Below are 115,343 nucleotides of genomic sequence, written 5' to 3' on the forward strand. Positions count from 1 at the left end.
AAGGTGAACGGCGCGGCGCTGTCCGTCGTATAGAGGGTCCGGTGCGGCGCCTTGGCGTCGCGCAGTAAGGTGAGCGAGGTCTGTCATGGAAGCGATGCAGCCGGGCATTCAGGGCGAGAGGGGGCAGAACGGCCTTCCCTCCCGCGCGGATATCGTGATTGCCGGAGCGGGACTTGCCGGACTGAGCCTTGCCCTCGCCTTGCGGGACGGGCTTGGCCGCGAGGCGGACATTGCCGTCCTCGACCCGGGCCTCAACCGTTCCTTTGATGGCGACATGCGCGCCTCGGCCATTGCCGCGGGCGCCCGGCGGCTGCTGACGGTTCTCGGCGCCTGGCAGCGCGTGGCGGACGCGGCGGAGCCCATGCGGTCCATGGTTGTCACCGACAGCCGGACGCGCGACGTGGCCCGGCCGGTCTTCCTGACCTTCGACGGCGACGTGGAGCCGGGCGAGCCTTTCGCGCACATGATCTCTAACGCCGTGCTCCAGCAGGGGCTCGCGGACCTTGCCCGCGAAGCCGGCATTCGGCTGGTGGCGGAGCCGGTGGCAAACTTCGTCGCCGACCGCTCCGGCGTGGAGGTGACCACAGCGTCGGGGGCGTCCGTGCGTGCGCAACTGCTGGTCGCCTGCGATGGCGCCAGGTCCCGCCTGCGTTCCATGGCCGGGATCCAGAACGTGGCCTGGACCTATGACCAGTCGGCCATCACCTTCACCATCGAGCACGAGCGCCCCCACGAAGGCCGCGCGGAAGAGCACTTCCTGCCGCCCGGCCCCTTTGCCGTGCTGCCCATGCGTGGCAACCGGGCGTCCATCGTCTGGACCGAGCGCACGGAAGACGCCAAGCGCATCGCCGCCTTGCCCGACTTCCTGTTCCAGGAAGAACTGGAGCAGCGCATCGGCCATGGCCTCGGCGCGGTGCGGCCGATTTCGAAGCCCGGCGTCTATCCGCTGGGCTTTGCCATGGCCCGCAGCTTCATCGGTGAGCGTCTCGCTTTGGTCGGAGACGCCGCCCATCTCATCCATCCCATTGCCGGCCAGGGCCTGAACATGGGCCTGCGGGACGTGGCGGCGCTCGCTGAGGCCGTCACCGATGCCGCGCGGACCGGCCTGGACTTCGCATCCCCGGCCGTGCTGGAGCGCTACCAGCGCTGGCGGCGGTTCGACACGCTGGCCATGGGGGTGGCGACGGACGGCCTGAACCGGCTCTTCTCCAACCGCTCCGACGCGCTGCGCCTGGTGCGGGACATGGGCCTCGGTCTGGTCGACCGGATGCCGCGCCTCAAAGGCCTGTTCATCCGCGATGCGGCAGGGCTCACCGGCTCGGTGCCGAAGCTGCTGCGGGGCGAGGCGCTCTGAGGGGCAGCCCTCAGCGAATGCCCATTTCGGCAAGCTTCTTGTAGAGGTAGGAGCGGGAGATGCCGAGCTCCTCGGCCACCCGCTTCTTGTTGCCCTTGTGCTTCTGGAGCGCCTCCCGGATCAGTGCCAGTTCCACATTGCCCACCGTCTCGCGGATGGTGGTGGCACCGGATGCGGGAACGGAGAGGGGGGCAGGCTCCATCTCCTCGCCCTCCAGATGCCGGAAGCTGGAGAGCGTCAGTTCCGGCCCGTCCGCAAAGATCATGGCGCGCTGCACCTCGTGGTGGAGTTGGCGCACATTGCCCGGCCAGGCCAGGCCCTGGAGCATCTCCAGGGCCTTGGGGTGCACGCGCCGGACGTTGGAGCCGATGCGCTGCCCGACCCGCTGCACAAAGTGCCGCACCAGGAGGGGGATGTCGCCGGCCCGCTCCCGCAAAGGCGGCACCTGGAGCGTCACGCCATTGATGCGGAAATAGAGGTCGGCGCGGAACGCCTCCTCGGCGATCATGCGCCGCAGGTCGCGGTTGGTGGCACTGATGAGCCGGAAATTGGTGTTGCGGGAGCGGTTGCTCCCCACCCGCTCGAAAATGCCGTTCTCGATGACCCGCAACAGCTTGACCTGAGTCTCCATGGGCATGTCGCCGATCTCGTCCAGGAACAGGCTGGAGCGGTCCGCCATCTCGAACTTGCCGATGCGCCCTTCCCGGCGCGCGCCGGTGAAGGCGCCGGCCTCATAGCCGAACAGCTCGCTTTCCACGAGATTGGCAGGCAGCGCGCCGCAATTGACAAGCACCATGGGCCGCTCGACCCGGCGGCTCAGATTGTGAATGGCATGGGCCACCAACTCCTTGCCCGAGCCGCTTTCACCGGAGACGAAGACGGGCACGTCGAGGGGCGCCACCTTGCGGATGTCGTCCTTGAGGCGGCGGATGGCCTCGCTTTCGCCGACGATCTCATCGAGGCCGAAGGCGCGGTGGCGCAGGCCCGCCAGTTCCTTCTTGTAATAGTCCACCTCGGCCCGGAGCGAGGAAATCTGCCGGGAGAGCTCATGCACCTCCTCCGGCGCCTTGAACATGACGCGGCCGATGGCACCCACGAGCTTGCCGTCGCGCAGGATGGGCACGCGGTTTACCACGCGGGTTACGTTCTGCATCTCCTGAACCTGGCCGATCTCGGCCGAGCCGGTGCGAGCCACCACATGGAGGCGGGTGTTCTGGATCACCTCCTGCACTGGCCGGCCCAGCGCATCGCCGCGCGCGAAGCCGAAGAAACGCTCGTGGACGGGGCTGAGATAGCGCAGCACCGCATCCCGATCGACCACCGTGATGCCCTCGAAGGGATTGGTCAGGAAGTGGTTGAGAATGTCGAAGGCAATGTCCACCGAAAGCACGAAATCCACCAGGGCCGAGCTTGCGGATTCTGCATGGACGAGCACGGCGGTGCCGCCGCCCTCCGTGGGCGCCTGGATCACCACATGCGAAGTGCCGCCAAAGGCGAAGGCGGACACGCGCTGATCTGACCCGACCCTCCGGACGTGGGCGCCCACCGCCTCGGCCAGCCCGCTGGCGCGCGCGCTCGGAGATGCGAAGGCGAGGCGGCCCGTGTCGTCCAAGAAGACAATATCGAGAGTCGTCGCCATCCCGGACCTCGCATGTTCTGATTGGAGACACCCCTAGCCCGCGAGTGTCGCCACCGCAAACACTATTCCCGGGCACCGCTCCGAGCCAGCAGATGAAATTCAGCACTGCCAATGCTTTAGACGTTTTGGCACGGGCCTTGCGGTAATCGTCGGACCAACGGGTGCAGACGATGAACATTGCCCAAGTGCCATATCCGTCCTCTCCGAGCGCCGACTTGCCCGAGGCGCGTGCGGCGGAGGCGTTTCGCATTCTCGACCATGTGACGGTGGTGGACCTCACCTCCTCCATCGCCGGTCCCTATGCCACCATGCTGCTGTCCGACTTCGGCGCCCGCGTCATCAAGGTGGAGCGCCCGGGGGGCGATGACTCCCGCCAGTGGGGGCCGCCCTTCCTGGACGGGGAATCGCTCTGGTACCTTTCGGTCAACCGCAACAAGAAGAGCGTGGCCTTGGACTATGGCACCCCCGATGGACGGGCCGTGCTGGAGGGTCTTCTCGACAAGGCCGACGTGGTGGTGACCAACCTGCTCGGCAAGACGCAGGCGAAACTCGGACTGGATGCCGCCCGGCTTCGGGAGAACCGACCGGGCCTTATCCATGTCTCGCTGACCGGCTTCGGGCTCGACGGCCCAAATGCGACCCTGCCCTGCTACGACCTGATCGCGGAAGGCTATAGCGGCGTGATGGACCTCACCGGCCCCACCGACGCGGAGCCCCAGAAGGTGGGCGCGCCGGCCGCCGACATGCTGGCGGGGGCGGATGCGGCGCTCGCCGTGCTCGCCGCGCTTCACAAGCGCGCTGCTACCGGAAAGGGCTGCGCCCTCGACATCAGCCTAACGCAGAGCATGATCCGCTTCATGTCGCCGCGCATCGTGCCCTATCTGGGTTCGGGCGAATTGCCGCGCCGCACCGGCGGCAAGGACAGCGTGATCGCCATCTACCAGACCTTCGAGACCGCCGACCTGCCCCTCACGCTGGGCCTCGGCAATGATGGAATCTGGAAGCGCTTCTGGGAGGCGGTGGGCGACCCGGCCGGCGCCGAGGGTGCGCATGTGGCCACCAATGCGGACCGCCGCACTCATCGCGACGAGATCGTGGCGCGCATCTCACACGTGCTGCGCACCCGGCCGCGGGCGGAATGGCTGGACCTGTTCGCCCGCGCCAAGGTGCCGGCCGGCCCCATCTACCGGCTCGACGAGGTGGTGGACGACCCCCATTTCCGCGCCCGCTCCGCCTTCTACCGCATCCCGCGCGAGGGAGAGGACCTGCCGCAGGTGGCGCTGGGCATCCATATGGATGGGGAGCCGGCTGGCTGCTTCTCGCCGCCGCCGCGCCTCGGCGAGCACAATGAGGAGGTGCTGCGCATGCTCCTCGGGTATGACGATCAGGCAATCGACGCCCTGCGCGCGTCGGGTGTCATCTGAGCGCCATCAAGCGTGAGCGCACAGATCGAACGAACAGAATGCACAGGAAGGAAAGCCCCTCCCATGTCCTACGAGACCATCCTTTATTCCGAAGACGGCCCGGTCGGTACGCTCACCCTGAACCGTCCGCAGGACGGCAACATGTTCAACGCCACCATGTGCCGCGAAGTGCGCGACTGCATCGAGCAGGTGCGCAACGAGACGCGCACCCGCGTGCTGGTGCTCACCGGAGCCGGCGACAAGTTCTTCTGCACCGGCGGCCGCAAGGACGGGCTGGAAAAGACCCAGCTCTATGCCGGCGTGCTGCCGACCCTGGAAATGTATGACGCCATCGAGCGGCTCCAGAAGCCGGTGCTCGCCTCCATCAACGGCTTCGCGGTGGGCGGTGGCAATGTGCTGCAGATGACCTGCGACCTCGCCATCGCCAAGGAAAGCGCCATCTTCCGCCAGGTGGGTCCCATGGTCGGCTCGTTCGACGCGGGCTACGGCACCTGGTTCCTTGAGGACCTGGTCGGCAAGAGGCGCGCCAAGGAGATCTGGTATCTGAACGAGAAGCTCACCGCCCAGCAGGCCCTCTCTTACGGCCTCATCAACAAGGTGGTGCCGGACGACAAGCTGGCCGAGGCAACCCGCGAGATGGCGCTGCACCTGGCGGACCGGGGTGCGTTTGCCCTTGCCTCGCTGAAGACCGCCTTCTCGGCCCGCCATTCCGGCGTCGGCGGGCTCGCGCGCATGGCCCACGACCTTCTGCTGCGCGGCTATCTGGACACCGAGGAATCCCACGAGCTGGCGGCCTCCTTCGCCGAGCGCCGCAAGCCGGACGCCTCCAAGTTCGGCAAGTGAGCCGGCCATGATGCCCCGCTCCACCGATGGGAAGGGGCCGCCGCTTATGCCGCGGCTCCTGACCCTGCACGACCCGGCCTCCGCGCGCTTCCACTACGCCACCGGCCAATGGCGCGACGAGACCCTCTATGGCTGCGCGGTCGCGCATGCGGCAGCACGCGGCAATGCCTTCGCGCTGCGAGACGCCACGCGCCGCCTCACCTGGCGGACGCTGGTGGAGTGGGCGGACGCTTTGGCGGGCGATTTGGAGGCGGCGGGGCTCAGGCCAGGCGACCGTGTGGGCGTCTGGTTGCCCAACCGCGTGGAGGCGACGGTCGCCTTCCTCGCTTGCTCCCGAAATGGCTATGTGTGCACGCCCTCGCTGCACCAGAACCATACGGTGGGAGAGATCACCACGCTCCTGGAGCGCTGCTCCGCCGCAGCGCTCCTCGCCCAGCCGGGCTATGGGGCCGATGCGGACCGGGTCGACATCTTCGCCATGGCCCGCGCCCTCCCCGCCATGCGGCGCATCTATGCCCTCTGCGCGGAAGATGCGGCCCCGCCTGAGGGCGCCACCGCCCTGCCGGGGCCGGACGGCGCAAAACCGTCGGCGGGGCCGCAGGCGAACCCTGACAAGGTGGTCTATCTCGCCTTCACCTCCGGAACCACCGGCCAGCCGAAGGGCGTGATGCATTCCGACAATACGCTGCTGGCCAATGGCCGGGCGCTGGCGGGCGACTGGGGGCTGGGGCCGGAAGGGGTGATCTATTCGCTGAGCCCCCAGAGCCACCATATCGGCACGGTGGCGCTGGAGCAGATGCTGGCCGCCGGCGCGGAACTGGTGGTCAATGACGTGCCCAAGGGCACAAGCGCGCTCGACCGCATCATCGAGACTGGCGCCACCTATGTGATGGGCGTGCCCACCCACGCCATCGACATCCTGGGCGAAGCGCAGCGGCGGGGCATGTCCCGGCTCGGCTCGGTCAAGACGTTCTACATGGCGGGCTCGGCGATCCCCATGGAGGTGGCGCGGCGGTTCCTGGCCTTTGGGGTCACCCCGCAAAACATCTACGGCATGACCGAGAATGGCTCGCACCAATACACCCTGCCCAACGACGACATGGAGACCATGGTGCGCACCTGCGGCAAGGCGTGCGCGGCCTATGAAGTGAAGATCTGGCGCCCCGAGGCGCCGGACGAGGAGGCCGCCCCCGGCGAGGTGGGCGAGATTGGCGGGCGGGGCGCCTGCCTGATGCTCGGCTATTTCGGCAACCAGACGGCCACCGAAAAATCGTTCAACGCCCATGGCTGGTTCATGAGCGGCGACCTGGGGCGGCTCGATGCGCAGGGCAACCTGGAGATCATCGGCCGGCTGAAAGACCTCATCATTCGCGGCGGGCACAACATCTATCCCTCCCAGATCGAGGACCTGGCCATCCGCCATCCCGACGCCTTCAAGGTCGCGGCCTTCCCGGTGCAGGACGACCGGCTGGGCGAGAAAGTGTGCCTCGCCGTCATCGCCCGCGAGGGCCGGCGGGTGGAGGCTCAGGACATGCTGGCCCATCTCTTTGCGGCCGGTCTCTCCAAGTACGACATGCCCGAATATTACCTGGCCCTCGACGCCTTCCCCATGACCGCCAGCGGCAAGGTGCTCAAGCGCGACCTGGTGGATCTGGTGCGCGCCGGTGCCCTTCAGCCCGAGCCGGTGCGCTTCGTAGCGCCACCCCTCACCCGTCCCGCCTGACCGCGCAGCGATCCGGAGGCTCTCCATGCTTGACCTTGCCCGCGACGGTGACCTTGCCGTCCTCACGCTCAACCGGCCGGAGGCGCTGAACGCGCTCTCCTTCGACCTCATCCACACCATCGGCGCCGCCTTGGATGAGGTGGGCGGATGGGACACCCGCGCCCTCATCATCACGGGAGCAGGCGAGAAGGCATTCTGCGCCGGGGCCGACATTACGGAATTGATGGGCCGCTCCCTGATGGAAGAGAAGACGGGCGCCGAGCTCGGCCAGCGCGTCTTCGCCAAGCTCGACACCCTCAAGGTGCCCTCCATCGCCGCCATCAACGGCTATGCCTTCGGCGGCGGCCTGGAACTGGCCATGGCCTGCACCTTCCGCGTGGCCGGGCCCAAGGCCAAGATGGGGCTGCCCGAGATCAAGCTCGGCCTCATTCCCGGCTATGGCGGCACCCAGCGCCTGCCGCGCCTGGTGGGCGAGGCGCGGGCGCTGGAGATGATCCTCACCGGCCGCACCATCACCGCGCAGGAGGCCCTCGCCATGGGGCTCGTCAACCGCGTGGCAGACGGCGACCTCCTGGAAGCGGCCAAGGCGCTGGCGGGGGAATTCGCGGGCTATGGCCTGCCCGCGCTCGCCCTGGCCCGCACCGCCGTGCAGCGGGCGCTCTCCATGCCCTTGTCCGAAGGCCTGCGGACGGAAGCGGACCTCTCCACCCTCGCCTATCGCACGCAGGACGCCGCCGAGGGCCTCGCCGCCTTCGTCGAAAAGCGCAAGCCGCAGTTCCAGGACCTTTGACATGAGCCAACGCAACATTTTCCTGACGGGCGCCAGCCGGGGCATCGGCGAGGTGATCGCGCTGGAACTGGCCCGGCGCGGCCATGTGGTGGGCTGCTTCTCCCGCAAGGGCCTGGGACCCGAGAACCTCTCCGTCCCCGCCGATCTTGCCCCCCGCCTCATCCCGCTGAAGGGCGATGTCTCCGATGCCGCCGCCGTGGAGGCCGCGCTGGCGCAGTTCGCGGGTGAGGCCGGCCCTATCACGGGCATCGTCAACAATGCCGGCCTTCATGTGGCCCGCCCCTCCGACAGCCAGCCGCTGGCGGAGTTCGCCGAGGTGATGGGCACCAATGCCACCGCCACCTTCTCCGTCTGCCAGAAGGCTTATCCGCACCTGGTGGCGGCGGGCGGCGGGCTGATCGTCAATATGGGCTCCTTCTTCGACAAGCTGGGCGTGCGCCACAACGCGGCCTATTGCGCCTCCAAGGCCGCCGTTGCCGCCTTGACGCGCTGCCTTGCGGTGGAATGGGCGGCGAAGGGCATCCGCGTGGTCACGGTCGGCCCCGGCTATATCGAGACCGACCTCAACAAGGACTATCTGGCCTCCGAGAAGGTCCGGGCCTTCCTCGCCGCCCGCATTCCCACCGGCGGGCCGGCCCAGGCGGACGAAGTCGCCCGCCTCATCGCCACCCTGTTTGGCGAAGACCTGCCCTTCCTGACCGGCGAGACCATTTATCTCGATGGCGGTCAGGGCATTGCCCACTGACGGAGGCGTTCCATGACCGTGCTTTCCCGCCTCGACGACCAATGGGGCCTGCCGGAGGATGAGGCGCTGCTGCTGGACAGCGTGCGCGCCTTCGCCCGTGACGAGGTGGCGCCTCGCGCCGCCCAGCATGACGAGACCGGCGAATTCCCCTGGGAGAATGTGAAGGGCATCAATGCCCTTGGCCTCAATGCCATGTTCGTTCCGGAGGCCTATGGCGGGGCGGGCCTGTCCTATCTCGCCTACCTTGCCTGCGTGCGGGAGATTTCCGCCGCCTGCGCCTCCACCGGCATCATCTGGGCCACCAATTTCCACGCAGTGAAGCCGCTCATCGATTTCGGCGCGGAGGAGCAGAAGGAGCGCCTCCTGCCCCGCATCGCCGAGGGGGGCCTCGCGGCGCTCGTCATCACCGAGCCGGACGCGGGCTCGGACGCCACCGGCATGCGCACGCGCTTCACGCCGGAGGGCGACGAGATCGTGGTGGACGGCTCCAAGACGTTCATTACGAACGGGGATGTGGCCGACCTCTATATCGTCTTCGGCAAATGGGCGGGGGTGGAGGACCAGAAGACAGCCATCTCCTGCCTCGTCATCGAGAAGGGCACGCCGGGCCTGTCCGTGTCGCGGCTGGAAGACAAGATGGGCCACCGCGCCTCCTCCACGGCCACCTTGTCCTTCGCCGGCTGCCGGGTGCCCAAGGCCAATCTGCTGCGTGGTCCCGGCGAGGGGCTGAAGCTGTTGCTAGCCTCCCTGAACAAGTCCCGGCCGTCGGTGGGCGCCCATGCGCTGGGCATCGCCCATGCCGCCTTCGATGATGCGGTGACCTATATCAACGGCCGCCGCCAGTCCGGCCGAAAGATCGTGGAATTCCAGGGCATCCAGTTCCTGCTCGCCGACCTCGCCGCCGAATTGGCCCTGTGTGACGCCTGGCTCATGCATGTGGGCCGGCAGGTGGATGCGGGGGTCGCGGACATCGGCATCGAGGCCTCCATCCTGAAGATGCGGGCTTCCGACCTTGCCATGCGCATGGCCACCGAGGCGGTCCAGCTCCATGGCGGCTACGGCTATGTGAAGGACTACCGGGTGGAGCGGCTCATGCGCGACGCCAAGATCACCCAGATCTGGGAAGGCACCAACCAGATCCACCGCCAGCTCATCGGCCGCAGCTTCATCGAGCGCTGAGGACATCCCATGACCGCAAAGATCACCATCGGCGTCGCCGGCGCCGGAACCATGGGCACCGGCATTGCCATCGTGGCCGCGCGCGGCGGCTTCCCCACGCTGCTGTTCGACCTGGACCCGGTGCGCGTCGAGGCCGCCCTCGGCCAGATGCGTGCCTTCTTCGGCAAGTCGGTGCAGCGCGGCAAGCTCACCCAGGCCGAGGTGGACGAGATCCTGTCGCGGGTGCGCGGAACCAGCACGCTCGACGACATGGCGGTCTGCGGATTGGTCATCGAAGCCATCTTCGAGGAATTGGAGGTGAAGGGGCAGCTTTTCTCGGCACTCAATGGCGTGTGCCCGCCCGAGACCCTGTTCGCCTCCAACACCTCCACCTTGTCCATCACGGAAATCGCCGCCAAGTCCGGCCGAGATGATCGCTTCGTGGGCATGCATTTCTGCCTGCCGGCGCAATTGATGAAGCTGGTGGAGATGTCGCCGGGCCTCAACACCTCGGACGAGAGCTTCGCCCGCGCCTGGACCCTGTGCGAGGAGATGGGCCAGCGGCCGGTGAAGACGCAGGATGCCCCCGGCTTCATCCTCAATGCCTTCCTGGTGCCCTTCAACAACGACGCCATCCGATTGGTTGAGCAAGGCGTCGCCGAACCGGCGGAGATCGACGCCGCCATCAAGGGCGCGCTCGGCTACGCCATGGGGCCGATGGAACTCCTGGACCTGGTGGGCCTCGATACCCAGGTGCTGCTGTGCGAGGCGCTCCATGGCGTCACCCATGAGCCCCGCGCCGCCTGCCCGCCTCTGCTGCGCCGGATGGTCGCTGCCCGCCGGCTCGGCCGCAAGACCCAACGCGGTTTCCTGGACTACCAGACCTCGGCCATCTTCGGAGCCTGACCCATGTCGCACCCTGCATCTTCCCACCGGGTCATCGCCTCCGGCACCAGCCGCTCCTTCCCCGCCCCCCATCCCTTGACCGAGGCGGCGAGCGAGGCCGGCGACGTTGTACTTCTCCTGGGCCCCGGTGCCGGGCGCGCCCTCGCCGCATTGGCTGACAAGGAACGCTACACCGCCATCCTGATCGAGCTGGGCACCGAATGCCTCGGCGTGTACACCGGCGAGAGCCGGGGCGAGGAAGGCGCGAACGTGCTGGGCTTTGCCCGCTTCCGGCTGGGGGAGGCGCCGCCCTCCGATCTGGTGGAAATCGTCCGTCAGCCTAAGACGTCGCCCGAAGCGATCGCGGCCGCCCGCGCCCTCTTCACCGCCCACGGCCTGAAGACCGCCGTCTGCGCCGACTTCCCCGGCCGCATCGTCGATCGACTTGTGCGCCCCTATTACAACGCGGCCCTCGCCAAGCTCGATGCTGGCCTTGCCACCGCCGATGACATGGACCTGACCTTGCGCCTGGGGCTGGGCTATCCGGAAGGCCCCATCGCGCTTCTAGAGCGCACCGGCCTTGCCGCTCATCACGACGTGACCTCGGCCCTCTACGAGGCCCTGGGCGATCCGGCCTATGCGCCAGCCCGCCGCGCGCAGGTGGCCAAAGCCCGCCAGTTGAAGGGAGCCTGAGCCATGCGGCCCCTCGACGGCGTCCTGGTGGTGGACTTCTCCACCCTCCTGCCTGGCCCCCTCGCCAGCCTCATCCTCGCGGAGGCGGGTGCCCGCGTGGTGAAAATCGAGCGGCCCGGCCGGGGCGACGAGATGCGCGCCTACGCGCCCAAGGTGGGCGAGGACAGCGTGAACTTCGTGCTGTTGAACCGGGGCAAGCAGTCCATCGCCCTGGACTTGAAGGCCCCCGACGCGCTGGAGCGCCTCAAGCCCCTGCTCGCCCGCGCCGACGTGGTGCTGGAGCAGTTCCGGCCCGGTGTGATGGACCGCCTCGGCCTCGGCTATGAGGCGCTGCGGCGGATCAATCCCAAGCTGATCTATTGCTCCATCACCGGCTGGGGGCAGACCGGCCCGAAGGCTCAGGTGGCCTCCCACGACCTCAACTACATGGCCGAGACTGGCGTGCTCGGCCTCTCCGCTGGTGCGGACGGCGCCCCGGTCCTGCCGCCGGTTCTGGCGGCGGACGTGGCGGGCGGAACCCTGCCGGCGGTGCTGAACATCCTCCTGGCCTTGCGCCAGCGCGACCAGACGGGGCTTGGCTGCCACCTCGACATCGCCATGGCGGACAACCTGTTCACCTTTCTCTATTGGGGCCTCGGGAACGGCTTTTCCGGCGCCGGCTGGCCGCAGCCCGGCGACGAGCTGGTGACGGGCGGTTCGCCCCGCTACCGCATCTATGCCACCAAGGACGGGCGCTACGTCGCCGCCGCGCCCCTGGAGGACAAGTTCTGGGAGAACTTCACCCGCATCATCGCACTGCCCGAGCCCCTGCGGGCGGTGGATGCGCCGGCAGATGCGGTCATTGCCGGCATCTGCGAGCGGATTGCCGGCCGCACCGCGGCGGAATGGCAGGAGGCCTTTGCGGGCCAGGATGTGTGCTGCTCCATCGTCGCGTCGCTGGAGGAAGCGGTGAAAGACCCGCACATCGCCGCCCGCCGCGTGTTCGCCCACTCGCTTAAGACCGCCGAGGGTGAACTTCCGGCCCTGCCCGTGCCGGTGGTGCCCGCCTTCCGCGCCGAGCCCGGCCGCGCCCGCGCGCCAAAGCTGGGCGAAACCACCGATCCCTATCTGGCCATCTGAGGAAGCCCCAATGCGCAGCTATCGCGTCTGGGAGCATGGCGCTCCCTCGTCCATGCAGATCGACACCCTGCCCGATCTGATGCCGGGACCCGGCGAGATGGTGGTGGATGTGAAGGCCGCCGGCATCAACTTCCCCGACACGCTGGTGGTCTCAGGCAAATATCAGATCCTGCCGCCCCGTCCCTTCGCGCCGGGCAAGGATCTGGCCGGCATCGTCCAAGCCGTCGGCGCCGGTGTCACGGATTTCGCGCCGGGCGACCGGATCATGGGCCAGGTGGAGCATGGCGCCTTCGCCGGACAGGCCCTCGTTTCCCCCTCCCAAGCCTTCCGCCTGCCGGACGGGATGGAATTCGCCGAGGCCGCAGCCATGGGCCTCGTCTATCAGACCGCGCATTTCGCACTGGTGGAACGCGGCCAGTACAAGCGGGGAGAGACCGTCCTGGTGGGTGGCGCGGCGGGCGGCGTCGGGCTTGCGGCCGTTCAGATCGCCAAGGGGCTGGGAGCGCGCGTGCTGGCCGGGGTGCGCTCGGAGGCGGAAGCCGAGGTGGTGCGGCAGGCCGGAGCCGATGCGGTGATCAACCTTGCCGTTCCCGATCTGCGCGACAGCCTGCGCGCCCAGGTGGCCGCCGCAACCGACGGCCATGGCGCGGACGTGGTGCTGGACCCTTTGGGCGACACATTCTTCGCCGCAGCCGTGCGCGCCATGGCCTGGTGCGGGCGGCTCGTGGTGATCGGATTTGCCGCCGGCGAGATCCCCAGCATCAAGGTCAACTATCTGCTGGTGAAGAACATCTCCGTCTCCGGCCTGCAGTGGAGCGACTATCGCGACCGCACGCCGGAAAAGGTACGCGCGGTTCAGGCGGAATTGTTCGACCTGTGGCGGGCAGGCGTCCTCAAGCCGCGCATCATGCGCCGCTTCCCCTTCGCTGCGCTGCCCGAGGCCCTCGACCTCGTCTCGCAAGGCAAGGTTCAAGGCAAGGCCGTCGTGCTGATGGAGGACTGAAGCCTCAAGCGCGCGGCCGCCACACGGCGGTGCGCTTGATCTCCATGTCCTCCAGTTCCCGCGTCACCGGCACCGAATAGACCTGAAGTTGCTCCAGCCGATCCTTGGGCAGATAAGAACGGCCTGGGTCGCCGATGAGCACGATGGCGCCCCGTGCCGAGAGGGTGAGCAGCCAGTCGAACACCCGCGCGGCAAGGTCGCGCTCGTAGCAGATGTCACCGGCGAGCACCGTCTCCCAGCCCTCGTCCGTGCCGATGAGGTCCACCTGCCGGCCCTCCAGCACCGCGTCATTGGCGGCACCGTTGAGGCCGATGGCGGCAAGGGCGAAAGGATCGATATCGGCGCAGGTCACAATGCGCGCCCCCGCCTTGGCGGCGGCTATGCCCACGAGGCCCGAGCCGGACGCAAAATCCAGCACGCTGCGCCCCTCGACCAAGTGGGGATGATCGAGCACATGGCGCGCCAGCGCCTGCCCGCCCGCCCAGGCAAAGGCCCAGAAGGGGGGCGGCAAGCCCATTTCGCCCAGCTCTTCCTCGGTGCGATGCCAGAGCGGCACTGCCTCGTCAGCCACATGAAGGCTGATTTCAGGAACAAGCGGCACGGGCCGCAGGCGCGTCTCGGCGGCCACGAAGGCGCGCGGATCAGGGAGCGGCGTCACGGGGCTCGGCATTTCGCACCTCATCTGGCGCGCGGGCATCCAGATGCCCGGCTGACGCCTCGCACGCGGCTTTTACTTCATTCATGAGCCAGTCAAAGCCCGGATCTCGCTGCGGCGGTGCGCGGCGCACGGCCACCACGGGAAAGGCAGGGACGTCGATCGGGACGGGCCATACGTCAAGGCCGAAGGGTGCCGCCAGACGGTCAGCGAGCCGATTGGAGACCGTGGCAATCGCGTCGCTCCTTGCCACCGCATCGAAGACCCCGAGAAACAGCGGAAGCGATCCCGTCACCCGCCGTCGCAGCCCCTTAGCCTGAAGCACCTCGTCCACTGGACCCGTGACCCGGCCAAGGAAGGACACCAGGAGATGGTCCAGCGAGAGGAAGGTGGCGAGATCGAGCCCCTTGACCAAAGCAGGATGGCCCCGCCGAGCGATCACGACGAAGTGCTCCTCGAACAGGAGGGTACTGGCCACTCCGCGCGGCAAGGCATGGAATCGCCCGATCGCCACGTCCACGTCGCCCCGGCGCACGGCCTCGCACGCCGCTTGCCCCACCAGAAAGGAAAACGAGAAGCGCGCCTGGGGGGCCGAGACCTGAAAGCGGCGGGTCAGTGGCGCGGCCAGGAGGGTGGAGATCAGGTCTGCGGCGGCGATCTGGAAATGCCGTCGCGACCCGAAGGGATCAAAGGTGCCCCCCGCTGGGGCGAGCGCCTGGGAGAGGGCGAGGATTTCCTCCACCACAGGCACCAGCTGGAGCGTGCGCGCAGTGGGCACAAGGCCATTGGGCCGGCGCTCGAACAAGACGTCGCCCAGCGCCGTGCGCAGCCGTCGCAAGGCATGGCTTACCGCGGACTGACTCAGCCCCAGGCGTTCCGCAGCGACCGTCGCCTGTCCGGTGGCGGCCAGTTCCCGGAACACAAGAAGCAGGCCCCCGTCCAGCCGACGGATATGATTGATATCGATATCCATCCTTCACCAAATTCACTGGCTCTCATAACTTAAGCATCGCAATTCTGGGCGCGAAAGGAGTTCGCGCATGCAGATCGCAATCATCGGCGCCGGTCATGTGGGCGGCGCGCTCGGGAAGGGCTGGGCACGCGCGGGACACGCCATCCGCTACGGGGTGCGCGATCCCTCATCCGCCGAGCTTGCGGCGGACGTGGCTGGCAAGGCGATGGTCGGCACCACCCCCGATGCCATTCGGGGGGCCGACCTCATCGTCCTGGCCGTCCATTGGCAGGACGTACCTGACGCGCTCAAAGCGTGCGGCGACCTGTCGGGCCGCATCCTCATTGATGCCACCAATCCCTTGGCCTTCGGCCCGGATGGCATCTCCCTCGCACTCGGCTTCGATCGATCCGGCAGCGAGGAGGTTGCGGCGCGGTGCCCGGGCGCTCTGGTATTCAAGACGCTCAATCAGGTGGGATACGAGGTGATGGCGGATACGTCCGGCTTTGTCGCCCCACCCGTGATGTTCATCGCCGGCCCTCAGGGGACCGCACTCCAGCAGGTATCCCAGTTGGTGACTGATCTGGGATTTGCCGCCAAGTGGGTGGGTAACTTGGCGCTGGCCCGCCTTCTGGAGCCATATGCCATGCTCTGGATTCACACGGCTCTGTCCGGCCGGATGCCCCAGGACAGTGCCTTTGCCCTGCTCAACCGCGCAGGAGACGCGTCATGATCGTGGAATATGTGCGTTATCGGCTAAAGCAGCATAGCCCGAACGCCTTGCTCGCCGCCTATGAGGAGGCGGGCGCTCATTTGCAGGCCTCGCCCGAGTGTCTGGGCTACGAGATGTCGCGATGCGCCGATGAGGCTGAGGTCTTTACCCTCCGCATCCTATGGCGGTCCGCCGACGACCACCTCAAGGGATTCCGCCAGGGACCCCACTTCCCGCCATTTCTTGCCCTGGTGCGCCCTTTTCTCGAGGAGATCGAGGAAATGCGGCACTATATCCGCACCGACCTCATCTTTGTCCGATGAGGCCCTGAGCGCCGCGCCGCAACCCGCAGCGCCGGCCCCCGGAACCCTGGCCCCGGCCCCGGCCTTGCCAGTCGGGACCGGGGGCACGCGGCGATTTAGCTTTGCGGGCCCGCCTCGGACAGCCCGAGCACCATCTCCCACTCCGCGTCGGTGACTGGCTGCACCGAAAGGCGGGAATATTTCATCAGCGCCATCTCCTGGAGCCGCGGATCGGCCTTGATCGTCGCAAGGCTCACCGGGAACTTCAGCGGGCGGACTGCCTTGAGGTCCACCATCACGAACTTGCCCGTGGGATCGGAAGGGTCGGGATAGGCCTCGCGGATCACCTCCACGATGCCCACGATCTCCTTGCCCTCGTTCGAATGATAGAAGAAGCCCTGGTCGCCCACCTTCATGGCCAGCAAATTGAGCTTGGCTGAATGGTTGCGCACGCCGTCCCAATGCGTGCCCTTGGCGCCGGCGGCCACCTGATTGTCCCAGGACCATTTGAACGGTTCGGACTTGTAGAGCCAATGGGCCATGGGACCCCTCATTCTCGCGACGGACGAAGGTCAGGCTTTAGCGAGACGTTCAGCGCCTTGGCAAGGGCCTGGCGGTCGGGGTGGGCCTTCGGGGCGTGCATTTCTGAAATGTCGTTGGAGGCGGGGGACAGCGCGCCGGTTTGCCTTTATTCAATCGGTTAGGGCGACCGGATCGGCCGCCCCTCTCACCTGGAGGCAGACGGCCGGCCGCCGGACGACAGGCGCTCCGTCGCACGCCAATCGATGCTCGGGAGGACAAGAATGGTCTATGAAATCGCGCAGATCGAAGTGAAGGAAGGCCATGAGGCCGACTTTGAGGCGGGCGCGCGCCTCGCCGTGCCGCTGTTCCAGCGCGCCAAGGGCTGCCGCTCCATGCGCATCGACCGCTCGGTTGAAAAGCCTCAGCATTATACGCTGGTGGTGGAGTGGGAGACCATCGAGAACCACATGGTGGACTTCCGGGAATCGGCGGACTTCCAGGAGTGGCGCAAGCTGGTGGGCCCGCACTTCGCCTCCCCGCCCCAGGTGGAGCATATGCATACGGTGCTCACCGGCTTCTGAGCCGGCCAAAGGGCGCATCGGCAGGAGCCGGTGCGCCTAAATCTCCTCGGAGCGCTGCGGGCGCGCCATCAGCGCCTCAATGGCGGCGGGGATGGTCAGATGGCCGCAGAGCACGCGGTCCACCGCATGGGCGATGGGCATCTCGACGCCGTGGGCTTGCGCCAACTCCACCAGCACCTGCGCGGTGAAAGCACCTTCCGCCAGCTTCCCTTCCGGTACGCGCCCCTCCCCCAAGGCGAGGCCATAGGCAAAATTGCGCGACTGCGGACCGGAGGCGGTGAGGATCAAGTCGCCAAGGCCGGAAAGACCGGACAAAGTCTCGCCCCGCGCGCCGAAGGCGCGGCCAAACCGAGCAAGTTCCGCGAACCCACGGGCGGTGAGCGCTGCAGCAGCGCTCGCGCCAAGGCGGCGCCCCGCAACGATGCCGGCGGCGATGGCCAGCACGTTCTTGGCGGCGCCGCCAATCTCAGCGCCCCGCACATCGCTGGAGTGATAGAGCCGGAATGTGGAGGAGCCGAAGGCGGTGGCCAGCGCTTCCGCCAGCACCTCGTCTTGGGCGGCGAGCGTCACCGCGGTAGGCAGCCCGCGCGCGACGTCGGATGCAAAGCTCGGCCCGGACAGCACGGCGGGGCGGGCCATGGGGGCCGCATCCGCAATCACCTGCGTCACGAAGGCGCGCGTGCCGCGCTCAATGCCCTTGGCGCAGGACACCATAGGCACGCCAGGCACAAGGCGCGGTGCGATGGCCTGGAGCACCTCCCGACACGCCTGGGTCGGCACCACCAGGAGAATGGCCTGCGTCAGCGCCACCGCCTCCAGGTCGGCCGTGGCCGCCACGCCGGGCTCCAGGGGAATGCCGGGCAGCCCCTTGCGGTTCTCCCGAAGGGCGGACAATTCCGCTGCCTGCGCGGGATCGCGGGTCCACAGCACCACCTGCCGCCCGGCGCGGGCGATCACATTGGCGAGCGCCGTCCCCCAGGAACCGGCACCGAGCACCCCGATGCGCTGAAATGCCGTCATGCCTCACCCCTTCGCGGCCACAGCGCCTGGGTCCAGCGGCCAGCGGGCCCGCGGACTGATGGAGAGCGAGTCGGTCAGGCCCCGGGACAGGCGCTCGGCCCCCGCCCAGGCAATCATGGCGCCGTTGTCGGTGCACAGCACCGGAGGCGGCACCGCAACCCGTGTGCCCATTTCGATCGCCACCCTGTGGAGCGCGTCCCGGATGGCGCCGTTGGCGCCCACGCCACCGGCCACCACAAGGGCGGTGGGCGCGCAGCCCATCAGGTCGCGGAACTGGCGCAAGCCCGCCCGCACGCGGTCGTCGATCACATCCACGACCGCCGCCTGGAAGGAGGCGCACAGGTCCGCCACGTCCTGGTCGGAAAGTGGAGCGAGGCGGTCGGCCTCCAGCCGCACGGCCGTCTTCAGGCCGGACAGGGAGAAGTCCGGTTCGCGGCGGCCGAGCATGGGGCGGGGAAACACGAAGCGGTTGGGATCGCCGTCCCGCGCCTGGCGCTCCACTTCAGGCCCGCCCGGATAGGGCAGGCTCAGCATCTTCGCCACCTTGTCGAAGGCTTCCCCCACCGCGTCGTCAAGCGTCGTGCCGAGGCGGCGATAGCGGCCCACATCCTCCACTGCCAGCAACTGGGTGTGGCCGCCGGAGACGAGGAGGAGCAGATAGGGAAAGGCGACGCCGTCCGTCAGCCGGGCGGTCAAGGCATGCGCTTCCAGATGATTGACCGCCACCAGCGGCCGGCGGGCGGCCAGCGCGATGGACTTGGCGGTGGTCAGCCCGACGATCACGCCGCCGATGAGCCCTGGGCCAGCCGCGGCAGCCACCGCCGCAAGGTCGCCGAAGCCGATCCGCGCCGTCCGCATGGCCTCGGCGATGACTTTGTCGAGCACTTCCACATGGGCGCGCGCCGCAATCTCGGGCACCACGCCACCATAGGGGGAATGCGCCTCCACCTGGCTGCGGATCACGTTTGAGAGGATATGCCCGGCCCCCGAGGGTGCCCGCGCCACCACGGCTGCCGATGTCTCGTCGCAGGTGGTCTCGATCCCGAGCACCAGAAGGTCCGCCACTTCACCCCTCCCCGAACCGGCCTTGCCGGTCTCTTTCCGCGCCGGCTATGCTCCAGCGCAGTCCGCATGTGCGCCACCACGCCCAATGCGTCACGCGCGCAACGCCGATCCAGCGCCTGCGCCGGAACGCCGCTCCATCCCCCCGCGATTCCGGCTATCATCCTATGCGACCACGACACAAGAGACGAAACATTCCCTCATGTCCTTGCCCTCCTTCTCTTCCGCCCGGCTCACCATCGGCACCCGCGGCAGTCCGCTCGCCCTGTGGCAGGCCCATGCGGTGCGCGATGCGTTGGCACAGAAGCTCGCGCGACCGCCGGAGAGCATCGTCATCGAGGTGATCCGCACCTCCGGCGACAAGATCCAGGACCGCGCCCTTTCCGAGGCGGGCGGCAAGGGGCTGTTCACCAAGGAGATCGAGGACGCGCTGCTCGACAAGCGCGTGGACCTTGCCGTCCATTCGGCCAAGGACGTGGCGACCCTGCTGCCGGAGGGGCTGCATCTTGCCGGCTACCTGCCCCGCGCCGATGTGCGCGATGCGCTGATCCTGCGTTCCGGCGCCAGCCTGTCAGACTTGCCCTCCGGCGCGCGTGTCGGCACAGCCTCGCTGCGCCGGGAGGCCCAATTGCGCCGGGTGCGGCCGGATCTCGACGTGAAGCTGTTGCGCGGCAATGTCCACACCCGCCTCGCCAAGGTGCAGGATGGCGAGTTCGACGGCACCCTTCTCGCCCTGGCGGGGCTCACCCGACTGGGGCTCGCGGAAAAGGCCAGCGCCCTTTTGGATACCGACGACTTCCTGCCCGCCGTAGGCCAGGGCGCGGTGGCCATTGAATGCCGCATGGACGATCCGGAAACCAATGCCGCCATCGCTGCCGTCGCTTGCGGCGACACGGGCATCGCACTGGCCGCTGAGCGGGCCCTGCTCGCCGCCCTGGACGGCTCCTGCCGCACCCCCATTGCGGGCCTTGCCACCGTGTCCGGCCGGGAGGTGCGCCTGCGCGGCCTCGTCATGACGCCGGATGGGCGCGACAGCGCCGCCATCGACATGAGCGGCGCCGCGGATGAGGCGGCCATGCTCGGCGCCGTCGCTGGCGCGGAATTGCGCGGCTCCGCGCCGGCGCGGGCGTTGGGCCTTTCCTGAGCAACCGGAATGCGCCTTCTCCTCACCCGCCCCGAACCCGGCGCCTCCGCCACCATGGCGCGGCTTGCGGGCCTCGGCCATGAGGTGGTTTGCGACCCTATGCTCCGGATCGTGCCCACGGGCAGGCCCCTGCCCCGGGGGCCATTCGACGCACTGGCCTTCACCAGCCTAAATGCGGTGCGCGCCCTGGCTGCGGATGAACGGGCGGCGGACTTCTTCTCCCGCCCTGCCTTTGCCGTCGGCCACCGCACCGCAGCAGAGGCGAGGGGAGCCGGGTTCCGTGAGGTGATCGACTGCGCCGGTGATGTCGCAAGCCTCGCCCACACCCTGGTGCAGCACCTGCCCCCCGGAGCCCATGTCCTGCATGCGGCAGGCGAGGAGCGCGCGGGGAGTATCGCCACGGCCATTCCCGGACGAACGATTTCGGTGGAAGTCTGCGTGCTTTATCGCGCGGTGCCGGCAACGGAACTGTCAACGGAGGCGCAGCAGGCGCTCGCCACGGGCGGATTGGAGGGAGCGCTGCATTATTCGCCCCGCACCGTAGCGGCGCTGCTGGCGGCGGTTGAGCGGGCGGGGCTGATGGACGCACTGGGCAAGCTCAGCCATTTTTGTCTGTCCGCCGCTGTGGCCACGCCGCTGAACGCCGCTGGCCTGCGGGTGGCGGCAGCCAGCCGGCCCGAAGAACCTTCCCTCCTGGCGCTCCTGCCGGCTTGCGACCCGGCGCGCTAGGGGCGGTTTCACCGCTCGGACGGGCCCTGCCCTGAGGGGGTCAGCCTCACCATGGCCATGCTGGCCACCTAGAGATCGATCACATCGTGTGAAACCATACTGCCACGTCGGCGGTTGCCCCGCAGGGTCGGGCGGTTTAAGCCGGACAGGCCCGGATCAAACGGACGAGGAGGCCCATGGCGAGGAACGATCGCAGCCGCAAGGACCCGACCGGCACCGAGCCGGGCCCAGCGAGCTCAGACCTGTCGCCGGAGGATCGCGCCTCCCGCCCCGCCCCCGAAGCGGTGGTGGACGATCCCATGCCCGCCGAACCCGATGCCATCCTCCCTGACGTGCGCGCGACGCCCACAGCCGCCGCGGACACTGCGCCCGCGAAGCCGGTGACCGAAGGGGAAGATGCCCCTCGCGCGGCGGTTGATGAGGCGCCGACCCAGGCTGTGCCTCCGCCCGGCAAGGCCCCGGACGCCCCTGAGGCCGCCCTCATTCCCCCGCCGCCCCCGCCCCATCGCCCCGGCCCCTCGCCCTGGATCGCCTTGCCGGTGGGCGCATTGGCCGGCGCGCTGGCGGCGGCTGCCGTCGCCTACGGCCTCAACTGGCGCATCGCGGGCGGCCCGGACGGCGACCTCGCAGCGCGCGTGGTGGTGCTCGAAGCGCGCCCCGTGGTGGATCCTGCGGCCCTGACCTCCCTGGCAGGGCGGGTGGCAAAGCTGGAAGCCGTGCCGCCGGTGGACCTGAAAACCGCTCTGTCCGGTGTCCAGGGCGATATCAATGCTCTGAAGCAGTCCCAGCAGACCATGCTGGGTGCAGCCAAGGACAGTGCAGCCGCCGCCGCCTCGGTCAGCCAGCAGGTGACCGCGCTTGCGGGCCGAATCGACGCGGTTCAAAAGAAGATGGACGAGGTGGCCGCCGCCACCGCCGCCTCAGACAAGACGGTCGCGACCCTGGCGGTGGTGGGCGCCCTTCGGGAGGCCATCCTGTCCGGACGGCCCTACACTTCGGAGCTGGCAGCGGCGCGTGCCGTGCTCGGCCCGGCCGCTGCGCCCCTCGACGCCTCCGCCGCCGCGGCGGCCACCGGCCTGCCAACACCTAGCGAACTCGCGCGTCGTCTCGCCGAGGCGGCCTCGGCCGCGGGACAGCCGGTCAGCGAGGCGCCCGCCCCCGCCGGCGCCTCCATGGTGGACCGCCTGCTCTCCAGCGCCGAAAGCCTGGTGCGCGTGCGCAGCACGGACACCGCCGCCGCGCCGGCCGCCGCAGAGCGGCTGACGGCGGCCCAGGCTGCGCTGCGGGCGGGCGAGCTGGACAAGGCGCTCGAGGCTCTGGGCGCCCTGCCCGCCGACCTGAAGACCAAGCTGGCCGCCGTCACAGCGCAGATCACCGCCCGCCGTGACGCGGCCAATGCCGCGACCACCCTTTATCAGCAGGCGCTGGCCGCCATTTCGGGGAAGGTTCCGTGATCCGCCTCGTCCTCCTTCTCGTTTCACTCGCCCTCATCGCCTTCGGCGCCGCCTGGATCGCCGATCGGCCGGGAGAGATGGTGATCGTCTGGCAGGGCTGGCGCCTGGAGACCACGGTCCCCGTGGCGCTGGCCGCGCTCGCCTTGTTCTCCGGCGTGCTCATCCTGGTCTGGCGGCTCATCTCCTTCATCTTCTCCTCGCCTCGCCTCCTGGCGCGCTTCTCGCGCCGTCGGCGGCGGGAGAAGGGATGGGACGCCATTTCTCGCGGCCTCCTGGCCATCGGAGCGGGAGACGCCGCCGCTGCCCGCCGGGCGCGCGATGATGCCGCCCGCTACCTGCCGCACGAGCCCCTGACCCATCTGCTGGCGGCCCAGTCCGCCCAGTTCGATGGCGACCGGGACGTTGCCGTTCAGTCCTTCCGGCTGATGCTGGAGGCGCCTGAAACCCGCATCCTCGCGCTCCGCGGCATGCAGATGGAGGCTCGCCGGGCCGGCGATCTCCCCGCCGCCCGCACATTGGCCGAGGAGGCCGCCAACCTCGCCCCGGCCCTGCCCTGGGCGGTGGACGCGGTCATCGAGGCGCGCTGCGCCGATGGCGACTATGCCGGCGCCCGCGAGACGCTGGAGCGGCAAATGGCCGCCCGTGGCATCGACAAGATCCAGTATCGCCGCCGCCGCGCGGTGCTGCTGGCGGCCGAGGCGATGGCCATCGAAACCAGCGACCCGGCTCTGGCGCGTGAACGCGCGGTGGAGGCGGTGCGCCTGGCGCCAAGCCTTGTGCCCGCCGCCACGGTGGCCGGGCGGCTGCTGGGCCAGGCCGGCGAGATGAAGAAGGCCGCCAAGATTCTCACCGCCGCCTACGAGGCGACGCCTCATCCCGAACTGGCCGAGGTCTATGCCCATCTGCGTCCGGGCGACGCCGCAGCGGACCGCCTGAAGCGGGTGCGTGTCCTGGCGGCGACGGTTCCAGATCATTTCGAGAGCCGCATCGCCCTCGCCCACGCGGCCATGGACGCGCAGGAATATCAGGAGGCCCGGGCCGTCCTCCAGCCGCTGGCCATGGAACCCACGCAGCGCATCTGCCTGTTGATGGCGGAGCTGGAAGCCAGCGAGAATGCCGATGTGGGCAAGGCGCGGGAATGGGCAGCGCGGGCCCTGCGCGCGCCTCGCGATCCGGCCTGGATCGCCGATGGCGTGGTCTCCGAGCATTGGGCGCCTGTCTCCCCCGTAACCGGCAAGCTCGACGCCTATGTGTGGGAGGTGCCGCCGGGCGTCACCGCCACGCCGCTCATCGAGCACGAAGCCGAGCGCCTGCGCGCCGCCATCGCCGCCGTGCCTCCGCCCAAGCCCGCCATCGTCCCCAACCCGGAACCGGCGAAGCCCTTAGAGACGGAGCCTGTCGAGGAAGCCAAGGCCGAGGCTGCGCCACTGCGTCCCGAGCCCAAGGCGGCGCCCATAGTGGCCATGCCGCCCCTTCCAGACGATCCTGGCCCCCTTCGGCCGGAGGAGGATGTGGAAGCCCGCCGCCCGGCAGCGCTCTAGAAGTGCCCCAGCGGTGCGCCCTGGCGCACCGCTCCAGCCTGTCGGCGCGCCCGGCGGCGGGATTGAAATCCGGAGCGGAGGCCGCTGCGCCTTGTGGGGTTTCGGCGCCGGTGCTATGCGGCGCGGATGACCGCGAGCGCCCAGACCCATATCCGCAATTTTTCCATCGTCGCCCATATCGACCATGGCAAATCCACGCTTGCCGACCGGCTGATCCAGCTCACCGGTGGCCTGTCCGAGCGCGAGATGTCGGACCAGGTGCTCGACAACATGGATATCGAGCGCGAGCGCGGCATCACCATCAAGGCTCAGACCGTGCGCCTCACCTACAAGGCGCAGGACGGCGAGACCTATACGCTCAACCTCATCGACACCCCCGGGCATGTGGACTTCGCCTATGAGGTGAGCCGTTCGCTCGCCGCCGTGGAAGGCTCGCTCCTGGTGGTGGACGCCTCCCAGGGCGTGGAGGCGCAGACGCTGGCCAATGTCTACCAGGCCATCGACAACAATCACGACATCGTCCCGGTACTCAACAAGATCGACCTGCCGGCCGCCGAGCCGGAGAAGGTCAAGAGCCAGATCGAGGACGTCATCGGCCTCGACGCTTCCGATGCCATCGGCATTTCCGCGAAGACGGGCCTCAATATCGATCAGGTGCTGGAAGCCATCGTCACCCGCCTGCCCGCGCCCGTGGGCGATCGCGATGCGCCCTTGAAGGCGCTGCTGGTGGATAGCTGGTACGACACCTATCTGGGCGTGGTCGTGCTGGTGCGCGTGATCGACGGCGTGCTGAAGAAGGGCATGCGCATCAAGATGATGGGCGCCGATGCCGTCTATGACGTGGACCGGGTGGGCGTGTTCACGCCCAAGATGGTCGCCATGGAGAATCTCGGCCCCGGCGAGATCGGCTTCCTCAACGGCTCCATCAAGGAAGTGGCGGATACCCGCGTCGGCGACACCATCACCGAGGACAAGCGCCCCACCGCCGAGCCGCTGCCGGGCTTCAAGCCGGCCCAGCCGGTGGTGTTCTGCGGCCTCTTCCCCGTGGATGCGGCTGATTTCGAGGACCTGCGCGCTGCCATGGGCAAGCTGCGCCTCAACGATGCCAGCTTCTCCTACGAGATGGAGACCTCGGCAGCGCTCGGCTTCGGCTTCCGCTGCGGCTTCCTGGGGCTCCTGCACCTGGAGATCATCCAGGAGCGGCTGTCGCGCGAGTTCAACCTCGACCTCATCGCCACTGCGCCCTCCGTCATCTACCAGATGGAGCTGACCGACGGCTCCACCATCGATCTGCACAATCCAGCCGACATGCCGGACGTGGTGAAGATCGAGGAGATCCGCGAGCCCTGGATCCGCGCCACCATCATGACGCCGGACGATTATCTGGGCGCCGTGCTCAAGCTCTGCCAGGACCGGCGCGGCAATCAGATCGAGCTGACCTATGTGGGCGCCCGCGCCATGGTCACCTATGACCTGCCGCTGAACGAAGTGGTGTTCGACTTCTACGACAAGCTGAAGTCCATCTCGAAGGGCTATGCCTCCTTCGACTACAACATCACCGACTATCGCCCCGGCGACCTCGTGAAGATGTCCATTCTGGTCAATGGCGAGCCGGTGGATGCCCTCTCCATGCTGGTCCACCGCACGCGGGCGGAATTCCGGGGCCGGGCCATGTGCGAGAAGCTGAAGGACCTCATCCCCCAGCATCTCTTCAACATCCCCATCCAGGCCGCCATCGGCGCCAAGGTGATCGCCCGCGAAACCATCAAGGCCCTGCGCAAGGACGTGACCGCCAAGTGCTATGGCGGCGACATCACCCGCAAGCGCAAGCTTCTGGACAAGCAGAAGGAAGGCAAGAAGAAGATGCGCCAGTTCGGCAAGGTTGAGATCCCCCAGGAGGCGTTCATCGCCGCCCTGAAGATGGACGATTGAGCCGGGGCCGACACCGGGGGGCGAGGTCAATGGGCGGCTCCAGGGAGCCGCCCGCTTCACTTGCGCAGCGCAGCGACCCCCGCATGGATGGCCCCGGCCAGGACAAGCGCGGGCAAGGTGGCGCCCAGGTCGGGCGCCCAGTTGGAAATGCCGTGAAAAAGCGCCACGCCGCAGCCCCAGGCAGAGAGCGCTGGGACGCTCCAGCCGGCCGTGAACCAATAGGCCCCGCCGTGCCGGGTGATCTCGGTGGCGTCGATCCGGCGCCGCCGGACGAGGAAATGGTCCGCCAGCACCACGCCGAACAAGGGCGCGAACACCGAGCCGATCAGCAGCAGGAAGCCCTCATATTTGGCGAGCGGCACGGTCAGCGCGATGAACGTGCACAGGGCGCCGAAGCCGAGCGCCAGAACGGGCACCTTGCCGAACACTGTCCCGGTTGAGACGGCGGCGGAATGAATGTCGGCGAAGGCATTGTCGGTCTCGTCGAGAAGGATCAGGAGCAGCGCCAGTCCCCCGCCCGCGGTGGCCAGAGCGGTGACCAGCGACATCTCCTCGCCCGTGGCGAGCCCATAGGCGGCGCCGAGGCCGTAGAACCACACATTGGCGATGAAATAGCCGAGCGCCGTGCCTCGGAACACGCCGCCAGGCGTGCGGCCGAAGCGGCTATAGTCGCAGATGAGTGGGAGCCAGGAGAGCGGCATGGCCACAACGAGATCCACCGCGCTCCCAAAGCCCAGGCCGCCCTCGGCCGGGCGGGTGAACAGGGCCCGCAAATCGTGCTCCGCCAGCAGGCGGAAGGTCAGCCAGCCGGCCGCCGCCAAAATCAGCCACAAGCCCCAGGCCCGCAGGAAGCGCCGGACGAAGGAGACGGGGCCGAGCACGGCAATGCCGGTGGCAAGTGCACCGAAGAGAACGGTCCAGGCCATCGGGGCAGAGACGTCCAGCGCGGAGCGCACCAGCGCATCCGCAGCCTGACTCATGATGATGATCTCGAACGAGCCCCAGCCCACCAGTTGGATGACGTTGATGCAGGTGGGCAGCATGGCTCCGCGTACGCCGAGGGTCGGCCGCAGCATGGCCATGGATGCAAGGCCCGTATCGGCCCCGATCACGCCGACCAGCGCCAGCAGGATGACGCCCAGTGCCGAGCCGGCCAGGATGGCCCCGAGGGCCGTCCCGAGGCTCAGGGCCGGCGTCAGGAGTGCGCCAGCCTGCAATACCAGCAGGCCAATGCCGAGGGAGAACCACAAGGCGAACGCATCCCGCGCGCTGAAGACCCGCTTGGCGGGCGCAACGGGGACAAGAGGATCATAGGAGGAAGAAGCTGCGTCCATGGGGTCCACCGGCAAGCTGTGCCGTGGTGGACCCTAGAGCATTTTCACGCGCTGTGGGAACCGGTACCCATAAGGAAAATGCGCCGGAACAAGGAGATAGAACAGTTCCATGCGCCGGCCCGACCCGGCTCACGCCTCGGGCCTGCCGCCGGAACAAGAGTGCCCCTTCCCGGCGCGCGTCGAGGCCCCCTTGCCCCGAGCGCGAGCGGGGCAAGCCGGCTCCGATGCCGCCGCGTCCCTCACGGCCAATGGAGAGAATGGGGCGAGAGAAGGCGTCAGCGGGCCATCACCCCCAAGCAATACCCCAAGCCATCACGGGCAGCGCACATAGACCATCGTGCCGTAGCGCTTCGAGATTTCCGGATCGACCCACTTCAGGACGAGGACATTGCCATTGAAGGAGACCACCTGGCGGTCCCGCTCGCCGCCAGCTGGATCCTCGGCCGGGCCAATGAAGACCGGCTGGCCGGGTACCTGCTTGGAGATGACCTCGGTGAGCTTGTTGTCATCCGCCAGATACATCATCACGCCGCCATTGGGGCCGGCGGTGATGACATAGGGATTGGAGCACTGGGCGCGGGCCTGATTTTCCGTACGCTGCGCATCCTCGGGCCGGTGATAGGCCGCAAGGCCATAGCGGCCGACAAGGCTCGCCGCTGCAATCGGGCTAGTATATTGCGGAACGGCAGGCGCGGGGGGCGGCGGAGGTTCGGAGGCGCAGCCCGCAAGGGCAAGGGCGGCGACAAGGGCTGCCGCGGCAAGCCGTCCGCGAGAGGCGTGCCGACCCTTGCGGCCCTCGTTTCGACCCTCGTGCCCGGCACGCAACCTGCCTGCGAGCGATGAAGCGGGAGACCAAGACATTCAACAACTCCGAAGCACGCGCCCGAACCGCATCGCCGTGCTCCCGGAAGGAACCGGCGCCTGGGACCATAGGGCCTGTTGGACGCGGCGTCGATGCTCGATCCGGACAGAGGTCCCCGTCCGCCGCCGCCAGCCCGCCCGCCGATGGCCTCAAGATCGCCAATCTAGCGGGGCATCTCTTACATAAAGGTAAGGACCGCCTTCTTGACGGACCGCCGGGGCCATCCTATCTCCGGTCGCGGATTGGCACTCTCCAGATGGGAGTGCCAACATTCGCGGGCTCAAGGCCCGCAGGGATAAACTGAGAGGATCAGGCCCATGTCCTTCCGCCCTCTGCATGACCGTGTGGTCGTCAAGCGTATCGAAGCCGAGCAGAAGACCGCTGGCGGCATCATCATCCCCGACACCGCCAAGGAAAAGCCCCAGGAGGGCGAGGTGGTCTCCGTGGGCCCCGGCGCCCGCGACGAGAGCGGCAAGGTCGTGGCGCTTGATGTGAAGGCCGGCGACCGCGTCCTGTTCGGCAAGTGGTCGGGCACCGAGGTCAAGATCGACGGCCAGGACCTGCTCATAATGAAGGAAAGCGACATCCTCGGCGTGATCGGCTGAGGCTTCGGCGCTTTTTCCCTTATCTCATTCAGGAGTACGGCACATGGCTGCCAAGGACGTGAAATTTTCCGGCGATGCCCGTGAGAAGCTGCTGCGCGGCGTCGACATCCTCGCCAATGCGGTGAAGGTCACGCTCGGTCCCAAGGGCCGCAACGTGGTGATCGAGAAGTCGTTCGGCGCCCCGCGCATCACCAAGGACGGCGTATCGGTCGCCAAGGAGATCGAGCTCGAGGACAAGTTCGAGAATCTCGGCGCCCAGCTGGTCCGCGAAGTCGCTTCCAAGACCAATGACCTGGCCGGCGACGGCACCACCACCGCCACCGTGCTCGCCCAGGCGATCGTCAAGGAAGGCGCCAAGGCGGTTGCCGCCGGCATGAACCCGATGGACCTGAAGCGCGGCATCGACCTCGCCACCGCCGAGGCCGTCCGTGACATCCAGGCCCGCGCCAAGAAGGTCTCCTCCTCCGCCGAAGTGGCGCAGGTCGGCACCATTTCCGCCAATGGCGATGCCTCCATCGGCGAGATGATCGCTGGCGCCATGCAGCGCGTGGGCAATGAGGGGGTCATCACCGTCGAGGAAGCCAAGACCGCCGACACCGAGCTGGAAGTGGTCGAGGGCATGCAGTTCGACCGCGGCTATCTGTCTCCCTACTTCATCACGAATGCGGAGAAGATGATCGCCGACCTGGAAGATCCTTTCCTGCTGATCTTCGAGAAGAAGCTCTCCGGCCTCCAGCCGATCCTGCCGGTCCTTGAGGCGGTGGTGCAGACCGGCAAGCCGCTGGTGATTGTGGCCGAGGACGTGGAAGGCGAGGCTCTGGCCACCCTCGTGGTCAACAAGCTGCGCGGCGGCCTGAAGGTCGCAGCCGTCAAGGCCCCCGGCTTCGGCGATCGCCGCAAGGCCATGCTCGAGGACATCGCCATCCTGACCGGTGGCCAGGTGATCTCCGAGGATCTCGGCATCAAGCTCGAGAACGTCACCATCGCCCAGCTCGGCCGCGCCAAGAAGGTCATCCTCGAGAAGGAAAAGACCACCATTGTCGACGGCGTTGGCGAGAAGGCCGACATCGAGGCCCGCGTTGCCCAGATCAAGGCCCAGATCGAAGAGACCTCCTCCGACTATGATCGTGAGAAGCTCCAGGAGCGTCTCGCCAAGCTCGCGGGCGGCGTCGCGGTGATCCGCGTCGGCGGCGCGACCGAGGTCGAGGTCAAGGAGAAGAAGGACCGCGTTGACGATGCCCTGAACGCCACCCGCGCTGCGGTGGAAGAAGGCATCGTTCCCGGCGGCGGCGTGGCTCTGCTGCGCGCCAAGAAGGCGGTCGAGGCCCTCACCTCCGACAACCCCGACATTGCCGCCGGCATCAAGATCGTGCTGCGCGCCCTCGAGGCTCCCATCCGCCAGATCGCCGAGAATTCCGGCGTGGAAGGCTCCATCGTGGTGGGCAAGGTTCTGGAGACCAAGGAGCCGAACTTCGGCTTCAACGCCCAGACCGAGGAATATGTGGACCTGGTGGCCGCCGGCGTTGTCGACCCGGCCAAGGTGGTGCGCACCGCCCTTCAGGACGCCTCTTCCGTGGCCGGCCTGCTGGTGACCACCGAGGCGCTCGTGGCCGAGCTGCCCAAGAAGGACTCCGCGGCCCCCGCCATGCCCGGCGGCGGCATGGGCGGCATGGACTTCTGAGGACGTCCAAGCCGACCACGGCTTTGAGTGCCCAGCCGGCAGCGCCGGCTGGGTGGCGGCATGGACTTCTGAGGACGTCCAAGCCGACCACGGCTTTAAGTGCCCAGCCGGCAGCGCCGGCTGGGTGATCAAAACAAAAAGAGGGGCGTGGCTTCGGCTGCGCCCCTTTTACGTTTCAGCAGGATTCGGCATAGGCCATGGCCTGTGAAAGCGCCGGCACAACGTCGCGACGCATTCGGGTGCCGTAGAAAAGCGAGAAGTGTCCGGCCCCCTTCACAAGGCGATGGCGATGGAAGGCTGCCGGAAGATGGGGACACAGCCTGTGGGCGGCCTCTGTCTGGCCGGGAGCGGCGATGTCGTCATCCTCCCCCTCGATGGTGAGGAGAAGGGTGCGGTCGAGGGCCGCCAGGTTCACGTCCCGCCCACCCACCTGAAAAGGACCACCGGCCAGAATCCGCTGCCGGAACACCCGATCCACATTCTCCAGGAAGAATTCCTGCGGAATATCCATCATGTCCCAGCACAGGCGTGCGAGCGGGTATCGCATGGGATCGTCGCCGTCATCGGCCACCAGCTTTAGGGGAAGCTCTCCTCCCGTCAGGCCCTGCCGCCAGAGATAGAAGCCGAACGCCTGCATCTGGCGACGGCGGGGAAAGACCCGCCGCCCCGCGCCGGGAAAGGCGGCCGGCACGGTCTCGAACAGCCCCTCGTCGCCCACCGAACCGGAAGAGGCGAGCACACGGTCCAGATTGGTGGGATGGCAGGCCGGATCAATGGGGCCGCCGAGCAGGGACAGGCTGGCGGGCGCCTGCCCCTCAACCGCCGCCAGCGCGCTGGCAACCAAGGCGGGCACCGCGCCCTGACACACACCGACTACGTGGCAGGCCCGTCCCATCTCGGCGATCATGCCAGCAGTTTCCAGGCAGTTGGCATCGAAGCCGAAGGCACCGCGCGCCACGGGGAGATAGCGGGCGTCGGGCCAGTCGGTGACCGCCACATGGTCGGCGAGTCCCAGGATGGCCACCACCAGGTCCCTGAGCAGATAGGGAAAGGCGCCCGCGAGCGGCGCCACCAACAAGACGCTGCGGCGCGCACCGTGCGCGGCGCGGAATGACCTGAGCTGACCGGCGCCGAACACCCGGCCCACGGTTTCCTCCACCGCCACCTGCGCACCGGCAGGCCCTGCGACGGACCGGATGCCGAAGGTGCGGAAGGCCCCGGGATCGAGGGGCAGGCCAGCCGGCCCGGCGGACGCCCCCCAGGACGGATGCCGTTCTGTTTCCTCCATCACCCACCTGCCCTGTCAGGAGACCGGAATGGAGAAAGGATACGCGCATCGGGCGGAAATACCGAAATCGGCCAAGTCCCGCAGGCCAGATGCGGGCGCGGACGCAGGTTTGCGAGGGGAAGCGGAGGCGGCCTAAAGGCTCGCCGCGGCGCGGGCCGCCTGGTCATAGTGGCCGGAGAGCGCGCGCAGTACAGCGGCCACTTCCGACAGCTTTTCGGCCGAGATGCCGGTGGCCGCCACGGTCGGGGTCAGCAGCGCTTCACGAACTTCGCGGTAGCGCCCGCACGCCTTGCGTCCGGCCTCGGTGGCGGAGAGGGTCTTCTCCTTGCCGCGGCGTCCGGCGGCGACCAGGCCGAGGCTCTGCAATTTCTTGGCGGCATAGGTGACGAGGTGGGTGTCCTCCACGTCGAGGACGAGGCACAGGTCCGCAATGGTCTTCGGCCGCTGGCGGTGCACCACATGATGGAGCACGAGGACATCGAGAGCGGAGAGGTCCGGGACCCCGGCAGCGGCCATGCAGCGGATCATCCAGCGCTGATAGGCATGGCTGATCATGTTGAGCCCGAATTCGAGCTCGGAGAGCGCCGGCAGAGCGCCGTCTGCCAGATGGGCCGAGGAGACGATGGACCCCAGGGAAGAGGTCGACAGCTTCGGTTCCGACATGGACAGGCACCACTTTCGGCAGAAAAGACCGGGCGGCCTTTCAGCCGCCCGGCGCTTTATCACTTCTTGAAGGCCTCGACGATGGCCTGGCCATCCGGCCCGGCCTTCTTCAGCCAGTCGGCGGTCAGCTGCTCGCCAATCTTCTGGAAGCCGGCCTTCAGCTCGGGCGAAGGCGGCTCAACCTTCATGCCATGAGACTTGAGCTGCTCCATGTACCACTTGGACTTCTCGATGGACGTCTGCCAGCCCCGCTCCTCGGCGGCGGCAGCCGCCTTGAGCACGGCTTCCTGGGTGGGCTTGTCGAGGGCGTCGAAGGCGGCCTTGTTCACGAAGACGAGGTTCTTCGGCAGCCAGGCCTGGACGTCGTAGAAATAGGGGATGCTCTCCCAGATCTTCACATCATAGCCGGTGGCGGCGGAGGTGATGAGGGCGGTCACCACGCCGGTGGCCAGTGCCTGGGCCAGTTCCGCCTGCTGCACGGTGACCGGCTGGGCGCCGATCATCTCGCCAATGCGGGAGGTGCCGGGATTATAAGCGCGCCACTTGGCACCCTTCAGGTCTGCGAGCGAGTTCACCGGGTTCTTGGAGAAAATGCCCTGCGGGGGCCACGGCACCGCATAGAGCACCATCAGGCCCTGGGAGGCGAGCTTCTTTTCCACCGCCGGCCGGGACAGCTTCCACAGCTTCTTGGAATCCTCGTAGGAGGTGGCCAGGAAGGGCACCACGTCGATGCCGAAGATGGGATCTTCGTTCTCGTGGATGGACATGATGACTTCGCCGGCCTGGGCCTGGCCGGTCGCCACCGCGCGCTTGATCTCCGGCGCCTTGAAGAGCGAGGCGTTGGGATGGAGCGTGATGATCAGCTTGCCGCCGGACGCAGCTTCCACGTCCTTGGAGAATTGGGCGAGGTTCTCGGTGTGGAAATTGTCGGCCGGATAGGCGGACGGCAGGTTCCACTTGGTCTGGGCCGCCGCAGGTCCGGCGGCGAGAGCGGCAAGGCCCGCGACGGCGAGCGCCGGGGCGAGGAAACGTTTAAGCGCCATAGTCTGTCCCTCTCGTGTTTGGCTTGCGACGTAATCAGCCCGGGAAGACCCAGCGCGGGAGCGCCAGGACGATGCCGGGGAACACCGTGATGATGGCAAGTGCCACATTGAGCAGGATGAAGAAGGGCAAGGCCGCCCTCGAAACGGCAAGCGTATCGCGGCCGCTCATGCTCTGCAGCACAAAGAGGTTGAAGCCCACAGGCGGCGTGATCTGGGCCATCTCCACGAGAATGACCAGGAAGACGCCGAACCAGACCAGATCGAACCCGGCCTGCTGGACCATGGGCAGGACGATGACGGCGGTGAGCACGATCATCGAGATGCCATCCACGAGGCAGCCGAGGATGATGTACATGATGGCCAGGGCGAAGGCGAGCATGTAGGGGCTCAGCTGCATGCCGTTCACCCAGGCCGCAAGGGCCGCCGGAATGCCGGTATAGGCCATGGCCGCCGTGGTGAAGGCCGCACCGGCAATGATCAGCATGATCATGCAGCTGAGACGGGTCGCGCTCATGATGCTCTCGATGAGCGTACGCCAGGTCAGCGTCCGGCTCCAGAGGGCCAGCAGGAGAGAGCCCAGCACGCCCCAGGCCGCGCATTCCGTGGCGGTGGCGATGCCCAGGATGAGCGACAGGAACACGCCGGTGATGAGCAGCAGGCACGGCAGCAGCTTGGCCGACTGCCGCATCTTCTCCCCGAAAGTCATGATCGGGTCGCGGGGCGGGGTCTTCTTCGGGTTGAGCAGCGACCACAGCGCGATGTAGCCGCTATAGAGCACCATGACCAAGGCGCCAGGGATGAAACCCGCCAGGAAGACCTGCAGCACGGAGACGTTGGCCGTCACCGCATAGACAACCATGGGAATGGAGGGTGGGATGAGCAGGCCAAGGGTACCCGAGCCGGCGAGCGAGCCCAGAGCCAGCCCCTTGTCGTAGCCGCGCTTGTCCAATTCCGGCAAGGCGATCTTGCCGATGGTGGCGCAGGTGGCCGCCGAGGAGCCGGAGACGGCAGCGAAGATGCCGCACCCCACCACGTTCACATGCAGCAGGCGGCCGGGCAGCCACTGCAGCCAAGGCGCGAGGCCGCGGAACATTTCCTCCGATAGCTTCGTCCGGAACAGGATCTCGCCCATCCAGATGAAGAGCGGCAGGGCCGCGAGCGTCCAGGAGGCGCTGGCGCTCCAGACGGTGGTGGCGAGCACCTGGCTGATGGGCACCGGCGTCGTCAGCACCATGGCGGCGAGGCCCACCAAGGCAAGGCCGATGGCGATCCAAACGCCCGAACCCAGAACCAGGATCAGAAGGACGAGCAGAAGGGCGGAGAGTTGAACGAGATCAAGAGAGGGCATGGTCAGACACCTCCCCCGGACGCGACGCGCTCCACCAGTTCCTCAGGCGAGGTGACCGGCTCCTTCTCATAGCGCGGGCTGTTGCCGCGCAGGACGAAGATGAGCTCGTCCAGCATGGCGATGGCCAGCACGGTCAATCCGGTGGCAAAGCCCATCTGCGGGATCCACAACGGGATGGCGATGACTCCCTGCGAGACATCGTTGAAGCGATAGGAATCGTAGGCCAGCTGGATCGCGCTGCGGGCGAAATAGGTGACGAAGGCGAAGCCCACCACCAGGCAGAACAGCTCCAGATAGCGCCGCGCCGGGCCCTTGAGGCGCTCCAGCACGAGCCCGACCCGGATCATCTCGCCATATTTGAACGTGTGAGCGAGGCCCAGAAAGGCCATGGCTGCCATGGACCAGGACGTGAAGTCATCGCCGGCGGGAATGTTGATGCCGAATTCCCGGCCAGCGGAAAGGGCGATCATCAGCAGAAAGATCACCACCAGGAAGCAGCCCGCTAGGATGCCGGACAGAAGGTAGAGGCCATCGAGCAGCTTCCGGATCATCGGCGAGGCCCCGTGATCGGAGGAAGCGCTTTGCCCACACGAGAGCGCGCACGCGCCCAGGTCCGCCATCGCGGGCGGAAGCGGTTCACTGTCATCTGTTCCCCTCGATTGGCGCCCTTGCGGCGGCGCTCTGTAGGCTGATGTTGGCGGGACATCGAATTTTCGTCAACAAAATGTTGACGTTTTTTTCGATGCATGACTTCATTCCGTCCACGCTCACGGATTGGGCGCAAGGAAAAGTCTGAACGACCGACTCTTGCCTCCCTTACGTCCGCGAAGCTGCATCGGCACCGTGCGCCAGCCGGACCGAGAAGATGAAATTCTAATTTGACCGTCATTCATACCCTTTTTGACATGAATGACGGACAGACGACGGTGCGGGCTTTCGCTCGGCCTTGGCAGGGGCGCGCCCGGCAGGTGGCGTGAGCCTGCACGGCCGTCGAATGGTCCCATAGGACGCAGGTTATTTCCGGATTGGCCGCGTGAAAAGACGGTGATCCTTTCCGGCGCAGCCGGACAAGACAGAGGTGGACAATCAGATGACGACGCGCACGGGTGAGGCAGAAGCCGCCGGAACCAAGGGCACTTGGGAGTTCTGGATCGACCGCGGCGGCACCTTCACCGACATTGTCGGCCGCAAGCCCGATGGCACTCTGGTGGCGCACAAGGTGCTCTCCGAAAATCCCGAGGCCTATCGCGACGCCGCTGTGCATGGCATCCGCGAACTTCTCGGCCTCGCCCCCGGCGCGCCCATTCCGGCGGGCCTCGTCTCCGCCGTGAAGATGGGCACCACGGTCGCCACCAACGCCCTGCTGGAGCGCAAGGGCGACCGCACGCTGCTCGTCACCACCCGCGGCTTCCGCGACGCCTTGCGCATCGGCTACCAGGCCCGTCCGAAGATTTTCGCCAAGAAGATCGTGCTGCCGGACATGCTGTTCGAGCAGGTGGTGGAGGTGGACGAGCGCATCCGCGCGGACGGGACTGTGGAGGAGGTGCCGGACCTCGCCAAGGTGCGTGCGGCGCTTGAAACCGCGAAGGCCGATGGCATCCAGGCGGTGGCAGTGGCCTTCATGCACGCCTATCGCTACCCCGCCCACGAGGCAATGGTTGCGGGGCTGGCCCGCGAGGTGGGCTTCCCCCAGGTGTCCGCCTCCCATGAGGTCTCGCCGCTCATCAAGCTGGTGGGGCGCGGCGACACCACGGTGGCCGATGCCTACCTCTCCCCCATCCTGCGCCGCTACGTGGCCCAGGTGGCCGAGGAGCTGGGCACGGGCGAAGAGGCGGAAACCATCCGCCTCATGTTCATGATGTCCTCCGGCGGCCTGACTGCAGCCGATCTGTTCCAGGGCAAGGATGCGCTCCTGTCCGGCCCCGCCGGCGGTGTCGTGGGCGCGTCCGAGACCGGCCAGATTGCCGGGCTCGACCGCATCATCGGCTTCGACATGGGCGGCACCTCTACGGATGTGTGCCATTTCGACGGCGAGCTGGAGCGGGCCTTCGACACGGAAGTGGCCGGTGTGCGCATCCGCGCGCCCATGATGCGCATCCACACGGTGGCGGCGGGGGGCGGCTCCATCCTGCATTATGACGGCGCCCGCTTCCGCGTCGGCCCGGACAGTGCAGGCGCCAATCCCGGCCCCGCCTGCTATCGCCGCGGCGGCCCGCTGGCGGTGACCGACGCCAATGTGATGCTGGGCAAGCTGATCCCGGACTTCTTCCCCAAGATCTTCGGCCCCGGGCAGGACTCGCCGCTGGACGCCGGGGCAGTGCGCGCCAAGTTCGAGGCCATGGCGGCCGAGATTGGTGATGGCCGCTCGCCCGAGGCGGTGGCTGACGGCTTCGTCACCATCGCAGTGGAGAACATGGCCAATGCCATCAAGAAGATCTCGGTGGAGCGCGGATATGACGTGACGCGCTATGCCCTGTCCTGCTTCGGCGGCGCCGGCGGGCAGCATGCCTGCCTCGTGGCTGACGCGCTGGGGATGCGCAAGGTGCACATCCATCCCTTCTCGGGGCTGCTGTCGGCCTATGGCATGGGCCTTGCGGCCATCCGGGCCCTGCGCACCAAGGCGGTGGGCGAACGCCTGGTGCCGGAGGCACTGGCCGGCCTTGCGACTTTGCGCGACGCGCTGGCGGCCGAGACCCAGGCCGAACTGAAGGGCCAGGGCGTGAGCGAGGCGGCCACCGACACCGAGACCAAGCTACATTTGCGCTATGAGGGCACCGACACGGCGATCCCCGTGGCGCTCGCGGACCTTGAGGCCATGGTCGCCGACTTCGAGGCGCGCCATCGCGCCCAGTTCGGCTTCGTCTCTCCCGAGAAGCAGATCGTGGTGGAGGCGATGGAGGTGCAGTCTTCTGGCGGTGGCGCGGGCATCGTGGAGCCTGACCAGCCCTTGTCCGAAGGCGCGCCGGAGCCTTGCCGCACCACGCGCTTCTACTCCGGCGGCGCCTGGCACGAGGCGCCCGTTGTCCTGCGCGCCGCCTTCAAGCCCGGCATGGTGCTGAACGGGCCGGCCATCGTCATCGAACCCAACCAGACCGTGGTGGTGGAAGATGGCTGGAGCGCCGAGGTGACCGCCAAGAACCACCTTATGCTCACCCGCACCGCCGTGCTGAAGCGCGCCGAGGCGGTGGGCACCCATGCGGACCCGGTGATGTTGGAGGTGTTCAACAACCTCTTCATGTCGATCGCCGAGCAGATGGGCGTGACGCTCCAGAACACCGCCTATTCGGTGAACATCAAGGAGCGCCTGGACTTCTCCTGCGCCGTTTTCTCAGGCAAGGGCGAACTGGTGGCCAATGCCCCCCACATGCCGGTGCATCTGGGCTCCATGGACCGGTCCGTGGAAACCGTCATCCGCGAGAATGCCGGCGCCATCCGCCCGGGCGACGTGTTCGCTTTGAATGCCCCCTATAATGGCGGTACCCATCTGCCGGACATCACGGTTGTCACCCCTGTGTTCGACGATGAGGGCAAGGAGTTGCTCTTCTGGGTGGCCTCCCGTGGCCATCATGCGGACGTGGGCGGCGTGGCCCCCGGCTCCATGAGCCCGCGGGCCACCACCATCGACGAGGAAGGCGTCTATATCGACAACTTCAAGCTGGTGGACCAGGGCCGGTTCCGGGAGAAGGAACTGGTGGATCTGCTCACCGGCGCCAAGTATCCCGCCCGGAATCCCGTGCAGAACGTGGCCGACCTGAAGGCCCAGATCGCCGCCAATGAAAAGGGCGTGCGCGAACTGAAGAAGATGATCGACACGTTCGGCCTCGACGTGGTCACGGCCTATATGGGCCACGTCCAGGACAATGCGGACGAAAGCGTGCGCCGCGTTCTGGATCGGCTCGCCGACAGTTCCTTCAGCTATGAGATGGACCAAGGCACCGTCATCAAGGTGAAGATCACGGTCGACAAGGCGACGCGCACCGCCAAGGTGGACTTCACAGGCACATCGCCGCAGCAGGGCAACAACTTCAACGCCCCCGAGCCTGTCACCCGCGCCGCGGTGCTCTATGTCTTCCGCGTCATGGTGGAGGACGAGATCCCCATGAATGCCGGTTGCCTGCGCCCCATCGAGATCGTGGTTCCCAAGGGCTCCATGCTCTCGCCGGTCTACCCGGCGGCGGTGGTGGCGGGCAATGTGGAGACCTCCCAGGCGGTCACCAATTGCCTGTTCGGAGCGCTCAAGGCCATGGCGGCCTCGCAAGGCACCATGAACAACCTCACCTTCGGCAACGACCAGGTGCAGTATTACGAGACCATCTGCTCAGGCTCGCCCGCAGGTCCCGGATTCGACGGCACGGATGCGGTCCATGTGCACATGACCAATTCCCGCCTGACCGACCCGGAAATCCTGGAGAGCCGCTTCCCGGTGTTGCTGGAAGACTTCCATGTGCGTGCCGGCTCCGGCGGAAAGGGACGCTGGACGGCGGGATCGGGGACCTATCGCCGGATCCGCTTCCTGGAGCGGATGGACTGCGCCCTCCTCTCCTCCCACCGCCGGGTGCGGCCCTTCGGTGGCGATGGCGGCGAGCCCGGGCTGGTGGGCGAAGGCTTCGTGCGCCGCAATGACGGCTCGTTCGACACCCTGCAAGGGTGCGACCAGACCGTTCTTGAAGCGGGCGAGGCGGTGATCGTCATCACGCCCACCGCTGGCGGCTATGGCGATCCGGCCCTTCGCGAAGAGTGAGCCAATGCCCGGGCGCGATACTGTCGCGCCCGGGCCTTCTCGGCGGAGCCGCCTGGCGCGGGAGAGCCTCGACGGCACCGGTGTGACTGGCAGGCGTGTGGCGGCAGCCCATTAGCAGGCGGGCCGCGCAAAGCCGGTGCGCTCGCAGATGATCCGGACCTTGCACAGCCACGGATGAGAGAGGGGAAGGCCCACTTTATGGGCGCGCCCGATTCCCTGACGACCCCTCAGGTGCCGTGGACAGCGAGCCCGATCGCCCTATTTGTTGCTGGCGCTGTTGCCATTTCCGGCCAGCCAGGCCAGCAGCGGATTGTCCGGGGTGCGGCCGGGCGCGTTGGGCACGCTTTCCACCACCACCACCTTGGTCACCTCACCGCGCTTATAGGCGGCCAGGAACTTGTCATAGTCCTTGAACGAGATGCAGCCGTTGGAATCGCCGCGCGGTCCCATCAGGTAGGAATGGGTGAGAAACCCGTCGCGCCCATACATCTTGCCCTCGCCCACCGGCCGCATGCGCAGCGCTTCCACGCCATGGAACAGGCGCTCCCGCATGGTCAGTGTGTAGACGTTAGGAGGGGTGGGCCCGATCATGCGGGTCGAGACGTAGGACAGGTTGTCCATGCCATCCCCGTAGCCCGAATGGGCTTCCAGCCGCTCGCCATTGGGCATGTAGACGGTCTGGCCCTTGATGTCATAGACGGCAAACTTGTCGCCGGGCTGGGGCAAGGCGATAGAGCGCTCGCCGGGCTTGGCGGGAGCAGGCTCCAGGGTGGCCGGCACTTCGGCGGGCGCCGGCAGGGCGGCAATACGCGGCGTTGCGGGCGCAGTCTCCCCGCTCGCCAGCGGATTGCGCTGCGGCATGGGCACAGAGGCCAGCCGCTCGCGGCTTTCGACCATCGCGCTGGCATCATCCGCCTGACCACGCGCCGCACCCAGCGGATTGGCCGTGGGCAAGGGGACGGAGCGGACCACATCCACACGCGAACCGGGGGCCGGTGCGGGAGCAGGCACGGTCGCCACCACCTTGCGACTGCCGCCGGCAATGGGGTTGGGGTCGTAGAGCCAGCTTGGCAAGGTGAAGAGGGTGGTGCGCACGGGCTCCATGGCCACGTCCGGCGGAATTTCTTCGTCGCTCGCGGCTTCCGCCGCCAATTGAGCAGCGCGCTCGGCAAGCGCCTTCTCGTCGAACACAGGCTCCGCAGTGCGGGTGAAGCCACCCACCGCCCAGGCGGCGACAACAGCAACAGCCGCCAGGCTCGCCACAGCCACGAGTGCGGTGCCTCCCACGCGCACAAAGGCATTCGCGCGCGGGGCGACGTAGGGCTCGTCGTAGGCGTCTTCGTCGTTCCAGGCCGTGTAGGTCATGATCCCCACTGCTCAGTCCGCACGGACGTGGGAGAGGCAGAAGCCATTGCCCAAGTCACACACGGCATCACCGTGGCGCATCGCCCGGAAACGGGTGCGCCTGTCCAAAGGCTCTCCGGAAAATCTTTCGATTTCCCTTCCGTCACGTCCCGCAATCCGACACCCAAGCAGACGCACGAGGCGGCGCAGCGTGATGGAACCCCACAGTCCAATTGGGACTTTATGCATTTTGTGACGCCTTCGGCAAGCGCGACGCGCCGACGCGCGGCAGAGCGCGCGCTGGAACATGCGCCGCCCAAGCTTTGAAAAGCAGTCACCGCACGCTTCACTGAACGCCCCTCACTGGGAGGTCGCGCGCGGCACACGCAGGCGGAAGCCGGCATACCCGCCATCGGCATCGAACAGATAGTCGAAGCGGTTGAGAAGCCGCACCGAGGTGTTCACGAAGGTCTCCCCACCCGAGCGGGGGACCAGGATGACGCGCGCCGGCGCGACCGAATCGCCCGCGTCGCCAACCGCGAAGGCGTAAGAGGGTCCTTTGCCCTCTCCCAGAAGGTCCACCTTTAGCCGCGCGCCTTGCGGCAAGGCGGGCTTGCCGTCGGGCGCTTGCGTCGTCTGGCCCTCCAGCTGGGGCGGCGGAAGGGTGAGATACATGGCGTCCACCCCCGTATCCACCAGCACGGTTCCGCAGGCGGGGGGCTGGCGATCGTTGAGGGAGAGGCAGGCCTGAATGGGCGCCCAGTCCGGCACGGTGGCGCTCTTTACCAGCTTGGCGAAGGTGAAGCCCCTGGCTCCCTCCGCGGTCAGTCCCACCTGGATGCCTTGCTTGGTCACCACATAGCCGCGGCGCATGGCCCCTGGCGCATCGGGTGTGCCCATGGCGGGCAAATTGAGCAGGGGATTCCTGTCCGGCGTGCCATCGGACTGCCGGTCCTTCTCCCGCGCAAACCCGATTCCCACCATCGCCACATGGGTGGGATGGGTGGTCACCCGGCAGTTGCGGGCCGTCTTCAGGCAATCGATGCGACGCACCGCAAGCACGGGGATCGGCCGGCTGGTGACTTGCGCTCCATTGGGACCCGACAAGGTGACGGGCGCGAGCACCCAGTCGCCCCGCATTATCCGTCCAGAGCTGGTGTAGGTGAGGGTTCCCGGCCCGAGCGTCTTCAGTTGCGACAGATTGGGGATCGACCGGGCTGCGATGACGACACCGGTGGAACCGGTGTCCAGCACCGCCCGCATGACTGGCCCGCCCGCGGAAAGCCCGACCATCGGTGGACGCGTGATGGGGGCGGAGGCGAGCGGCGCATTCAGGTAGGGCAGGAACACGCTCTGGGTGCTGCCCGAGAGGTCCGGCTGAGCATCGCCCGCCCGCGCGAGGGTCGACATGGCCGCTGCTAGGATGAGCGCCAGGCCGGCCGCACCGCCAAGCCGGCGACCCCGGTGCACCTCCGGGCGGGCCGAAAGCTGAAGCTTCATAGTGGCATACCGCATTTCAAGAGGCTTGCTCCCGCGCCCGGCTGATCGCACTGTGCATCTCCCTGACCCAGGATCATGGCAATCATGCGCACGGAAATCACTGGAACCACGCTTCCCGTCCTTCAGGTCACGCTCAAGCCAGGCGAGACGCTCATCGCCGAGACGGATCGCATGTCCTGGATGACGCCCAACATCGCGCTCAACACCACGACGGCCACCGGCGGTTCGGGGGGCTTCTTCGGGGCGCTCGGCCGCGCGGTGGCGGGCGGCGGGCTGTTCATGACGGAGTTCACCGCCGAGGGAAGCGAAGGCTTGGTGGCCTTTGCCGCAACCATTCCAGGCAACATCCTGGAAGTGCCGATCTCGCCGGGACGGGGCTATTTCATGCATCGCCACGGTTTTCTCGCCGGTGCCCATGGCCTTTCCGTCGCCATCGGCTTCCAGCAGAGCCTCGGCTCCGGCCTGTTTGGCGGCGAGGGCTTCATTCTCCAGAAGGTCACCGGCGAGGGCCCGGCCTTCGTGGAGCTGGGCGGCGAGATGATCTCCTACACGCTGGAGCCGGGGCAGAGCCTCTTGGTTCATCCCGGTCATGTGGGCATGTTCGAGGAGAGTGTGAACTTCGAGATCACCATGATGCGCGGCGTGCGCAACGTGCTTTTCGGCGGCGACGGTCTGTTCCTGGCGCAGCTCACCGGGCCAGGCAAGGTCTGGCTCCAGTCCCTGACCGCGCCCAAGCTCGCGCATGCCTTGCGGCCCTATCTGCCGAGCGGCGAACACCGCTGAGCGCAACGGCCGGCGCCGCCCTCAGCCGTGCATGAGGGCGGTGACGTGGGCCGCGGCGGAGCTGGCGAGGCCCTCCAGGTCATAGCCGCCTTCCAGAATGGAGACGACGCGGCCGTCCGCATGCTTGTCGGCGATGTCCATCAGGCGGCGGGTAGCCCAGCCGAAATCCGTGTCCACCAGCCGCAGCGAGGCCAGAGGGTCGCGCACATGGGCATCGAAGCCCGCGGAGATGATGATCAGCTCCGGGCCGAAGGCGTCGAGACGCGGAAGGATGCGGCTTTCCATCGCCTCCTTGAACTTGGCCCCGTCATCGCCGGAGCGCAGCGGGGCATTGACGATGGTGTTTGCCGCCCCGGTCTCGCTGACCGCGCCCGTGCCGGGATAAAGCGGCATCTCGTGGGTGGAGCAATAAAGGACGGTGTCGTCGGCCCAGAAGATTTCCTGGGTGCCATTGCCGTGGTGCACGTCGAAATCCACCACCGCCACGCGCCCGAGGCCATGCACGGATTGGGCGTGACGGGCAGCGATGGCGGCTTGGTTGAGCAGGCAGAAGCCCATGGGCCGCCGCGTCTCGCAATGATGGCCCGGCGGACGCATGGCGACGAAGGCGTTGTTGACTTTGCGCGCGACCACCTCGTCCACCGCATAGCAGGCCCCGCCCACGGCCCGCATCACCGCCTCCCAGCTGCCGGGGGAGAGGACCGTGTCGGAATCGATGCGCACCACGCCATCGGCGGGAACGGCTTCCGCCATGGCATCCACGAAATCGGACGGGTGCACGCGGATCACATCGTCCCGCTCGCCCAAGGGTGCGCTCTCGCGCAGCAAGGTGGCGAATTTTTCCTGCTCGAAAATGCGGTCCAGCGCCCGAAGCCGATCGGCCCGCTCCGGGTGGCCGGGCGGCGTGGCGTGGAGGAGGCCAGCGGGGTGCGTGATCAGAAGCGTGGACATCGGCGTTTCCGCCCTCTCTTAAGGAGGTTTCTCTTGTGACATACCATATCCCAGGAACCAGGGAACGGTTTTGAGGTGGCTCAAGGCCCCAAGGTCGCCCCCTGGCCTTACGGATCCGGGGCGGCACGTCGCCGATTGTCTGCTATAGGCACACCGCCACGAACCGGAGGAACCGCCCGTGCCCGCTCTCGAACTCGGCCTCGACACCTTCGGTGACGTCACCCACGGCGCGGACGGCACACCCAAGCCCCACGCGCAGGTGATCCGGGACGTGGTGGAAGAGGCCGTGCTGGCGGACGAGACCGGCATCGACTTCATCGGCCTCGGCGAACATCATCGCGACGACTTCGCCATCTCGGCGCCCGACGTGGTGCTGGCAGCCATTGCCGCCCGCACCCGCCGGATCCGGCTCGGCTCGGCGGTGACCGTGCTATCCTCCGACGACCCTATCAGGGTCTACCAGCGCTTTTCGACGGTGGATGCCCTCTCCAATGGCCGTGCAGAGGTGATCCTGGGACGGGGCTCCTTTACGGAGAGCTTCCCTCTCTTTGGCTTCGCCCTGCGGGACTATGAGACCCTGTTCGCCGAAAAGCTCGACCTGTTCGTCGCGCTGCTCGGCAACGGCCCGGTCAGCTGGGAAGGCTCCATCCGCTCGCCGCTGAAGGACCAGAAGGTCTTCCCACCCATTGAACGCGGAAACCTGAAGACCTGGATCGGGGTCGGCGGCACCCCGGAATCCGTGGTGCGGGCCGCCCATTATGGACTGCCCTTGATGCTGGCCATCATCGGCGGCGCCCCCGCCCGCTTCCGCCCCTATGCGGACCTCTACCGCCGCGCTCTCGCGGAGACCGGCAAGGCCGCCTTGCCCATCGGCGTGCACTCGCCGGGCTACGTGGCGGATACGGACGAGGCCGCACGTGACGAGGTCTTCGGCCCCTACAAGGCCATGCGCGACCGGATCGGCGCCGATCGGGGTTGGCCGCCCATGGGCCGCGACGAGTTCGAGCGCGAGGTCACCCACGGGTCCCTCTATGTGGGCGCGCCCGAGACGGTCGCACGAAAGATCGCCGCGACAGCCGCGGCGCTGGGGATCGATCGGTTCGACCTGAAATATAGTGGCGGCCCCATTCCCCACGGCCGCCTCATGCGCTGCGTGGAACTCTACGGGACAAAGGTGATCCCGCTGGTGCGCGACATGCTCGCCTGATCCCGCTCGATTTCCTTAAGCCGCGATCAACCATAGCGGCGAAGACCGGTGCGGCGGCAGGCGAGGTTCCGCCTGCCGGCAGGCCGTGCCGAGCCCTCACGGCCATGCATTTCTCCGTCGCCCGGTCGCGGCCACTCCCCACGCAAACGTGAGCCCCCGGCGCATCGACAGCGGGAACGGCAACGCCCATGTCGCATTGCACTTTCGCCCGGGCCAAAGCCCGGGAGCAAGGAGGACACGCCGCATGACAGGCGATGGCAGGCGGGTGAGCGTGGATTTCTGGCGGGGCTTCGCCCTGCTGACCATCTTCATCAACCACATCCCCGGAAACGTCGCCGGCAGCTTCACCTTCCGCAATTTCGGCATTTCCGATGCCGCTGAGTTGTTCGTCCTGCTCGCTGGAATCTCCGCCGCCTTCGCCTATCTGCGCCCGTTCGAACCCGGCGCGCGGGTGCGCATCACCGCTCGGATCTGGTTGCGCGCCTTCCAACTCTATGTGGCCCATCTCGCCCTGCTGCTGATCGCGGTGGCGGTGGTGGGAGGCTTCGTGGTGGTGAGCGGCGATGAGCGCGTCCTGGAATGGTACCACCTGGACGTGATCAGCCAGCAGCCCATCGAGGCGCTGGTGGGCATGGCGCTGCTCAGCTTCCAGCCGGCCTATCTGAACATTCTGCCGCTCTATGTGGCGCTCCTGCTGATGGCTCCGATCTTGATCCTGCTGATGCGGGCGAGCCTCCTGGTGGGCCTCGCCGCGTCGGGGGCGCTTTACCTGGTAACGCAATTCAGCGGCCTTGCGCCCGGGGTTTGGCCCAATCACGGGACTTGGTTCTTCAATCCCTTCGCCTGGCAATTCCTGTTCGCCTGCGGCCTTGCCATCGGGCGCCTCATCGCCACGGATGCGCCCCCGGTTGCGAACCGCGTGCTGGACGTTCTCGCTCCCCTCTATCTCGCCGCTACGTTGGCCTGGGTGATGGCCGGGATGCCCCTGCCCACCGACCTGTCGGCCCTGCCCGCCTTCCTGTGGGATCCAGACAAGACCAACCTCGCCCTGCCCCGGCTGCTGCATGTGCTGGCTCTCGTCTATTGCGTTTCGCGCCTGCCGCTCGAGAGCCTGCTGCGCGCCAGCCCTGCCGCGCAGCCGCTGATCGTGATGGGCCGGCACGCGTTGCCCGTCTTCTGCCTGGGAACCGTCCTCGCTTTGGCTTTGCAAATCCAAAGGGCAGTTTACGATGGGGGAGTGGTTTCCGACCTGCTCATCGTCGGAGCGGGATGCGCGATCCAATGGATGCTGGCGTGGGCGCTGGAATGGTACCGATCCGGTTCAAAGGCGGCATCGCGGAGATCCGCCGTCGCCTCGTGAGGTGCCCTGCCCTTTATCTTGGGGCGGCCGGGTGGCGGTTTGCGCGTCTCGCAGGCCTTGTCCTCGCCCTGACGCTTGCGGGCGAAACGATGGCAGCCTCCATATCGGGAACGTGCCGGGTGCCAGATATCTATCTGACCTTCGACAGCGTGCTCTCGCGCACCGAACGCCTCATCGACCGGGCCGCGCCGGTGCGCATTCTGGTCATTGGGCCGGAAATGGGCAAGGCGCCCCTGTCCACCAAGAAGCTGAGCAAGCTGGAGCAGGAGCTGGCGCACCGGCTGCCGGACATTCGCTTCACCATCCTCCAGGAACAGGCTGTGCCCGGACTGGCGCGGGAGGATTTCGGACGCATCCGGAACGCCGTCGAACGCACGCATCCCGATCTGGTGGTCTGGCAGGTCGGCACGGGGGACGCCCTGGCCGGGACCGATCCGGGGGATTTCTCCCGCGCATTGGACCAGGCCGCCCAATGGCTGGAAGGGCGGGACATCGACCTGATCCTGGTGGACCCGCCCTTCCTGCCCAATGTGCCGCACGAGGCACGGTATGGACGGATCGTCCAACAGATTGACACGGTGTCGGGCCGCGAGCGCCTGAACGTGCTCCAGCAATATGGAGCGACCAACTACCTGTTTTCCTCCCCCCAATCGGGCGCACGGGGGTCCAGTGGGCGCCTGTGCCTGCCGGAACTCCTCGCGGAAGCCATTTTGCGCTCCGCGACCCGCTAGGGGGCCATGGTGGAATCGCCGGAGGCAAGCCGCGCTTGTGCCACCCCCTTGAAACGACTTCGGCCCGCCAATGGCGGGCCGAAGCGATCCGGGAAGGCGTTTGATCAGGCCTGGCTGGCCGCCTTGCGGCCCAGCGCCGCCTGGGCTGCCGCAAGGCGCGCGATCGGCACGCGGAAGGGCGAGCAGGACACGTAGTCGAGACCCACTTCCTCGCAGAAAGCAACGGAGGCCGGGTCGCCACCATGCTCGCCGCAAATGCCGAGCTTGATGTCGGGACGGGACTGGCGGCCCCGCTCCACGCCGATCTGCACGAGCTCGCCCACGCCGTCGCGGTCGATGGAGACGAAGGGATCCACTTCCAGGATGCCCTTCTGAACATAGGGCCCAAGGAAGGTGCCGGCATCGTCGCGCGAGACGCCGAAGCAGGTCTGGGTGAGGTCGTTGGTGCCGAAGGAGAAGAACTCAGCCGCCTCGGCGATCTCCTTGGCGCGCAGCGCGGCGCGCGGGAGCTCGATCATGGTGCCCACCTGGAAGGTGAGCTTGGCACCGGTCTCGGCCTCGACCTCCTTCGCCACCTTCTGGATGACGGCGTTGACGATGTCGAACTCCGCCTTGGTGGCGATCAGCGGCACCATCACCTCCGGCACCACCATCTCGCCGGTCTTCTTGGCGGCGATGACGGCCGCCTCGAAGATGGCGCGGGCCTGCATTTCCGCGATCTCGGGGAAGGCGATGGCAATGCGGCAGCCGCGGAAGCCGAGCATGGGATTGACCTCATGCAGTTCCTTGTTGCGGCGGTCGATCCGCTCGATCTCCACCCCGAGGCTCTTGGCCACCTCCTGGGTTTCCGCCTCGGTGTGCGGCAGGAACTCATGCAGCGGAGGGTCCAGCAGGCGGATGGTGACCGGCAGGCCCTTCATGATCTCGAACAGCTCGACGAAGTCTTCCCGCTGCATGGGAAGCAGCTTGGCGAGGGCAGCGCGGCGCCCAGCCTCGTCGTCGGAAAGGATCATCTCGCGCACCGCCAGGATGCGGCCCGCATCGAAGAACATGTGCTCGGTGCGGGACAGGCCGATGCCCTCGGCCCCAAAGGACCGGGCCATGCGCGCGTCGAGCGGGGTTTCCGCATTGGCGCGGATCTTCAGGCGACGCACCTTGTCGGCCCAGCCCATAAGGGTGGCGAATTCGCCGGACAGCTCGGGCTGCTGCATCGGCACCTCGCCGGCCAGCACCTGCCCGGTGGAGCCGTCAATGGTGATCACGTCGCCCTTCTTGAAGGTGCGGCCGGACACGGTGAGCGTCTGGCCGGCATAGTCGATGCGCAGGGCGCCGGCGCCGGAGACGCAGGGCTTGCCCATGCCGCGCGCCACAACGGCGGCGTGCGAGGTCATGCCGCCGCGGGAGGTGAGGATGCCCTCGGCCGCATGCATGCCGTGAATGTCCTCCGGGGAGGTTTCCACGCGCACCAGAATGACCTTGCGGCCCTGGCCCTTCATGGCCTCGGCCTCGTCGGCGGAGAAGACGATCGATCCGGCCGCTGCGCCGGGCGAGGCCGGCAGGCCGGTGGCCACCACGTCACGGGGCGCCTTGGGATCGATGGCGGGATGCAGCAACTGGTCGAGAGCCGCCGGGTCGACGCGGGAGATGGCCTCTTCCTGGGTGATCAGGCCCTCGCTTGCCAGTTCCACCGCGATCCGGAGCGCCGCCTTGGCGGTGCGCTTGCCGGAGCGGGTCTGGAGCATCCACAGCTTGCCCTTTTCGACCGTGAATTCCAGGTCCTGCATGTCCCGGTAGTGGTTCTCAAGTGCCGTGGAGATGCGCTCGAACTCCTTGAAGGCCTCCGGCAGCGCGGTTTCCATGGACGGCTTGTCGGAACCGGCCTCCTTGCGGGCCTTCTCCGTGAGGTCCTGCGGGGTGCGGATACCCGCCACCACGTCCTCTCCCTGGGCGTTCACCAGGAACTCGCCATAGAGCGCCTTCTCGCCGGTGGAGGGGTTGCGGGTAAAGGCTACGCCCGTCGCCGAGGTCTCGCCCATGTTGCCGAACACCATGGCCTGCACGTTGACCGCGGTGCCCCAGCTCTCGGGAATGGTGTGCAGGCGACGATAGGTGATGGCGCGCTGGTTCATCCAGGAGCCAAACACGGCGCCGATGGCGCCCCACAGCTGCTCGTGGGGATCCTGCGGGAAGGGCTTGCCCAGTTCGGACAGCACCTTGGCCTTGTAGTCCACCACCAGCTTCGCCCAGTCGTCGGCGCTGAGGTCGGTGTCCAAGGTGTAGCTGTTCTGGAGCTTGTAATTGTCCAGCAGCTCCTCGAAGTGGTGATGATCGACCCCCAGCACCACGTCGGAATACATGGTGATGAAGCGGCGATAGCTGTCATAGGCAAAGCGCCGGTCGCCGGCGAGCTTGGCCACCGCTTCCACGGTCTCGTCATTGAGGCCGAGGTTCAGCACCGTGTCCATCATGCCCGGCATGGAGGCGCGGGCGCCCGAGCGCACCGACACCAGGAGCGGGTTGGCCGGATCGCCGAACGACTTGCCGGTGAGCGCGCCCACCTTGGCCAGGGCGACTTCCACTTCGCCCTTCAGCTCGGCCGGATAGGTCTCGCCGTGGGCGTAATAATAGGTACAGACCTCCGTGGTGATGGTGAAGCCGGGAGGAACCGGAAGGCCCAGATTGGCCATCTCGGCGAGGTTGGCACCCTTGCCGCCGAGCAGGTTCCGCATGTCGGCTTTTCCTTCGGCCTTGCCGTCGCCGAAGGAGTAGACCCATTTCGTCATCTGGAGATCCCTTGGGGTGGACACGCTTTACAGGAAGACTGCGCGGTTGCTTTAGCTCGCGCGCGCCGCGCCTTCAACTGCACTGTTGGCGCAGAACGCCCTCAATGCGGCACCAAGCCCAGAATCCCGATCAGAATCAGATAGATCGCCACCAGAATATTGAGCAGGCGCGGAAAGAGCAGGATCAGGATTCCGGCCACCAGGGCGACGATGGGCTGTAGGATCACCAAGTCGACCGTCATGCGATTTCTCCTTCGAGAGTCGCGGCGCCGCTCCCGGCCTGCCGCAAAGGTCCCGGCTGGTAAGACGATTGGCGGGCCGATTGGTTCCTGCTTTTCGCCCACGCCTCTCACGCCGCTGTGAAACACCGGCCATTGCAAAGCCATGGGGGTCTGTGCGGTCATGTGGCTCTCAAGCGAGCTTTGCGCGGGGCTTTGCCAGACGGGGGACGGCCATGGGGTGGAGTGCCGCGATTGCAGCATCACGCAAGGTCATGCCGGCGCTCGGGACCGCTCTTGGGCTCGCACTCACCGCGCTCGCGGCGACGCCGGCGCTCGCCCAGCCGGAAAAGTGCCCCCGCATGGTGGCGCAGGCGCCGTTCCGTGTGATTCCCGCGGCCTTCCGTCCCGCCGCAGCGGAGGCTGGAGAGGTGCGGCTGACCTTTGTCGGTCACGCCACCTTCTTGATCGAGAGCCCGGCGGGCGTGACCATCGCCACTGACTATAACGACTATGTCCGCCCGAACATGGTGCCCATGGTCGTCACCATGAACCGGGCGCACGACACGCATTATACCGACCATCCCGACCCGGGAATCGCCCATGTGCTGCGCGGCTGGAACCCTGCGGGAGGCGCAGCGAACCACGAGCTCACCCTGGAAGATGTGTGGATCCGCAACGTGCCCACCAACATCCGGCAGGGGGCCAGCACCTTCTATGACGGCAATTCCATCTTCGTTTTCGAGGTGGCGGGTCTATGCATCGCCCATCTCGGCCACCTCCACCATGTGCTGACGGCCGATCACCTGGAGGCCATGGGACGCATCGACGTGGTACTGGCCCCCGTGGATGGCTCCTATACGCTCGACATTGATGGGATGCTGGAAACGCTGAAGGCCATCAACGCACCATTGGTCATCCCCATGCACTATTTCAGCACCTGGGGCCTAGACCGCTTTCTCAGCCGGCTCAGCCAGGACTATGCGGTGACCCGCTCGGCCTCCCCAACCGTGATGCTTTCCCGCGAGACCTTGCCCGCAAAGCCGACCATCCTTGTGCTGCCGGGCCGGTGATCGCCCGGGCTACCCAGCAGAGCCGGCGGCGTAGCCCTCGATCACGTCGAAGGCGCACATGATGTGGTAGAGGCTGCTCGCGCGGCTGGGTTCGGCGACCGGTTCGCCCCGCGCATCAATGTGCTCCCACCAAGCCCCGGGCACCGGATGAGCGAAGAAGCGCATCAACCCCCGTGTGGCGCGCGCCGCGCGATCCAGCGAAGCCTCGCGCTCCCCATCCGTGGATGCGATGGCGGCCATGGCCACATGGGCCTTGATGCGCTCTGTCTGCGGCCAAAGGCGGGCCCGATCGTCGCGCACGGTCAAGTCAGCATTCAGTTCGTTGAGCGCAAGGTCGCGTTGGGGATCAACCCCATGGGTCTCGGCCAGATCCACCAGCCGGCGCGCTGCCGCCAAGGCATCGGCTCGCCCTCGCATGGTGCCCCAGCGCGTGAGCAGCCAGGCCCATTCGAACTGGTGGCCGGGCTCCACAACCGAGCCCGCTTTATCGGACAGCGCCCCCCAGTCGCCGTCATAGAACTCCCGAAGCGCCCCCGTATCCTCGGCCAGGAAGCGGTCGAGGCACAGGCCGGCCACCTCGTCGGCCAGCGCGTCCCACTGCGCACCGCCTGCCGTTGCGCGCCAGGCCAGGCTGGCCTCGAAGACGTGCATGTGGGGATTGGCTTTCAGGGGCAAGGTGCGCGGCAAAGCTTCCTCGAAGCCCCGCTCAGGGTGACGGAACCCGTCCATCCGCGCGCGGATGGCATTCGCATGGGCGAGGAGCGCGGGCGGCCGTTCTCCCACACCATGGGCGGCGGCAAGGCCGAATAGCACGAAGGCATGGTCGTAGAGGTCGAACTGCCGGCTGAGCGGCCGCCCCCCGGCCTCCACCAGCGGCACGATGGCGCCATCTTCGTCGAGATGCTGCCGCTCCAGAGCCTCCAGGCCATGGCGCACCACATCCCGGGCCGGGCCCGTCCATCCCCGATGCTCGGCGGTGGCAAAGGAGAAGATCTGCCGCCCCACCACCCGCGCCCGGCGCGGGTCGTCGGTCGGCTCCCCTTCCGGCGTCAAGCGCTCCACAAATCCACCCGCATTCTGGTCCACGCCCCGATCGGCCCAAAGCGGCAGCGCGATCTCGAACAGGAAGGAGCGCAGGTCAGTGCGGGCGGCTTCCAATGCGTGGGATACCATCATGATCGCCTCGTGAGCCTCTCGCGTCGCCGTTCCGTCACCGCATGACCGGCGCTGGCAGACTGGATCGTGAAATTGGCGTTAGAGCGGGGACAGCAGGCCTGCCACAAAGGCATCAAGGTTGCCGCCAGGGAAGAGATGGCCCTTCACACCTGCTGCCGAAGCAGCCGCAAGGTCACTGTCGCGATCCCCAACCAGGAAACTGCGCTCCACATCCACCGGCCATCGCTTCAATAGATCGACCAGCATTCCCGGTTCGGGCTTGCGCCAATCTGAAACCTTTCGAAAGGCCGCAACCGTGCCGTCTGGATGATAGGGACAGAACCGCTCGTCATCGAGGAAAGCGCCGACCTCGGCGAGCCCGTCGCGGATGTGGCCACGCACCGCGCGATAGCCCCCCTCATCATACAGCCCCTTGGCAATGCCGGCCTGGTTGGTCACCACAAAGGCGTAGTAGCCCGCTTGGTTGACCCGCCGCACCGCTTCGCGCGCGCCTTCAACCCACTCGAAGCGGTCCACGCTGCCCACATGGCCGTGATCCAGATTGAGGACCCCGTCGCGATCAAAGAAAACGGCTGGACGACGACGATGGCTCGGAATTTCCGTTTGCGCCCGCTGATAATCGTCGGGAATACCGATATCGATGAAGTAGCCGGTCCTCGGCACCCCCCTCAAAGCGCCGCCGTGGGCAAGGCCCGGCAGGACGTCCTGCTCGAGCGAGCATTGCGGCGCCAAATGGTCCAAAAGCGCACGGCGGAACAGATACACCCCGGCATTCACGAGGCCCGAACCCGGTGTTTCCGGCCTGGCTGAGAAGTCGGTGACGCGATCCTCATTCATCTCCACCACGCCGAAGCGGCCAGTATCTTCAAGGATACGCAAGCTCAGAACCCCGGTGGCGTCTGGAGATGCCGCGGCGCAGTCGGACAGGTCCGACAACAGCACATCAAACCAGGAATCGCCGTTCAGCAGAAAGAAGACGTCGTCCAGGTGCTCCCGTGCATGCCAAAGCGCGCCCCCGGTTCCGGCTCGGTCCGGTTCGACGCACACATCCACCTTAAGGTCGAGGTGAAGGCGCACGGGAAGATCGGCGGCCATGGCCCGGATTTGCTCGGATTCAAAAGCCGCAAGCAGCACGATGCGCTCGACGCCCTGACGCGCCACCTCCTCGACGAGGATCTCCAGAAAGGGACGCCCCGCCACCGGCAGGAGCGGCTTGGGGCATCTTGCGGTCAGTTCGCCAAGACGCGTGCCGAGACCTCCGCACAGGATCGCCGCCTGCTTCACGCGCATGCCTGTCCCCCACCTTGGCCAGCTTCGTCCAACATCAGAACTGCCAAGTCTCGCACCCGCGATGGGTGAACTTCACCGGGCTGGAGGATGCCCCTGCCCGTCCGAGCACATCCAGCAAGCGATAGCGATGCTCGGGATGCACCAGAAAGAACATGAAGCCGCCACCGCCAGCCCCGGAGACCTTCCCCGCCAGAGCCCCATTGTCCTTGGCGAGGGCCACGAGCTCATGGATCCGATCGGTGGAAATGCCATCCGCCGTCCTCTGCTTGGCCTGCCAGGACGCATCGAGGATTTCGGCCATGCGATCGATCTGCCCCAGCAGCAGCGCCCGCTTCATCTCCGCCGCATCGGCCTTGAGTTGGTGCATCGCGTCGATGGTCTTGGTCGAATGCGCGTTCAGGCCTGCCGTCTGCCGGTCGATGATGGCAGCCGAGCTGCGCGAGCGGCCGGAAAAGCAGACGACGAGCGAGGATTCCAATTCATTGTTGACGGCTTCGCGCACACGCAACGGATTTACGATGACCCGGTCGCCAGCGAGGAACTCGATATAGTTGATGCCGCCGAACGCCGCCGCATATTGGTCCTGCCGGCCACCCGACAGGCCGAGATCGATGCGCTCGATCTCATAGGCGAGGTGGGCGACATCGTAATCACCGAGCGGGGCACCGAGGATGGCTCGCATGCCATTCACCAGCGCCACCACGAGCGCGGAGGATGAGCCAAGCCCAGAACCGGCCGGCGCATCCACCGTCGTCCGTATGGTCAGTGCGAGGCGACGCCCGTCGTTGAACTCCCGGATCATGCGTTCATAGACGCCCCGATGAAGCAGCAGGGCGGCGCCATCGAGAGGCGAATCCAGGTCAAAGGTCTCAACCACGCCCGTGTCATCGGACTCAAAGACGATTTTGTTGTCGTCCCGTGGCAGGAAGGACGCGAACGCATAGCGGTCCACGGTGACGTTGAGGACCGCGCCTCCAAAATCATCGCAGTACGGGGAAAGATCCGTGCCGCCACCTGCTAGTCCAAGGCGCAGCGGTGCGCGGGCGCGCGTCCGCCGGAAGGTTTTCGAGTACATGCGACGCCCCCAGAATCCAACATCAGACCTGCCCAACCCCTCAGCACGTGCGCGCCTGGGCAAGCATTTAAGCCCCAACCCCAAGCAACAATTAAACGCCCGCCAAGTCGCGTTCAAAGGCTGCAAGTTCGAAATCAAGGACATCCCTGACAGTCTGGCGCAAGGGCACAGAGGGGCTCCATCCCGTCGCCTCCCGCAGCTTTCGCGTCGACCCCACGATCACCGGTTCGTCTGACGGCCTCAGAAGTTTTGGATCCACTTCATAAGGGAGTTCGCGACCAACCGCTTCGAAATACATAGTTAAAACTTCACGGATCTGGACGATATTTTCGGCGCAAATGTTGAACGCCTCACCATCCGCTCCACTCTTCGAAAGCAGGATAAGCGCAGCCACCATATCGCGAATATCGATGATTGCGCGGCGGGTCTCCAGATTACCGACTTTCACTGGATGTCCCAGGCGAAGCGCCTGCACGACCGAGCGCCCAAAATCGGAAACCACGTCATTCCGCTTGCGAGGGCCAGTGCAATTGAAGATGCGGGCCCGAACCCCGCGAATGCCGAAATTCACATGATACTGGTAGGTTAAGAGGTCTTGACCCACCTTGCTGACGCCGTAGGGGTGCAGGGGCAGCAAGGGCGCGTCCTCGTCGACTGGAACCCGCTCCGGAGTGAGGCTAGCACCATAGGCAGCGGAGGAACACGCAACAACGATCCTAGGATCATACCCCGACGCCGATTTCATGTCCTTCACCGCCTCGAAAACATTGACGGTGCCAATAAGATTCACATCCAAAGTCGTCCACGGATCAAGCCACGAGACAGTCGGCAAGCTTTGAGCTGCCAAATGATAGATCACGTCAGGGCGGAACTTTTCAATAATCTCATACGTGGCCTCACGATCGGTAACGTCTAGCGGAGTGAATGCAACGTCGCCCCTCACAGTCGCCAGATCAATTGTGGGCTTAAAGAAGGTGGCAACCACCTCTTCGCCTGCACCGACGAGCGCCTCCGCGAGGTGAGAACCGATGAGTCCGGCAGCCCCAGTAATCAATACCTTGACCATGATATCGCTCCACACACCAACCTAGTTGGCGCCAAATTCGGGGACGAAGCCGCCCAGAAGTCTTTCAATTGCCTTCTGAGAATATTCGCGATCGATGAATGCGAGCGCCTTCAGGGCTCGATCTTGGGCATCACGCGGGTTGTCGATTGCCCGCAGAATCATGGACGCGAAATCCTCGGCAGCCTCCGCCACAAAGGATATGTCTTCCGCATTTTCAATACCTTGCGCTCCTACCGGGGTCATTACCACCGGGGTTCCCTGGCCCATTGCCTCAATGACTTTGCCCTTCACACCGGCACCATAGCGCAGCGGCACGACAGACAAAGCACAGGAATGATAGAGCTCCGCGAGTTCCTCATCCGACACCCGGCCACATATTCTGACATCCGGAGCGGCGAGTTCCAGAACTTGGCGTGGCGCGTTTGACCCTGCGACATCCAGGGTAATGGATCTCCCCTTGCTGCGCAGGATCGGCATCACCTCATTCACGAACCAAACAATCCCGTCGACATTAGGCGTGTGAGAGAACCCTCCGACGAACATCAGCCGATGGGGGTCGCGATGCTGTGGCATCGCGAGGCGAGTTCTGGCACCTTCGATGTGCCGCTCAGATAGGATCGTAATGGGAAACGCGACCACCTGCACATTTGCCGGCAGGCGCGACCTCATATAAGCGGCCTCCACTTCACCGGGATAGAAGACAACATCGCTCTGCACGCACACGCCATACTCCATGGCATCGCATCTCTTGGCTTCCGCCAGCAAGGATGCAGAACCTGTTAATTCATATTGCTTACGCAGCCGATTCCCGTGAATATCATGACCATAATAAAATACCTTTGCAGAAGAATGACACCTGATCAAATAAACATACTTTTGGGAAACATGCGGACGACTCAGAAATGCATAATCAAAATAATCCCCAAATTTCTTGATCCACTCCTCAAATACATAATCAAACCCGCTTCCATAGATCACTTCCACGCCTAGTTTTTGAAGCTCAAGTGTATATTCTTTATCTCGGTTCAGGTTGTCCGGCCAGAAAGTGACGCGAAAACCCTTGTCTAGAAACAGGCGGATATACTGGTAGATCGTTCGCGACCCAGCATCCCTGTCCCATTGGGGCACATAATGATCGACAAAGAGAATATGCGGCTTTGCAGCAGAATGGTCGCGGGCCAGGAACACGTCCTCACCATTCGGAAAATGCTCGCGCTCGAGAACCTCTCCCCAGCGCTCGATCAACTTCCTGGTGTTGCTGACCTGGTAAGCCTTGATACCGGACGAAACGTCGCGCCCATGGCTGCGGCCCTCATGGTGGATGACCTCGGCGAAGGGCTGGTACACTGACCGCATCCCCTTGGCGCGTACGCGGAAGGCAATGTCCGCATCTTCGCAATAAGCCGGCGAGAAGTGCGGATCGAAGCCCTCTAGCTCACGCCAGACCGCCGTGGGCAAGGCAATCGCCGCGCCGGAGCAGTAGTCTGCGTCCTTCAGATAGTTGAACTCCGGACGGCGGGGGTCCTGGTTGCGGCCAAAATTCCAGGCCGATCCATCCTTCCAGAAAATTCCGCCAGCCTCCTGAAGAGTGCCGTCCCAGTTCAGGAGCTTGGAGCCAACGAGGCCGATCCCCGGATCGTCATCCAACGTTCCGACAAGCCTGTCCAGCCAACCGGACAGGATAAGGGTGTCATTATTCAGGAAAACGACATTCCGGCCGGACGCAAATTCGGCTACCCTGTTGCAGTTTCCAAGAAAACCCAAGTTCTGCGTGTGCCGTACCACCTGAACGACCCCGCCGATGCCGGACAGGATATCGGGCGTCGCATCCGGAGACTTGTCGTCTCCTATGATGATCTCGTAGGCGACGTCGGTCTCCTGCTCCAGAAGAGACACGAGGCAGGCGAGCGTGTCGAGGAGATTGCGATAAATGGGTATGATAATGGACGCGTCGAGCTGCCCCTTCTGGTGCATCGCCCTCTGGGTGGAAAGGAAGCGCGCACGGACAAACAGCGCGCGGAATTCCTGCGAAGTCAGGAAGTCCAGCGGAGCGTCGGAAAACCGCTCGATCGCCGCATAAAGATAACGGTAAAGATTGATTTGCCCGCTTCGCCCGCTGTCTGAGAGATAGTCATTGGCAGCCTGTGGCAACCAATACTCGATCACCGGAAGCTCTTCGCGCAGGTCCAGACCAAGATCGGCCGTCTCGCTCCGTCGAAGCATTTCGTCGACGCCGCCTGCTCCCTCTTCTCCATCAAGCATCTCGCCGAAAAGGTCCGACCGGCGCTGGCGCGAAAACGCCAGAAATTGGCGGGCAAGCGTCACGTCTGGATCGCGCGAGAACGAACGTCCTTCCGCTCGACCAAATAGCAGATAGTGGACGAACGGGTTCCCGCCGTCGGCCGCAACATCAGGATTGAGCGAGGTGTAGGCCTGGGTCTGAAATGCCGGATTTGGATCCCGCCCCTCTCGTGCCCCATGCCACACAAAGTGGACCAGCGGATTCTCGCCGGCCGACAAGACGTCGCGATTGCGCGCCAGATACCAATCGCCCTCGAAATAGGCATGGGGCGATCTCCCCTCGCGCCACCCCCAGACCAGGTAATGCAACAGGGGGTGGACGCCCGCAGCAGCCACATCCGGCGAATGGGAGAGATAATAGGCAGGATCGAAAAGGGGGTGAGGCGAGAGGTGGAACAGGGCAGGGTTAGTGGCATAATGACTGAGCCAACGCGCATCCTGCCTCAGCTCCGGCATTTGGCCGGCCATCCAATCGAGGTCGATCAGCGGGTGAACCGGCCGATGTTCACCTTCGCCGAACGCACGGAAATGGGCGAAAGCGTCCGCCTCTCGCTCGGCCACATCCGGATTTCTCTCCAGATAATAGTCGGGCAGGAAGAACGGATGCGGGGAAAGCCGCGGCCGCTCAGCCGACGATGCATAAGCAAACGGAGCCGGCAGGTTATTGAGAGCCCCGGGATGGCGCGATGCAAACCAGTAGGAGTGGAACAGCGGATGAGGCTCCAGCCCATCCTTCACACCCCGGCGCACGAAATGCGCCAGGGCGTCCGCCCCTGCCTCCGGTGTGCGGGCGAGGTACCAGGGAGCGTCGACCAAACCCAGCGCCTGCAAGGCAGACCGCGCACGCCGGCCCGGCCGGCTCGTGCGGAGGCGCGGCTGCTCGCGGCGAAGGGCATCACGGACCTCGCTGGCCGCATATCTGCGCTCGCTGGCGATCCGGGCGCGCAGGCTTGCGACTGCACCATGCGTCAGTGCTTCCATACGCTGGGCGAGCGCTCGGCTGAGTTCACGGCGCTGGGCGTCCTGGAGACGGCAGATCTCCTCCCGCCCTGCCTCGAGCGCCGCACGCAGGGCCTCGACTTCATCCTCCCGAGTTTGAAGGAGATCTTGTATTTCCTGGCTCGGTCCCTGGCACTGCAAATCGTGAATGGTCAGCTGAGCGTCGCGCAAGGCGCTGGCCAATTGCGCCGCATTGTCCAGCGCTGCCTTCAGGGCGAAATTGCGCCGCTCAAGCTCCTCGGCAAGTTCAGCGCTGCGATCCTCGGCGTGCTGCGCCGTGGCCTTCAGAATCGCGATTTCCGCCGATACGACCTCAGCATGAGCCCGGGCCTCGTCAAGCTCCCGCTCCTGCTCAGCGATTTTCCGTTGGAGCGTGTCGTTGGAAACACGCGCGAGAGAAAGAGCGGCGTCTCTTTCCTGAATTTCGGCGGCTCGGGCGCTCGCCGTTTGGTCGCGCTCTTCGGCGGCGAGCGCAATCTGGACCCTCAGATCATCGCGCTCGCCGGCAAGCTGCTCTATCTGCCGCTCAAGTTCCGCACTATTGGCTTGGGCATGAACAAGCTCGGCCTCTTTTCCCTGGAGACTTTCCACTTGATTGCGAAGGTGAGCACGTTCCCCCGAAATATGCTCCAGCTGCTGCTGATACTCCGTGGCAATCGCTTGCACACGTAATAGCTCGGCGCCCGCCTCCCTGAGCCGCCCCAATTCGTTACGCAGGACTTCCAACTCAGCACGCGCGGCTTCCAAATCGGTGCGCACGGGCGCAAGGACGGTGCGCTCGGCTGCAAGATCGCGCTCTGCCGTTGCGAGCCATTGCTCGAGCTGAGCAACCCGCTTGCGCAGTGCCTCGTCCTCTTCGTGGAGGCCTGAAGCCCAGGCAAGGGTCTTGTCGTGCTCGAACCACAGGTCGTCATCTGGACAATAGAAGACGGAGTGGGGATCCACCTTCCACTCCACCGGCTGGGTGGAACAAAACGCCAGGAAATACTCGGGATCGGGCAGTCGTGCGACACCATCATCCACATTGAGGCCGCCGCTGCCGTGCTCCCCCACATAGCCCCGATAGGCCGGCTCCTTAGGTAAGGGCACACCCTTGTCGGAGGAGCCTAGGGAAGAGACGAGGGCCATGCGCTGGCCCAACAGATGCACGTGCTTGAACGACTTCCCAAGAAGCATGGCGAATTCGCGCTTATCGAATTCATTCAGGTGAAAGACGTTCGGAGCCTTGAACCGGTTATAGACTGGCTTGTTGGGGGTTGAAACGATGAATAGACCGCCCGGCCGCAGCACGCGGTGAATTTCCGCGACCATCTTTTCTTGCTGTTCTGGAGTGACGTGCTCGATGATTTCCAACGCTGTCACGACATCGAAGCATTCGTCCGCAAATGGCAGCTCAAATGCGCTGCCGACCTGGAACAGCACCTTTCCCGGCACGCCGTACAGTACCGCCGCCGCCCCGACGCTTCCCGCGTCCACGTCGATGCCGGTAATGCGGGCCGCACATTCGCCCAGCAAGGCTGTGCCATAGCCGTCGCCGCACCCCACGTCGAGCACTTGGAGGCCCCGGACGAAGTCGCGACAGACCGCGTAGCGATGCATGTGTTCGTAGGCGATCCGCCCCTTCATGTCGGGCGTAAACCGTTCCAACTGCTGCACCTGCACCCCCCACCGGAGACTTCTTCGGCAGCACTTATCGCAAATGGTGCGCTGACGAAAGATGACAATCTAGGCGACCACTCGCCAAGCCGGGCTTTTGCGATTTCCGGTCACGCATGAAATTTCTCGTTAGCGGAATACCGACCGATACCCGGCGACGTGGCCTCCCGGAAGGGATTCGAACCCCTGACCCCAGGTTTAGGAAACCTGTGCTCTATCCTGCTGAGCTACCGGGAGACACCGCCGCACGCCGCCCTGAACGCGCAGGGCGATGCCCGCTATATGGGCCGGATCGCCGCCTGCGTTCAAGAGCCGAGGTGAACGGCACCGTGGGAAAGGATCGCACCTTGGGGAAAGGTCCGGTAAGAAAGGGTGAGCATGGTGGGAGGCGGGGTGCCTTGGAGGATGGGCCGCGGCCCGGTAAAATGCCGCGATGAGTGCGTTCCGCGAAAAGTCCCGCAGTGACCGGGACACCCTTTGCCTGGTCCAAGGAGACGTGGCGCGCGTTTCATCACCCGTTCAGCTTCCCGTTCGACAATGGACGCGCGCGGGGAGGACGCACATGGGGCGCAACGGGGAAGGAGCCATGGCAGCGGCAGTCAAGACAACGCCTTGCCCGCGCCACTCTCCCGCCACGTTGAACGGCACTTTCGTGAGGACGCGCGCGATGCGCCCTTGGTTCGCGCATGCGGGCGTACCGGACGCGGGCGCGTATGAAGTGGGCGCGACCGGATCCCGATGTCAGCCCACGCGAGCGCGGGCTAACGGCAAGGGTGGCGCGACGGAGGAGATGGATCGGTGAGCGGGCTGGGCAGGGCCGCAGGGACGAGTGAAGGCACTGCGCCCGTCGGGCGCGGCGGATTCGTCGTGCGCGCCTGTATGGCGGGCCTTGCGCTCTCTCTCCTTCTGTCTGGCTGCGCCGGCATTGATGCCGACCGGTTGGGGACGCCCGTGGGCCCAGCGCAAGCCCACGCGTCCACCGACGCCGACATGACCCCCGCCCAGAGACGGGAGCACGATCGCCTCGTGGCGAGCTATGGCGGGGCCTATGAAGACCCGGAGCTGAAGGCGCTCATCCAGCAGGTGGTGGAACGCCTCGTCGCCGCCTCCGAGCGGCCGGACCTTAAATATCGCGTGACGGTGCTGAACTCCCCCGCCATCAACGCCTTCGCCATGCCGGACGGCTCGCTTTATGTGACACGTGGGCTGCTCGCGCTGGCCAATGATACGTCCGAGCTTTCCTCCGTGCTGTCGCATGAAATGGCGCATGTCATCGCCCGCCATGCGTCCATCCGCGAGGACCAGGTCAAGCAGGCGGTGCTGGTGAGCCGCGTCATATCCGACGTGGTGAACGATCCCGACATGGGCGCGCTCGCCATGCAGAAGTCGCGCATGTCACTGGCGAGCTTCTCCCGCGGCCAGGAATTGGAGGCGGATGCCATCGGCGTCGGCATCTCCGCGCGCGCCGGCTTCGACCCCTATGGCGCCTCCCGCTTCCTGACCGACATGGGCCGCCACGCGGAGATCAAGAGCGTGGGCATTGGTGGCGCCGCGGCCCAGACCACGCCGGACATGGACTTCCTGTCCAGCCATCCGGCAACCCCCGAGCGCATCTCCATCGCCATTGCCAATGCGCGCGAATACGCCTCCATGCCGGTTGCTGCGACCAATGCCGGCGAGCGGGACCGAAACGCTTATCTTTCCGCCATCAATGGCATGGTCTATGGCGACGACCCCAAGGAAGGCTTTGTCCGCGGCCGCAAGTTTTTCCATCCCAAGCTCGGCTTCACTTTCGTGGCGCCGGAAGGCTTCTCGCTGGAGAACACCTCCCAAGCGGTGCTGGGAGCGACCGCCTCCGGCACGGAGGCCTTGCGCCTCGACGCGGTACGCGTGACAGGCGATCAGTCGCTCGGCCAGTATTTGTCGTCCGGCTGGATCGACGGGGTGGAAATCAATTCCGTCGAGACATTGACTGTGAATGGCTTCACCGCGGCCACCGCCCTGGCACGGGGCGAGCAATGGTCGTTCCGCATGTTCGCCATCCGGTTCGGATCGGACGTCTATCGGCTGATCTTCGCCGCCCGAACCCTCACCCCCGAGATCGACCGACAATTCCGGGCAGCCGCCGACACGTTCCGCCGCGTATCCAGCGACGAGGCGGAGACGGTGAAGCCGCTGCGCCTGCGCATCGTCTCGGTGGGCCTGGGAGACACGCCGGAAAAGATGGCGGCCCGGATGCAGGTTCCGGACCGCCCCCTGGAGCGCTTCCTCATTCTCAACGGCTTCGACAAGGACACCAAGCTGCGCTACGGCGAGAAGGTGAAGATCATCGCCGAGTGAGCGGCCAAGCCCCTCCGGGAGCATAGCGTCGCCTTTACGTTTCCCGCTTTCTCCAGCGCACTCTCAGGCGTTTGGCGGAGCCATTGCGGTAGGGGCGGACCTCAACCCCAGCCGCTGCACATGGCTGATGAGCGCCCGCGCGTCGGGCGGGGGCCGGCGCTCCACGCGCCGATAGGTGCGCCCATCGGGGGTGCGGTCCACCAGGCCCGCGTCGAACAATTCCCGCCGCAGCAGCGCATGATCGCCAAAGGTGTGCCAGCGCGCCAGCGCTTCATTCACCCGCGCCTCGGCGCCCAATGCACCCGGCTCAAGGCGGGACCAGAGCACCCACAGGCACAGAGCGCGTTCCGCGGCGCGGCCGGGCCAGCGCACAAGGCGACCCTCGGCATCGAAATGGCGCGTCGTCCGACGCACCCGCTGGAGATCCGCGGTCGGCTCCTCGGCGGGCGGTGCATCCAGCGCCCGGGCAAGCGCCGCGGCGGCACCGGCCTGCGCGCGCAAATGCTGGAAGTTCCGCAAGCCTGCGGCCCGCGCCAGCATGTTGAGCAGTTCCAGATGGGTGGGGACCGCCTCTGTGCCGGCCAACTGGCCCCGCAGAGACTTGGCGAAGGCCGAGATGTCGGCGGTGGCGAAAGGAAGAGGTGTTCTCGACATGGGGCGTCCTCGCATGCCGCGGGTCCCGGAGGGATGTCGGAGTCACCGGCTTGCGACGCGGCAGGAGCGCGAGTCGAAAAAGAAGCGAGAGAGCAGGTTTAGCTTCCCCGATGGCGGGGCGGTGACGTCTCGGTGAACTGCGGACCGTGCGTGGCCTTCTAAAGGAAGTGGACGCCGGCTTCAAGGCAAGAGGAGGACAAGGAGGACCCGAAATGATTTGGGCCGCGCCCCTCTTCGGAGCGCGGCCCGCTTACCGCTTGCATTGACATGAAGGTCTCACTGCTTGTGCGGCTGATCTTCCTTGATGGCAGCTTCGTGATACCAGCTGCTGCCAAGCACGGACTTGGTGAGGCCGAGAGCGGCGAGTTCCGCCATCAACTTGTCCTCAGGCTGACGACTGCGCAGGCCGGACCGGCCTCCCGTAGGGAAGGTGTAGATTTTGGCAGAGCCACTTCCATGGTTCATAGTCATTCCACTTCGTATGTTTGCCGGATGCCCTCACGAGCATCCCGTTGGAGCTCTTATAGCACGGATACGCCGAGACGTGCACAGCAAATATCCATCCTTTTGCATAACATGCATGTTTTTTAGGCATGTCTATTTTTGCTGTGCGACATCGGCATCATTCAACACTGACAAGCTATTGCGAGGCTGTTTTGCGCAGCGCACAGAGGCTTGCCACCTAAATGTTCACTGCACTTTTTTTGTTCCTCAGGCCTCTTGCATTGCGATCACGTTCGATGCAGCCGCCTAAACCGCCTGTTTAGCAGGCAAACCGGTGACAAAGCAGGCACATTGCCAAAGCATGAAAGGAAACAGGGGTTTGCTCTCATTCCCCCGACCTCGTCGTCGTGCGACGGTCCGCTCTCCCCACGACCAGAGCCGAGTTGGCACGCTCTGTGCTTTAGAAGGGTGGTCGCTCGCGACCGAGCACGCCCATCGGCGGTCGGCATGCTCCGGGAGGGTTCGGCGGTCACGTTCGGTTCCATGGGGAACTGGATAACGGCTTCAACTTTCCTGGTGCTTCGCGTCATCAGGTTATGAGAGAGCGCAATGACGAAGTACAAACTCGAGTACATCTGGCTCGACGGCTACAAGCCGACCCCGAACCTGCGCGGCAAGACGCAGATCAAGGAATTCGACCACTTCCCCTCGCTGGAAGAGCTTCCCCTGTGGGGCTTCGACGGCTCGTCCACCGAGCAGGCGGAAGGCCGCAGCTCGGACTGCGTGCTGAAGCCGGTCGCCGTGTATCCCGATCCGGCCCGCAAGAATGGCGCGCTGGTCATGTGCGAAGTGATGATGCCGGATGGCGTCACCCCGCACCCGACCAATGCCCGCGCCACCATCCTGGACGACGAAGGCGCCTGGTTCGGCTTCGAGCAGGAATACTTCTTCTATAAGGACGGCCGTCCGCTCGGCTTCCCCGAGCACGGCTATCCCGCGCCGCAGGGCCCCTATTATACGGGCGTCGGCTACAAGAACGTGGGCGACATTGCCCGTGAGATCGTGGAAGAGCATCTCGAGCTCTGCCTCGAAGCCGGCATCAACCACGAAGGCATCAATGCCGAAGTGGCCAAGGGCCAGTGGGAATTCCAGATTTTCGGCAAGGGCTCCAAGAAGGCCGCTGACGAAGTGTGGATGGCCCGCTACCTGCTGCTCCGCCTCACCGAGAAGTATGGCGTGGACATCGAGTTCCACTGCAAGCCGCTCGGCGACACCGACTGGAACGGCTCGGGCATGCACTGCAACTTCTCCACGAAGTACATGCGCGAAGTCGGCGGCAAGGAATATTTCGAGGCCCTCATGGCGGCCTTCGAGAAGAACCTGCACGACCACATCAACGTGTACGGCCCCGACAACCATCTGCGCCTGACCGGCAAGCATGAGACGGCGCCGTGGAACAAGTTCAGCTATGGCGTGGCGGATCGCGGCGCGTCCATTCGCGTGCCGCACTCCTTCGTCCGCAACGACTACAAGGGCTATCTTGAGGATCGCCGCCCCAATTCCCAGGGCTGCCCCTACCAGATCGCCTCCCAGGTGCTGAAGACCATCTCCGAGGTCCCCACCGCCAAGTCCGAAGCCGCCTGAGCGCGGCTCTGGACCCAGCCGGCTCGGCGTCACCGCCCCGGCTGACGGAACCTGTATGTAAAAAAGGACGGCGCGGGCTTCCGCGCCGTCTTTCTTTTTTTGGATCAGCGGCGCGTCTTCCCAGCCGGTGGTGCAACGTACGCCGCAGCGGCGGACTGGCCCTGTCGCAGGTTTGACATCAAAAGGCGGACTCCGCCTCGCTTTCGCCACCAAGCGGGACCACCCATCCGCAGCGCTTTCACGCACCGCAGCACCTATGGCCTTCCGTCGGGCGGCTCCGGGTATTACATGGAGAGCGCCGCAAGCGGGAGCAGCCTGTTGAACTGGATTTCCAACGTCGTTCGCCCGAAGATCCGCGACTTCCTCGCCCGTCGCGAGGTGCCGGAGAATTTGTGGGTGAAGTGCCCGGAGACCGGGCAGATGGTCTTCCACAAGGACCTGGAGGCGAACCTCTTCGTCATCCCCGGCTCCGGCTACCACATGCGCATGGACGCCGCGACGCGCCTGAAGTCCACGTTCGACGACGCGGCCTATGAAGAGGTGACCCTGCCCGAGGTGGTCACCGACCCGCTGAAATTCCGCGACGAGCGCCGCTATGCTGACCGCCTCAAGGACGCCCGCACCAAGACCGGCATGACCGATGCCGTGAAGGTGGCGACCGGCATGCTGGAAGGGCTCCCCGTCACCATTGCGGTGCAGGACTTCAACTTCATGGGCGGGTCGCTCGGCATGGCGGCCGGCGAAGCCGTGGTCACCGGCCTAGAGACCGCGGCCCGCAAGGGCACGCCCTTCATCATCTTCGCGGCCTCGGGCGGCGCGCGCATGCAGGAGGGCATCCTTTCCCTCATGCAGATGCCCCGCACCACGGTGGCCATCCAGGAACTGCGCGAAGCCAAGAAGCCCTATATCGTGGTCCTTACCAACCCCACCACAGGCGGCGTCACAGCCTCCTATGCCATGTTGGGCGATGTGCAGATCGCCGAGCCCGGCGCGCTCGTTGGCTTCGCCGGCCCCCGCGTCATCGAGCAGACCATCCGCGAGAAGCTGCCCGACGGCTTCCAGCGCGCGGAGTATCTGCGCGAGCATGGCATGATCGACATGGTGGTGCATCGCCACCAGATGCGCGAGACGCTGGGCCGGCTCTGCCGGATCCTGGTGAAGGCTCCCGCCGTTCCGCCCAAGGCGCGCCTGCCGCGCCCGGCGGGCGCATGATTCACCCACACCTTCTGCCCTTGCGAGGCTAGGTCCATGGCCCTGCCCCGGCGCATCGACGCGCCCGACGCCATATTGGAGCGCCTGTCCGCGCTCCACCCCAAGCGCATCGACCTGTCGCTGGACCGGGTGCACCGCCTGCTGGAGGCGCTGGGCAACCCGCAGCACCGCCTGCCGCCGGTGGTTCATGTGGCCGGCACCAACGGCAAGGGCTCCACCATCGCCTTCATGCGCGCCGCGCTGGAAGCGGCGGGGCGGCGCGTGCATGTCTATACCTCCCCCCATCTGGTGCGCTTCAACGAGCGCATCCGCCTGGCCGGTCGCCTGGTGGAAGACGCCCAGCTCTCCGAGGCGCTCGACCGGGTGGCGGCGGCCAATGACGGGTCGCCCATCACCTTGTTCGAGATCACCACGGTCGCGGCCCTGGTCCTATTCTCGGAAGTCGCTGCCGACGTCCTGCTGCTGGAAGTGGGCCTCGGCGGCAGGCTGGACGCCACCAATGTGGTGGACGCGCCAGCGGTCAGCGTCATCACGCCTGTCTCCATCGACCATGTGGACTTCCTCGGTCCCACCGTGGAGCAGATTGCCGGCGAAAAGGCCGGCATCATCAAGCCCCGCGTGCCCGTGGTGCTGGGCGCCCAGACGCCAGGCGCGCTCAAGGTCATCGAGCGGGTGGCGGCGCGCAGCCGGGCGCCGCTCTTCATCCGCGGTGAGCAATGGACGGTGCATGAGGAAGGCGGACGGATCGTCTATGCGGACGAGGACGGACTCCTGGATCTGCCCCGCCCGCGCCTGATGGGTGCCCACCAGATCGACAATGCGGGCCTTGCCGTTGCCGCGCTGCGGGCCGTGCCCGCTTTGCGCCTGCCTGCCGCCACCATCGAGCAGGGCCTGCGCAATGCCGAATGGCCCGCCCGCATGCAGCGCCTGCCCGCCGGCGCGCTCACCGCCCGTGCCCCGGCTGGAGTGGAGCTCTGGCTGGATGGGGGCCACAATGCCGCCGGCGGCACCGCCATTGCCGGTGCGCTGGTGGAACTGGAGGAACGCTACCAGCGCCCCCTGGTGCTTATCGTCGGCATGCTCGGCAGCAAGGATGTGTCCGGCTTCCTGTCCTCCTTCATCGGCCTTGCCCGTGAAGTGATCGCCGTGCCCGTGCCGGGCGACCATAAGGGCCTCGCCGCCGAGGACGTGGCCGAAGCTGCCAAGGCGCTCGGCCTTGCCGCCTCCGTCGCGCGCGACGTGGGCGCGGCCCTCGACCAATTGGGCGAGATCCCCACCCTCCCCCCGCCCCGCGTCCTCATCTGCGGCTCGCTTTACCTGGCGGGCGCAGTGCTGGAGGCCAACGGCACGCGGCTCGACTGAGGATTGGGGCGGGCGTCGTCCCGACAGGGCTGCGCCCCGCGCATGGTCTGAGGCGGCAGATGCGCCGCCCGAATTGATTTAACTTCGTTCAAAATCGCTCTAAAAGAGCCTCGCTCAAATTGTTGCGCAGGCCATCCTGCGCCGGACATAAAAGGCAAGAGGACATGCCCCAGTATCGCTCGCGCACCTCGACCCACGGCCGCAACATGGCGGGAGCCCGCGGACTCTGGCGGGCCACGGGCATGAAGGACGGGGATTTCGGCAAGCCGATCATCGCGGTGGTGAATTCCTTCACGCAATTCGTGCCCGGCCATGTGCACCTCAAGGATCTCGGCCAGCTGGTGGCCCGCGAGATCGAGAAGGCGGGGGGCGTCGCCAAGGAATTCAACACCATCGCGGTGGATGACGGCATCGCCATGGGCCATGATGGCATGCTCTATTCGCTGCCCTCCCGCGAGATCATCGCCGACAGCGTGGAGTACATGGTCAACGCGCACTGCGCCGACGCCATGGTCTGCATCTCCAATTGCGACAAGATCACGCCCGGCATGCTGATGGCCGCCATGCGCCTCAACATCCCCGCCGTATTCGTCTCGGGCGGCCCCATGGAGGCCGGCAAGGTGCTGCTCTCCACCGGCGAGAAGAAGGTGGACCTCATCGACGCCATGGTCGCCGCTGCCGACGACCGGGTGAGTGATGAAGACGTGAAGGTGATGGAGCGCTCGGCCTGCCCGACCTGCGGCTCCTGCTCCGGCATGTTCACCGCCAATTCCATGAACTGCCTCACCGAGGCCCTTGGCCTCGCGCTGCCCGGCAACGGCTCGGTGCTCGCCACCCATGCGGACCGCGAGCGCCTGTTCGTGGAAGCGGGCCACCTGATCGTGGATCTGGCCCGTCGCTATTACGAGCAGGACGATGCCAGCGTGCTGCCCCGCGCGGTGGCCTCCTTCAAGGCGTTCGAGAACGCCATGACGCTCGACATCTCCATGGGCGGCTCCACCAACACGGTGCTGCACCTGCTGGCCGCCGCCAATGAGGGCGAAGTGCCCTTCACCATGGCGGACATCGACCGACTCTCCCGCAAGGTGCCCGTGCTCTGCAAGGTGGCTCCCGCCGTCGCCAACATCCATATGGAAGACGTGCACAGGGCCGGTGGCATCATGGCCATCCTCGGCGAACTCGACCGCGCCGGCCTCATCCACACCGACCTGCCCACCGTCCATGCCCCCAGCATCGCCGACGCGCTGGAGCGCTGGGACGTGGTTCGCACCAAGTCGGACCAGGTGCAGACCTTCTATCGCGCCGCCCCCGGTGGCGTGCCCACGCAGGTGGCCTTCAGCCAGTCCCGCCGCTGGGACGACCTGGACCTCGACCGGGAGAAGGGCGTCATCCGCAGCGCCGAGCACGCCTATTCCAAGGATGGCGGCCTCGCGGTGCTCTACGGCAACATCGCCGAGGACGGCTGCATCGTGAAGACGGCAGGCGTGGACGCTTCCATCCTCACCTTCACCGGCAGGGCGCGGGTGTTCGAGAGCCAGGACGCCTCGGTGGAAGCCATCCTGTCCACCGGCAAGATCGTGCCCGGCGACATCGTGCTGATCCGCTATGAGGGTCCGCGCGGCGGCCCCGGCATGCAGGAAATGCTCTATCCAACCTCCTATCTGAAGTCGAAGGGCCTCGGAAAGGCCTGCGCCCTCGTCACCGACGGGCGCTTCTCCGGCGGCTCCTCGGGCCTGTCCATCGGCCACGTCTCCCCCGAGGCGGCCGAGGGCGGGGCCATCGGCCTGGTGGAGGAAGGGGACGTGATCGAGATCGACATCCCCAACCGCTCCATCAACCTGAAGGTCACCGCCGAGGAGCTGGCCAATCGCCGGGCCGCCATGGAGGCCAAGGGCGATGCCGCCTGGACGCCCGCCAACCGCAAGCGCGTGGTCTCCCAGGCCCTCCAGGCCTATGCGGCCCTTACCACGTCGGCCGCCCGCGGCGCGGTGCGCGACGTGAAGAGCCTGCGGCGCTGATCGGCGCCTACACGCATCGCGAAGACGACGCGCCGCCGGCCCACGGGCCGGCGGTTTTCTTTTGCCTGGCGCTCCCCGACGTCACCGGCAGGTCAGGCGCCCGTCGATATTGGCGATGTCGCGCCCAGGGCTGCACCAGCTGACGGCGGTGGTTGCATCCACCCAGCGGCCCTTGCTGTCCTGGCAGGTGGCCTTCAACCAGCCGGCGGACACGCGAATGTCCCGGCAGCTGGCCATGTAGGAGCCGGGCGGGGGCCGGTCGTTGTTGTAGGACGGCGGAGGGGGAGCCGGACGCGAGGGCGAGCTGCCCCAGCCTGAAGAAGACCCGCCCCAACCGGAGGACGATCCACCCCAGCCGGAAGATTTGCACACCAGCCGGCCATCCTCATTGGCGATGTCGTTGCCGGGGGAACACCAGCCGGGCGCGGTGGTCGCTTCCACCCACCGGCCGGACCGGTCCTGGCAGGATGCGCGCAACCAACCCGCCACGACCCGGACCTCGCGGCAGGATTCCAGATAGCTTCCGGGCGGCACCTCCTGGGCGAACGCCGGCAAAGCCAGACAGCTTAACCCTGCAACCGCGAAGCTCGCGATCCACACGCTCCTGACGGACATCAGCAGGTCTCCGTGAAATGAGGCGCTCTGTTAAAGCACATTCGAATGACGCGGGAACCGTTTCGCGTAAAGGAAATCTTTTGAAACAAAGAGATAGCGCGCTTCCACGGGGTCGATCTCGCGCGGGCGCGTGAGCGCGATCCTTCCCGCTGGAACCTCAAGACGGTTCCATCGGGTCGGTAAATCACGCTCCAACTTATTGAACAGAGGCGAATTCACCGATCGCATGGGAGCGCCATGTGATTCAATGCGCTCGGATCCGGCTCTGGCACAGCCATCGACACGTCCTTCCGCCTCCGGTAAAAGCGCTTTCGATCCTTTCCAAGAAGATGCAGTGATGACCATCCGTCTGCACCGCGGCGACCTGCCCGCGGACTTTGTCGCCGCGCCCGTCGTGGCCATCGACACCGAGACCCTCGGCCTCAACCCGCTGCGCGACCGGCTCTGCCTGGTGCAGATCTCCAATGGCGACGGCACTGCCGACCTTGTCCAGGTGCCCCGCGGGGCTGGCGCCGAGACCGCGCCAAACCTGGTGCGCATGCTGGCCGACCCGAAGGTGGTGAAGCTGTTCCACTTCGCCCGCTTTGACGTGGCGGTGCTCAAGCACACATTTGGCGTGGTCACGGCCCCCCTGTTCTGCACCAAGATCGCCTCCCGGCTGACCCGGACCTATACCGACCGCCACGGCCTCAAGGATCTGGTGCGCGAACTCCTCGGCGTCGACCTCTCCAAGCAGCAGCAGAGCTCAGACTGGGCGGCCGCCGATCTCACCGATGCCCAGCTCGCCTATGCCGCCTCGGACGTGCTCCACCTCCATGCCTGCAAGGCGAAGCTTGAGGCCATGCTGGAGCGCGAGGGACGCACCCAAATGGCCCAGGATTGCTTCCAATTCCTGCCCACCCGGGCCGCCCTTGACTTGGCCGGCTGGGACGAGGAGGACATCTTCTCGCATTCTTGATGCAGTGCAGCGACTTGCGCGCGGAAGGCGTTTTGGACCATTCTGACACCGGGGCGAGAGGCGTGCGCACCGGTGCGGGCCTGTTTTGAACGACGGGCAGGAGCCGGATGCGATGGCGGATCGAATTTCATGAGCCATGACGAGGCTGCAAATGCCCCGGAGCGACGGGAGGGCGCGAATTTTTCGGCCCGACAGGCGACGGACTTCCGGCGCGCCCTGCGGCACAGCGCCCGCGTGCGCTTCGCCAAGCGCGCCCTGCCCGTGCTGGTGGCGGGGGCGCTCGCGGCCATGGTCGCCGTGCCGCTGATCCAGCAATTCTCCCTGCAGTTCCAGTTGCCCTTCCAGATGGGCGCGCTGCGCCTGAACGGCACACGGCTGACCATGGAATCGCCGAAGCTGTCCGGCTTCACGGATGACAATCGCGCCTATGTGGTGACCGCAGCCACTGCCTCGCAGGACCTGACCAATCCCGATGAGGTCGACCTGCAGGACATCCATGCCCAGATGGAGCTCGCCAACAAGGGTTGGGCAAAGCTGACCTCCGCCACGGGTACCATGTTTCCGAAACGACAATATATTACGCTGCAAGGTGGGGTGGAGTTCGAGACCAACGCCGGCTATGTGGGGCATCTGAAGGATGCAGCCATCGATGCCAAGGCGGGCAGTGTGGTCACCCAGAACCCGGTGGTTCTGACCTTTCGGGACGCCAAGCTGGTGGCGGACAAGATGACGGTGAGCGACCGGGGAAACCGGGCGCTGTTCGAGGGCAATGTGCAATTGGACTTCCGCCCGTCGGACATGTCCAATGCGCAGTCCGTGAACGGAGCTGCTCAACAGGGCGCGAAGCCCGGAGCGGGAGCCCCCGCGTCCGGCAACCCGGCGCAGGCCGCGCCGCCTGCGGGAGGAAAGCGATGAAGTGGGCCCTTAGCGTTCTCGTGCTCAGCGCCGCGCTGGCCGCGCCGGCCACAGGCGCGATGGCCCAGCCGAAAGGCGCGGGGAGCGTCCCCAACGCGCTCCAGGGCTTCGCCACCAACCGCGACCAGCCGGTGCGCATCACCTCCAATTCGCTTGAGGTGAAAGACAAGGAAAAGACCGCCTTGTTCTCCGGCAATGTCATCGTGACCCAGGGCGACACCACCATGCGTTCGCCCGAGCTGCTGGTCTTCTATGAGGGCTCCGCCGCCCCGGCGGACGGGCAACCCACCCAGAACGGCCAGATCAAGCGCATTGAGGCCAAGGGCGGGGTGCTGGTCCAGACCAAGGAGCAGACCGCCACCGGCGAGACCGGCACGTTCGAGATGAAGTCGAACACTGTGGTGTTGACCGGCAAGCCGGTGGTTCTCACACAGGGTCCCAACGTGGTCCGTGGGCAGAAGCTGACGGTGGATCTCATCACCGGCGTCTCCAAGATCGAGGGCGGCCGCGTGGAAAGCCTGATCGTGCCGGGCTCGGTGAAGCCGCCGCCCAATGGTGCCCCGGCCGGCCAGACCGGCGCGCCGAAGCGATAGGCGCGAACTGAGGCGGCAGACGCGCCGCGATCTGGCGGCGGCGTGCCGGCGCCCGGTGAGCATGGACGCTACGCCGCGCCCGACCTTGGGAAGGTTGGGCACCGACGATGGCGCTGCTCCCGGATGGCGTTGAGCCGCATGAGCGGCTCAACCTGCCGAACTCGGGCACTTTGTCGCAATCGGCGCTTTTTACCGGCGGCCTGAATTTTGCATGTTGCAAACTCAGCCCGCGAGGGAAAGACTGAGCACCGTCAGAGGGACATTGGCCCGGAGGCGTGTGTGAGTTTTCTTCCCATCTTCGGCGGCAAGCGACAGGGCAAGGGCGAGGCCCAGCTCCCGACGGACGCCGCAGCGTTCGACGATTACGACGCCGCCGTCGCGGACCACGAGGCCGAGGACACCCTCGGCTATGGCGTGCCTCACGAAGATGCCGCTGCCGTCTCCCTTGCCGCCTTCGGCCTCGCCAAGAGTTATGGCGGGCGCAAAGTGGTGCGGGATGTCTCGGTGAATGTGCGTCGCGGCGAGGCCGTCGGCCTGCTCGGCCCCAATGGCGCCGGCAAGACCACCGTCTTCTACATGATTACGGGCCTTGTGAAGGCCGATGCCGGGCGCATCGAGCTGGAAGGCCACGATGTCACGCCCATGCCCATGTACCAGCGGGCGCGGCTCGGCATCGGCTACCTGCCGCAAGAGGCCTCCATCTTCCGGGGCCTGACGGTGGAGGGCAACATCATGGCGGTGCTCGAGGTGAGCGAGCCCAACCGCCGCCGCCGCAAGGAGGAAATGGAAGCCCTCCTTGAGGAGTTCAAGATCACCCACGTTCGCAAGTCTCCGTCCATCGCCTTGTCGGGCGGGGAGCGGCGGCGCGTAGAGATCGCCCGGGCGCTGGCCAGCCGCCCCGCCTTCATGCTGTTGGACGAACCCTTCGCCGGCATCGACCCGATCGCCGTGGGTGACATCCAGTCTTTGGTGCGCCACCTGACCTCGCGCGGCATCGGCGTGCTGATCACCGACCACAATGTGCGCGAGACGCTCGGCCTCATTGACCGCGCCTACATCATCCATTCCGGCACCGTGCTGATGGAAGGTGACCCGGATTCCATCGTGAACAGCCCGGATGTGCGTCGGCTCTATCTCGGGGAAGAGTTCCGCCTATGACGACCCACGTGTGCCTTCTCTGCCTGCTGGATCGCCGCGGCGCGGCAGGGGGGAGCGCGCGCTGATGGCCCTTTCGCCCAAGATGGAGTTCCGCCAGAGCCAGTCGCTGGTGATGACGCCGCAATTGATGCAGGCCATCAAGCTGCTGCAACTCTCCAACGTCGAACTTGTGGCCTATGTGGAAGCGGAGCTGGAGCGCAATCCGCTGCTGGAGCGCATCGTTGAGGGAGACGGGGCTGACGGCGGCGCCGAACCGACGCCCGCGCCCGTGGCGGACGAGGCGCCGCGGACTGGCGACTGGATGGAAGCCGGCGAGGAGCCGAGCCGCGCTTCCATGGAAACCCGACTCGATACCGATCTGGGCAACCTGTTCCCCGACGACGCCCCTGCCGAGCGCCCGGGCGCCAGCAGCGCCCCTTCTGCGGTGGACTGGGGCGGCGGCGAGCGGGGCGACGACTATAATCCCGAGGCCTTCCTCGCCTCGCAGACCACCCTCGCCGACCATCTGGAAGCCCAGCTCGCGGTGGCGGAGACCGATCCCGCCCGCCGCCTCATCGGCATCAACCTGATCGGCCTCATCGACGAGACCGGCTATTTTACGGGCGACATCGAGGCGGTGGCCGCCATGCTGGAGGCGAGCGTCGCGGAGGTGGAGGAGGTGCTGCGCCTCATCCAGACCTTCGAGCCCTCCGGCGTCGGCGCCCGCACGCTGTCCGAATGCCTCGGCATCCAATTGCGCGAGAAGGATCGCTGCGACCCGGCCATGCAGGCCCTGCTCGACCATCTCGACCTGCTCGCCCGCCATGACCGCAATGCGTTGAAGCGCCTCTGCGGCGTGGACAACGAGGATCTGGCCGACATGATCGGCGAGATCCGGCGCCTGGACCCCAAGCCCGGCCTCGTCTTCGGCGGCGGCGTCGTGCACCCCCTCGTTCCGGATGTGTTCGTGCGCCCGGCCTCCGACGGCTCCTGGCTGGTGGAGCTGAATTCGGAGACCCTGCCCCGCGTGCTGGTCAACCAGACCTATCACGCCACCGTGGCGCGGGCCGCCCGCTCCCCGAAGGAGAAGAGCTTCCTCGCGGACTGCCTCCAGAGCGCCAGCTGGCTGACGCGCTCGCTTGACCAGCGCGCCCGCACCATCCTGAAGGTTGCAAGCGAGATCGTGCGCCAGCAGGAGGCCTTTCTCGACCATGGCGTGCGCCACCTGCGCCCCTTGAACCTGCGCACCGTGGCCGATGCCATCGGCATGCACGAATCCACCGTCTCGCGGGTGACCTCAAACAAATACATCTCCACGCCACGCGGCGTGATGGAGCTGAAATTCTTCTTCTCCTCCGCCATCGCCGCCTCCGGGGGAGGCGAGGCCCATTCGGCGGAAGCCGTGCGCCATCGCATCAAGAGCCTGATCGACCAGGAAAGCCCGGACGACATCCTCTCGGACGACACCCTGGTCCAGAAGCTGAAGGACGACGGCATCGACATCGCCCGGCGGACGGTGGCCAAGTATCGGGAGAGCATGAACATCGCCTCCTCGGTGCAGCGGCGGCGCGAGAAGCAGTCCCTGCGGACCCTGGCGCCAGGCTGATCCCCTCACCCTCGCCCACGGCCAAGATGCCGCCCTTCCCGCCGCTGGACATCGGGCGCGCCCGGGTGTGAGGTGAGAGCAGCCCCGGCACGGGACGAGACCGGGGGAGAGATGGGGGACATGCTTCAAGGCTGGGTCGTCGTCTTCGCTGCGCTGGCCTATATCGGCCTGCTCTTCGCCGTGGCGAGCTTCGGCGACCGGCGGCGTTCAACCGAAGACAAGTCAGCGCCGCGGCCGCTCATCTATTCCCTGTCCCTGGCGGTCTATTGCACCTCCTGGACCTTCTTCGGGTCGGTGGGCCTTGCCACGACCCAGGGCTTTGACTTCCTGACCATCTATGTGGGGCCGATCCTCGTGATCGCGGCGGCAAGCCCTGTGCTGATGCGCATCGTGACCCTGGCCAAGTCCCAGAACATCACCTCCATCGCCGACTTCCTCGCCGCCCGCTATGGCAAGCACCAGGGCATCGCGGCGCTGGTGACGGTGGTGGCCATCGTCGGCTCCATTCCCTACATCTCGCTGCAATTGAAGGCGGTGTCCTCCTCGCTGGCGGCAGTGCTGGGGAATGTGGGCGGGCCGGCCCCTGCCGGCTCCATCGGCGGCGACCTCGCTCTTTTCGTGGCGCTGGCCATGGCGGCCTTCGCCGTTCTGTTCGGCACGCGCCACACGGATGCCACCGAGCATCAGGAAGGCCTGATGCTGGCGGTGGCGACCGAATCCATCGTCAAGCTGGTGGCGTTCCTGGCGGTGGGCGTCTTCGTCACCTTCTTTCTGTTCGACGGCCCCTCCACCCTCTTCTACGCCGCCCGCGAGATGAGCATGCTCGCGCCGTTCGAACATGGTTCGTCGCTGGAGAGCTGGCTGACCATGACGGTGCTCTCGGCCGGGGCTTTCATCCTGCTGCCGCGGCAGTTTCATGTTGCCGTGGTGGAGAACAAGGGCATCTCCGAGATCAAGCGGGCGCGGTGGCTGTTCCCGCTCTATCTCATCCTCATCAATCTCTTCGTGGTGCCGCTGGCGGTGGCGGGCATGGTTCTGTTCCCGCTCCAGACGGTGGACCCGGACGTGTTCGTCCTGGCTGTTCCGCTGGCCGCCGGTTCGGAATCGCTCGCGCTGCTGGCTTTCGTGGGGGGGCTCTCGGCGGCAACCGCCATGGTGATCGTGGAATCGGTGGCGCTGGCCATCATGGTCTCCAACGACCTGGTCATGCCCCTCATGCTGCGGCGCCGGGCGAACCGGGGCGAGAGCGGGCAAACCCGGCACGATATGGTGGCGACCCTGCTGCTGGTGCGCCGGGCCGCCATCTTCGTCATCCTGCTTCTGGTCTATCTCTACTATCGCACCACCGGCGATGTACAGCTGGCCCAGATCGGCCTTCTTTCCTTCGCCGCCATCGCACAGGTGGGGCCCGCCTTCGCGGCCGGCCTGACCTGGCGCCGGGCCACCGCCAAGGGCGCCATCTGGGCCATCCTGGCCGGCATATCCGTGTGGGCCTACACGCTCCTTCTGCCGACCCTTGCCGAAGCCGGCCTCGTGAGCCGCACCTTTGTGGAGCACGGTCCCTTCGGCCTGTCTTTCCTGCGCCCCACCGGTCTGTTCGGCCTTTCGGCGACGCCCCTCGCCCACGGTGTGGTGTGGAGCTTGGGACTCAACACCTTACTCCTGGTTGTGGTCTCGCTGGTGACGCGTCCCTCGGCCATCGAGCAGGTGCAGGCGGGGCTGTTCCTGAACTCCGAGGTGGCCGTGCGCCCCTCCTTCCGGCGTTGGCGCTCGGCGGTGACGGTTGAAGAGCTGATCGCCACCGTGGCGCGCTACCTCGGCGCCGACCGGGCCCGCTCGGCTTTTGACAGCTTCGCCAAGTCCAGCGGCCTGCGGCTCGACCCGCGCCACGAGGCGGACGCCCAATTGGTGCGCTATGCGGAGCGGCTCTTGGCCTCCGCCATCGGGGCGGCTTCGTCGCGACTGGTTCTGTCGCTCCTGTTGCGCAAGCGCGCGGTGTCCACCAAGGCGGCGCTGAAGCTCCTGGACGATGCCTCCGCCGCCATCCAGTACAATCGCGAGCTGCTCCAGAACGCCATCGACCATGTGGGACAGGGCATCGCCGTGTTCGACCGCGACCTGCGCCTCGTCTGCTGGAATCGCCAATTCGGCGCCATGCTGGACCTGCCGCCGGAATGCTATTCAGTGGGTGTGCCGCTCCGTGACATCCTCAGCCACGCCCATGCGGAGGACGAGGAGAGCACCGATACCCTCGATGCCCGCCTCGCCCGCTATTCCATGCCTTGCGGCACGTCCCACGAGCGCCTCCAGCGCGACACCGCCACCATCGAGGCCCGCTCGGACCCCATGCCTGATGGCGGCATCGTCGTGACCTTTACCGACATCACCGCCTCCGTGCAGGCGGAAGAGGCGCTGGAGCGGGCCAATGAGACGCTGGAGCGGCGGGTGCGTGAGCGCACGGAGCAGCTGGAGCAGTTGAACCATGCGCTCGAAAAGGCTCGCGCGGTCGCCGATGAGGCCAACGTCTCCAAGACGCGTTTTCTCGCCGCCGCCAGCCACGACATCCTCCAGCCGCTCAATGCGGCGCGGCTCTATGTGACGAGCTTGGTGGAACGGGCGGAAGGCAAGGACGAGGCGCGCCTTGCAGTCAACATCGATTCCTCGCTCGAGGCGGTGGAGGAGATCCTTGGCGCCCTCCTGGACATTTCCCGCCTCGACAGCGGCGCCATGCGCCCGGAGATCGCCCCGTTCCGCCTCGGCGAGGTGCTCAAGCAACTGGAGTTGGAATTCGCGCCCCTGGCGGCGGAAAAGAATCTGGACCTGACGGTGGTGCCCACTTCCCTCACCGTGCGGTCCGATCGGCGCCTGCTGCGCCGGCTGCTTCAGAACCTCATCTCCAACGCTATCAAGTACACACCCAAGGGCCGGGTGCTCGTCGGCTGCCGCCGGCGGCGCGGCAAGGTGCGGGTGGAGGTCATCGATACCGGAATGGGCATTCCCCGCTCCAAGCACAAATTGGTGTTCCAGGAATTCCAGCGCCTTGACCAGGGTGCGCGGGAAGCGCGGGGGCTCGGCCTTGGCCTGTCCATCGTGGAGCGCATTGGCCGGGTCCTGGAGCATCCGGTCACAGTCAGATCCGCGGCGGGTAAGGGGTCGAGCTTTTCGGTGGAATTGCCGGTCACTGCTCCTCTGCCTGAGGCGAAGACAGAGCCGACACGGCCGGCGGGCGCAACCACGCCGCTGCAAGGCCTCGTCATCCTGGCCATCGACAATGAGGCAGCCATTCTCGACGGCATGGAGACCTTGCTCACCGGCTGGGGCTGCCACGTCATCAAGGCGCCCAATGCCGCAGCCGCCTTGCGCGAGGTGAAGGCAGCGAAGGCCAAGCCTGACGTGATCCTGATCGACTATCACCTCGATGGCGGACACGGGATTGAGGCGGTCACGGGGCTGCGCTGGAAACTGGGCAAATTACCGGCGGTGCTCATCACCGCCGACCGCACCCGCAAGGTACGCGAGGCGGCCGAGGCGGCGGATATGACGGTGCTGAACAAGCCACTGAAGCCGGCCGCGTTGCGCGCGCTCCTCGCCCAGTGGCGTCTTTCTCGCACGGCAGCAGAATAGCTTTTATAGTTAACTAAGTATGACTATCCCCAGGCCGAGACATCGCCTTGGGATGATCTCCGTTCGCCCCAATCGGCGCCCCATATTCGCCCCGATCCGATGGCGTTCTTTACGCGTCGCAGCAAGAGATCTGAGGCACTACACCTTCGGTGAACAAGCTTCGATCATTTGCGGATGAGTAAAGCGCGTTAAGCCGGTGTTAACGATTTCGGAGATCGCCATGACCCTCACCATTCATGTCCCGATCTTCCCCATGCGGGAGGAAATCGAAGCCCGTCGCCAGCGCAGGTCTTTCTCCCAGGACACTGGGGGCAGCCGGCGCCGGTCGCGCGATGGCGAAGGGTTCCTGGAACTGGAACTGCTGCCGCTCGACGAGCTGGACAATGTGGAAAGCGCCACCGCCAAGGCCCGCCGCTGGGCCCGCAAGCTGTGATGCTCAAGCGTTGATGACATCGCCACGCGGGAGCATCCGCCGCGTGGCGTCCGCCGCTCCGATCCGGTAAGGTCCGGCCCGGACCGGCCAGCGGGGACCACCCGCGCCTGGTCCCTGGAGACGCCGCCGGCCCGATGGCCGGTCCGCCTCCGGAACTCTTCATCGAGACGAGGAGCCGGGCGCCCGCGCCGGCTCATCCTCTCGGGACATGGGCCAGGACGTCCGATGCAGCCTTCCTCCACCGACACCGCCGAGACTCATTTCGGCTTTCGTACCGTGCCGCTTGAAGACAAGCAGGCTATGGTGGATGACGTGTTCCACAAGGTGGCGCGGCGCTACGACATCATGAACGACCTCATGTCCGGTGGCCTGCACCGGGCCTGGAAGGATGCCCTCATTTCCAAGCTGCGGCCGCCCAAGTCCGACCGCCCCTTCCGCCTCCTGGACCTGGCCGGCGGCACCGGCGACATCGCCTTCCGCACCGTGCGCGCCGGAGGGCCGGGCACCCGCGTGGTGGTGGCCGACATCAATAAAGAGATGCTGGCCGTGGGCCGCGAGCGCGCCGAGAAAGCGGGACTTGCCGCCCAGGTGGAATTTGCCGAAGCCAATGCGGAGGAGTTGCCCTTCCCCGACCGCAGCTTCGATGCCGCAACCATCGCTTTCGGCATCCGCAACGTGCCCCGCATTTCCCGCGCGCTGGAAGAGATGCGCCGCGTGGTGAAGCCCGGCGGGCGCGTCATGGTGCTGGAATTCTCCCGCGTCGACGTGCCGATCTTCGACAAGGTCTACGACACCTTCTCCTTCAAGCTGATCCCCGAGATTGGCCGGCGGGTGGCGGGGGATGCCGAGCCCTATCGCTACCTGGTGGAATCCATCCGCCGCTTCCCCCCGCCCGAGGCCTTCGCCCAGATGATGCGCGATGCCGGGCTGAAGCGCGTGGACTACACCCTCATGACCGGCGGCGTGGTCGCGCTGCATTCAGGCTATCGCATCTGAGCGCACCCGTGCGGAACAAGACCCGCCGGGACGGATTGGGGCATGGTCCGCGAACGGGCCTGTCCATTCACCATGATCGAGCGCGGCGGGCGGCGTTTGCCCGCGCCGGCCGAGGGATGTGCGAGTGATCTTTCTTCTTGCCGATGCCGCCCGCCTCATGCGGGCCGGATATGTGCTCGCCCGGGAAGGCGTGCTGAGCCTCGTCCCGCCGGCGGCGGTGCCCCCGGCCGCGCGGCCGGGCCTGCGCCTCGCCCGCCTGATCGCGCGGCCGGATGCCGGAACCCGCGCCGCCCGCTTTTCGGCGGCGCTGAGCCGCCTTGGTCCTTCTTATGTGAAGCTCGGCCAGTTCCTCGCGACACGCCCCGACGTGGTGGGCGTCTCGGTCGCCCGCGACCTGGAAGTGCTGCAGGACCGCATGCCCGCCTTCGGACAGGAGGTGGCCGAGGCGACCGTGGCCGACGCGCTGGACCGACCCGTCGCCAGTGCCTTTTCCTATTTCGGCCCAGCGGTGGCCGCCGCCTCCATCGCCGAAGTGCACAAAGCGCAGGTGAGCGACCCCGACGGCACGGTGCGGGACGTGGCCGTGAAGGTGCTGCGCCCCGACATCACGCATCGCTTCAACGCCGACATGGCCTCGTTCGGCCGACTGGCGGAATTCGCCGAGCGTGTCTCCCCCGAGGCGCGTCGGCTGCGCCTCACGGCGGTGGTGGAAACGCTCGCCCGCTCCGTCTCCATGGAAATGGACCTGCGCCTGGAAGCCTCCGCCTATGCGGAGCTGGCGGAGAACACCGCCGATGACCTGGACATCCACGTGCCGCGCGTGGACTGGGACCGCTCCAGCCGCGAGGTGCTCACCACCCAGTGGATCGACGGCATCAGGCTCTCCGACCGCGCCGCCCTGGAGCGCGCCGGACACGACTTGCCCAACCTCGCCCGGGTGGTGATGCAGTCCTTCCTGCGCCAGGCCATGCGGGACGGCTTCTTCCATGCGGACATGCATCCGGGAAACCTATTCGTGGATGCGCAGGGCCGGCTCGTGGTGCTGGATTGCGGCATCATGGGGCGCCTCGGCCTCGCCGAGCGGCGGTTCCTCGCGGAGATTCTCTACGGCTTCATCACCCGCAATTGGCGCCGCACGGCCCAGGTGCATTTCGAGGCGGGTTATGTGCCCCGCCACCATTCGGTTGAGGACTTCGCCCAGGCCATCCGCGCCATCGGCGAACCCATCCATTCGCGCAGCGCCGAGCAGATCTCCATGGCGCGCCTTCTCTCGCTGCTGCTGGAGGTGACTGCCCTCTTCGACATGAAGACGCGGCCGGAACTGCTTCTGCTGCAAAAGACCATGGTGGTGGTGGAGGGCGTCGCCCGCTCTCTCGACCCGCAATTGAACATGTGGACCACCGCCGCACCGGTGGTGGAAGAGTGGATCGCCAACAATCTGGGGCCGGCCGGCCGCCTCCAGCAGGCAGGCGCCGGCCTCGGCGAGATCGGGCACTTCGCTCTCGACGTGCCCGGCCTTCTCACCCGCACGGGGCGGGTGATCACCCAGCTGGACGAGGCGACGCGCGATGGCCTGCGCCTGTCGCCCGACACGTTGGAGGGGATCGGCCGGGCGGAAGCGCGCCGCGCTTTCTGGGGCAATGCGGCGCTGTGGGTGATCGCGGCCGCGCTGCTCATGATCGCCTTGAAGTGACGGGCCGGGACGCCAGACCATGACCCAGCCGTTTCAACTGCGCGACGTCGAGCCCGGCGACGAGGCCCCCTGGCGTCAGCTTTGGGCGGGCTATCTCGCCTTTTACGAGACCGCGCTTTCTCCCGCTGTCACCGCCCACACCTTCACGCGCCTGCTCGATCCCGCCTCCCCCGTGAAGGGGCGCGTGGCGGAGCGTGAGGGCGCGCTGATCGGCTTTTCCACCATCGTCCTGCATGAAGACAGCTGGGCCCTCACCCCCGCCTGCTATCTGGGCGATCTCTTCGTGGCGCCGGAGGCCCGTGGGCTCGGCGTGGGGCGCGCGCTGATCGAGGATCTGGTGGCGCGGGGCAAGCAAGAGGGCTGGTCGCAGATCCATTGGCTGACCCGCCACACCAACCCCGCCCGCCGGCTTTACGACAGCTTCGTCACGGCGGATGACTTCGTGCATTACGCCCTTCAGCTCTGACCGGGGGCCGGGCCGGGTGAAACCGGCGGCAAATTCCGTTAAGGACAGGCAAACCGCCGGCCCGCTCGGCCGATGCGGAAAGGGAGGCCGCCCATGCTTCACGACCGGCGCATTCTGCTGATCATCGGCGGGGGGATCGCAGCCTATAAGTGCCTCGACCTTATCCGCCGCCTGAAGGAACGCGGGGCGAGCGTGCGTCCCATCCTCACCAAGTCGGCCCAGCACTTCGTCACCCCCCTCTCGGTGGGCGCGCTCAGCGGCGAGCGGGTGTTCACGGATCTGTTCGACCTCACGGCCGAGCACGACATCGGCCATATCCGGCTCTCGCGCGAGGCGGACCTGGTGGTGGTCGCCCCCGCCACCGCCGATCTCATGGCCAAGGCCGCCAATGGCCTGGCGGATGACCTCGCCTCCACCGCACTGATTGCCACCGACAAGCCGGTGCTCATGGCCCCCGCCATGAATCCGCGCATGTATGCCCATCCCGCCACCCGGCGAAATCTGGCGCGCCTGAAGGAAGACGGTGTCACCTTCGTTGGCCCCAATTCGGGGGCCATGGCGGAACGCGGCGAGTTCGGCGAGGGGCGCATGGCCGAGCCCATGGAAATCCTCGCCGCCATCGAGGCGCGCTTCGGGGAAGGTACGGCGCTGCTCAAGGGCCGGCGCCTGCTGGTCACGTCCGGCCCAACCCACGAGCCCATCGATCCCGTGCGCTATATCGCCAACCGCTCCTCCGGCAAGCAGGGCCACGCCATCGCGGCTGCTGCCGCCGCAGCGGGGGCCGAGGTGGTGCTGGTGTCCGGGCCGGTGGAGATCCCGGACCCCAAGGGGGTGCAGGTGGTGCGCGTGGAGACCGCCGCGCAGATGCTGGCGGCCGTGGAGGAACACCTCCCCATGGACGCCGCAGTGTTCGCGGCGGCGGTGGCGGACTGGCGTGTGGCGGGGGCCTCCGACCAGAAGATCAAGAAGGAGGGCGCCGGCGCGCCCGGCCTCAACCTGGTGGAAAATCCCGACATCCTCGCCACCGTCTCCCACCACCACACCTTGCGGCCGCGCCTGGTGGTGGGCTTTGCCGCCGAGACGCAGAATGTGGTGGCCCATGCCCGCGCCAAGCGCGAGCGCAAGGGCTGCGACTGGATCGTCGCCAATGACGTGTCGCCCGCCACCGGCATCATGGGCGGCGACCTCAACACCGTGCATTTGGTCAGCGCCGAGGGGGTGGAAGACTGGCCTTCCGCCACCAAGACCGAAGTGGCACGCAAGCTCGTCGCGCGCATCGCGGCGGCCCTGACGGAGACCTTGTGATGACCCCCCTCGCCGTACCCGTCCAGCGCCTGCCGCATGGGGCGGGCCTGCCCTTGCCCGTCTATGCCACCGCCGCAGCGGCGGGGCTGGACCTTCTCGCCGCCGTCCCCGAGGACGCTCCCGTGACGCTGGCCCCCGGCGCATGGCTGGCGGTGCCCACCGCGCTGAGCCTCGCCTTGCCCCCCGGCTATGAGGCGCAGGTGCGTCCTCGCTCCGGCCTCGCTCTCAAGCATGGCGTCACCGTGTTGAACGCACCAGGCACCATTGATGCCGATTATCGGGGGGAGATTCTCGTCCTCCTCATCAATCACGCGGCCGCACCCTTTGAAATCACAAGAGGAATGCGCATTGCCCAGCTCGTGGTCGCGCCCGTCATGCATATAAAGCTGGAAGAAGACGGAGAATTAGGAGAAACTGCACGCGGCGTCGGTGGTTTTGGTTCAACCGGGACCCACGCGCAGTCAAACCCTTGAAGCTACACACATGCCGCGTTTATCCGACAAGAGCCTGCTCGCCATTGCCGCCGTCGTGGATGTGGCAATCCACGCGCGGGGCGCGCCGGTCGCCGCCAAGGCCCTCGCCGCCCGTCACGAACTGCCCCCTCGCCGTCTGGAACCGGTGCTCCAGGCCCTGGTTCATGCCGGGGTCCTGAAGGGGGTGCGCGGCCCCCGCGGGGGCTATGAACTGGCCCGCGAGCGTCGGCGCATCTCGGTGGCCGAGATCGTCCGCGTCGTTGAGGGCGCGGAGGAGGAGCAGGAGATCGTTCTGCCGCCGCTCGTTCTTGAGGTCGTGCAGCCGGCGGTGGCCGCCGCCGAGCAGACCTTCGACGCGGCGCTGGACACCGTGACGCTAGAGGATCTGTGCCGATCCGCGGACAATAAGGGCCACGGCTCGGAACACGACCGCATCGATTTTACCATTTAGGGGCCGTTGCCAGCGATGCCGGATGGGCCGTGCGCGGCATCCGGCCCATCGTCGGCATCCGGGCGCCCGGTCAGGATGCCCGCAAAAGGCACCCGCATCACCTGGGAGAAAGTCCATGGCAGAAAACCCAGCCAAGTTGACGCCCGTGGAAGGCGTCCGCCCCGGACGGGGCCGGGTCTATGATTCCATCATCGAGACCATCGGCAACACGCCGCTGGTGCGGCTGCACCGGCTGCCCGAGCTGCGCGGCGTGAAGGCCGAGATCCTCGCCAAGCTGGAATTCTTCAACCCCATTTCCAGCGTGAAGGACCGCATCGGCGTCGCCATGGTTGCCGCCATGGAAGAGGCCGGCGTGCTGCATCCCGACACGGTGCTGGTGGAACCCACCTCCGGCAATACCGGCATCGCGCTCGCCTTCGTGGCCGCCGCCCGCGGTCTGCGGCTGATCCTGGTGATGCCCGAATCCATGTCGGTGGAGCGCCGGAAGATGCTGGCGCTGCTCGGCGCCGAGCTGGTGCTCACGCCCGCCAATCTCGGCATGAAGGGCGCCGTCGCCCGCGCCGAGGAACTGGTGCGCGACCTCCCCAAGGCGGTGATGCCCCAGCAGTTCAAGAACAAGGCCAATCCCGCCATCCATCGCCGCACCACGGCAGAGGAGATCTGGAACGACACCGAAGGCAAGGTGGACGTGGTGGTCTCGGGCGTCGGCACGGGTGGTACCATCACCGGCATTGGCCAGGTGCTGAAACCCCGAAAGGCCTCGCTGCGCATGGTGGCGGTGGAGCCCGAGGACAGCCCGGTGCTGTCCGGCGGCGCGCCCGGCCCGCACAAGATCCAGGGCATCGGTGCGGGCTTCGTGCCGGAGGTCCTGGACCGCGCGGTGATCGACGAGGTGGTGACGGTGGGCAACCAGACCGCCTTCGACACCGCCCGCGCACTCGCCCGCTATGAGGGCATTCCCGGCGGCATCTCCTCTGGCGCAGCCATAGCTGCAGCGCTGGAAATCGGCGCCCGCCCGGACATGGCCGGCAAGACCATCGTCGCCATCGTCCCCTCTTTTGCGGAGCGCTATCTCTCCACGGCCCTGTTCGAGGGGCTGTGAGGGCGACGGGGCGCGGCGTTCCTCGCCGCGCCGCTTCCTGACCAAATTTTGCCGGCTTTTTAGTCGGCTAATTCGCTCAAGGGCGACGCCTTGTCTGCTGGCAGGATGCGCCGCACCTCCTATGTTGAAGGTGTAACAGGAAGCGGACGTCCTCCCATGACCACGCATCAACGCAACATCGCCGCCGCCATTGACCCGGTGAAGCTCGACCGGCTGGCCGAGGTGGCGGTCCGGGTGGGTCTGGCGCTGCAGCCGGGCCAGGATCTTTTCCTGACGGCCCCCGTGGGTGCCCTGCCTTTGGTGCGGCGCATTGCCGAGCACGCCTACAAGGCCGGTGCCGGCCTCGTGACCCCCATCCTTTCGGACGAAGAAATCGCCCTGGCGCGCTATCGCAATGCGCCGGACGCCAGTTTCGATCGTGCACCCACTTGGCTCTATGACGGCGTCGCCAAGGCTTTTTCCGCCAATACGGCGCGCCTTGCCATTGTCGGCGACAATCCCATGCTGCTGGCGGGTGAGGACCCCGCCAAGGTGGCGCGCGCCAACAAGGCCAATTCCATCGCCTACCAGCCGGCTTTGGAGAAGATCGCTGGCTTCGACATCAATTGGAGCATTGTCGCCTTCCCCGGCACCTCCTGGGCCAAGCTTGTCTTCCCCGACGATGCGGAGGACGTGGCTGTGGCGAAGCTCGCCGATGCCATCTTCGCCGCCTCCCGCGTGGACCTGGATGATCCGGTCGCCGCCTGGGATGCCCACAATGCCGCCCTGCGCGCCCGCACCGGCTGGCTCAATGCCCATCGCTTCCAGGCCCTCCACTTCAAGGGTCCCGGCACCGACCTCGTCGTGGGCCTCGCCGACGACCACGAATGGCAGGGTGGCGCCTCGCAGGCCAAGAACGGCGTCATCTGCAACGCCAATATTCCAACCGAAGAGGTGTTCACCACGCCCCACGCCTTCCGCGTGGAGGGACACGTCTCGTCCACCAAGCCCCTATCCTACCAGGGCACGCTGATCGACGACATTTCCGTGCGCTTCGAGGGCGGGCGCATCGTGGAGGCCAAGGCCAGCAAGGGCGAGACGGTGCTCAACAAGGTGCTGGACACCGATGCCGGCGCAAGGCGCCTGGGCGAAGTGGCGCTCGTGCCCCATTCCTCGCCCATCTCAAAGAGCGGGCTGTTGTTCTACAATACCCTGTTCGACGAAAACGCCGCCTGCCATATCGCGCTCGGCCAGTGCTACGCCAAGTGCTTCCTGGACGGTGCCACCCTGACCCCCGAGGAGATTGCGGCCAAGGGTGGCAATAAGAGCCTCATCCATATCGACTGGATGATCGGCTCGGGCGAGATCGACATTGACGGCATTGCCGCGGACGGCAGCCGCGTGCCCGTGTTCCGCAAAGGCGAATGGGCCTGAGGGGCCCTGCCGACACCCTCGAACGAAAAAGCCCGGCTGCGCGCCGGGCTTTTTTATGGATCGGAACGGTAAATTGCCTTCGGCAGCCTACTCCGCCGCGGCGCGCCGCACGCCGCGCACGGCGGCAGAGAGGTCGCGCACCAGGCGCTCGACGGACGGCTGGGTGGACGCCGTGGCCTTGCCTTCGCTGTCGAGCGAGGTGCGCACCGCCTCAACCAGGGCCGAACCGACCACCACCGCATCGGCACCGGCCGCGATGGCGGCCGCCTGTTCGGGCGTCTTCACGCCGAAGCCCACCGCCACCGGCAGGTCGGTGTGACCCTTGATGCGCGTCACGGCCTGCGACACCAGATTGGCATCGGGCGTGGCCGAGCCGGTGATGCCGGTGATGGACACGTAATAGACAAAGCCCGCCGTATGGGCGAGCACCGTCGGCAGGCGCTTGTCGTCTGTGGTGGGGGTCGCGAGGCGGATGAAGTCCAGGCCCGCGGCCAGGGCCGGCAGGCAGAGTTCGTCATCCTCTTCCGGCGGCAGGTCGACCACGATGAGGCCGTCTACGCCGGCTGCCTTGGCATCCTCCAGGAAGCGGGGCACGCCATAAATGTAGATGGGGTTGAAATAGCCCATCAGCACAATGGGGGTGGCCGGTTCGCCCGCGCGGAACTCCCGCACCAGTTCCAGCGTGCGGGCCAGCGTCTGCCCCGCCTTCAGCGCCCGCAGCCCGGCCGCCTGGATGGCCGGACCATCCGCCATGGGATCGGTGAAGGGCACGCCCACCTCGATCACGTCCGCTCCAGCCGCCGGCAGCGCCTTCAGGATGGAGAGCGAGGTGTCGTAGTCCGGATCGCCGGCGGTGATGAACGTCACGAGGCCCGGCCGCCCGAGGCGGGCGAGTTCGGCGAAGCGGGTGGAGATGCGCGTGGTCATGGAAGGTCGCAGTCTTTGGCCGGTCCCGGGCGGGAACGAAGCGCAGGAACGTGAGCGCGGGAACGAGAGGCTCAGTTCGCCGGGCTGGTGATGGCGCACTTGGCGGTGGTGGCCGAGGTGGCCCCCATCAGGCGCACCTGGTCCGCCCCGGTGACGCCAGGCACGGTGCTGAACAAGGTGGTGTAGGATGTGCCCAGTGACTTGTTCTTGGCGGTGAAGAACTCGCAGGTCACAACGATCTGCGCCAGCACGATGGTGCTGGTATTCTTCACCTGGACGCTCACAAAGGCGCCCGCCGGGTCGGTGAGCACCTTTCCGGCTGTCAGTTCCAGCCCCTGCGGGGCCGCAAGGGCCGCGCCGGAGGTGGTGGCAAGCAGGACGAACGCGGACGCGACCTTCTTCATAAGTGCCCCCCGAGATGCTCAGCTACCGTGAAGATGTCCTTGTCGCCCCGGCCGGACAGATTGACCACCATGATGTGGTCCTTCGGCTTCTTCGGCGCGATCTCCATGACCTTGCCGATGGCGTGGGCGCATTCGAGGGCGGGAATGATGCCCTCCAGACGTGAGAGCAGCTGGAAGCCCTCCAGGGCCTCGCTGTCGGTGCAGGGAATGTAGGTCACCCGACCCACATCATGCAGCCAGGAATGCTCCGGCCCGATACCGGGATAATCGAGGCCGGCGGAGATGGAATGGGCCTCGGCGATCTGGCCGTCGCCATCCATGAGCAGATAGGTGCGGTTGCCATGCAGCACGCCGGGACGGCCGCCGGAAATGGAGGCTGCATGCTGGCCGCTGGAAATGCCGTGCCCGGCCGCCTCGACGCCGTAGATCTCCACGTCCTTGTCATCCAGGAACTCGTGGAACAGGCCGATGGCGTTGGAGCCGCCGCCCACCGCCGCGATCAGGCTGTCCGGGCCACGCCCTTCCGCTTCCAGGAGTTGCTCGCGCGTCTCGCGGCCGATGATGGACTGGAAGTCCCGCACCATGGACGGATAGGGATGGGGGCCGGCCACCGTGCCGATGCAATAGAAGGTGTCGTGCACGTTGGTCACCCAGTCGCGCAGCGCCTCGTTCATGGCGTCCTTCAGGGTGCGCGAACCGGAGGTCACGGGCACCACGGTGGCGCCCAGCATGTTCATGCGGAACACGTTGGGCTTTTGCCGCTCCACATCCACCGCGCCCATATAGACCACGCACTTCAGGCCGAAGCGGGCGCACAAGGTAGCGGTGGCGACGCCATGCTGGCCGGCGCCGGTCTCGGCGATGATCCGCTCCTTGCCCATGCGGCGGGCGAGCAGGATCTGGCCGAGCACGTTGTTCACCTTGTGGGAGCCGGTGTGGTTCAGCTCCTCGCGTTTCAGATAGATCTTGGCGCCACCCAGATGCTCGGACAGGCGCTCGGCATAATAAAGCGGCGAGGGCCGGCCCACATAATGGCTGAGATAGCCCGCCATCTCCGCCTTGAAGGCGGGGTCGACCTTGGCGTCCTCATAGGCCTGCTCCAGTTGCAGGATGAGGGGCATCAGCGTCTCGGCGACAAAACGGCCGCCATGAATGCCGAAATGGCCGCGGTCATCGGGGCCGGTGCGATAGGAATTCAGCGCATTCACGAGACTTGGCTTCCCACCTGAGACGAAGGAGTGGCACCCGCGCGCACGGCGCGGACGAAGGCGTGGATCTTTTCCGGCGACTTCACGCCGGGCTCAGTCTCCACGCCGGAGGATACGTCCACGCCATCCATTCGGACGCGTGCAAGAGCCTGCGACACATTGGACGGATCGAGCCCTCCCGAAAGCATGACGGGCCGGCCGGGGTCAAGGGCGCTGAGCAGGTTCCAGTCGAACACACGCCCGTTTCCACCCGGCAGCGCTGCATCAGGCGGCGGCTTGGCGTCGAACAGCAGGCGGTCGGCGACCGATGCATAGTCAGGCACAAGGGCAAGATCGGCGGCCTCTGACACGGGCAGCGCCTTCATCACCGGGCGGGCGAACCGCGCGCGGATCTGCGCCACCCGCTCAGGGGTCTCATGACCGTGCAATTGCAGGATGTCGGGGGCGAAAGTGGCGACGATGTCGGCGAGGAGGCGGTCATCTGCGTCCACCACCAAGGCCACGGTCGCGGCGCGGCCGCGCACCAGGGGGGTGAGGGCCGTGGCCTGCGCCAAGGAGAGGTGGCGGGGGCTCTTGGGAAAATGCACGAAGCCGACCAGATCGGCCCCGGCCTCCAGCGCGGCCTCCAGGGCCTCCGGCGTCTTCAGGCCACAGATCTTGACTTCGATGCCCATAAACCATGTGGGGGCGCCTCGGCGCCCCCCTCCTCGCTCGCCTGTCGCGGCCGGCTCACTCTAGCCGGTCCTGTGCCTCAGGTCTCCACGCGGGTGAACTGCCCCGCCTTGCGGAAGCGCCAGAGATAGCTCGGCAGGACGGAGGACATGGAAGCGGCCGCGATGCCCAGCCCCTGCAGGGTGCGCCCGTCCGCGATGGCGGCGTCGCTCACCACATTGTCGTGGCGCAGCAGTTCCACCTGGTCGCGCGTCAGCATGGGGGCGGGCAGCGCCTCCATGAAACGGGCGGCGAAGCTGGCGAGGCCGAAAGGCAGGTCGACGAGGGCGCGATGGCTGCCGATCTCGTGCAGCATCAGCTCCATCAATTCCTTGAAGGTGCGCACCTCCGGCCCACCCAGCTCATAGACGGCGCCGGGCTTCGCCTTGCCGTCCACAGCCCTCTGGGCCGCGGCGGCGACATCGCCCACGAACACCGGCTGGAAGCGCGTGGTGCCCCCGCCGATCAGCGGCAAAGCCGGCATGAAGCGGGAGAGGGAGGCGAATCGGTTGAAGAACTCGTCCTCGGGACCGAACACCAGGGAAGGGCGCAGGATGACGGCCTCGGGAACCGTCGCCCGCACCAGCGCCTCGCCCTCGCCTTTGGAGGCGGCATATTCGGATTCGGCCTTGGGGTCGGCGCCGATGGCCGACACATGAACAAGGCGGGCGCCCGCTCCCGCCGCAGCCTTGGCGATGGCCTTGGCGCCGAAAACGTGGACAGCCTCGAAAGTCTGGCGGCCGCTGGGGGCGAGGATGCCCGTGAGGTTCAGAACCGCGTCGGACCCTTGGGCCGCACGGGCGACCGAGTCGGGGTAGCGCACATTGGCCTGAACCACGTGGATCTGGCCCACATAGCCCAACGGCTGGAGAAAGCCGGCCAGTTCCGGACGGCGCACCGGCACACGGATGCGATAGCCGCGCTTGGCCAGCGCGCGCACCACATAGCGCCCCAGGAAGCCGGAACCGCCGAACACTGTCACCAGACTGTCGGTCACGGGCCGCTCGGCCACCGCCACTTCGCTCATGCCTCTGTCCCTCGGTCTGTTCGCAGGGCAACCTATGCTCAAGGTGGGTGACAGATAAGCGAGGGGGAACCGATCGTCCAGCGCGCACGGCGTCGCGGGAGCGACTATATATAAGGCCAGAGCAAGCGGACTGCGGCGGGGCCACTGCAAGACCCCGTTGACGCAAGACCCGCCAGACCTTATAAGCCCGGCACTTCGCTGGCGGCGTGAGCGGCCGGCACTGGAATTCATTCATCGCAGCGCGCCTGCCGGTCCCGGCTGGAATTTGCCTGCGACATAACAGGTAAAGGACGGCCGATGGCCAATACGCCTTCCGCCAAGAAGGCGGCGCGCAAGATTGAGCGCCGCACCGAAGTCAACCGCGCGCGCCGCTCTCGCGTGCGCACCTTCCTGCGCAAGCTCGAAGACGCCATTTCCGCTGGCGACGTCGCCAATGCAAATGCGGCATTCAAGGCTGCCGAGCCCGAGATCATGCGCGCTGTGACCAAGGGTGTGCTGCACAAGAACACCGCTGCCCGCAAGGTTTCGCGTCTTGCGCATCGGGTCGCCAAGCTCAGCGTCTGAGGAATACCTGCCTTCATCTTGAAGGCTGAGGGTCATGAACGGGGTCCGGCTTGCCGGGCCCCGTTTTCGTTGGCGTCGCGCTGTCCCGCTCCGCCCGGTCGCCTGTGCGACAGGCACAGATCGCTTGCTCCACCTCACTCGCCACGCGAAGGGGGCGGCACCGGCCAGCCGGCCGGCGGCATCTCTGCCGTTTGGATCGGATCGGGGGGGTGTCGGACGGATCTCGACGGGAGGGGACGGCGGGTGTGGACCCGAATCGCACCCGCACTGAAGGGGCTTGCCTCTCCAGCCGACGTCGTCAAGTGCACCCCCCATTCATACAGCCGACGCATTGTGGATGGAGCCACCTCAACCGCACAGGAAAAGCTGATGCGACTGAGGAGGTTAGCAGCCAAGCCAAAATGTCATCCCTCGCGTCCCTCGGTTAACGGTAATTAAGCACCGGGAGATTGGAATCCTAATCACTCCAACCGGGTCCAGGAATGGATTGAATCTCATTGTGTCATCAGAGGTTTGCCGGCTGACTTAAACCCCTTGCACGAGATGTCGCTGCGGCGCTTTTCCCCCACAATTCAGCCCCGCGGGGAAAGCCGTTGCACCCTCCACGAGGCCTGTGTATGTTCAATCTCACTCCGGGCACGGACCCGATCATCAACAAAAGACTCCTGATTTATCAGCTCTTTAAAGAAGGGGAGGGTGTTTCATGTGTCCGCATTCACACTCCCCGCAGAAAAGGGCTCCAGGGAGCATCACATTCAACCTCAGCTTGCTGGACGTATTCTCAACATGATCGTCCAACGGTGGTGAGCTGACGTTATATTCATATTTTTTCTGAACTCAACTTGGAGGCGCCCCGGGCTTTACCGGTGGCGTATGGGGCGGCTATGACTTCTGACACTGGTGCTGACATCGGCAAACATCCTGAGTGTCACTGCGTGTCCAAGCTTGTCCCCGACACCAAGTGCCCTTCGGCGGCAGAACCGGCGGAGCTCGCGATGGGCGTCATCTGAGCGCCCCGCACCCGTCGCTATTCCCCAACTCTTGATGTGCCCGCGCGCCTTTGGCGCGGCCGGCAGCGCGTCGCAACCAGGGAGCCGCACCAAGCGGCCAAGACCCTTATGCTGAAACCGGAACCCGTAGACGTCGCCCAATTCCGCCCGGCCCCCCGGGCCGTCGTGGCCACTGCCAGCTTCAGCCAGCAGTGGGAGCGGGTCTGCGCCCGGTTGCGCGAGGAAATCGGTGAGGAATCCTACACCAGCTGGTTCGCGCGCCTGGAGCTGGACAAGGTGAGTGCGGATTGCGTGCACCTGTCGGTGCCCACCCGCTTCCTGAAGGCCTGGATCCAGGACCATTATCTGGAGCGCATCGCGGATCTGTGGCGCGACGAGACCGGCTCGGCCCGCCGCGTGGACGTGGCCGTGCGCTCGGCCGTTGCCCGTCCGCTGCCGCTGAAGGCCGCCAACGAGCCGCGCGCCGTCATCGTCGAGCGCGCCGTGGAGCCGCGCCCCGTGGCGGTCGCCAGCACTCCGGCCGCCTCCCCTTCCGCCGCCGCCTCCGACATGACGGTGGGCTCGCCCCTCGACGCCCGCTTCACCTTCGAGACCTTCGTGGTGGGCAAGTCCAACACGCTGGCCCATGCCGCCGCCCGCCAGGTGGCGGAGGCCGCGCCCGGGGCCGGCCCCATCTTCAACCCGCTTTATCTTCATGCGGCCGTCGGCCTCGGCAAGACTCACCTGCTCCAGGCCGCCGCCTGGGCTGGCGCCGCGCGCGGCCGCCGGGTGGTTTACCTCACCGCTGAGCGCTTCATGTACGGCTTCGTGGCCGCCCTGAAGACCCATGCGGCGATCGCCTTCAAGGATGCGCTGCGCAGCATCGACACGCTGCTCATCGATGATCTGCAATTCCTGACCGGCAAGAACATGCAGCAGGAATTCTGCCACACCCTCAACGCCCTGATGGATGCCGGACGGCAGGTGATGGTGGCGGCCGATCGTCCCCCGTCCGAACTGGACGCCCTCGACGACCGGGTGCGCTCGCGCCTTGCCGGCGGCCTCGTGGTGGAGCTTGCTCCGCTGGAAGAAGACCTGCGCCACCAGATCCTCAAGTCGCGCTGCCAGGCGCTCGCCGAGCAGCACAAGGGCTTTGCGGTACCCACCCAGGTTCTGGAACTGCTGTCCCGCAATGGCGGACAGAGCGGGCGTGACCTTGATGGCGCCCTCAACAAGCTGCTCGCGGCCAACAAGCTCACCGGCGAGCCGGTGACCATGGAAATGGCCGAGAATGCGGTGCGTGACCTGGTGCGTCCCAACGACCCCAAGCGCGTGCGGGTGGATGACATCCTGCGTGTGGTGTCCAAGCATTACAACGTGTCGCGCGCCGACCTCCTGTCCCAGCGCCGCACCGCCACCGTGGTGAAGCCGCGCCAGATCGCCATGTATCTGGCCAAGGTCCTCACCCTGCGCTCCCTGCCGGAGATCGGCCGCCGCTTCGGCGGGCGCGACCACACCACCGTGCTTCATGCGGTGCGCAAGATCGACGGCCTGATCGCCACGGACCGCGCCTTGGCAGAAGAGATCGAGAGCCTGAAGCGCCTCGTCAACGAGTGAGGCGCCGGCCGCTCAGCGGCCGAGCGAGGCTCCCATTCCGCGCGCCCGCAAGGGTGCGCTTTCGTTTGGGAACTCTGCGAACGCGGGGAAAATCGTCCACACCCTCGGGAAATGGGGGCCGTGCCCTTGCTTTGCCGCACTGCGGACGGCAATGTCGGCGGCCCCGCCGGTTCGTCAGCGACGAGCACGAGGGGCCGAGGGAGCGCCGCTGCCTCGCGCATCCGTTTCCCCGAGCAGAGAGTCACGGATCAGGGCCATGAAGGTCACCGTCGAACGCGCCGAGCTGCTCAAGTCGCTCAGCCACGTCCACCGGGTCGTGGAGCGCCGCAACACCATCCCGATCCTCGCCAACGTGCTGATCCGCACCGGCAGTTCCGGCCTTTCGCTGAAGGCCACGGACCTCGACCTGGAAGTGGTGGAGACCATCGCCGCCGAGATCGGCCAGGATGGTGCCACCACCGTGCCCGCGCACGTCATCTATGACATTGTCCGCAAGCTGCCCGAGGGCTCGCAGGTGGGAATCGAGGCGAGCGGCGAGCGCGGCTCGCTGCTGGTGCGCGCCGGACGCGCCCGCTTCACTCTCCAGACCTTGCCCGAGACCGACTTCCCGGACCTCGCCGCGGGCGAGTTCACCCATTCCTTCAAGCTGAAAGCCTTCGAGTTGCGGCGCCTGGTGGACAAGACCCAGTTCGCCATCTCCACCGAAGAGACCCGTTATTATCTGAACGGCATCTACCTGCACGTGGCCGAGACCAATGGCGAAGCGCGCCTGCGGGCGGTGGCCACCGACGGCCATCGCCTCGCCCAGGCCGAGCTGCCGGCGCCCGAGGGATCCGCCGGCCTGCCGGGGGTCATCATCCCGCGCAAGACGGTGGCCGAGGTGCAGAAGCTGCTGGAAGACAAGGACGCGGAAGTCACCGTCTCCCTGTCCGCCACCAAGATCCGCGTGGCGGTGGGGGCCATCGTGCTCACCTCCAAGCTCATCGACGGCACCTTCCCCGATTATGGCCGGGTCATCCCCGCCGGCAACGACAAGACGCTGCTGGTGGACAAGGCCGATTTCGCCGCCGCCGTTGACCGCGTATCCACCGTCTCCAGCGAGCGCGGGCGGGCCGTGAAGCTCTCCATCGCCGATGGTCGGCTGGTCCTGTCCGTCACCAATCCCGATTCCGGCAGCGCCACCGAGGAACTGGAAGTGGACTACGGATCGGAAGCCCTCGATATCGGCTTCAACAGCCGCTATTTGCTGGACATCACGGCCCAGCTGGAAGGCGACACGGCCGAGCTGAAGCTGGCCGACCCCGGCTCGCCCACCTTGGTGCGCGACAGCACCAAGACCGACGCGCTCTACGTGCTCATGCCCATGCGGGTGTGAGCACAACGGATCAGCCGCCTTTGGCGCCGGAAGCGCCCCCTCCCCCGCCCGGGCCTCGCCCGGCCGGCTATCGGCGCACCGGCGTCCACCGCATCACCCTGACGCGGTTCCGCTCCTATCCCTCCGCTCATCTGGTGGCGGGCGACGGGCCGATCGTGCTCACGGGGCCCAACGGCGCCGGCAAGACCAATCTGCTGGAAGCCATTTCCTTCCTGTCTCCCGGACGGGGCCTGCGCCGTGCGCGTCTCGACGAGGTGGCCAACAGCGCGGGCGATGGTGCCTGGGCGGTGGCCGCCAAGGTGGAGGGCGCGCTCGGAGACGTCCTGCTCGGCACCGGCATGGATGCCCCCGGCGAAGGCGCCACGACCCGCCGCTACCGGATCGACCAGCAGCCGGTGCCCTCCGCCACATCCTTTCTCGACCATGTGAAGGTGGTCTGGCTGACGCCGGAAATGGACGGCCTGTTCACCGGCCCGCCCTCCGACCGGCGGCGCTTTCTCGACCGTCTGGTCCTGGCGGTGGACCCGCACCATGGCAGCCGGGTGAATGGGCTGGAGCGCGCGCTCGCCTCGCGCAACCGCCTGCTTCAGGAGGGGGCCAATGACCGCTTCCTCGGCGCGGTGGAGCACGAGGTGGCGGAATTGGCCATCGCGGTTTCAGCCGCCCGTCTTGAGACCGTGGACCGGCTGGCGGAGGAGATCGCCGCCGGGCTCGACGAGGCTTCCCCCTTCCCCTTCGCCCGCATCGCCCTGGACGGGCAGATCGAGGATGCGCTGCGCGCGGCCCCGGCCGTGGAGGTGGAGGACCGCTACCGCGCCCGCCTCCGGGAGATGCGCCCCCGCGACCGGGCGGCAGGACGCACGCTGGAAGGCCCGCATCTGTGCGACCTTGCGGTGACCCACGGGCCCAAGGACCTGCCCGCCGCCCGCTGCTCCACGGGCGAACAGAAGTCCCTTCTCATCGGCCTTGCTTTGTCCCATGCGCGGCTCGTCGCGGCCATGCAGGGCTATGCGCCGGTGGTGCTCCTGGACGACGTCGTGGCCTATCTGGACGGCCCGCGCCGCGCCGGCCTGTTCGAGGCGCTCGCCCGGCTGAACGGACAGGTCTGGATGACCGGGGCCGATCCCGCCGCCTTTGCCGGCCTGGAGGGTGCGGAGCGCTTTGCGGTCCATCCCGGCGGCGTCGTGGCCGAGCGCGCCTGACGGCGCACGCCGCAATCCCCGCGACGCGCCTTGACGCGCCGCAATCACAGGCGCGCGAGCGTGCATTTTCAACGGGTGTGGCCGGGCTGCAACCAGCCGGGAACCGGCACATGCTACGCATGGTTAAGCGATTCGCATCGACGAACCGGGGTTCCATGTCCAGCGACAGCCTTCCCGCCGCGAAGATCAGCCGCCGCCTGCTGGTTCTCGGAACACCTCTCATTCTGGCCGCGTGCCAGACAGACGGCCGTCAGCCGCTCACCACCCAGGTTTCCATGTACGGCCCCGTGCCGGGGGAGCCCTTCGAGGTGGACGCGGTCAACGTCGCCGAGATCGACCCGAAGTATCTGCGCCAGGAAGTGCCTTTCAGCGGCAATTATCCGCCCGGCACCATCGTCGTGAACGTGGAAGAGCGCTTCCTCTATCTGGTGCAGCCCGGCGGCAAGGCGATCCGCTATGGCGTTGGCGTCGGCAAGCAGGGCTATTCCTATCGCGGATGGGCGACCATCAAGCGTAAGGAGAAGTGGCCGAGCTGGACCCCCACGGCGAACATGATCCGCCTCCAGCCGGAGCGCTACGGCCCCTATGCCAGCGGCATGCCGGGCGGCGAGACCAACCCCCTCGGTCCGCGCGCGCTCTACCTTTATGACGGCGACCGGGACACCATGTTCCGCCTGCATGGCACCATTGAGCCGTGGAGCATTGGCGAGCAGGTCTCCTCGGGCTGCATCCGCCTGCTGAACCAGGACATTATCGACCTCTACGAGCGCGTTCCGCTCGGCACTCGCGTCTATGTGATGTAATTTGACACCGGCCCGGTCGAGGCCGGGGGACTGTCACACCTTCGTCAGGTTCCATGTGGGAAGTCTCCCCCAAGGCGGCCGTGCGCCGCAGTGTGTCGGAGGGGGATATGACCGGAGCCGAGGCCGTTGCGCCCTACACTGTGCTGTTCATCTGCAACACCAATGCGGGTCGCTCCCTCATCGCGGAAGCGATCCTGCGGCAGGAAGCCAGCGGCCATTTCACCGCCTATTCCGCCGGCGTGAACCCGGCGCACCAGGCAGATCCCTATGCGATCGAGACGCTGGTGGCCGAGGACGTCCCTGTCGCCGGCCTCCAGCCCAAGCCGCTCTCGGACTTCACCGGCCCGGATGCCCCGGAACTGGATTTCGTCTTCACGCTTTGTGACGAGTCCGCGGGTGAGCCGATGCCGGAATGGCCGGGAATGCCCCTTACCGCCCATTGGAGCATCGAGGACGCCGAGCATGTGGACGGCTCGCCCATCGATCACGAACGGGCCTTCGAGACCGTCTTCCATCATATCCGCAACCGCGTCCTTGCCTTCGCCGCCCTGCCGCTGCGGAGCCTCGACCGGCTGTCCCTGCACAGCCACATGCAGGCCATCGGAGCTGGTACCCACGCCCCCGCGGCCATCGAACGGTAATTCCGGCGTCCATCGCGGGAAAAGCCCTGCCGGTGCGGCAGTCCCGCGCCCGCAGGGCTTGACCTCGCGTGCGCATGCGCGCACACGGGGGGCATGGATTTTGGCACCCTCGCTTTCTTCGCAGGGATACTGACGCTGGCGGCCATGTCTCCGGGTCCCGCCGTGGTGGCCATCGTGGCGCGCACGCTGGCCCGCGGGCGTTCCGGCTCCGCCGCCTTCATTGCCGGCCTCGCGGTAGGCGATGTCATGTGGCTGGCGGCAGCCGCCCTCGGCATGGCCGCACTCGCCGCGACGCTTGGCAGCCTGTTCGTGCTGGTGCGCCTCGCCGGCGCCGCCTATCTGCTCTACATGGCCTATCGGCTGTGGACGGCGCGTCCCGCAGCCCCGGACTTTGCCGCCCCCAATGAGGGCGTCGACGGGGCCCGCCTGTTCGGCGCGGGACTTGCGGTCTCCTTCGGCAATCCAAAGACCATGGCCTTCTACCTCGCCTTGCTGCCGACGCTGGTTGATCTCAACCGCCTGTCGCTGCTGGGCTTCCTGGAGATGAGCGCGGTGATTCTGGTGGTGCTCGCGGGCGTTTTCGCGGCCTATGTGGTCCTGGCGGACCGGGCGCGGCGCTTCGTGGCCTCGGCCCGCGCCATGCGGTGGCTCAATCGGATCTGCGGCGGCGCCATGGCGGGCGCGGCGGTTGCGGTTGCCACCAAATAACCGCGTCTTTGCGGTAAAAGAGATTCAAGCGTTCCAACGATTCGAGACAGCATCATGGCCGAACCCGCAAGCGCGGCGTCCCCCGAGGAATACGGGGCACAATCCATCCAGGTCCTCAAGGGGCTGGACGCCGTGCGCAAGCGCCCGGGCATGTATATCGGTGACACGGACGACGGCTCCGGCCTGCACCACATGGTGTATGAGGTGGTGGACAACGCCATCGACGAGGCGCTGGCCGGCTATGCCAAGGAAGTCACCGTCACATTGAACGCGGATGGCTCGGTCACCGTCACCGATGACGGGCGCGGCATCCCCACCGACCTCCACCCGGAGGAAGGGGTCTCCGCCGCCGAGGTCATCATGACCCAGCTCCATGCGGGCGGTAAGTTCAACCAGAATTCCTACAAGGTCTCCGGCGGCCTCCACGGCGTCGGCGTCTCGGTGGTGAATGCGCTCTCCACCACGCTGGACCTGACCATCTGGCGGGATGGCAAGGAGCATTACATGCGCTTCCGCCACGGCGATGCAGAAGCCCCGCTCAAGGTGGTCGGCCCCGCCCCCGAGGGCAAGCGCGGCACCAAGGTCACCTTCCTGCCGAGCCCGGAAACCTTCACCCACATCGAATTCAACTATGCGACGCTGGAGCACCGGCTGCGTGAGTTGGCCTTCCTGAATTCCGGGGTGCGCATCGTGCTGACCGATGCGCGCACGCCAGAGGTCAAGGTCGAGGAGCTCATGTACGAGGGCGGCGTCGAAGCCTTCGTACGCTATCTCGACCGCAACAAGCAGGCGGTGCTGGCCAAGCCCATCGTCATCCGCTCGGAGCGGGACGGCATCACCGTGGAAGCCGCGCTGTCGTGGAATGACGGCTACCACGAGAACGTGCTCTGCTTCACCAACAACATCCCCCAGCGGGATCGCGGCACCCACTTCACCGGCTTTGCCGCCGCGCTCACGCGGCAGGTTATGTCCTATTCGGACGCCTCGGGCATCTCCAAGAAGGAGAAGGTCTCGCTTTCGGGCGAAGACTGCCGGGAGGGCCTGACCGCCGTACTCTCGGTGAAGGTGCCGGACCCGAAATTCTCGTCCCAGACCAAGGACAAGCTGGTTTCGTCCGAAGTGCGGCCGGTGGTTGAATCGCTGGTGTCCGAGGCGCTGAGCACCTGGCTTGAGGAAAACCCCTCCGAGGCCAAGGCCGTGGTGGGCAAGGTGGTGGAAGCCGCCGCCGCCCGCGAGGCCGCCCGCCGGGCCCGGGAACTCACCCGCCGCAAAAACCCGCTCGACATCGCCTCCCTGCCCGGCAAACTCGCCGACTGCCAGGAGCGCGATCCAGCCAAGTCCGAACTATTCATCGTCGAGGGTGACTCGGCCGGTGGCTCGGCCAAGCAGGGCCGCGACCGCGCTTTCCAGGCCATCCTGCCTTTGCGCGGCAAGATCCTGAACGTGGAGCGGGCGCGCTTCGACAAGATGCTCGGCTCCGATCAGATCGGCACGCTGATCACCGCGCTCGGCACCGGCATCGGCCGCGACGATTTCGATATCAACAAGCTGCGCTACCACAAGATCATCATCATGACCGACGCGGACGTGGACGGCTCCCACATCCGCACCTTGCTGCTCACCTTCTTCTTCCGGCAGATGCCGGAACTGGTGGAGCGCGGCCATCTCTTCATCGCCCAGCCGCCGCTCTACAAGGTGACGCGCGGCAAGTCGGAGAGCTACATCAAGGACGAGCGGGCACTGGAGGACTATCTCATCGCGGTGGGCCTCGACGATGCGGCGCTGCGGCTGGCCTCCGGCGAGGTCCGCACGGGCGCGGACCTTGGCGCGGTGGTGGAGACCAGCCGGCAGATGCGCGGCGCGCTCGGCGCACTGCATCCGCGCTATAATCGCGCGGTGGCCGAGCAGGCGGCGCTGGCCGGGGCGCTGGCCCCCAACCTGCTGGACGATCTGAACGCCGCCGCTGCGGCCGCCGCCCGCACCGCCGCTCGGCTCGATGCCCTGTCGGAAGAGACGGAGCGCGGGTGGACCGGCACGCTGGACGAAGCCGGCATGCGCTTCTCGCGCACCGTGCGCGGCGTGCTGGAGACCAACGTCCTCGACAACACCTTCCTCACCTCCCCCGACGCCCGGCGCCTGGACAATCTGGCCGGCGAGCTGGCCGGCGTGTTCGAGGGCGAGACTCTGCTGCGCCGCCGCGCCGACGACACCCGCCTGTTCGGCGCGGTGGACCTGTTCGACGCCGTTACCGATGCCGGCCGCAAGGGCCTCTCGCTCCAGCGCTACAAAGGGTTGGGCGAGATGAATCCCGGCCAGCTCTGGGAGACCACCCTGGACGTGAACGCCCGCTCCCTGCTGCAGGTGCGGGTGAAGGAAGTGGACGAGGCGGACGACCTCTTCAACCGCCTCATGGGCGACCTGGTTGAGCCCCGCCGCGACTTCATCCAGGAGAACGCGCTTAAGGCGAGCGTGGACGTCTGAGGGCGCGATCCGTCAGTGGGTAAATCGCAGCGCGGGCGCGCGTAGGAACGTGCGCCCTTCGATTGCAGTACAATCGGATTGCATCTAGTCGAGGCCGCGCAGCGTAAGCTATGCAGGCAAGATGTCGTCTGCACTCTTCGCATTTCGGGAGATTGATCTTGGCCCCCTCCCGGTGGAGGAGATCAACGCGACACTCGGACTTGAGTTGGAGCCGGGCAACGCGGTGCTGACGGTTGGCGCACAAAAGCACGTCTATAACCGGCATCCTGGTGACTTCGCGGCACACCTCGCCCATGTGGGGCTGGTCATCAAGGACCCGTCTTACATGGGCGATGATTTCCGAAATCGGGGAAAGATCGAACTCATCCGGCGGGTGCCCGGCCCGGCAGGCCTCTTGGTTGCGATCGTCATCGAACCGGATGATGACGGCAGGTATCACGTCGCCAGCTTCTATACGGTGACGCAATCCAGGATCGATCAGAGGCGCCAGAAGGGCACGGTTCTGAATACGCGCCGCAAATCATAAGGCCCGCCGGTGAGGGCGGGCCTTCGAAGCCTTGAACAATCTTCGGCAGGGTCCCAGTTTTCAGGCGGCAGCCTCGGCCAACCGCACTCCTGCATCTCTTCGCCGCGAGCGGCTACTTTACCGACCACACAGTCGGTGCGTGAGAAGGGCCTTCTCACCTCGAAACCTATTCAAGGTCGCGTTTAATATGGGGGACGCGGCCTGAAGCGTCAACGACCGCCGCCCCGTTCATTCGGCGCGGGAAACGAGCCCGCGGAGGCGCTGGTGGATGGCCGCCTCATGGCGCTGCCAGAACAGGCCGGCCCCCACCATGGCCAGTCCGATGGCGGACAAGGCGAGGGGGAACAGCAGACTGTCCCGGAACAACTCGAAGGATAGGTGGCCGAGATAGAGTGCCACGCCGATGGCGCCGAGAATGGTGAAGATCCGCCGGCCGATAACGGCCCCAAACAGCACCAGCACGCCGTTGAACAGGGCATAGCCCAGCCGAGCCGCCTCCGAGCCGCTGTCGCTCGCGGTCAGGGCCCCCCAAGCGGCCACAGCGCCGAACAGGTAGAGCCAGGTGGCGAAGTCCGGCCCGCCCCGCCGGTGGCGCAGACCATCCAGCACCCCGCCAGCCACGCACATGGCCAAGCCGAACACCAGCGAGACATGGCGCGCATGGTCGAGGTCCCATGGGTCGGTCCCCGCGGGCCAGCGGGCAAGATCCATGCTCATATACCAGAGCGTGAGCGCCACCGGCAGCACCAGGAAGGGGAGCCTCAGGCGCCAAAGCGCCAGGCCGCCGGCGAGCAGCGTCGCCAGTTCCAGCGTCAGCCAGCGGGCATCGATCCATTTGTGATACTGGTTGAACCGCGTCCCGGAAATGGCGCCGTCCATCTCGGGCCAGAGCCCCAGCGCATGCTGGGCCGACCAGGTGGCGAGCGGCACCAGGAAGACCGCCAGCGCCGCCAGGATGCCGGCCGGGATGGAAAAGCCCCTCCGCGCCAGCATTTCCGCCGACGTCCAGGCCACCATGGCGTAGAGCACGGCGAGCACCGCGATGCCCCATGGCCCCAGGACATCCCAGCTTAAGGTCATGAACAGGCTCATGGCCGAAATGGCCAGGAGACCGCCGAAATAATAGAGGGTGTGGCCGAAGCTGAAGCGTGCTTCTTCCGACTGCGCGCGCCCCTGCGCCAGGAACGCCCAGAGCGCCTCCACCCTCTCCGCCTCCACGAGCCCGGCAGACGCGGCCCGCTCCAGGTCGGTCCGCTCCAGGACGAGGCGCGCCGGTGGGGGGACGGAAGGAGCGGGAGAGTGGGTCATGGGCGAATCCGGCAGGTCATGGAACATGATTGTCCTCCCACCATGCGGAAGAAAGACGGCGGACATCCAACGACCCTGCTCGCCATTGCCTGCCGATCCGACCCCGGTCTAAACCCGTAGACAACTGGCTCCCGATGCCCGCGCATCGGCGGGCGTCGGCGCCCAGGCGCACGCAGGGCTTGGAGAGCGGATGACCTACGATTTCATCATCATCGGCGGTGGCATTGTGGGCCTTGCCACCGCGCTCCAGATCTCAACCCGCCGCCCCGATGCCGGCATCCTGCTGATCGAGAAGGAAGACCGCCTCGCCCGCCACCAGACCGGCCACAATAGCGGCGTCATCCATGCCGGCATCTATTATGCTCCCGGCAGCTTCAAGGCGGAGCTGTGCCGGAAGGGCGCGCAGGCCACCAAGGATTTCTGCACCGAGAACGGCATCCCCTTCGACGTGTGCGGCAAGATGATCGTCGCCACCAACGCGGACGAGGTCGCCCGCATGGATGCCCTCTATGAACGTGCCGTGGCCAACAACGTACCGCTGGAGCGGCTCGACGCAGCCGAGCTGAAGCGCCGGGAACCGCGCATCCGGGGGGTCGGCGCCCTGTTCGCACCCACCACCGGCATCGTGGACTATAAGCGCGTCTGCAATGCCATGGGCGACAAGATCACCAAGGCCGGCGGCACGGTGCGCCTCTCCGCTGAGGTGACCGCCATCACCGAGGGCCCGGAAAGCGTGGAGGTGGTGGCCGGCGGCACGACCTATCGCGCACGCAAGCTCGTGGCCTGCGCCGGGCTCCAGTCGGACCGGCTGGCGCGCCTCGCCGGGCTGTCCATCACCCATCGTATCGTGCCCTTCCGGGGCGAGTATTTTCGCCTGCCGCCGCGCCTCAATGATTTGGTCAAGAGCCTGATCTATCCGGTGCCAGATCCCACCTTGCCATTTCTCGGCATCCATCTCACCCGCATGATCGATGGCTCGGTAACGGTGGGCCCCAACGCGGTGGTTGGCCTTGCGCGGGAGGGCTATCGCAAGACCGCCATTTCGCTGCCCGACGTGCTCGACTATGCAGCCTTCCCCGGCTTCTGGCGCACGGTCGCCAAGCATCCCGGCGCCACCGCGCGGGAATTGCGCAATTCCCTGTTCAAGGGCGGTTATCTCGACGAGTGCCGCAAATATTGCCCGGAATTGGAAGCCTCAGATCTCGGCCCCTGCGAGGCCGGCATCCGCGCCCAGGCGGTGATGCCGGACGGGAGCCTCGTGCACGACTTCCTGTTCGTGGAGACGCCGCGCATGCTCCATGTGTGCAACGCCCCCTCCCCCGCCGCCACCTCCGCCTTGCCCATCGGCGAGATGATCGCGGACAAGGTGATGTAGGGCCGGGGGCAATCATGGGCGGCTTGTTACGAATCTATGGGCGCGCCCTGGCCCTGCTGGGGTCGCAGGCGAAGGTGGGCGTCGCGCTCGCCATCGGCAACCTGCTCCTCGCCATGGCCCAGTTCGCCGAGCCCATCCTGTTCGGCCGCATCATCAATGCGCTGGCGGGGGCGCAGGGCAGCGGCGCGACGCCGGGCTTCTCGGACCTCTTACCGCTGCTCGCCGCCTGGGCGGGGTTCGGCCTTTTCTCCATCGGCGCGGGCGTGCTGATCTCGCTGCATGCGGACCGGCTCGCCCATCGCCGGCGCCTGGGCGTGCTGACCGAATATTTCGAGCATGTCCTGCAATTACCCGCCGCCTTTCATGGCGAGACCCATTCCGGGCGGCTGCTGAAGATCATGCTCCAGGGCACCGACACGCTGTGGGGCCTGTGGCTGTCCTTCTTCCGCGACGATTGCGCGGCGTTGGTGGCCCTCGTGGTGCTGCTGCCCGTGGGCATCTGGATCAATTGGCGGCTCGGGCTCGTGCTCATCGTGCTGGTGGCGGTGTTCGGCCTCGTCACCGGCTATGTCATGCGCCGCACCGAGGCCATGCAGCGCAATGTGGAGCGCCACCATTCCTCGCTGGCCGAGCATGCCACCGACGCACTGGGCAATGTGGCACTGATCCAGAGTTACACCCGCATCGAGGCGGAGGTGAGCGGGCTGCGGGACACCGCCCATAGCCTCCTGGCGGCGCAGATCCCCGTCCTGTCCTGGTGGGCGCTGGTCTCCATGGCGACCCGCGCCGCCACCACGCTGACCATCCTCGCCATCCTGCTCATCGGGACCTGGCTGCATGTGAACGGCCTCGCCAGCATCGGCGAGATCGTGACCTATGTGGGCTTTGCCACCATGCTGATCGGCCGGCTTGACCACACCGTCTCCTTCGTGAACCGGCTGGTCTTGAACGCGCCGGGGCTCGCTGAGTTTTTCGGCGTGCTGGACACGGTGGGCCAGGTGCGCGACCGGCCGGGCGCGCCGGACCTTGGGGCGGTCAAAGGGGATGTGCGGTTCGAGGACGTGTCCTTCTCCTATGACGGCAAGCGCCCAGCCTTGCAGGATGTGAGCCTCCATGCGGCCCCGGGAGAGACGGTGGCACTGGTGGGGACCACCGGGGCTGGCAAGTCCACCGCGCTCGCGCTTCTCCATCGCATGTTCGATCCGCAATCGGGCCGCGTGCTCATAGATGGCGCCGATATTCGCGACGTAACGCTCTCCTCGCTGCGTCGGCAGATCGGCGTGGTGTTCCAGGAACCGCTGCTGTTCAACCGCTCCATCGAGGAGAACCTGAAGGTGGGCAAGCCGGATGCGAGCGAGGAGGACATGCGCCTCGCTTTGTCCCGCGCCCAGGCGCTGGAACTGGTGGAGCGCCATCCCGACGGGCTGAAGGCGAAGGTGGGCGAGCGCGGCCGCGCCTTGTCGGGCGGCGAGCGCCAGCGGCTGTCCATCGCCCGCGCGCTGTTGAAGAACCCGCCCATCCTGATCCTGGACGAAGCGACCAGCGCGCTCGATGCCGCGACCGAGCAGAAGGTGCAGGCGGCCCTCGACGAAGTGATGAAGCACCGCACCACTTTCGTGATCGCCCACCGCCTCGCCACTATCCGCACGGCCAATCGTATCCTGGTGTTCGAGGGGGGACGGGTGGTGGAGGCCGGCAGCTTCGAGGATCTGATGCGGCTCGGCGGACGATTCGCGGCGCTCGCGAAAGCGCAATTTCTCGCCGCGCCGGACCCCGACCGCCCCATCGCCGAGACCTGATGCCCCCTGACAAGCCTGCGCCAGGCTGGGCTTCCACGGCCTGCGACGGGGTTTCAGCTTTCCCGCGAGCGCGAAAAGCGATAAGGAGAAGGCTGGCCAAGGGGGCCCACCACCGTTACGGAGCCAGCTTTGCCGGGCTTTTCCAGTCTGCGCGCGGGCGTCGTCCTGCGCCAAATTGCCCTTGCGGCAGTCCTGATCGGCCTGCTGGGCACCGCCGCGCGCGCAACGCCCATGCTGCTGGTGGAAGCCGATACCGGCAAGGTTCTGGAGCAGCAGGAGGCCGGCCGGCCCTGGTATCCCGCCTCCGTCACCAAGCTGATGACCGTCTATGTGGCCCTGAACGCCGTGCGCGAAGGCCGCCTGACCATGGAGACGATGCTCACCGTCTCCCCCCTCGCCGCCTCGCAGCAGCCCACCAAGATGGGCTTCGGCCCCGGCAGTCAGGTGCCGCTCGACAGCGCGCTGAAGATGCTGATGGTGAAATCGGCCAACGACATCGCCGTGGTGATCGCCGAGGGCGTGGGCGGCTCGGTTCCCGATTTCGTCGCCGAGATGAACAGCACGGCCCAGCAGCTGGGCATGACGGGCTCCCATTTCGAGAATCCCAATGGCCTGCCCAATCCCGAGCAATACACCACCGCCCGCGATCTCGCGGTGCTCGCCCGGGCGCTGATCTATCATTTTCCCGAGAATGAAATGCTGTTCCGCATCCCCGCCATCCGGCTGGGGAAGATCGTGCTGCGGAACTATAACCGCCTGATCGACCGCTATCCCGGCGCCGACGGCATGAAGACCGGCTTCATCTGCGCCTCCGGCTTCAACCTGGTGGCCACCGCCACCCGCGGCAACAAGCGCCTCATCGCCGTCATCCTGGGCGCCCCCTCGGCGGTGGCGCGCACGGAGCAGGCCGCGCTTCTCTTCGAAAAGGGCTTCCAGCCCTCCTGGTCGATCTTCGGGGCGGCCTCGCCCACCCTCGACACCCTCGCCAATGTGGGCGGCACGCCGCCGGACATGAACATCTGCAACCGCAAGCGCGCGGTGGCGGCGGCCGAGAACGAGGACGACAACCTCTATAATCAGGGCGAGAGCTCGTCCTCCTATGCCATGTCCGCCGCTGTGGCGGCCGGCCTGAGCAAGGGAGAGGGCGCGGCGCTGCTCCAGAACCTCCCGCCCTCCATGCCGCCGGTCCCCGTCACCGCCATCGTGCGCATGCCGCCTGCGGAGGAGAAGGCCGACAAGAAGACCGGCGTCGCCATCAAGGACAGCAAGGACCCGGCCAGCGGCTCCAAGCAGAAGACCGCTGTCATCTCCACCGGCTCCGACAAGAAGCCGGACGCCGCCAGCGCGTCCAAGCCCGCCGCCAAGGACACGTCGAAGGATGGCGCGAAGGCGACGACGTCCGCCAAGGATGCGGGCGCCAAAAGCACGTCGTCCAAGGACGCCAAGCCAGCCGGAAGCTCATCAGCCACCGCTGCCGCCACGCCCGCGCCGAAGCCCGCCGCCAAGCCTAAGGCTTCCAGCGGCACAAGCGACAGCACCGATCCCCTGACCTTCGGCCCGCCGCCCGCCCGCCCGGGCACCTGAGCGACCGCCTCGGCCTGCGCCCCACCTTGAAGGTTCAAGGCGGGGCGCGGCGTGAAGGTCCCGAGTACCGACAGACATGACCGAGACCGCCTCCTCCACGCCGGACCGCCCTCGTCCCGGCCCGCCTGCGCCTCTTCCCGTAACGGTGCTCACCGGCTTCCTGGGGGCCGGCAAGACCACCTTGCTGAACGCGCTGCTGGCGGACCCCGCCTTGGCGGACACCGCCGTGCTCATCAACGAGTTCGGCGAGATCGGGCTTGATCATCTGTTCGTGCGCGAGGTGAAGGACGGCATCGTCCTGCTGGCCAGCGGATGCGTGTGCTGCACCGTGCGCGGCGACCTGGTGGCAGCGCTGGAAGACCTGCTGCGCGGGCGCGACAACAATCGCCTGCCGCCTTTCTCGCGGGTGCTGGTGGAGACCACCGGCCTCGCCGATCCCGCGCCCATCCTCTTCACCCTCATGACCCACCCCTATCTGGTGCTGCGCTATCGGCTGGACGGGGTGGTGACGGTGGTGGACGCCATCAATGGCTCGGCCACCCTGGATGATCACCCGGAAGCAGTGAAGCAGGCGGCGGTGGCGGACCGCATCGTCCTCACCAAGACCGACCTCGTGGAGACGCCCGCCCAGCGGGCGGCGCTCGCGGACCTGAAGGCCCGCCTGACGCGGCTTGCCCCTGCCGCGCCGGTGCTCGACGCCTCCAAGGGCGAGGCCACCGCCGGGGCGCTGCTCCAGGCCGGGCTTTATGACCCCGACCGCAAGATCCCCGATGTCTCCCGCTGGCTGGCCGACGAGCGCATCGCCGCCGCCCAGGAGGACATCGCCGGCCACGACCCCAACCGCCACGACGACCGCATCCGCGCCTTCACCCTCGCGACCGACGCGGCCATCTCCGCCTCCACCCTCGACCTCTTCCTGGAATTGCTGCGCGCCACCTATGGCGCCAACATGCTGCGGATGAAGGGCATCGTGCGGCTCGCGGATGATCCCTCCGCGCCTGTGGTGCTGCATGGGGTGCAGCATGTGATGCATCCCCCCACCCGCTTGCCGGGCTGGCCGGACGATGACCACCGCACCCGCCTCGTCATGATCGTGAAGGACCTGGACCCGGCGGTGGTGCAGCGCCTGTTCTCCGCGTTTCTCGGCGTGCCACAGGTGGACACGCCGGATCGTGCGGCCCTCACCGACAATCCGCTGGCCCCGGCCGGGCTTGCGCCCCGGCGCTGAACCGCGACCGCCTCAACGGGCACGGCCCAGATGGGCCAGGATGCCTTCGGCCGCCGCAAGGCCGGTGGCAAAGCACGCCTGGAGCAGATAGCCCCCCGTAGGCGCCTCCCAGTCCAGCATTTCGCCACAGGCGAAGACACCTGGCACGGCTTTGAGCATGAAGTGCGAATCCAGGTCGTCCCAGGAAATGCCTCCGGCACTGGAAATGGCGCGCTCCAGCCCGCTCGTCCCCGTCACCCCGAGAGGAACGTCCTTGATGCGGGCGGCCAGCGCCTGAACGCCTGGCGGCAGCGGCCCCGCCTCACGCAAAAGGCTCGCCGCCACAGGCGAGAGGCCGGCCCCCTTGCGCAGGCGATTGGCAAGGGAATAACGCTCCGGCACCGCCTCCAGCTTGCGCGCCAGTTGGTTGGCATCGAGATCGGGCCGCAGATCCACGGACATTTGCGCGGGTCCGCCCCCCTCCAACGCCGCCCGGACCGCCGCGGAAAGCGCATAGACCGCCCCGCCTTCCAGCCCACCGGCAGTCACAACCGCCTCCCCCCGCACACGCACGGCGCCGCAGGACAAGGCGATGCGCTTCAACGGCGCGCCGGCGAAGCGCAGCATGGGAGCCGACCAGCCGATGAGCACGCCCATATTGGCGGGCCGGAAGGGTTCGACCGACACGCCCCTTTCGCGCAGAAGGGGCACCCAGCCGCCATCGGAACCCAGTCGCGGCCAGGAGGCGCCCCCCAGCGCCAGCAGCGTAGCCGCCGGGCGTATGTCTTCCTCGCCCTCGGCCGTCGACAGGCGCAGCGCGCCATCCGGCGCCCACCCTCGCCAGAGATGGCGGGTCTTCAGTTGCACGCCCTCCGCCGCGAGGCGGCCAAGCCAGGCGCGCAGGAGGGGCGAGGCCTTGAAGCTGTCAGGAAACACCCGCCCGCTGGACCCCACGAAGGTCGCCTCGCCCAAATCCTGCGCGAACGCCCGCAGGGCGGAAGGCGGAAAGGCCCGCACGGCCGCCATGAGGGCCGGCGCCTGCGGGGCGTAGCGGGACAGGAACAAGTCCAACGGCTCGGAATGGGTCAGGTTCAGCCCGCCCCGACCCGCCATCAGCAGCTTGCGCGCCGGGGACGGCAAGCGCTCATAAACGCTGACGGCACAGCCCGCAGCGGCGAGCCGGGAGGCCGCCATAAGTCCGGCCGGCCCGGCGCCCACAATGGCCACTGGCATGTCGAGCAATGTCATCGGGAAGGCTTTTGCAGGGAGCGCGGGTGGCTGTCCATCCGACGCTCAAGGAATTACCAAACCTTATGTGGACGCGGTGCGGTTTTTTTGCCATGTCCACTCTCAACCGAAGGTCGAAGAATGCAACGGGACCTCGCCCAGCAGCGGAACCTCATCGTACGTATTCTCATAGGCACGGGCGTCTTGTGCATCGTGGGCCTGTGGACGTTCGAATCCGCGACGGGCTTGCTCTCCGATTATGATCGCTTCGGCTACCCCCTGCTCCTGGCCGCGTTCGGGATCAGCCTCGTGATCCTGCTGGCGGCGCCCAGGCACCACCACATTGCCGAGCGGCTCTCCTATTTCGGCTTTGCGCTTTATTGCATCTGCTCCATCCAGTTCTTCGACACGCTGGAAGAAGAATCCGGGATTTATACCATTGCAAATACATTGCAATGGATGACACTTCTTTATGTTTCCGCCTTTGTCTTGTTCCGCAAGTGGGAAGCGATCATCGCCGCCGCACTGGTGTTCGGTGCATCGGCGATCTCTCTTTGGGCGCTGCATCTGCACGGTGATGTCGCCCATTGGGACATCACCTACAACTCGCTGATGGTGAACGCCTATGTGGTCCATCTGCTGATTCTGGTCTCGCTGTCGCTGCTGGTCTTCACCCAGCACGCCTTCGACCGGATGCGCAGCGAAACCAAGGTGCTGGAGGATGCCGCGCTCACCGATCCCCTGACCGGCGTCGTGAACAGGCGTGGTCTGGAGCGTCTCCTGAAGGAACATGCCGCCGCCCCCGGCCGGCCGATGGCGCTCATCCTGCTGGACATGGACAACTTCAAGGGGGTCAACGACACCCAGGGCCACCTGTTCGGCGATCAGGTTCTGCGCACCATCGTCGACCGGCTGCGGCATGGCCTGCGCGGGGCGGACGTGATCGGCCGGTGGGGCGGGGACGAGTTCCTGGTGCTGGCGGCCAATGCGTCGGCAGACGAGGCCTGCATGCTGGCGGACCGGCTGCGGCGCTCCGCGTCGGAACTGCCCGAAAGCGCGGCCGGCGGTGTCACGCTCAGCGCCGGCGTCATGGTCTGGGATGGCACCGGAGGACCCGAGGAGGCGCTCCGGTGCGTGGATGATGCTCTCTATGCCGCCAAGCAGGGCGGCAGGGACCGGACCGCCCTCGGGCGTCCCCGGGGACGCCCGGTGCGGTCCGTCACCTGATCAGCGCTCGGCGCACGCTTCGAGCACGTCGTCAAAGGTGCGCAGGCCCGTGCGGGGCGCATTCACCAGCACCGCCATGTTGCCGGGGGCATGCTGGTTCTTCCACATCTTGGTGTGCGCCTGGGGGATCCGATCCCACGGGAACACCTCCGACATGCACGGGTCCACGCGCCGGTCGATGATGAACTGGTTGGCGCCCGACGCCTGCTTGAGATGCGCGAAGTGCGAACCCTGGATGCGCTTCTGCCGCATCCACACATAGCGGGCGTCGAAGGTGATGTTGAAGCCGGTGGTGCCGGCGCAGAAAACGATCATGCCGCCGCGCTTGCCCACCAGGGTGGAAACCGGGAAGGTGCTCTCGCCGGGATGCTCGAACACGATGTCCACGTCGCGCTTGCCGGTGATTTCCCAGATCGCCTTGCCGAACTTGCGGGCTTCCTTCAGCCACTCGTTATATTCGGGCGAGTTGACCTTGGGCAGCTGGCCCCAGCAATTGAAGTCCTTGCGGTTGATCACGCCCTTGGCGCCGAGGCCGAGCACGTAGTCGCGCTTGGTCTCGTCCGAGATGACGCCGATCACATGGGCGCCAGAAGCCGCCGCAAGCTGCACGCCGAACACGCCGAGGCCGCCCGAGGCGCCCCACACCAGCACATAGTCGCCCGGCTTCACCGTATGCGGGGGATGGCCGAACAGCATGCGGTAGGCGGTGGCGAGGGTGAGCGTGTAGCAGGCGCTCTCTTCCCAGGTCAGGTGCTTGGGCCGCGGCATGAGCTGGCGGGCCTGCACGCGGCAGAACTGGGCGAAGGAGCCATCGGGGGTCTCATAGCCCCAGATGCGCTGGGACGGCGAGAACATGGGGTCGCCGCCATTGCACTCCTCGTCGTCGCCGTCATCCTGGTTGCAGTGCACGACGACCTCGTCGCCCACCTTCCAGCGGGTGACCTTCGAGCCCACTGCCCAGACGATGCCGGAGGCATCCGAGCCGGCCACATGGAAGGGCGCCTTGTGCACGTCGAACGGCGAGATGGGCTGCCCGAGGCCGGCCCAGATGCCGTTATAGTTCACGCCGGCCGCCATCACGAGCACCAGCACATCGGTCTCGCCCAAAGTCCATGTGGGCACAACCTCAACCTGGAAGGACTCCTCCGGCGGCCCATGGCGCTCGCGGCGGATCGTCCAGGCATACATGTTGGCCGGCACATGGCCCAGCGGCGGGATCTCACCCAGCTCGTAAAGATCCTTCAGAGCAGTCGCTTGAGGCGCGCTCGCCGTCGCTGTCTGGCCCATAGCGTCTCGTCCTTCCTCTTCGATGGTTGGGCCGTTTCGGCCGCATGCATTTCGCACCGCAGCGTAGCAGAGAAAATCGGACTGGCGAGCCCCCCTCTTTCGAATGGTTGCAACTTCCCGAGCCGCCCGCCGTGCGCGCGGGACAGGGCGCGCATTCTTAGCCAAGATGCCGGCGGTGTCTGAACAGGGAGAGACCCATGGGCGCGCTGATCGGAATGCTGCTGGTGGGGGCGGTGGCCGGCTGGCTGGCGGGTCAGATCTTTCGCGGTGGCGGCTTCGGCCTATGGGGAAACATTGCCGTGGGCGTCATCGGCGCGCTGATCGGCGGCTTTTTGTTCGGCAACGTCTTCATCGTCGGCGGCATCATCGGGCGCATCATCTGCGCCACCATCGGCGCGGTGATCCTGCTCTTCGCCATAAGTCTTGTGAAGCGCTGAGCTGAAGCTGCCCCCGGCGACAAGATTCCCGTCGACGACCGCCGCGTTGCAGCGCACATTATGCAATGCGACGTTGTGCAAACGAGGATGGGATCATGGCCACCCGCGACAAACCCTGGCTGTTCCGTACCTATGCGGGACACTCCACCGCCGCGGAGTCCAACAAGCTCTACCGCTCCAATCTCGCCAAGGGCC

The 115,343-nt window shown here is 66.6% G+C and carries 96 protein-coding genes, 1 tRNA gene and 1 pseudogene (1 of these 98 running past the window's edge); 63 read left to right on the plus strand and 35 right to left on the minus strand.

All coding sequences use genetic code 11. The annotated features are described in order from the left end of the window. The first annotated feature begins 85 nt into the window (after nucleotides 1–85). Nucleotides 86–1,354 (plus strand): ubiquinone biosynthesis hydroxylase, encoded by a 1,269-nt coding sequence (locus PV781_RS13765; protein WP_425532400.1) that lies wholly within the window; start codon nucleotides 86–88, stop codon nucleotides 1,352–1,354. 10 nt (nucleotides 1,355–1,364) lie between these two features. On the opposite strand, the gene PV781_RS13770 is transcribed toward PV781_RS13765, so the two are convergent. Beyond that, complete coding sequence (locus tag PV781_RS13770; RefSeq protein WP_274776205.1) at nucleotides 1,365–2,993, minus strand: sigma-54 interaction domain-containing protein; 1,629 nt, start codon at nucleotides 2,991–2,993, stop codon at nucleotides 1,365–1,367. 170 nt (nucleotides 2,994–3,163) lie between these two features. Here PV781_RS13770 and PV781_RS13775 point away from each other — a divergent pair, with 170 nt between their 5' ends. The 10 genes from PV781_RS13775 to PV781_RS13820 all read left to right on the plus strand — a co-directional run bounded on the left by PV781_RS13775 (nucleotide 3,164) and on the right by PV781_RS13820 (nucleotide 13,376). Further along, nucleotides 3,164–4,417, plus strand: a complete 1,254-nt coding sequence (locus PV781_RS13775) for a CaiB/BaiF CoA transferase family protein (RefSeq protein ID WP_274776206.1) — start codon at nucleotides 3,164–3,166, stop codon at nucleotides 4,415–4,417. Between the two features lie 63 nt (nucleotides 4,418–4,480). Beyond that, nucleotides 4,481–5,260, plus strand: coding sequence for an enoyl-CoA hydratase-related protein (locus tag PV781_RS13780; RefSeq protein ID WP_274776207.1), 780 nt, complete (start codon nucleotides 4,481–4,483; stop codon nucleotides 5,258–5,260). Nucleotides 5,261–5,306: 46 nt separating this feature from the next. Then, entirely contained in the window at nucleotides 5,307–6,983 is a 1,677-nt protein-coding gene (locus PV781_RS13785; protein ID WP_274776208.1) for a class I adenylate-forming enzyme family protein, read from the plus strand. Between the two features lie 25 nt (nucleotides 6,984–7,008). After that, a complete protein-coding gene (locus tag PV781_RS13790) occupies nucleotides 7,009–7,773 on the plus strand; it encodes an enoyl-CoA hydratase/isomerase family protein (protein ID WP_274776209.1) in 765 nt (254 codons plus the stop codon). Between the two features lies 1 nt (nucleotide 7,774). Then, nucleotides 7,775–8,518, plus strand: a complete 744-nt coding sequence (locus PV781_RS13795; RefSeq protein ID WP_274776210.1) for an SDR family NAD(P)-dependent oxidoreductase — start codon at nucleotides 7,775–7,777, stop codon at nucleotides 8,516–8,518. A 12-nt stretch (nucleotides 8,519–8,530) separates the two neighbouring features. Beyond that, complete coding sequence (locus PV781_RS13800) at nucleotides 8,531–9,697, plus strand: acyl-CoA dehydrogenase family protein (RefSeq protein ID WP_274776211.1); 1,167 nt, start codon at nucleotides 8,531–8,533, stop codon at nucleotides 9,695–9,697. 9 nt (nucleotides 9,698–9,706) lie between these two features. Continuing rightward, complete coding sequence (locus PV781_RS13805) at nucleotides 9,707–10,582, plus strand: 3-hydroxyacyl-CoA dehydrogenase family protein (RefSeq protein ID WP_274776212.1); 876 nt, start codon at nucleotides 9,707–9,709, stop codon at nucleotides 10,580–10,582. 3 nt (nucleotides 10,583–10,585) lie between these two features. Next, complete coding sequence (locus tag PV781_RS13810) at nucleotides 10,586–11,254, plus strand: 3-hydroxyacyl-CoA dehydrogenase family protein (RefSeq protein WP_274776213.1); 669 nt, start codon at nucleotides 10,586–10,588, stop codon at nucleotides 11,252–11,254. 3 nt (nucleotides 11,255–11,257) lie between these two features. Then, nucleotides 11,258–12,373, plus strand: coding sequence for a CaiB/BaiF CoA transferase family protein (locus PV781_RS13815; RefSeq protein WP_274776214.1), 1,116 nt, complete (start codon nucleotides 11,258–11,260; stop codon nucleotides 12,371–12,373). 10 nt (nucleotides 12,374–12,383) lie between these two features. Then, nucleotides 12,384–13,376: an NADPH:quinone oxidoreductase family protein gene (locus PV781_RS13820; protein WP_274776215.1), complete on the plus strand. Its 993-nt coding sequence runs from the start codon at nucleotides 12,384–12,386 to the stop codon at nucleotides 13,374–13,376. 4 nt (nucleotides 13,377–13,380) lie between these two features. On the opposite strand, the gene PV781_RS13825 is transcribed toward PV781_RS13820, so the two are convergent. Both PV781_RS13825 and PV781_RS13830 read right to left on the minus strand, forming a co-directional pair. After that, nucleotides 13,381–14,046, minus strand: a complete 666-nt coding sequence (locus PV781_RS13825; protein WP_274776216.1) for a class I SAM-dependent methyltransferase — start codon at nucleotides 14,044–14,046, stop codon at nucleotides 13,381–13,383. Next, nucleotides 14,018–15,004 carry a LysR family transcriptional regulator gene (locus PV781_RS13830; protein WP_274776217.1) on the minus strand — a complete coding sequence of 329 codons (987 nt, stop codon included), beginning with the start codon at nucleotides 15,002–15,004 and terminating at the stop codon, nucleotides 14,018–14,020. Before PV781_RS13830 ends, PV781_RS13825 begins: the two co-directional genes overlap by 29 nt. A gap of 55 nt (nucleotides 15,005–15,059) precedes the next feature. Between PV781_RS13830 and PV781_RS13835 the strand changes: the two are divergent. Continuing rightward, nucleotides 15,060–15,716, plus strand: a pseudogene (locus PV781_RS13835) (NADPH-dependent F420 reductase); the annotation flags it as partial. After that, nucleotides 15,713–16,018 carry a putative quinol monooxygenase gene (locus PV781_RS13840; protein ID WP_274776218.1) on the plus strand — a complete coding sequence of 102 codons (306 nt, stop codon included), beginning with the start codon at nucleotides 15,713–15,715 and terminating at the stop codon, nucleotides 16,016–16,018. The pseudogene PV781_RS13835 and the gene PV781_RS13840, both read left to right, overlap by 4 nt. A gap of 95 nt (nucleotides 16,019–16,113) precedes the next feature. On the opposite strand, the gene PV781_RS13845 is transcribed toward PV781_RS13840, so the two are convergent. Then, nucleotides 16,114–16,539 carry an EVE domain-containing protein gene (locus PV781_RS13845; protein ID WP_274776219.1) on the minus strand — a complete coding sequence of 142 codons (426 nt, stop codon included), beginning with the start codon at nucleotides 16,537–16,539 and terminating at the stop codon, nucleotides 16,114–16,116. Between the two features lie 261 nt (nucleotides 16,540–16,800). On the opposite strand from PV781_RS13845, the gene PV781_RS13850 reads away from it, so the two are divergent. After that, nucleotides 16,801–17,100 carry an antibiotic biosynthesis monooxygenase family protein gene (locus tag PV781_RS13850; protein ID WP_274776220.1) on the plus strand — a complete coding sequence of 100 codons (300 nt, stop codon included), beginning with the start codon at nucleotides 16,801–16,803 and terminating at the stop codon, nucleotides 17,098–17,100. A gap of 36 nt (nucleotides 17,101–17,136) precedes the next feature. On the opposite strand, the gene PV781_RS13855 is transcribed toward PV781_RS13850, so the two are convergent. Beyond that, a complete protein-coding gene (locus tag PV781_RS13855; protein WP_274776221.1) occupies nucleotides 17,137–18,120 on the minus strand; it encodes an NAD(P)H-dependent glycerol-3-phosphate dehydrogenase in 984 nt (327 codons plus the stop codon). Between the two features lie 3 nt (nucleotides 18,121–18,123). After that, complete coding sequence (gene tsaD, locus PV781_RS13860; protein ID WP_274776222.1) at nucleotides 18,124–19,185, minus strand: tRNA (adenosine(37)-N6)-threonylcarbamoyltransferase complex transferase subunit TsaD; 1,062 nt, start codon at nucleotides 19,183–19,185, stop codon at nucleotides 18,124–18,126. Between the two features lie 199 nt (nucleotides 19,186–19,384). On the opposite strand from tsaD, the gene hemC reads away from it, so the two are divergent. The 5 genes from hemC (at nucleotide 19,385) to lepA (ending at nucleotide 25,982) form a co-directional block, all read left to right on the plus strand. After that, nucleotides 19,385–20,326, plus strand: a complete 942-nt coding sequence (gene hemC / locus PV781_RS13865; RefSeq protein ID WP_274776223.1) for a hydroxymethylbilane synthase — start codon at nucleotides 19,385–19,387, stop codon at nucleotides 20,324–20,326. 9 nt (nucleotides 20,327–20,335) lie between these two features. Then, nucleotides 20,336–21,055: a uroporphyrinogen-III synthase gene (locus PV781_RS13870; protein WP_274776224.1), complete on the plus strand. Its 720-nt coding sequence runs from the start codon at nucleotides 20,336–20,338 to the stop codon at nucleotides 21,053–21,055. Nucleotides 21,056–21,231: 176 nt separating this feature from the next. Beyond that, the gene (locus PV781_RS13875) at nucleotides 21,232–22,509 is read left to right on the plus strand and encodes a COG4223 family protein (RefSeq protein ID WP_274776225.1); all 1,278 of its coding nucleotides are present in this window, start codon (nucleotides 21,232–21,234) and stop codon (nucleotides 22,507–22,509) included. Continuing rightward, on the plus strand, nucleotides 22,506–24,050 hold the full coding sequence (locus PV781_RS13880) for a heme biosynthesis protein HemY (protein WP_274776226.1): 1,545 nt from the start codon (nucleotides 22,506–22,508) through the stop codon (nucleotides 24,048–24,050). Before PV781_RS13875 ends, PV781_RS13880 begins: the two co-directional genes overlap by 4 nt. 126 nt (nucleotides 24,051–24,176) lie before the next feature. Then, nucleotides 24,177–25,982 (plus strand): translation elongation factor 4, encoded by a 1,806-nt coding sequence (lepA, locus tag PV781_RS13885; protein ID WP_274776227.1) that lies wholly within the window; start codon nucleotides 24,177–24,179, stop codon nucleotides 25,980–25,982. A gap of 56 nt (nucleotides 25,983–26,038) precedes the next feature. On the opposite strand, the gene cytX is transcribed toward lepA, so the two are convergent. Both cytX and PV781_RS13895 read right to left on the minus strand, forming a co-directional pair. Continuing rightward, nucleotides 26,039–27,316, minus strand: a complete 1,278-nt coding sequence (gene cytX, locus PV781_RS13890) for a putative hydroxymethylpyrimidine transporter CytX (RefSeq protein WP_274776228.1) — start codon at nucleotides 27,314–27,316, stop codon at nucleotides 26,039–26,041. Nucleotides 27,317–27,628: 312 nt separating this feature from the next. Further along, on the minus strand, nucleotides 27,629–28,177 hold the full coding sequence (locus PV781_RS13895; protein WP_274776229.1) for a hypothetical protein: 549 nt from the start codon (nucleotides 28,175–28,177) through the stop codon (nucleotides 27,629–27,631). A 318-nt stretch (nucleotides 28,178–28,495) separates the two neighbouring features. Between PV781_RS13895 and groES the strand changes: the two genes are divergently transcribed. Together groES and groL are read left to right on the plus strand one after the other, a co-directional pair. Beyond that, entirely contained in the window at nucleotides 28,496–28,783 is a 288-nt protein-coding gene (gene groES / locus PV781_RS13900; protein ID WP_188584048.1) for a co-chaperone GroES, read from the plus strand. A gap of 43 nt (nucleotides 28,784–28,826) precedes the next feature. After that, nucleotides 28,827–30,464: a chaperonin GroEL gene (gene groL / locus PV781_RS13905; protein WP_274776230.1), complete on the plus strand. Its 1,638-nt coding sequence runs from the start codon at nucleotides 28,827–28,829 to the stop codon at nucleotides 30,462–30,464. A 175-nt stretch (nucleotides 30,465–30,639) separates the two neighbouring features. Here groL and PV781_RS13910 read toward each other — a convergent pair whose 3' ends face one another. From PV781_RS13910 to PV781_RS13930, 5 genes are all read right to left on the minus strand, one after another. Further along, nucleotides 30,640–31,752, minus strand: coding sequence for an alpha/beta hydrolase family protein (locus PV781_RS13910; RefSeq protein ID WP_274776231.1), 1,113 nt, complete (start codon nucleotides 31,750–31,752; stop codon nucleotides 30,640–30,642). Nucleotides 31,753–31,884: 132 nt separating this feature from the next. Next, nucleotides 31,885–32,415: a winged helix DNA-binding protein gene (locus tag PV781_RS13915; protein ID WP_274776232.1), complete on the minus strand. Its 531-nt coding sequence runs from the start codon at nucleotides 32,413–32,415 to the stop codon at nucleotides 31,885–31,887. Nucleotides 32,416–32,474: 59 nt separating this feature from the next. After that, on the minus strand, nucleotides 32,475–33,458 hold the full coding sequence (locus PV781_RS13920) for a TRAP transporter substrate-binding protein (protein WP_274776233.1): 984 nt from the start codon (nucleotides 33,456–33,458) through the stop codon (nucleotides 32,475–32,477). 34 nt (nucleotides 33,459–33,492) lie between these two features. After that, nucleotides 33,493–34,806 carry a TRAP transporter large permease gene (locus PV781_RS13925; protein WP_274776234.1) on the minus strand — a complete coding sequence of 438 codons (1,314 nt, stop codon included), beginning with the start codon at nucleotides 34,804–34,806 and terminating at the stop codon, nucleotides 33,493–33,495. 2 nt (nucleotides 34,807–34,808) lie between these two features. Beyond that, a complete protein-coding gene (locus tag PV781_RS13930) occupies nucleotides 34,809–35,357 on the minus strand; it encodes a TRAP transporter small permease (protein WP_274776235.1) in 549 nt (182 codons plus the stop codon). A 539-nt stretch (nucleotides 35,358–35,896) separates the two neighbouring features. On the opposite strand from PV781_RS13930, the gene PV781_RS13935 reads away from it, so the two are divergent. After that, complete coding sequence (locus tag PV781_RS13935) at nucleotides 35,897–39,547, plus strand: hydantoinase B/oxoprolinase family protein (protein WP_274776236.1); 3,651 nt, start codon at nucleotides 35,897–35,899, stop codon at nucleotides 39,545–39,547. Between the two features lie 258 nt (nucleotides 39,548–39,805). Here PV781_RS13935 and PV781_RS13940 read toward each other — a convergent pair whose 3' ends face one another. Both PV781_RS13940 and PV781_RS13945 read right to left on the minus strand, forming a co-directional pair. Then, nucleotides 39,806–40,912 carry a DUF2778 domain-containing protein gene (locus PV781_RS13940; protein ID WP_274776237.1) on the minus strand — a complete coding sequence of 369 codons (1,107 nt, stop codon included), beginning with the start codon at nucleotides 40,910–40,912 and terminating at the stop codon, nucleotides 39,806–39,808. Nucleotides 40,913–41,251: 339 nt separating this feature from the next. Then, nucleotides 41,252–42,406, minus strand: coding sequence for a hypothetical protein (locus tag PV781_RS13945; RefSeq protein WP_274776238.1), 1,155 nt, complete (start codon nucleotides 42,404–42,406; stop codon nucleotides 41,252–41,254). Between the two features lie 69 nt (nucleotides 42,407–42,475). Between PV781_RS13945 and PV781_RS13950 the strand changes: the two genes are divergently transcribed. Continuing rightward, nucleotides 42,476–43,174: a TIGR00266 family protein gene (locus PV781_RS13950; protein WP_274776239.1), complete on the plus strand. Its 699-nt coding sequence runs from the start codon at nucleotides 42,476–42,478 to the stop codon at nucleotides 43,172–43,174. 21 nt (nucleotides 43,175–43,195) lie between these two features. On the opposite strand, the gene PV781_RS13955 is transcribed toward PV781_RS13950, so the two are convergent. Continuing rightward, nucleotides 43,196–44,125 carry a histone deacetylase family protein gene (locus PV781_RS13955; protein ID WP_274776240.1) on the minus strand — a complete coding sequence of 310 codons (930 nt, stop codon included), beginning with the start codon at nucleotides 44,123–44,125 and terminating at the stop codon, nucleotides 43,196–43,198. Between the two features lie 178 nt (nucleotides 44,126–44,303). On the opposite strand from PV781_RS13955, the gene PV781_RS13960 reads away from it, so the two are divergent. The 3 genes from PV781_RS13960 (at nucleotide 44,304) to PV781_RS13970 (ending at nucleotide 47,423) form a co-directional block, all read left to right on the plus strand. After that, complete coding sequence (locus PV781_RS13960) at nucleotides 44,304–45,332, plus strand: LLM class flavin-dependent oxidoreductase (protein WP_274776241.1); 1,029 nt, start codon at nucleotides 44,304–44,306, stop codon at nucleotides 45,330–45,332. Between the two features lie 244 nt (nucleotides 45,333–45,576). Beyond that, a complete protein-coding gene (locus tag PV781_RS13965) occupies nucleotides 45,577–46,692 on the plus strand; it encodes an OpgC family protein (RefSeq protein WP_274776242.1) in 1,116 nt (371 codons plus the stop codon). Nucleotides 46,693–46,811: 119 nt separating this feature from the next. Then, nucleotides 46,812–47,423 (plus strand): SGNH/GDSL hydrolase family protein, encoded by a 612-nt coding sequence (locus tag PV781_RS13970; RefSeq protein WP_274776243.1) that lies wholly within the window; start codon nucleotides 46,812–46,814, stop codon nucleotides 47,421–47,423. A 104-nt stretch (nucleotides 47,424–47,527) separates the two neighbouring features. Here PV781_RS13970 and ppdK read toward each other — a convergent pair whose 3' ends face one another. Both ppdK and PV781_RS13980 read right to left on the minus strand, forming a co-directional pair. Then, the gene (gene ppdK / locus PV781_RS13975; protein ID WP_274776244.1) at nucleotides 47,528–50,206 is read right to left on the minus strand and encodes a pyruvate, phosphate dikinase; all 2,679 of its coding nucleotides are present in this window, start codon (nucleotides 50,204–50,206) and stop codon (nucleotides 47,528–47,530) included. A gap of 101 nt (nucleotides 50,207–50,307) precedes the next feature. Beyond that, nucleotides 50,308–50,448 carry a DUF3096 domain-containing protein gene (locus tag PV781_RS13980; RefSeq protein WP_209101257.1) on the minus strand — a complete coding sequence of 47 codons (141 nt, stop codon included), beginning with the start codon at nucleotides 50,446–50,448 and terminating at the stop codon, nucleotides 50,308–50,310. Nucleotides 50,449–50,660: 212 nt separating this feature from the next. Here PV781_RS13980 and PV781_RS13985 point away from each other — a divergent pair, with 212 nt between their 5' ends. Continuing rightward, nucleotides 50,661–51,497, plus strand: a complete 837-nt coding sequence (locus tag PV781_RS13985) for an MBL fold metallo-hydrolase (RefSeq protein WP_274776245.1) — start codon at nucleotides 50,661–50,663, stop codon at nucleotides 51,495–51,497. Between the two features lie 9 nt (nucleotides 51,498–51,506). Here the strand turns inward: PV781_RS13985 and PV781_RS13990 are convergent, their stop codons facing one another. The 6 genes from PV781_RS13990 to PV781_RS14015 form a co-directional block, all read right to left on the minus strand. Beyond that, nucleotides 51,507–52,673 (minus strand): AGE family epimerase/isomerase, encoded by a 1,167-nt coding sequence (locus PV781_RS13990; RefSeq protein ID WP_274776246.1) that lies wholly within the window; start codon nucleotides 52,671–52,673, stop codon nucleotides 51,507–51,509. Between the two features lie 78 nt (nucleotides 52,674–52,751). Beyond that, on the minus strand, nucleotides 52,752–53,963 hold the full coding sequence (locus PV781_RS13995; RefSeq protein WP_274776247.1) for an HAD-IIIA family hydrolase: 1,212 nt from the start codon (nucleotides 53,961–53,963) through the stop codon (nucleotides 52,752–52,754). Nucleotides 53,964–53,997: 34 nt separating this feature from the next. Beyond that, the gene (locus PV781_RS14000) at nucleotides 53,998–55,038 is read right to left on the minus strand and encodes a GHMP family kinase ATP-binding protein (RefSeq protein ID WP_274776248.1); all 1,041 of its coding nucleotides are present in this window, start codon (nucleotides 55,036–55,038) and stop codon (nucleotides 53,998–54,000) included. Nucleotides 55,039–55,129: 91 nt separating this feature from the next. Further along, entirely contained in the window at nucleotides 55,130–56,104 is a 975-nt protein-coding gene (locus PV781_RS14005) for a GDP-mannose 4,6-dehydratase (protein ID WP_274776249.1), read from the minus strand. A gap of 21 nt (nucleotides 56,105–56,125) precedes the next feature. Beyond that, nucleotides 56,126–61,060, minus strand: a complete 4,935-nt coding sequence (locus tag PV781_RS14010) for a glycosyltransferase (RefSeq protein WP_274776250.1) — start codon at nucleotides 61,058–61,060, stop codon at nucleotides 56,126–56,128. 160 nt (nucleotides 61,061–61,220) lie between these two features. Continuing rightward, nucleotides 61,221–61,297: transfer RNA gene (locus PV781_RS14015), tRNA-Arg, on the minus strand. A gap of 642 nt (nucleotides 61,298–61,939) precedes the next feature. Between PV781_RS14015 and PV781_RS14020 the strand changes: the two genes are divergently transcribed. Further along, nucleotides 61,940–63,400, plus strand: coding sequence for a M48 family metalloprotease (locus PV781_RS14020; RefSeq protein ID WP_425532404.1), 1,461 nt, complete (start codon nucleotides 61,940–61,942; stop codon nucleotides 63,398–63,400). A 63-nt stretch (nucleotides 63,401–63,463) separates the two neighbouring features. Here the strand turns inward: PV781_RS14020 and PV781_RS14025 are convergent, their stop codons facing one another. Next, nucleotides 63,464–64,054, minus strand: a complete 591-nt coding sequence (locus PV781_RS14025; protein ID WP_274776251.1) for a DUF2087 domain-containing protein — start codon at nucleotides 64,052–64,054, stop codon at nucleotides 63,464–63,466. 276 nt (nucleotides 64,055–64,330) lie between these two features. Further along, entirely contained in the window at nucleotides 64,331–64,525 is a 195-nt protein-coding gene (locus PV781_RS14030) for a DUF2735 domain-containing protein (protein ID WP_342455451.1), read from the minus strand. Nucleotides 64,526–65,107: 582 nt separating this feature from the next. Here PV781_RS14030 and PV781_RS14035 point away from each other — a divergent pair. From PV781_RS14035 to ilvD, 4 genes are all read left to right on the plus strand, one after another. Beyond that, nucleotides 65,108–66,142, plus strand: a complete 1,035-nt coding sequence (locus PV781_RS14035) for a glutamine synthetase beta-grasp domain-containing protein (protein WP_274776253.1) — start codon at nucleotides 65,108–65,110, stop codon at nucleotides 66,140–66,142. A gap of 318 nt (nucleotides 66,143–66,460) precedes the next feature. Continuing rightward, nucleotides 66,461–67,354, plus strand: a complete 894-nt coding sequence (gene accD, locus PV781_RS14040; protein WP_274776488.1) for an acetyl-CoA carboxylase, carboxyltransferase subunit beta — start codon at nucleotides 66,461–66,463, stop codon at nucleotides 67,352–67,354. 36 nt (nucleotides 67,355–67,390) lie between these two features. After that, a complete protein-coding gene (locus PV781_RS14045; RefSeq protein WP_274776254.1) occupies nucleotides 67,391–68,716 on the plus strand; it encodes a bifunctional folylpolyglutamate synthase/dihydrofolate synthase in 1,326 nt (441 codons plus the stop codon). A gap of 164 nt (nucleotides 68,717–68,880) precedes the next feature. Beyond that, on the plus strand, nucleotides 68,881–70,734 hold the full coding sequence (ilvD, locus tag PV781_RS14050) for a dihydroxy-acid dehydratase (protein WP_274776255.1): 1,854 nt from the start codon (nucleotides 68,881–68,883) through the stop codon (nucleotides 70,732–70,734). Nucleotides 70,735–70,815: 81 nt separating this feature from the next. On the opposite strand, the gene PV781_RS14055 is transcribed toward ilvD, so the two are convergent. After that, nucleotides 70,816–71,349: a hypothetical protein gene (locus tag PV781_RS14055; protein ID WP_274776256.1), complete on the minus strand. Its 534-nt coding sequence runs from the start codon at nucleotides 71,347–71,349 to the stop codon at nucleotides 70,816–70,818. 337 nt (nucleotides 71,350–71,686) lie between these two features. Here PV781_RS14055 and PV781_RS14060 point away from each other — a divergent pair, with 337 nt between their 5' ends. The 15 genes from PV781_RS14060 (at nucleotide 71,687) to PV781_RS14130 (ending at nucleotide 88,514) form a co-directional block, all read left to right on the plus strand. Further along, nucleotides 71,687–72,307, plus strand: coding sequence for a ribonuclease D (locus PV781_RS14060; RefSeq protein ID WP_274776257.1), 621 nt, complete (start codon nucleotides 71,687–71,689; stop codon nucleotides 72,305–72,307). 129 nt (nucleotides 72,308–72,436) lie between these two features. After that, nucleotides 72,437–73,222 (plus strand): hypothetical protein, encoded by a 786-nt coding sequence (locus tag PV781_RS14065; RefSeq protein WP_274776258.1) that lies wholly within the window; start codon nucleotides 72,437–72,439, stop codon nucleotides 73,220–73,222. Next, nucleotides 73,219–73,815, plus strand: coding sequence for an LptA/OstA family protein (locus PV781_RS14070; protein ID WP_274776259.1), 597 nt, complete (start codon nucleotides 73,219–73,221; stop codon nucleotides 73,813–73,815). The genes PV781_RS14065 and PV781_RS14070 overlap by 4 nt, the downstream gene beginning before the upstream one ends. 279 nt (nucleotides 73,816–74,094) lie before the next feature. Further along, a complete protein-coding gene (gene lptB, locus PV781_RS14075; RefSeq protein ID WP_274776260.1) occupies nucleotides 74,095–74,973 on the plus strand; it encodes an LPS export ABC transporter ATP-binding protein in 879 nt (292 codons plus the stop codon). A 64-nt stretch (nucleotides 74,974–75,037) separates the two neighbouring features. Then, entirely contained in the window at nucleotides 75,038–76,558 is a 1,521-nt protein-coding gene (rpoN, locus tag PV781_RS14080; RefSeq protein ID WP_274776261.1) for an RNA polymerase factor sigma-54, read from the plus strand. A gap of 120 nt (nucleotides 76,559–76,678) precedes the next feature. After that, nucleotides 76,679–80,182 carry a PAS domain-containing hybrid sensor histidine kinase/response regulator gene (locus PV781_RS14085; protein WP_274776262.1) on the plus strand — a complete coding sequence of 1,168 codons (3,504 nt, stop codon included), beginning with the start codon at nucleotides 76,679–76,681 and terminating at the stop codon, nucleotides 80,180–80,182. Between the two features lie 220 nt (nucleotides 80,183–80,402). Next, entirely contained in the window at nucleotides 80,403–80,615 is a 213-nt protein-coding gene (locus PV781_RS14090; protein ID WP_274776263.1) for a hypothetical protein, read from the plus strand. Nucleotides 80,616–80,840: 225 nt separating this feature from the next. Further along, on the plus strand, nucleotides 80,841–81,611 hold the full coding sequence (gene ubiE / locus PV781_RS14095) for a bifunctional demethylmenaquinone methyltransferase/2-methoxy-6-polyprenyl-1,4-benzoquinol methylase UbiE (RefSeq protein ID WP_274776264.1): 771 nt from the start codon (nucleotides 80,841–80,843) through the stop codon (nucleotides 81,609–81,611). Nucleotides 81,612–81,768: 157 nt separating this feature from the next. Then, complete coding sequence (ubiB, locus tag PV781_RS14100; protein WP_274776489.1) at nucleotides 81,769–83,304, plus strand: 2-polyprenylphenol 6-hydroxylase; 1,536 nt, start codon at nucleotides 81,769–81,771, stop codon at nucleotides 83,302–83,304. 19 nt (nucleotides 83,305–83,323) lie between these two features. Then, a complete protein-coding gene (locus PV781_RS14105) occupies nucleotides 83,324–83,770 on the plus strand; it encodes a GNAT family N-acetyltransferase (protein ID WP_274776265.1) in 447 nt (148 codons plus the stop codon). Between the two features lie 93 nt (nucleotides 83,771–83,863). After that, on the plus strand, nucleotides 83,864–85,075 hold the full coding sequence (gene coaBC, locus PV781_RS14110) for a bifunctional phosphopantothenoylcysteine decarboxylase/phosphopantothenate--cysteine ligase CoaBC (protein WP_274776266.1): 1,212 nt from the start codon (nucleotides 83,864–83,866) through the stop codon (nucleotides 85,073–85,075). Then, nucleotides 85,075–85,548, plus strand: a complete 474-nt coding sequence (dut, locus tag PV781_RS14115; protein WP_425532401.1) for a dUTP diphosphatase — start codon at nucleotides 85,075–85,077, stop codon at nucleotides 85,546–85,548. The genes coaBC and dut overlap by 1 nt, the downstream gene beginning before the upstream one ends. Nucleotides 85,549–85,558: 10 nt before the next feature. Continuing rightward, complete coding sequence (locus PV781_RS14120; RefSeq protein ID WP_274776268.1) at nucleotides 85,559–85,999, plus strand: RrF2 family transcriptional regulator; 441 nt, start codon at nucleotides 85,559–85,561, stop codon at nucleotides 85,997–85,999. Between the two features lie 115 nt (nucleotides 86,000–86,114). Further along, a complete protein-coding gene (gene cysK, locus PV781_RS14125) occupies nucleotides 86,115–87,101 on the plus strand; it encodes a cysteine synthase A (RefSeq protein ID WP_274776269.1) in 987 nt (328 codons plus the stop codon). 156 nt (nucleotides 87,102–87,257) lie between these two features. Beyond that, the gene (locus PV781_RS14130; RefSeq protein WP_274776270.1) at nucleotides 87,258–88,514 is read left to right on the plus strand and encodes an aminopeptidase; all 1,257 of its coding nucleotides are present in this window, start codon (nucleotides 87,258–87,260) and stop codon (nucleotides 88,512–88,514) included. Between the two features lie 87 nt (nucleotides 88,515–88,601). Here PV781_RS14130 and trpA read toward each other — a convergent pair whose 3' ends face one another. From trpA to PV781_RS14155, 5 genes are all read right to left on the minus strand, one after another. Then, nucleotides 88,602–89,441 carry a tryptophan synthase subunit alpha gene (gene trpA, locus PV781_RS14135; protein WP_274776271.1) on the minus strand — a complete coding sequence of 280 codons (840 nt, stop codon included), beginning with the start codon at nucleotides 89,439–89,441 and terminating at the stop codon, nucleotides 88,602–88,604. 71 nt (nucleotides 89,442–89,512) lie between these two features. Next, entirely contained in the window at nucleotides 89,513–89,845 is a 333-nt protein-coding gene (locus PV781_RS14140) for a hypothetical protein (RefSeq protein WP_274776272.1), read from the minus strand. Beyond that, nucleotides 89,842–91,053: a tryptophan synthase subunit beta gene (gene trpB / locus PV781_RS14145; protein ID WP_274776273.1), complete on the minus strand. Its 1,212-nt coding sequence runs from the start codon at nucleotides 91,051–91,053 to the stop codon at nucleotides 89,842–89,844. The genes PV781_RS14140 and trpB overlap by 4 nt, the downstream gene beginning before the upstream one ends. Next, a complete protein-coding gene (locus PV781_RS14150; RefSeq protein WP_274776274.1) occupies nucleotides 91,050–91,727 on the minus strand; it encodes a phosphoribosylanthranilate isomerase in 678 nt (225 codons plus the stop codon). Before PV781_RS14150 ends, trpB begins: the two co-directional genes overlap by 4 nt. Nucleotides 91,728–91,804: 77 nt before the next feature. Continuing rightward, nucleotides 91,805–92,791, minus strand: a complete 987-nt coding sequence (locus tag PV781_RS14155; RefSeq protein WP_274776275.1) for a complex I NDUFA9 subunit family protein — start codon at nucleotides 92,789–92,791, stop codon at nucleotides 91,805–91,807. Nucleotides 92,792–93,088: 297 nt separating this feature from the next. Between PV781_RS14155 and rpsT the strand changes: the two genes are divergently transcribed. The 9 genes from rpsT (at nucleotide 93,089) to PV781_RS14200 (ending at nucleotide 103,697) form a co-directional block, all read left to right on the plus strand. Continuing rightward, nucleotides 93,089–93,355 (plus strand): 30S ribosomal protein S20, encoded by a 267-nt coding sequence (gene rpsT, locus PV781_RS14160; RefSeq protein ID WP_274776276.1) that lies wholly within the window; start codon nucleotides 93,089–93,091, stop codon nucleotides 93,353–93,355. Nucleotides 93,356–94,473: 1,118 nt separating this feature from the next. Continuing rightward, nucleotides 94,474–95,961 (plus strand): chromosomal replication initiator protein DnaA, encoded by a 1,488-nt coding sequence (dnaA, locus tag PV781_RS14165; protein ID WP_274776277.1) that lies wholly within the window; start codon nucleotides 94,474–94,476, stop codon nucleotides 95,959–95,961. 256 nt (nucleotides 95,962–96,217) lie between these two features. Next, complete coding sequence (dnaN, locus tag PV781_RS14170) at nucleotides 96,218–97,336, plus strand: DNA polymerase III subunit beta (protein ID WP_274776278.1); 1,119 nt, start codon at nucleotides 96,218–96,220, stop codon at nucleotides 97,334–97,336. A gap of 92 nt (nucleotides 97,337–97,428) precedes the next feature. Then, nucleotides 97,429–98,538: a DNA replication/repair protein RecF gene (recF, locus tag PV781_RS14175; RefSeq protein ID WP_425532405.1), complete on the plus strand. Its 1,110-nt coding sequence runs from the start codon at nucleotides 97,429–97,431 to the stop codon at nucleotides 98,536–98,538. Between the two features lie 155 nt (nucleotides 98,539–98,693). Beyond that, nucleotides 98,694–99,341 (plus strand): L,D-transpeptidase, encoded by a 648-nt coding sequence (locus PV781_RS14180; protein ID WP_274776279.1) that lies wholly within the window; start codon nucleotides 98,694–98,696, stop codon nucleotides 99,339–99,341. A gap of 107 nt (nucleotides 99,342–99,448) precedes the next feature. Then, entirely contained in the window at nucleotides 99,449–99,982 is a 534-nt protein-coding gene (locus tag PV781_RS14185; RefSeq protein WP_274776280.1) for an arsenate reductase ArsC, read from the plus strand. 93 nt (nucleotides 99,983–100,075) lie between these two features. Further along, complete coding sequence (locus PV781_RS14190; protein ID WP_274776281.1) at nucleotides 100,076–100,690, plus strand: LysE family translocator; 615 nt, start codon at nucleotides 100,076–100,078, stop codon at nucleotides 100,688–100,690. 54 nt (nucleotides 100,691–100,744) lie between these two features. Beyond that, a complete protein-coding gene (gyrB, locus tag PV781_RS14195; protein ID WP_274776282.1) occupies nucleotides 100,745–103,171 on the plus strand; it encodes a DNA topoisomerase (ATP-hydrolyzing) subunit B in 2,427 nt (808 codons plus the stop codon). A 121-nt stretch (nucleotides 103,172–103,292) separates the two neighbouring features. Beyond that, nucleotides 103,293–103,697 (plus strand): PBECR3 domain-containing polyvalent protein, encoded by a 405-nt coding sequence (locus PV781_RS14200; protein WP_274776283.1) that lies wholly within the window; start codon nucleotides 103,293–103,295, stop codon nucleotides 103,695–103,697. Between the two features lie 228 nt (nucleotides 103,698–103,925). Here PV781_RS14200 and PV781_RS14205 read toward each other — a convergent pair whose 3' ends face one another. Next, nucleotides 103,926–105,032: a hypothetical protein gene (locus PV781_RS14205; protein WP_274776284.1), complete on the minus strand. Its 1,107-nt coding sequence runs from the start codon at nucleotides 105,030–105,032 to the stop codon at nucleotides 103,926–103,928. Nucleotides 105,033–105,195: 163 nt separating this feature from the next. On the opposite strand from PV781_RS14205, the gene lhgO reads away from it, so the two are divergent. The 4 genes from lhgO to PV781_RS14225 all read left to right on the plus strand — a co-directional run bounded on the left by lhgO (nucleotide 105,196) and on the right by PV781_RS14225 (nucleotide 110,991). Then, a complete protein-coding gene (gene lhgO, locus PV781_RS14210; RefSeq protein WP_274776285.1) occupies nucleotides 105,196–106,380 on the plus strand; it encodes an L-2-hydroxyglutarate oxidase in 1,185 nt (394 codons plus the stop codon). Between the two features lie 14 nt (nucleotides 106,381–106,394). After that, nucleotides 106,395–108,179, plus strand: a complete 1,785-nt coding sequence (locus PV781_RS14215) for a glucan ABC transporter ATP-binding protein/ permease (RefSeq protein ID WP_274776286.1) — start codon at nucleotides 106,395–106,397, stop codon at nucleotides 108,177–108,179. A 129-nt stretch (nucleotides 108,180–108,308) separates the two neighbouring features. Beyond that, nucleotides 108,309–109,763 carry a D-alanyl-D-alanine carboxypeptidase family protein gene (locus PV781_RS14220; protein WP_274776287.1) on the plus strand — a complete coding sequence of 485 codons (1,455 nt, stop codon included), beginning with the start codon at nucleotides 108,309–108,311 and terminating at the stop codon, nucleotides 109,761–109,763. Between the two features lie 76 nt (nucleotides 109,764–109,839). After that, on the plus strand, nucleotides 109,840–110,991 hold the full coding sequence (locus PV781_RS14225; protein WP_274776288.1) for a CobW family GTP-binding protein: 1,152 nt from the start codon (nucleotides 109,840–109,842) through the stop codon (nucleotides 110,989–110,991). Nucleotides 110,992–111,003: 12 nt separating this feature from the next. On the opposite strand, the gene PV781_RS14230 is transcribed toward PV781_RS14225, so the two are convergent. Beyond that, nucleotides 111,004–112,218 (minus strand): BaiN/RdsA family NAD(P)/FAD-dependent oxidoreductase, encoded by a 1,215-nt coding sequence (locus tag PV781_RS14230; protein ID WP_274776289.1) that lies wholly within the window; start codon nucleotides 112,216–112,218, stop codon nucleotides 111,004–111,006. A gap of 120 nt (nucleotides 112,219–112,338) precedes the next feature. Between PV781_RS14230 and PV781_RS14235 the strand changes: the two genes are divergently transcribed. After that, nucleotides 112,339–113,424, plus strand: coding sequence for a GGDEF domain-containing protein (locus tag PV781_RS14235; RefSeq protein WP_274776290.1), 1,086 nt, complete (start codon nucleotides 112,339–112,341; stop codon nucleotides 113,422–113,424). Here the strand turns inward: PV781_RS14235 and ccrA are convergent, their stop codons facing one another. Further along, complete coding sequence (gene ccrA, locus PV781_RS14240) at nucleotides 113,425–114,711, minus strand: crotonyl-CoA carboxylase/reductase (protein ID WP_274776291.1); 1,287 nt, start codon at nucleotides 114,709–114,711, stop codon at nucleotides 113,425–113,427. 197 nt (nucleotides 114,712–114,908) lie between these two features. On the opposite strand from ccrA, the gene PV781_RS14245 reads away from it, so the two are divergent. After that, nucleotides 114,909–115,148 (plus strand): GlsB/YeaQ/YmgE family stress response membrane protein, encoded by a 240-nt coding sequence (locus tag PV781_RS14245; protein ID WP_274776292.1) that lies wholly within the window; start codon nucleotides 114,909–114,911, stop codon nucleotides 115,146–115,148. Between the two features lie 95 nt (nucleotides 115,149–115,243). Further along, a protein-coding gene (locus tag PV781_RS14250; protein ID WP_274776293.1) for a protein meaA crosses the window boundary here: on the plus strand, nucleotides 115,244–115,343 show its beginning. It continues 1,874 nt past the right edge of the window; the window shows 100 of its 1,974 coding nt (coding positions 1–100); its start codon is at nucleotides 115,244–115,246; the stop codon falls past the right edge of the window.

It is taken from the genome of Aquabacter sediminis (assembly GCF_028863665.1).
Classification (GTDB): domain Bacteria; phylum Pseudomonadota; class Alphaproteobacteria; order Rhizobiales; family Xanthobacteraceae; genus L1I39.

Coding starts and splice junctions, on each gene's coding strand:
- PV781_RS13765 (WP_425532400.1), top strand. CDS start 86: ATGGAAGCGATGCAGCCGGGCATTCAGGGCGAGAGGGGGCAGAACGGC.
- PV781_RS13770 (WP_274776205.1), bottom strand. CDS start 2,993: ATGGCGACGACTCTCGATATTGTCTTCTTGGACGACACGGGCCGCCTC.
- PV781_RS13775 (WP_274776206.1), top strand. CDS start 3,164: ATGAACATTGCCCAAGTGCCATATCCGTCCTCTCCGAGCGCCGACTTG.
- PV781_RS13780 (WP_274776207.1), top strand. CDS start 4,481: ATGTCCTACGAGACCATCCTTTATTCCGAAGACGGCCCGGTCGGTACG.
- PV781_RS13785 (WP_274776208.1), top strand. CDS start 5,307: ATGCCGCGGCTCCTGACCCTGCACGACCCGGCCTCCGCGCGCTTCCAC.
- PV781_RS13790 (WP_274776209.1), top strand. CDS start 7,009: ATGCTTGACCTTGCCCGCGACGGTGACCTTGCCGTCCTCACGCTCAAC.
- PV781_RS13795 (WP_274776210.1), top strand. CDS start 7,775: ATGAGCCAACGCAACATTTTCCTGACGGGCGCCAGCCGGGGCATCGGC.
- PV781_RS13800 (WP_274776211.1), top strand. CDS start 8,531: ATGACCGTGCTTTCCCGCCTCGACGACCAATGGGGCCTGCCGGAGGAT.
- PV781_RS13805 (WP_274776212.1), top strand. CDS start 9,707: ATGACCGCAAAGATCACCATCGGCGTCGCCGGCGCCGGAACCATGGGC.
- PV781_RS13810 (WP_274776213.1), top strand. CDS start 10,586: ATGTCGCACCCTGCATCTTCCCACCGGGTCATCGCCTCCGGCACCAGC.
- PV781_RS13815 (WP_274776214.1), top strand. CDS start 11,258: ATGCGGCCCCTCGACGGCGTCCTGGTGGTGGACTTCTCCACCCTCCTG.
- PV781_RS13820 (WP_274776215.1), top strand. CDS start 12,384: ATGCGCAGCTATCGCGTCTGGGAGCATGGCGCTCCCTCGTCCATGCAG.
- PV781_RS13825 (WP_274776216.1), bottom strand. CDS start 14,046: ATGCCGAGCCCCGTGACGCCGCTCCCTGATCCGCGCGCCTTCGTGGCC.
- PV781_RS13830 (WP_274776217.1), bottom strand. CDS start 15,004: ATGGATATCGATATCAATCATATCCGTCGGCTGGACGGGGGCCTGCTT.
- PV781_RS13840 (WP_274776218.1), top strand. CDS start 15,713: ATGATCGTGGAATATGTGCGTTATCGGCTAAAGCAGCATAGCCCGAAC.
- PV781_RS13845 (WP_274776219.1), bottom strand. CDS start 16,539: ATGGCCCATTGGCTCTACAAGTCCGAACCGTTCAAATGGTCCTGGGAC.
- PV781_RS13850 (WP_274776220.1), top strand. CDS start 16,801: ATGGTCTATGAAATCGCGCAGATCGAAGTGAAGGAAGGCCATGAGGCC.
- PV781_RS13855 (WP_274776221.1), bottom strand. CDS start 18,120: ATGACGGCATTTCAGCGCATCGGGGTGCTCGGTGCCGGTTCCTGGGGG.
- hemC (WP_274776223.1), top strand. CDS start 19,385: ATGTCCTTGCCCTCCTTCTCTTCCGCCCGGCTCACCATCGGCACCCGC.
- PV781_RS13870 (WP_274776224.1), top strand. CDS start 20,336: ATGCGCCTTCTCCTCACCCGCCCCGAACCCGGCGCCTCCGCCACCATG.
- PV781_RS13875 (WP_274776225.1), top strand. CDS start 21,232: ATGGCGAGGAACGATCGCAGCCGCAAGGACCCGACCGGCACCGAGCCG.
- lepA (WP_274776227.1), top strand. CDS start 24,177: ATGACCGCGAGCGCCCAGACCCATATCCGCAATTTTTCCATCGTCGCC.
- cytX (WP_274776228.1), bottom strand. CDS start 27,316: ATGGACGCAGCTTCTTCCTCCTATGATCCTCTTGTCCCCGTTGCGCCC.
- PV781_RS13895 (WP_274776229.1), bottom strand. CDS start 28,177: ATGTCTTGGTCTCCCGCTTCATCGCTCGCAGGCAGGTTGCGTGCCGGG.
- groES (WP_188584048.1), top strand. CDS start 28,496: ATGTCCTTCCGCCCTCTGCATGACCGTGTGGTCGTCAAGCGTATCGAA.
- groL (WP_274776230.1), top strand. CDS start 28,827: ATGGCTGCCAAGGACGTGAAATTTTCCGGCGATGCCCGTGAGAAGCTG.
- PV781_RS13910 (WP_274776231.1), bottom strand. CDS start 31,752: ATGGAGGAAACAGAACGGCATCCGTCCTGGGGGGCGTCCGCCGGGCCG.
- PV781_RS13915 (WP_274776232.1), bottom strand. CDS start 32,415: ATGTCGGAACCGAAGCTGTCGACCTCTTCCCTGGGGTCCATCGTCTCC.
- PV781_RS13920 (WP_274776233.1), bottom strand. CDS start 33,458: ATGGCGCTTAAACGTTTCCTCGCCCCGGCGCTCGCCGTCGCGGGCCTT.
- PV781_RS13925 (WP_274776234.1), bottom strand. CDS start 34,806: ATGCCCTCTCTTGATCTCGTTCAACTCTCCGCCCTTCTGCTCGTCCTT.
- PV781_RS13930 (WP_274776235.1), bottom strand. CDS start 35,357: ATGATCCGGAAGCTGCTCGATGGCCTCTACCTTCTGTCCGGCATCCTA.
- PV781_RS13935 (WP_274776236.1), top strand. CDS start 35,897: ATGACGACGCGCACGGGTGAGGCAGAAGCCGCCGGAACCAAGGGCACT.
- PV781_RS13940 (WP_274776237.1), bottom strand. CDS start 40,912: ATGACCTACACGGCCTGGAACGACGAAGACGCCTACGACGAGCCCTAC.
- PV781_RS13945 (WP_274776238.1), bottom strand. CDS start 42,406: ATGCGGTATGCCACTATGAAGCTTCAGCTTTCGGCCCGCCCGGAGGTG.
- PV781_RS13950 (WP_274776239.1), top strand. CDS start 42,476: ATGCGCACGGAAATCACTGGAACCACGCTTCCCGTCCTTCAGGTCACG.
- PV781_RS13955 (WP_274776240.1), bottom strand. CDS start 44,125: ATGTCCACGCTTCTGATCACGCACCCCGCTGGCCTCCTCCACGCCACG.
- PV781_RS13965 (WP_274776242.1), top strand. CDS start 45,577: ATGACAGGCGATGGCAGGCGGGTGAGCGTGGATTTCTGGCGGGGCTTC.
- ppdK (WP_274776244.1), bottom strand. CDS start 50,206: ATGACGAAATGGGTCTACTCCTTCGGCGACGGCAAGGCCGAAGGAAAA.
- PV781_RS13980 (WP_209101257.1), bottom strand. CDS start 50,448: ATGACGGTCGACTTGGTGATCCTACAGCCCATCGTCGCCCTGGTGGCC.
- PV781_RS13985 (WP_274776245.1), top strand. CDS start 50,661: ATGGGGTGGAGTGCCGCGATTGCAGCATCACGCAAGGTCATGCCGGCG.
- PV781_RS13990 (WP_274776246.1), bottom strand. CDS start 52,673: ATGATGGTATCCCACGCATTGGAAGCCGCCCGCACTGACCTGCGCTCC.
- PV781_RS13995 (WP_274776247.1), bottom strand. CDS start 53,963: ATGCGCGTGAAGCAGGCGGCGATCCTGTGCGGAGGTCTCGGCACGCGT.
- PV781_RS14000 (WP_274776248.1), bottom strand. CDS start 55,038: ATGTACTCGAAAACCTTCCGGCGGACGCGCGCCCGCGCACCGCTGCGC.
- PV781_RS14005 (WP_274776249.1), bottom strand. CDS start 56,104: ATGGTCAAGGTATTGATTACTGGGGCTGCCGGACTCATCGGTTCTCAC.
- PV781_RS14020 (WP_425532404.1), top strand. CDS start 61,940: ATGGCGGGCCTTGCGCTCTCTCTCCTTCTGTCTGGCTGCGCCGGCATT.
- PV781_RS14025 (WP_274776251.1), bottom strand. CDS start 64,054: ATGTCGAGAACACCTCTTCCTTTCGCCACCGCCGACATCTCGGCCTTC.
- PV781_RS14030 (WP_342455451.1), bottom strand. CDS start 64,525: ATGACTATGAACCATGGAAGTGGCTCTGCCAAAATCTACACCTTCCCT.
- PV781_RS14035 (WP_274776253.1), top strand. CDS start 65,108: ATGACGAAGTACAAACTCGAGTACATCTGGCTCGACGGCTACAAGCCG.
- PV781_RS14045 (WP_274776254.1), top strand. CDS start 67,391: ATGGCCCTGCCCCGGCGCATCGACGCGCCCGACGCCATATTGGAGCGC.
- ilvD (WP_274776255.1), top strand. CDS start 68,881: ATGCCCCAGTATCGCTCGCGCACCTCGACCCACGGCCGCAACATGGCG.
- PV781_RS14055 (WP_274776256.1), bottom strand. CDS start 71,349: ATGTCCGTCAGGAGCGTGTGGATCGCGAGCTTCGCGGTTGCAGGGTTA.
- PV781_RS14060 (WP_274776257.1), top strand. CDS start 71,687: ATGACCATCCGTCTGCACCGCGGCGACCTGCCCGCGGACTTTGTCGCC.
- PV781_RS14065 (WP_274776258.1), top strand. CDS start 72,437: ATGAGCCATGACGAGGCTGCAAATGCCCCGGAGCGACGGGAGGGCGCG.
- PV781_RS14070 (WP_274776259.1), top strand. CDS start 73,219: ATGAAGTGGGCCCTTAGCGTTCTCGTGCTCAGCGCCGCGCTGGCCGCG.
- rpoN (WP_274776261.1), top strand. CDS start 75,038: ATGGCCCTTTCGCCCAAGATGGAGTTCCGCCAGAGCCAGTCGCTGGTG.
- PV781_RS14085 (WP_274776262.1), top strand. CDS start 76,679: ATGCTTCAAGGCTGGGTCGTCGTCTTCGCTGCGCTGGCCTATATCGGC.
- PV781_RS14090 (WP_274776263.1), top strand. CDS start 80,403: ATGACCCTCACCATTCATGTCCCGATCTTCCCCATGCGGGAGGAAATC.
- ubiE (WP_274776264.1), top strand. CDS start 80,841: ATGCAGCCTTCCTCCACCGACACCGCCGAGACTCATTTCGGCTTTCGT.
- ubiB (WP_274776489.1), top strand. CDS start 81,769: ATGCGGGCCGGATATGTGCTCGCCCGGGAAGGCGTGCTGAGCCTCGTC.
- PV781_RS14105 (WP_274776265.1), top strand. CDS start 83,324: ATGACCCAGCCGTTTCAACTGCGCGACGTCGAGCCCGGCGACGAGGCC.
- coaBC (WP_274776266.1), top strand. CDS start 83,864: ATGCTTCACGACCGGCGCATTCTGCTGATCATCGGCGGGGGGATCGCA.
- dut (WP_425532401.1), top strand. CDS start 85,075: ATGACCCCCCTCGCCGTACCCGTCCAGCGCCTGCCGCATGGGGCGGGC.
- PV781_RS14120 (WP_274776268.1), top strand. CDS start 85,559: ATGCCGCGTTTATCCGACAAGAGCCTGCTCGCCATTGCCGCCGTCGTG.
- cysK (WP_274776269.1), top strand. CDS start 86,115: ATGGCAGAAAACCCAGCCAAGTTGACGCCCGTGGAAGGCGTCCGCCCC.
- PV781_RS14130 (WP_274776270.1), top strand. CDS start 87,258: ATGACCACGCATCAACGCAACATCGCCGCCGCCATTGACCCGGTGAAG.
- trpA (WP_274776271.1), bottom strand. CDS start 89,441: ATGACCACGCGCATCTCCACCCGCTTCGCCGAACTCGCCCGCCTCGGG.
- PV781_RS14140 (WP_274776272.1), bottom strand. CDS start 89,845: ATGAAGAAGGTCGCGTCCGCGTTCGTCCTGCTTGCCACCACCTCCGGC.
- PV781_RS14150 (WP_274776274.1), bottom strand. CDS start 91,727: ATGGGCATCGAAGTCAAGATCTGTGGCCTGAAGACGCCGGAGGCCCTG.
- PV781_RS14155 (WP_274776275.1), bottom strand. CDS start 92,791: ATGAGCGAAGTGGCGGTGGCCGAGCGGCCCGTGACCGACAGTCTGGTG.
- rpsT (WP_274776276.1), top strand. CDS start 93,089: ATGGCCAATACGCCTTCCGCCAAGAAGGCGGCGCGCAAGATTGAGCGC.
- dnaA (WP_274776277.1), top strand. CDS start 94,474: ATGCTGAAACCGGAACCCGTAGACGTCGCCCAATTCCGCCCGGCCCCC.
- dnaN (WP_274776278.1), top strand. CDS start 96,218: ATGAAGGTCACCGTCGAACGCGCCGAGCTGCTCAAGTCGCTCAGCCAC.
- PV781_RS14180 (WP_274776279.1), top strand. CDS start 98,694: ATGTCCAGCGACAGCCTTCCCGCCGCGAAGATCAGCCGCCGCCTGCTG.
- PV781_RS14185 (WP_274776280.1), top strand. CDS start 99,449: ATGACCGGAGCCGAGGCCGTTGCGCCCTACACTGTGCTGTTCATCTGC.
- PV781_RS14190 (WP_274776281.1), top strand. CDS start 100,076: ATGGATTTTGGCACCCTCGCTTTCTTCGCAGGGATACTGACGCTGGCG.
- gyrB (WP_274776282.1), top strand. CDS start 100,745: ATGGCCGAACCCGCAAGCGCGGCGTCCCCCGAGGAATACGGGGCACAA.
- PV781_RS14200 (WP_274776283.1), top strand. CDS start 103,293: ATGTCGTCTGCACTCTTCGCATTTCGGGAGATTGATCTTGGCCCCCTC.
- PV781_RS14205 (WP_274776284.1), bottom strand. CDS start 105,032: ATGTTCCATGACCTGCCGGATTCGCCCATGACCCACTCTCCCGCTCCT.
- lhgO (WP_274776285.1), top strand. CDS start 105,196: ATGACCTACGATTTCATCATCATCGGCGGTGGCATTGTGGGCCTTGCC.
- PV781_RS14215 (WP_274776286.1), top strand. CDS start 106,395: ATGGGCGGCTTGTTACGAATCTATGGGCGCGCCCTGGCCCTGCTGGGG.
- PV781_RS14225 (WP_274776288.1), top strand. CDS start 109,840: ATGACCGAGACCGCCTCCTCCACGCCGGACCGCCCTCGTCCCGGCCCG.
- PV781_RS14230 (WP_274776289.1), bottom strand. CDS start 112,218: ATGACATTGCTCGACATGCCAGTGGCCATTGTGGGCGCCGGGCCGGCC.
- PV781_RS14235 (WP_274776290.1), top strand. CDS start 112,339: ATGCAACGGGACCTCGCCCAGCAGCGGAACCTCATCGTACGTATTCTC.
- ccrA (WP_274776291.1), bottom strand. CDS start 114,711: ATGGGCCAGACAGCGACGGCGAGCGCGCCTCAAGCGACTGCTCTGAAG.
- PV781_RS14245 (WP_274776292.1), top strand. CDS start 114,909: ATGGGCGCGCTGATCGGAATGCTGCTGGTGGGGGCGGTGGCCGGCTGG.